The organism is Chryseobacterium turcicum, assembly GCF_021010565.1.
GTDB classification, from domain to species: domain Bacteria; phylum Bacteroidota; class Bacteroidia; order Flavobacteriales; family Weeksellaceae; genus Chryseobacterium; species Chryseobacterium turcicum.
The window spans coordinates 634,386-749,728 of sequence record NZ_JAJNAY010000002.1; the positions used below are offsets into that span (position 1 = coordinate 634,386).

Genomic DNA, 115,343 nt, shown 5'->3' on the forward strand with positions numbered 1-115,343 from the left:
TTTTGTTTTTTTTGTAGGAGCAAAAGCATTCGGTCAGACAAAGCCGAATGCTTCTCCTTACACGAATGAAGCGACCTACGAAAAGCTTAAAAAGAAACATCCGTTCATTACTCCATTAAACAGGCCAGTTCCATCGAATATTAATATTGATAAAGATGTAGAATATGCAAACATCAATGGATTATCGTTGAAAGCAGATATTTATTATCCGAAAGATGAAACCAAAAAATATCCAGGAATTGCTTTAGTTCACGGTGGAGGTTGGATTTCAGGCAGTAAGGAAAATGAAAAATATATGGCTCAGGAATTGGCTTCCAGAGGTTATGTGGCCATAGCCGTCGGTTACCGTTTGAGTGAAGTCGCAAAATATCCTGCCGCAATTGATGACGTCAATAATGCCATTACATTTTTAAAGAAAAACAGAAAAAAATATTCTTTACATCAAAATAAAATTGCAGTACTTGGTGAATCTGCCGGAGCTCAAATCTCTACTTTGGTAGGGGTTCAGGCAAAAGGAAAAATAAAAGCCATCGTAAATGTTGACGGAATTGTATCTTTTATTCATCCCGAAGCTGAAGAAAGTACGTATGCAGCTTTTTGGTTAGGTGGCGACAGAGATATTAATCTAAAAAACTGGACAGATGCATCACCATTAGAGTTTGTTGATAAAAATACACCTCCTACTCTATTCATCAATTCTTCCCAACCTCGATTTCATGCAGGAAGAGACGACATGATGAAGATTTTAAGAACTCATAATATCTTTACCGAGTATCACGAAATAAAAGACACACCGCACTCCTTTTGGTCTGCAGAACCCTGGTTCACTGAAACATTGAATCTGACGGTTGATTTTTTAGATAAAACTTTGAAATAAGGTTGAGACTTAGGGAAAGTGCATCTTTAAATTGGCTTAGGAGTTTGAAACGTTAAGAAAATTTCAAATAAAATCGTTAAGAAATTCCCATTGTTTGAGTGTGGGGTGAATAATCTTAATAAATAAAATTTTGAATCCACACGAGTTTGGGAATTTTAGGATTTATTTTAAATTTTTAGTGGAAAAATCCAGCCTTGAACTTTTGTTTCTTTTGTTTTAAGACAAAAGAAAAATGAAAAAAAGTATTTTTAAAATGAAAAAACTATTTTTAATTCTCTTCATTTCAATTACCAATTTTTTATTGGCAAAAAATGAACCCTATATAACAATCACCGTTGCACAAGACGGAAGTGGGCAATTCACCTCCATTCAAAAAGCCATCACATCCATTAGAGATTTAGGACCTGGAGAAGCTTTAGTTAAAATAAAAGCAGGAACGTATCACGAAAAAATTGTTATTCCTTCTTCTAAACATAAAATAACTTTACAAGGCGAAAACAAGGAAAAAACCATCATTACCAACGATGATTATTCCGGTAAAATGGATGCTTTGAACGAGAAAATGACCACATTTAATTCATACACTCTTCTAGTAATGTCGGATGATATTAAAATTTCTGATGTAACAATTCAAAATGCTTGGTGCAACCAAGGACAAGCCGTTGCACTTCATGTAGAAGGTGATCGTTTTAGTATTAAAAATTCTAAAATTTTGGGTTGCCAAGATACAGTTTATACTGGCGGAAATCATAGCAGACAATTGTATGAAAACTGTGATATCGAAGGAACAACAGATTTTCTATTTGGCTCTGCAACGGTTGTATTTAAAAATTGTACTATAAAAAGTTTGGCCAATTCTTACATTACTGCAGCATCAACAGACCAAAGTAAAGAGTTCGGTTATGTATTTTTTGACTGTCAATTAATCGCCAAAGAAGGCATCAACAAAGTATTTTTGGGAAGACCTTGGAGACCGTATGCCAAAACTGTTTTCATCAATACCGAAATGGGAAATCACATTCTTCCCGAAGGGTGGAATCCCTGGAAAGGCGATAAAATGTTTCCCGATAAAGACAAAACCGCTTACTATGCAGAATATAAAAGCAAAGGTGAAGGTGGAAAACCTGAAAACCGTGTAGCATGGTCTCATCAGCTAACAAAAAAAGAAGCAAAAAAATATACATTAAAAAATATCTTCGGAGACTGGAATCCGTAATATGAGTAATAAGTAATTGGTAATGAGTAATCCTCAATCTTAAATTATTTAAATATATAACATTTAGTATTAGCGATGTCATGCTGAGCCTGTCGAAGCACCTCCAAACAAATCAATTTAAAAATGAAAAAAATACTTTTAATATTCAGTTTAACCATTTCAACTTTAATATTGGCTCAAAAAAAACCAACCCTATTTCTGATTGGCGATTCTACAATGGCCAACAAAGAAAATCCTGATAAAAACCCAGAACATGGATGGGGACAGGTTTTAATGCAATTCATGACCAACGGAGTTGAAATTCAGAATCACGCGATGAATGGGAGAAGCTCAAAAAGCTTCAGAACCGAAGGACGTTGGGATAAAGTAGAAAAGCAAATAAAAAAAGGTGATTTTGTAGTTATTCAGTTCGGTCATAACGATCAGAAACTCAAAGATTCTACAAAATTTACCAATCCACACACCCAATACAGAGCCAATCTGGAAAGATATGTGAATGAAACAAGAGCAAAAGGTGCAACTCCACTCTTAATGACTTCCATTACAAGAAGAAACTTCAATGAAAATGGAGTTTTAATTGACACGCATACCGATTATCCTTTGGTCGTAAGAATGGTTGCAGACGATATGAAAGTGCCTTTTGTTGATATGCAATTATTGACCGAGCAAATGGAAATTTCTGCAGGTCCGGAAAAATCAAAATTATTGCATCTTTATTTTAAAGCAGGTGAAAATGCATATTATGATAAAGACAAAGCAGATGATACACATCTATCAAAACTAGGAGCAGAAACAGTTGCAAAACTCGCTACAAAGTCTTTGAAGAATTTAAAGACAGGTTTGGAAAAATATATTAAATAGTTTCCCACGGATTACACAGATTTCACAGATAAATTCTTTAAAATCTGCGTAATCAATAAATCTGCGAGAAATTATCAACATCGATTTGTCATCCTGAAAGGATCTAAGCTATACTTTAGAGATTCGCGTTTAGATGCTTACAGCATGACAAAGTGAGTTCAAATTAGTTTAAAGTTTAAAATTCAAAAACATAAAAAATGAATTTCAAAAAAGAACCTTTTTTCGACGGCAATTCAGAATGGGAAGATTTGGGAAACGGCGTTTCACGACAGTTTGTCGGGTACAATTCTCAGGTTATGATGGTTATCGTGAAATTTGAAAATGATGCCATTGGAGCTTTGCATCAACATTTCCATTCTCAAATTACTTACGTTGCAGAAGGAAAATTTGAAGTAACAGTTAATGGAGAAACAAAAGTTTTACAAAAAGGTGATGGTTTTTTTGCTCAACCCAATATTTTTCATGGTGTAAAATGTTTAGAAGCTGGACAACTGATTGATGCTTTTACACCATTCAGAGAAGATTTTTTGAAATAAAAATTAATTTGGTTAATCGCAAAGACGCAAATAAATTGATCAACTTCAAATTTTAAGGCGCAAAGATTTTGTCTTCGATAAATATAGTGATGTAAAAAACTCACTGAAAATCTTTGATTTTCTTGCACCTTAAAACAGCATTTTAAAATAAACTTTGTGCCTTTGCGAAAAACCAACAACATCAATCATAAACTTAATGAAAAAAGCTGTTTTCATTTTATTAATTTTCTTATCAAGTCAATTCTCCGGACAGGAAAAACTTATATTCTGGCCAAAAGGCGCAATGCCCAATTCAAAAATATTAGCTTCAAAAACTAAGAAAAAAAAGCTTTTGGCCGAACTGAAAGAACCTGAACTTTTTGCTTTTTCATCTCCCATAAAAGAAAGAAACCCAAAATCGGTCATCATCATTCCCGGTGGTGGATATTCTAAATTTACCTATGATGAAGGTGCTTTTCAGATTGCAAAATGGATGAACACTCAGGGAATTTCTGCCTTTGTTTTAAATTTGCCACGAATTACACAAATTCTCACGAATGATTGCACAAAAATTAAATCTGCAAAATCTGTTTAATCTGCGCCAGATAAAAAAATTCTGATGCAACAACATCAGGATTTCTTTTTTCATGAAACCTCATAGTTTTTAAAAACCTATGAGGTTCATTATTTTACTGCGACAATTTATTTTTCTTCAACCACTTCTGAAAGTCACTTTCAATCAATTTAGTCCCCGCTTCATTGTACCAACTGTAGCCCATTCTACGCTCTAAAGAAACATCTTCGTAATTGAATTTTACACTTCCGTCACGGTCACCAAAAATTGGTTTATTGGTCGGAATATCATAAAACCTTGCCCAAACCGATGAGCCTTCTTTTTTAGATAAAACACGAACAGCATTACCATTTTCACGGGCAACATTATAGGTATAATCTTTAATTCGGCTTTCATCAAACCATTGTACAGCAGCTCTGATTGATTTTTCAATTTCGGGATTTAAATTTTGCTTCATTAAAAACAAAATAATATGTACCGACTCTCCGGTTGCTAATGAAACTGGCTCAAAAGCTCTTGCTTTCTCAGGTTTTAAAGTATTTTCGTCGTACTGATCTGCCCAAATTGACAATTTCCCGTTTTGTACAACCTGAGTTTTCAAAATACATTGCAGTCCTTTTTGAACGGCAACTTTAGATTTGTCTTTCAACTTAGAATCTACAATATCAAAACCTTCTTTTCCTTCTGCAATATTGTACAAAACAGTCAATGCATTAATCATCGCATTGTCATTATACGTCACCTGTTTTCTATAAATCGCCGAGTTTGGAAAATACTGCGGAAAACCACCATTTTCATACTGCATCGAAAGCAAATATTCAATTCCTTTTTCTGCAGATTTTAAGTAAGCTGGATTTTTAGTAGTCTGATAAGCATTGATTAAGCCATTGATTTCTTTTGACGTTGCATTATTATCAATCGTCGCAAAATCGTTATCCGTAGCTTTAATTATTTTTAAAAGTTTAGCATCTATTTTTTTCGTGTAATCCACATTTTTTTTATCACTCGTATGTTTTCCCCAACCTCCGTTTGGAAGTTGATAAACCATCATTTTTTCTACCAAAGTATCTTTTACCTGTGCTGAAATTCCTGAAAATGCCAGACAAAATATGGCAATTGAAAGTTTTGATTTAATCATTATTAAAAACTTATTTAACGGTAATGAGTAACGGATTGGCAACTATTTGAGTTTGCTTCTGCAACAAAGTTTCCCAATCTTTTTGAGTTTGTATTTGTCCGCTTTTCTGCCAAGCAAATCCTGCATAATAGGTGAGTTTTTTCTGAGGTTTTGTTACGACTAGTAAATTACTTTGATCAGGCGTTTCAGATTTGTGAGCCACAGATTTTTGTATAATTTTAGGATTAATAACAATTCCTTCCCCCACAAAAGCATCATCAATTTTCTCCCAATGCAGATAATATCCGGCTTTATCATTCAATTTTGATTCGCCTTCATTTTTATGTAAAGAAATTCCGACTGTATAATTGGGGGCAGGTTTTTCAACATCAAAACTTGATTCAAATTTAGAAAAATTGGAGCCTAAATCTAAAGAAATTCTTTTGGTTTCCTTTACGCCAAATTCGCTCCATGGTGCATAAGTCAATTCAAAAATGGTTCTTAAAGGTCCTTCTGCAATTGTTTTAGAGCTTGTAAAATTTTGAGAAACTTGTAGTTTTTCATCTTTCCAAATACCAATTCCGCCTGTTCCACGACTGTCTCCTACATGATAAGGATCGTAACCTTCACCTCTCGTATCTTTGTGATAATACATCGGATCGGTTAAATATCCTTTGTACCATTCATTAATAACCGATTTTTCGGTTCTTTTAAACCAAATATCAACTCCACTAGAAAGTGTACTTCCTTTTACTCCCGCCAATGCTTCAGCCTGACCTTTAGGACCATACACTCTGAATGCTATTTTATCATTTTCCCAGGTGTAATCGTCAACGCGTTCAGGAACTAATCTTGAATAAGTTGTTAATTTAGATTCAGGAACCGAAGTTTTTGAATCTGCAATGATGGTATAAGAATTTGTCTTTTTAGCATCAACTTTAGCCTGAAAAAGCAACTCATCATTTTTTCCGTCACCATCATTATCAATCCACTGAATGACTTGATAATTATTTTGAGCATCTTTTATTCGTAAATCATCTGCTTTATTTTTCCCTAAATAGGTCTTCAACTGATTAATTGAAAGAGAAACAATTTCATTTCTTGCGAAATTCTGAGTATTTTTAACTTGAATCGAGGCCTGCGCATTCATGGAATTCGCAGCAACGCAAACGATTGCACAACTCAATCCAATATCCCGTATTTTATTCATAAACATGAAATGTTATTTTATCAAAAGTAAAAATATTCTCAATAGTATTTCATTTTTAAACCTTAAATCTTTCTTAAAAAGAAAATATCTTAAACAACTCATCATTTTTATTTAATTTTACTTAAAACTAATCCTATGAAAGAGAATTCTATATTCTACGAAAAACAAAGCTTCAGACAATGGTGGCTTTGGTTGTTACTCTCTGCTACAATGATTTTTACAATATATACTATCATTGAAGACAGAGAAGATTTTTCAACAATAGGATTTATTATATCAATTACAATTCCCTTTTCAATAATTCTTTTATTCTTTACAATTCGTTTGGAAACAAAAATAGACGAATTGGGAATAAGAGTAAGGCTTTTTCCGTTTCACTTACGGTTTAAATATTACCCTTGGAAAACTATTAAAGAAGCCTATATCAGAGAATATTCTCCAATCGGCGAATATGGAGGTTGGGGTTTGAGAATTGGATTATTTGGAGAAGGAAAAGCATACAACGTTTCAGGAAATATCGGGCTTCAATTGATTTTTAATGATAATAAAAAGCTGTTGATTGGTACGCAGAAATCGGAGGAGATAAAGCTTTTTTTAGCGGAAATTGATAAAATATAAATCATTTATACTCAAAAGAACAAAAGTTTTATATTTGATGCTAAACTATTACAGATTTATCATATGAAAAGGTTTCTAACATTATTTTTTATTTTTTCAGCTACTATAATTTTCAGTCAAGAATTTTTAAATAAAAATGAAAATTTCGATTTAAAAATATTTCGACACTTGGATAGCTTAACTACAGTAAAGGAAATTTCGATAGAGGAATATCTACGATTTTCTAAACCATTTTCTAAATGGGATATTAGACCATTAAAGCACGAAAAAGTTTGGAGCCTAGATTCGGTAAGAACTTCAAGCGAAATATCTAATTTTTTTTGGGGCGGATTCTCCCAACACTATAAATTTAGCGACATAGAAGCTGGAGCAAAACCTAATGAGTTTCTAAAAAAAGGTTGGCTAGAAAAAACCTCTAATATAGAGTTTTTGAATAAAAATATTAATAAATTTAAAGAACTTGCTTCAGCTGTTCAAAAAAATAATAATCTCATATTTTTAAATCAAAATTCACTGCAACGTGTCGATAATTTATATAAAGAAAACAGCAAATATTGGAATTACATAATTTCTAATAAATCACCATTCCCTATTTCAACTAAAATAAATATTGAGAAAAAGATTAAATTTAACAGAGAGCAAGAAAAGATTCTCAATTTGATGAAAGAAATTAATATTTATTCATTAGTAAAAACTAATAAAGGTGTTTTTTTCTTAAAAGACGGTTTTACAGATAATTCTTATGGTTATTATTTTTCATCAAGTAAAAAAATGGAGCAAGACAATCATCTTTTTGAGATAATGGATTTTGTATATATTAATGATGAATTTTATTATTATATAGCAAATTAAAAGTTTAGTATTAAAACACTTCTCATTTTAATTCCCAACTCTTTCCAGAATCATTCTCTACCTTTGTTACATGAAAATCCTTGTTGTAGAAGACGAAAAAGAACTTTTAAAATCTATTCATGATTCTTTGATTCAGGAGCAGTTTCTTATTGAGACCGCAGAAAATTATCATATGGCGAGCGAAAAAATTGCTTTGTACACCTATGATTGTATTCTTCTCGACATTATGCTTCCCGGTGGAAATGGTCTTCAACTTCTTCAACAGCTTAAAGACATGGGAAAATCTGAAAACGTCATCATTATTTCTGCAAAAGATTCTCTTGATGATAAATTAACAGGATTGGAACTCGGAGCCGATGATTATTTAACCAAACCTTTTCACAATGCCGAACTCAACGCCAGAATAAAAGCAGTTCTCCGTAGAAAAAATCAGGAAGGTAAAAATAGTATTGAGATGGCTAACATCGAGCTAGATCTTACAGAAAGAACTTTTACAGTTGATGAAGAAAAGATTACCCTTAACCGAAAAGAGTTTGATATTCTTCATTTTTTTCTACTCAACAAAAAACGATTGGTGACCAAAACTGCTTTGGCAGAGCATGTTTGGGGCGATCATATCGATCAGGCAGATAATTTTGATTTTATTTATTATCAGATTAAAAATTTAAGAAAAAAACTACAGCAATCAAACGCCGAAATTGAAATTGAAGCAGTCTACGGGATCGGCTACAAATTGATAGAAAAATGAAACTCCTCAACCGCTCACTTTTGCACCTCATCGGCTGGCTTCTTTTGATTGTTAGTCTTTGGTCTGTGGTTTTCTATTTCAATATGCTCGATGAAATTAAAGGAAGTGTAGATGAAGAGCTCGAAAATTACAAAAGACAAATTGTTTTCAAAGCAGAAAAAGATTCTACTATTTTACAGCAAAAAACGTTTGATGAAGGTTTTTTTTCGGTTAATAAAATAAGCGAAGAAAAAGCTCTGAGTTTTAAAGATACCTATCAAGATACCGAAATCTACGCGCAGGATGCCGATGATGAAGCTCCCGAACTAGAACCTGTAAGAGTTTTGACCACGGTTTTCGAACAGAATGGAAATTTTTATGAATTAAAAATCTTCAATAATATGGTTGAAGAAGACGATCTCGTAAAAGAATTGCTTTGGGATGCTGCCGGATTATATGTTCTTTTAATTTTCAGTATTTTGGTCATTAACAATCTTGTATTAAAAAGACTTTGGAAACCTTTTTATGAACTGCTTAATGAGCTTAAAAATTATCGCTTAGGAGTCAGTAAGAGCTTTCCGAATATTGAAACAAAAACCAAAGAATTCAGTGACTTACAGGATGCCGTCACTACTTTATTGCAATACAGTGAAAAAAGCTATGAGCAACAAAAAGAATTTATTGGAAATGCGTCTCACGAACTTCAGACTCCTTTAGCGATTGCCATCAGCAAATTGGAACTGTTAATTGAAAAGGAAAATTTCACAGAAAATCAGGCTGAAAAGATTGCGGAGATTATGGAAATTATCGAAAGATTGGTTCGTCTCAACAAATCACTTCTTCTGCTTACAAAAATTGAAAACAAACAGTTTTTTGACAATCAGGAAATTAAAGTCAATGATATTGTTAAAAAAAATATAGAATATCTTCAGGATATTGCCGAGTTTAAAGAAGTCGAAATCAGTTTTTCTGAAAACAATGAACTTTTAGCAAAAGCCGATGCCGCATTAATCAACATTATTGTTTCTAATTTATTACGGAACGCCATTTTTCATAATATAAAATCAGGAAAAGTTGAAGTGAAGATTGAGGCTAAAAAACTGAGCGTTCTCAATACCGGAATCGATAATTCCTTGGAGCATGGAAAGATATTTACAAGATTCCAAAAGTCTGAGCAACATCAATCTGGTAGCGGATTGGGATTGGCGATTGTAAAAGCAATTGCAGAGTTGTATGATTTTTCAGTTTCTTATGATTTTAAAAATGGAATGCATGAGTTTTCGGTGAATTTTTAATTTTTCGCTACACGTTTTCATTATAGTATTTTATAAAATTGTTTAAGCTTCCGTTAAAGATAGCGCTCCTACGAAGCGCAATTTTATTGATAATAACCATCTTCTACACAGATATTGCTCCTCCAGAGCAAAAATAATTTTAAGCTCTCCCATATTTTGCAAATCACACAAATAAAAAATCAGCTTAATCTGCAAAATCTGCGTGAAACAATTTAAAATTTATCAAAAAACTTTTTACTTTTTACTTAAAAACAAATTCCCGTTTCTTTCCAGATTTCTTCCCAAAATTTTCCCGATTCGTACCGTTGATTTGCAATATGAAAACAACGAAACTGATTTTAACCGCAGGAATTTTAAACATTTTAGGATGCTTTTCAGCATTTGCACAAACTCCATCTAAACCCATAAAAGTATCTCATGCTGAGCCTATTTTTCAGGATTTAGTGAGAGACCTTGGTGCAAGAAAGGGAGAAAAAGAATTTAATTTGGGAGCCGATTTTTCAAGTGGAAAAAATTACAAAGAAAATGCTTATTTAGCAGAATACGAATTTGCTCCCATCAACAGATTAGGTTTAGAAGTAGAAACCGATTTTTCTTTTTTCAGTCCGAAAAATAGCACGACCAAAGAACAAATTCCGGGAAATAAATTAGACGGAATCAGACTTTCTGCGCAGTACACCTTTTTTGTTTCCGAAAAATCTCAGGCTTCTATGGCTTTAGGTTATACTCAGGTTATTGAATTTACAGATTTCAAAAATTACGAAAAAGGAAAATTTATTACAGGGTTGGTGTACAGTCCGTTTTTTGTGGCGGCTAAAAAATGGGGTTCTCATATTCACACTTTAGTTTACACCTACCCTATGATTCAGCATGAATTGGGAGAAAACGGAACCCCTGTTGATTGGCAAATCAATAGTTCGGTGATGTATTCTTTACCAAATTCCGGTCATTTTATTGGTGTAGAAGTCAACCAAGAAATTAGTCATGGGAAAATGTTTGTTACGCTTCGTCCGCAGGTAAAAATTAAACTCAATTCTTATTTTGCTGTTGGAATCGTAACAGGAATTCCGGTTTCCCATCAGGATGAAAATATTTCTTCGTTTTTTAGACTCGTTTATGAACTTTAATTTTTGTTGATTTTCGCAAATGCGTAATTTTATTTTGTAACTTCAAACGATAAGAAACAAGTATTTTACCTGCATAATTCAATAATAAAATTAATCAACAGAAACTGTTGTTCCCAATTGTTTCCAGAATCATGTCGGAAATTAGCACTATAAAAATTTACATTATGAAAAAATTAATTGTAACAATCAGCATTTTGGGGTTAAGTTTAACCAATGTTTCAGCACAAGACATTCATCAGAATGAAGTTCCTTCCGTTATCCTTAACAGTTTCCAGAAAAGTTTTCCAAAAGCAGCAGATATCGACTGGGAAATGAAAGGAAACTATTATGAAGTAGAATTTGAAACCGGATTTTTACGTGATGACCATAAAGCTTTCTATTCCAAAGACGGAAAACTGGTAAGACACGAAGAAGAATTTTCTAAAAGTAAGCTTCCAAAAACCGTTTTAGCTTCCATAAAAAAATCTTTTCCTGGTTACAGAACTGATGATGTAAAGAGAATTACAGAAGACAGAAAGATAATTTATCATGTCGAACTGAAAAATATTTCTGAAAAATGGAAAGTTGTTTTTGATGCACAAGGAAAAATTTTACAGAAAATAGCGGATTAAAACAACGTAAACCCGAAAATAGCCAACAGATTATCATAACGTTATAACGGTTCATCTCGTTAAGTATTCAAAAAACTTATGAGCCACGAATGCACGAATATAAAAAACATTCGTGCATTCGTGGCTCATGTGTCCTTAATTTCACCTTAAAATCGATTTCCCTAAGGCAAACCATTTTGTATCTACCCGTTTTATGTCTAAATTGCATTATCTCCCGAAAAAGAGAATGACACTCAGAAAAAACATTTATGGATCAGATTATTCCGTTTGACTTACAGATACAGCACAGTCCTTATTTTAACTATACTTTTTGTTTAAATCAATATCCATTTTTACAAAGCATTTCTTTTAAAGAAGTGAGTGACGATTTTGAAAATTTAAATCTTCAGATTACTTCTTCATTGGGTTTGTTTGAAAAATATGAGGTGCATATTGATAAAATCAGGCAAAATTCATTGTATAAAATTTCGCTTTTCAATTTTGTCTTTAATCATGCTTTGCTTAAAAATTTAACGGAGAAAGATTTAGACCAAATTAAAATTCAGGTTTTTAAAGACGGAAAAGCTATTTTTGAGAAAAGCTTCAACATAGAAGTTCTACCGATGGATTATTTCGGTGGATTGCAATCTTACCCGCAACTTTTGGCTTCATATATTCTTTCAAATAACACTTCGCTTTATAAGTTGAAAGCCAACGCAATCGATATTTTAGCGAGAAATAAATTAACACCGTCGTTTGAAGGGTATCAGCAAAAAAGTAAGGAAAGAGTTTTGCAAATGGTTTCGGCTATCTACAAATCTATCCAGAATCTGGAATTGATTTACAGTGCAATGCCGCCAAGTTTTGAAAAAAACGGACAAAGAATTAGGCTTGTAGACACTGTTTTAGAAACAAAATTTGGGAACTGCATTGATATTTCTCTGCTTTTCGCAGCGTGTTTGGAAGCGATAAGTTTGAATCCAATTATTGTGGTAACAGAGGGGCATGCTTTTGTTGGAGTTTGGCTGGAGGATCAACGATTTGAAGGAATGATTAGTTTTGATCAGGCTGCGATTTCCAAAAGAATAGCGACCGGAATTAAAGAAATTGCTTTAATTGAATCGACAAGCTTGTGTAAAGGAACAGAAATTTCATTTAAAGAAGCAATAAATTCTGCAGAAACGCAGTTGATGGATTCTTCAAGATTTATTCTTTCATTAGACGTTAAAAATGCAAGGTCTGCGGGAATTTCTCCTCTCCCACTTCTAAAAACAGAAAACATTCATACTGAAGATTTAAAACCGATAAAAACGTCCACAGAACTCGATCAGGATTTTGAATTGGGAACACAATATGATGATCTCGAACTGACCGATTTTACCAATCTTACCAAACAGAAAATCTGGGAAAGAAAACTCCTCGATTTATCGCTTAGAAATAATCTTCTTAATCTGCGGTTTACCAAAAGTATGCTTCAATTGATTGACCCTAAAATAAATGTGCTCGAAGACAGTTTAGCAGACGGAAAATCATTCACCATTCATCCAGATAACAATCAGACGGTTCTCAGAAAATATAATTTGTACAGTGAACCTTTACATCAGTCGCAACCGCTTTTCAAATTGGCGGAAGATGAGTTTAAATACAATCGATTGCTGACTTATTATCATCAAGATGATTTGGATAATATCCTGACCAACCTTTACCGAAGCGCAAAATTAGCGGAAGAAGAAAATGGAAAAAGCACATTGTATTTAGGAATCGGACTTTTAAAATGGTTTGAACCGAAGAATAAAGAAGTTCCAAGATTGGCTCCAATTTTATTGGTTCCTGTAGAATTGTCGAGAAAATCTGTGAATTCTAAATTTACCCTTCGAAGCCGAGAAGAGGAAACGATGATGAATATTACATTGCTTGAATATTTAAAACAGGAATTTAAACTTAATATCAACAGTCTCGAAAATCTTCCGATGGACGAATCCGGAGTTGATGTTCCGAAAGTTTTGGCGATTATTAGAAACGCTGTTTTGAACCTTGAAGGTTGGGATGTTTTGGAGCAGTTGGTTTTAGGAATTTTTTCCTTTAATAAGCTAATTCTTTGGCAGGATATTTCAAAATATTCGGAAGAAATTCAGAAATCTTCAATTGTAAAAAGCCTGATTGATGGCAAACTCACTGCAACTTTAGAAAGTGTAGAAAATGACGCACAAAGTTTAGAAAATATCTCGGCTTCAGAATTGGTTTTACCGATTTCTACCGATAATTCTCAGTTGAATGCAGTAAAAAATGCTAATCTCAACAAAAGTTTCATTCTTCATGGTCCTCCAGGAACTGGAAAATCGCAGACGATTACCAACATTATCGCCGATGCTTTGTCGAATGATAAAAAAGTATTGTTTGTTGCTGCTAAAAAAGCGGCTTTAGATGTCGTTCATCATCGTTTGGAAAACATAGGTTTAGGCGCATTTTGTCTCGAACTTCATTCCAATAAATCGAAAAAGTCGGATGTTTTAAAACAGTTTGAAAGAACTTTGGAAGTTCCGAAATATAAAATTAGTGCCGATTATCACGAAGAAGCAAAACGTCTGGATGAACGCAGAAAGGAACTCGGAAAATATGTGAATGAACTGCATCAAAAATTTCCAATCGGCTGGAGTTTATTTGATACGATTGCCTTTTTGGAAACCAATCATGTAAAAGCCGATGAACGTTTTTACATTAATTTCCCTTTTGAAAGCGCCGATGTTTTCAACTGGAATCAGTGGAAAGACTGGTTGATTCCGTTTGCTTCGATTGTGCAAAAAATCGGGCAACCATCGCTTCATGCTTTAAGACCGATTAAAACATCTAGTCATCAGTTTGAAAATAAAAACCTTATTCTATCAGCAATTTCTCAATTTAATGAAAAGAAAAATGCAGCAGAAAATGTAAAAATTCAGTTTCAATTAAATGAAGTTTCCAATTCTGACAGCATTGAAATTCTTGAATATTTAAAAGAAAATCTGGTGAAACCCGCTTTCATTGATTTGGTGTTTAACGAAGGTCTGTTGAATTTGTTTAAAAATTGGATGGCTCAGCAAACCCAGCTTCAGCAGACAGAAAATCAAATCACTTCAAGTTTTAATTCTTCCATATTAAACATCGATTATGCTTCCTTGAAGCTTTTGTGGAATCAGGCGAAACATACCTGGTTTATCCCGAAATGGTTTAAACAGAGGAAGGTGAAGCAACAACTGAACGGTTATGCAAAATCGGGAATTGAATCTGATATACAAATTGACGGGCTTTTTGAAAAGCTTGAAAATTATCAGCAACTTAAAAATCAATTAAACAACCTTCATTACAATGCACTTTCATCGGTAACAAATCTTTATTTTAATGGAAATTCGTTTGATATTTCTGCAATTGAAAAAGATTTAAGAACCATTGAAAACACAAAAGATTTAGCACAAAAAATTTCAATTCAAAATTTTGATGAATGGCTGAAATATTTTTCGTCTAAGCAAAATAATAATCAGCATATTTCTGAAACTATTGAAGCGCTGAAAGACTTTGAAAATGCAGAAGCGAATCTTTTAGAATATGTTGACGAAATCCCCAATGATGCAGATTTGCAAACGGTTGTACAAAATATTCATCAACTGGAAGATTGGATTAATTTTAACAATTTAAAGGAAAAAGCACAAGATTTAAACTTAAATTGGTTTATTGGTTTTCTCGAAAAAGGCTGGCTTGATACAGAATCTATCGAATTGGAATTTGAAAAAATCATTCATCTGAATTTATTTATTAAAACCATTTACAGTTCAGGAACGTTGAATGGTTTTGATGCCAATATTTACGAATCGCAAATTCAACAATATAAAAATCTACACAAAGAATTTACCGAACTGACGAAAAATCAGTTGACAATGAAACTGAGCGATAAAATCCCTAATTTCTCTCAGGAAGCCGTTCAAAGTTCAGAAATCGGGATTTTGCAAAAGGCAATTCGAAATAAAGGTCGAGGTTTATCTATCAGAAAATTATTTGACCAAATTCCTACTTTAATTCCAAGGTTGAAACCTTGTATGCTGATGAGTCCGATTTCGGTGGCGCAATATTTTGATGTCAATGAAGAGCATTTTGACTTGGTTATTTTTGATGAAGCTTCTCAGTTGCCGACTTCTGAAGCAGTAAGTGCTTTGGCGAGGGCAAAACAGGCAATTATTGTAGGCGACCCGAAACAAATGCCGCCAACAAGTTTTTTTGCTTCCCAAAAAGTAGATGAAGAAAATTTTGAACTGGAAGATTTGGAAAGTATTTTGGATGATTGCTTGGCACTGTCAATTCCATCGAATTATTTATTGAGACACTACCGAAGCAAGCATGAAAGTTTGATTTCTTTCTCAAACGCTCATTTTTACGACAATAAATTACTCACTTTCCCATCTCCGGATGATTTAAACAGGAAAGTTACTTTCGAATTTGTTGACGGATTTTACGATAAAGGAAAAACGAGAACCAATAAAAATGAAGCAGAAGCAATTATTGAATATATCAGAATTCATTTAGAGAAAAATAATAAAAAATCGATTGGTGTGGTCACTTTCAGCCAGACTCAGCAAAGTTTGATTGAAGATTTGTTACAGAAATTATTTCAGGAAAATCCGCATTTGGAAGAATTTGTAATCAATAGTGAAGAACCTATTTTCATTAAAAATCTTGAGAATGTACAAGGTGACGAAAGAGATATTATTTTGTTCTCGATTGGTTACGGACCTGATGAAGAAGGAAAAGTTTCGATGAATTTTGGCCCGCTGAATCGTGACGGAGGTTGGAGACGACTCAATGTTGCCGTAACGAGAGCTCGATACGAAATGAAAGTATTTTCTTCGTTGAAAGGTGACCAGATTGATATGAACAGAACGAGTTCGGAAGGTGTTTTGGGATTAAAAAACTTTCTGAATTTCTCTGAAAAAGGTTTGGTGTATCAAAGCTCAAATCAAACAGTAAACCAACAAAAACTGATGATTAATTCGATTGCAAAAACGTTGGAAGAAAGCGGTCTGAAAATTAAAACCAATATCGGAAGTTCGGAATATAAAATTGACATCGGAATTATCAATCCTGACAATGAAAGTGAATATTTACTGGCAATTTTGGTGGACAGTGAGAATTATTTTAACATCAATACGACCAACGACCGTGAGCTTTTGGTTCCAAATGTATTGAAAGGTTTGGGGTGGAATGTTTTCAGAATATGGACTTTAGACTGGTTGAAAAACAAAGATAAAATTGTTGAAAAGATTCAGGCTGAAATTGAAATCATTAAAACGCAGGTAAAAGAGAAAGAAGAAGAAGTTATTGATTTAAAAACCTCTGAAAAAGTATTTCTCAGTGAGGTTTCAGAAACTGAAAAATTGACAAAGCTGATTCCGTATGTTGCGGCAGAATTACGTTCTGAAGTGAATGCCAATTCGGAAACAATTTATTCTTTTGAAAATAAGCAGGCTCTTTTAAGTCAAATTAAAACAATAATAGATGCAGAATCGCCAATCAGCCAAAATGCTTTATTCAGAAAGATTCTTAAGCTTTGGAATATTTCAAGAGCCGGTGGAAAATTGAATACTTATCTTTTGGAAACGTTGAATTCTATTCCCAATTTACAGACGACTGAAAGTTATCAGAAATTTTACTGGAGTGAAAATCTGCAATCTCAAAATTTAGATTTCTACCGAGATAATTCTGTGGAAAAAAGGCTAATTGATGAGATAGCTCCTGAAGAAATTTCAGTGGCGATTATGGAAATCATGCATTCAAGTTTGAGTCTAAATAAAGAAGAATTGATTCGTGCCGTTTGCAAGACTTTCGGGTTTTCAAAAGTGGGGTCTCAGATTGATGCAGTGGTGAAGTTTTGTGTGGAGGAATTGGTTGGAAAAGGTTTATTGAAGGAGGTTGAGGAAAGAATTGTTTTGGGGTAAAAATGAAAATCTATATATTTGATAAAACTAAAAATAACTATAACCATAATGAAAAGAAAAAGTTTATTTATTCTCCTTTTAATTAGCTTTAATTTATATTATTCTCAACGATTATTAACTTCATGGAGTCAGCAAAATATTGAAAATTACACAAAAGAAATGTATGATGAAGCACAAAAACTTTCTACATCACAGCTTTTAGAAAAAAACTTAAACGATCAATATTGGAGTGAAGTATTTTTAACATTAAATGCATCCGTTAATAATTATACTAAAGATACAGATTACCAAAAGGCTTTAGCATTGCAAATATCAAATGCTTCAGAAACAAAACTCAAAGGAACAAGCAGATTGATTATTTGGGATAGAATTGCCAGTGGTGATATTTTATTCGAAGGAAAAGGATTGGTATTGGAAAATGATCTTTTTCTGGTGGCTGGAAGAGCAAACCAAATTTTACAAAACCTTACAAAAAAAAATTTTGGTTATGTAAGCATTCATTCAACTAAAGAAGATGTAGAAACGCTTAAAAACAAGTGGCAAAATTATTTAAACAACAAGCCCGTTGACGAATATAAACCAATTGAACTAAGCAAATCGAAGATTCCGGAAATCAGTAGTCTATCTGCTGTAAAAGCACTAATTATATCTCTGCAACCCAATTCTCAAAAAGATCAACTTACAAAAAACTGTCTGAAAAGAATATATAAATTAGATGAGATGCCAAAAGAAAAAGGTGCTCATTCCTATTGTAATCCGGATACTTCCACATTTTCTTATTTAGCAATGTTGTTAGGTGATGAAAAATTTGATGAAACAAAAAATGCTGCCTGGTATTTGAAATTTTGGAATGACAACCAAAAACAACTCATCTGGAACTCTGAAAAAGGGTACTACGAGGTTAAAAAATAACTCTGACATTTATAAATTTCTCTTTCGTAATAGTTAATCCGAATGTATTTCTATATCCGTTTATCTAAAAACACTTTCAAAAGTTAAGTTTATTCTTAAAAAAGAAAATTAAAAAGAGATTTTTGTGAACAACACTATTACAATGACCTCTGAATAACTTAATAAATCAAAATAAATAAATTATGAAGCAAATAATTCTAATTCTTGCACTATTTACTTTCAATTTTATTTTATCGCAAAAAAAAGATTCAAAAAATGAAACCAAAATCGCGGACCGCTATCAAACAACCCAACCACAGGATCAGTCTGTTCCGCCGCCACCGAGAGTAACTTTTCCAGCGCAATTTCCGGATGGGAATAAAGCATTTTTGAAAAAGATTGACCAGAATATCAATAAAGAAAATGTGAAAACACTTGGTAAAAATTTAAGTACCGAAATTATTTTAAAGATTGACCAACAGGGAAATGTACTTAATATTTCCACCTATGGCAAAAATGAAAATTTCAATAAAGAAGTAAAAATCGCCGCCACAAAATCTACTCAAAATATCATATGGACTGCCGGAAAAAATAATCAAGGTGAGAAAGTAATTGATATTGTGAAAATCCCTTATCGTTTTAAGAATTTGTAGTACAAACTTTTGAAACGTTAAAAGAATCTCAAAAACAATGGATACTTTACAGAGATAAAGAATTTGCATTCATTTCTAAATTTTATTTTGAACTGAAAAAAGGAACGATGTGGTACACTATCGCTGAAAATAAGAAAAAGGAAATGGTGAAAAGTAGAGCTTTAGATTTGCAAGAATATTATGAGAATTTAGATTATTAGCAAAAAAACAAAATCTATTTATGAAAAAAAAAATTACATTATTTTGTTTGATTTTCATGCTGTCTTTTTCTTTATTTAAAACTCAAATAAAAGCAGAAGTTCTGAAAAATTATGAACAGATAGCAACTCAATATGAAAAGAAAGGAGATCTTCTCAGCGCAATAAATGTTTATTATTATATTTCTAAAAATGACACCTTAGAAAGCAATAAAAAGTCTCTTCAAAAAATTGAAATTCTGCTTCCAAAATGTCGTGAAATACTACTCAAAGAACTTCAGGGAAAATGGGAACTCAAGAAAAAGTTTGATCTTGATTATTATTCGAATATTAAATACACAAAATTCATTGAGATTAAAGACAATAAAATCATTTTCTATAATCGTCCCGAAGAAATTGTTTCAGAAATAAATCTGGAAAATAATCCTTTCAGCTACAATGATTTTGGAGGTTTTCCTTCATTAAAATTAGATAAAGAAATCTGGACTTTTTCTACAAGAAAGGTTAATCGCGAAAAGAGATTACGTCTTAGAAAACATATCGATAAAAATGGAAATCTTATAGTATTATCAGATCACAGAGGTGTGATCATAGACGACACTGAAAGAGAAATCGCTTTAAAGCAGGAAATTGATACTTACTATGTGAAAAGTAAATAATTTATGAGTACAAAAAACCTTACAGCCACTTCAATTATATTAAATCTTTTTATTTATCTTTTCCTTTATCCATATGCTCAAGCTTTGGCAAACCAGCATATAAATATAGGATTTACCTTGAGAATTATTTTCTTTAGCTTTTCAATAATAACTTTAATCTACTCAACAATAATATATTTTAAGAAAAAAGAAATATTAAAATTTTCGTTGCTTTTAATATTTGCTTTATCTTTAATTATTTGGGGATTGAAGTTTGGAGGGCTTTTTTGTGAAGGCTGTGCAAATACCAAATGAAAATAATTTTTAAAGAAGAATTATATGAGAAGTAAATTCAATCTTACTTTATCCTCGTTTTTTCGTAGTTTAGTTCAATTGAAACTGAATTAATACTTTCATTTTAAAAAAGATTAATTCCCCAAAAACCAATGCATGAAAAAATTACAACGTGAAGATATTCAAATTCTGAGCAGTCACAGCGATATGACAGAGCAAGAATTGAATCAACTGCTGAAAGAAAATGTGTATAACGATAAAGAAATGTGGAAGAAATTTCTGCAGCTCTTTTTTATTACCCTCGGAATAGGGTTTACTACCGCCGGAATAATTTTCTTCTTCGCCTACAACTGGGCAGATTTAAATAAATTTATCAAACTCGGAATTGTCGAAATTCTTGTCATTGCAACCACGATTATTGCGCTACTTCCGAAAATCAGTGAAAATAATCGGAATATCATTCTTACCGGAGTTTCATTTTTAGTTGGCGTTTTATTTGCCGTTTTCGGGCAGATTTATCAAACCGGAGCCGATGCTTACGACTTCTTTTTAGCTTGGACACTCTTTATTGCACTATGGGTCATCGTTTCCAATTTCCCGCCATTATGGTTATTTTTTATTGTCTTAATCAATACTACATTTATTCTTTACACCCAACAAGTTGCAAAAGATTGGGACGAAATTTTGATTGCCACTTCACTTTTGATTTTTAATTCCGCGATGCTGATTGCCACTTTGATTATTCATAAAAAGAAACAGGATTTGAATATTCCTATCTGGTTTACTCATATTTTAGCTTTAGGATGTGTAGTTTTTGCAACCGTAGGGATGATGGGCGTTATTTTTGATAATTTCAAGCCCCTTTCAACTCCTTTCGTTTGCACTGTTTTGGTGATTTATGCTTTGGGAATTTGGCATGGAATAGAATCTAAAAGCGGTTTTTATCTTTCGGTAATTCCTTTCAGTCTCATCATCATGATATCTGCATTTTTAATAAACCTTTCAACGGACGGCGGAATGTTTCTACTCGTAAGTTTTTTTATCATTGGAAGCGTAACCTTGGTCATCATGAATCTTATTAACCTTCAAAAAAAATGGAAAAATGAGAACTAAAGAAGAAATAAAAGAGCTCATCAATCTCATTCAGAGCCGACAAAACAGAGAAATTCATTTTAACGAAGAAGAAATTGCTCAGAAATACGAAAATGCAAACAGCGACCAATCTTTAGCCATAAAAATCCTATCCATATTTGGTGGTCTTTTTGCGAGCTCACTATTTATCGGCTTCCTGTTTATTGCCGGATTATATGATTCTGCAATGGGCTTGGTTGTACTCGGAATTCCTTTAATTATTGCAGGCGCTTTCATCAACAGAGCAAATGACAACACCATCGTAGATACCATAAGTATTTCGTCATACATTATTGGTTTTATACTCTTGGGTGTAGGTTTATTTCAGTTTGAATTAGATGAAAATGCAGTCAGCTTAATTTTTATTGCCGTTGCGATTATTACACTGTATATTGTTCAGGCTTATATCATTTCATTTGTCTCTGTTTTAATTATTAGTGGCGGTCTATTCACACTTTTAATATCCAACGATACAACAAATCTTATTCATGTATATATTTGTCTGTTAGCATTTGTTCTAACTTTTGTTTTTTTGAAAGAAGCCCAACTTTTAAAAAGTGGAAAAAAGATTGCAAAATTGTACAATCCGGTTCGCATTGCTTTGATTTTTTCTTTTTTAGCAGGATTAATTTTCATGACAAAAATGAACACCTTTAAATTCTCAAATGAATATATCTGGATTTCTTCTGTAGCAATTATCGCTTCAATTATTTATGTAATCTCCCATCTTTTAGAAATGTTTGAAGTTCATCAAAAGAAACTTTTAGTGTATGCTATTGCTGTTATTATTTTATTACCTACCCTATTTTCGCCATCCATTTCGGGAGCTATTTTGATTATACTGTTAAGCTTTTTGGTCAATTACAAAACTAGTTTGGTGATAGGAATTGCAGCTTTCATCTACTTTGTATCTCAATATTATTACGACCTTCATTACACTCTTCTTACTAAATCGATTGTATTGTTTTGTTCAGGAGTTTTATTTCTCGCACTCTATTTTCTAACTCACAAAAAACTTAAATCTGATGAAAAAATATAAATGGCTGATTATTCTTCTCAATCTAATAATCCTTTTGGTATATTTTAATTATTCGGTTTCAAAAAAAGAAGAACTTTTAAAAGACGGAAAGTTAATTTTACTTTCATTAGCTCCCGTTGACCCACGTTCTTTAATGCAGGGCGATTATATGAATTTACGCTACAGTATTTCAGAAGATACTCATTCCCAAAATCTTCAAAAAAGAGGATATTGCGTTGTAAAATTAGATAAAAATGGTGTTGCAGAAAGACAGCGATTTCAAACAGACAAAACACCTTTGAAAAAAGATGAATATTTGATTAATTATACTGCTCCCGATAAATGGAACATAAATATTGGCGCAGAATCTTTCTTTTTTCAGGAAGGACAGGCGCCAAAATATGAGAAGGCAAAATACGGAGCTGTAAAAGTTGATAAAGAAGGAAACAGTTTATTGATTGGGCTTTACGATGAAAATTTAAAGTATATTAAATAGTATTTTTAAATTTGTAAGTACTTATCGTAACTTTTCATTAGATAAAATCTAAAAAAAAACAATTACAATTATTACTATTATTTTTATGAAGATTACATTTCAAAAAACCACATTGCTATTCGCCTTATTCATTTCATTTTTAGCTTTTTCGCAAACCAATCGATTTATTTACGAATTCAAGTATAAAAAAGATTCTCTTGCTACTACATATGACGAGGGAAATATGGTTTTGGATATCACCGGCAAAAAAGTTCAGTTTTATGATTTCAATGCCATCAAGACCGATTCGACGAATAGAAATTCGGCAGGTTATACGACCTACAGTTTTCCTTTTGCAAAACTGCAGCGAAATATTTCTTCCGGAGATAATATCAACTACAACTTGGTGGCAGAATCTTATTTTGCCTATAACTCTTCCGACAAATTCAACTGGATTATTTCCAAAGACACCAAAACAAAAAATAAATGGAAACTTCAAAAAGCCACCACTCAATTTGGAGGAAGAACTTGGGAAGCTTGGTTTACAACAGATTTGCCATTTTCAGAAGGCCCTTATAAATTCAACGGCTTACCGGGTTTAATTGTAGAATTAAAAGACTCTAAAAACAATTTTATTTTTGATTTAGTTAAAGTTGAAAATCCTCAAGATGCAAACCCAAAATTAGTGGAAACCGTATTTAAATCTAAACCGATTATCATCACATTTGAAAAATACAATATTCTGCTCATCAATTATTATAACGACCCGTTTTCAAGATTCCGATCGATGAAACCCGGAACGTGGTCTATCGGAAGAGCAGACGAAACTTTTATAGAAGATTTGGAAGGTTTAAATAAAATCACCAAAGAAGAGCAGGAAGAAATTAGAAAAAATAACAATCCTATTGAATTGGATAAAGCGATAAAATATTCTAAAAAATAAAAATTAAAGCTAGACTTTTCATTAAATGAGACAAATTATAAGTTTTTTATTTCTGCTAAATATTATATTCTGTTTTTCTCAAGTTCCTAATCTTGAAAAAGCAAAACGTAAATATTTCCAGGCGAATCTAGTCAGCTATAAAACAACAGCTTATTATCCCAATCCTGAAACGGATGCAATTTCTACATTCAGTATATTTTATACGATTTACAAACCTCAGAATAAAGATTTTGAATTTTACAGTAAGAATGAAAATTCTGAAGAATTTTATAAAAACAACGCTTATTATCAAGTAAATCACACTGAAAAAACCATTTACGAGTACGAAAATAAAGACAATCAAAACGCTGCAGTTTCATCGTCACGCTTAAGGCAATTTGGTCCGACAACGTTACTCAAAATGAAGTGGAGCTTTATTGATGAAACCTTAATCGACGGAAAAATTCATTCTCATTATTCCAACATCGAAAGCATCAGTCATTTTGAAGAAAAAGAAATAAAAGTAGAGTTTCACATTTATATTTCAGGAAATTTTACCATCAGAAAATTTGAAAGAAAAAGTTTTGTTGACGGCAAACTTGGGCAAACCGTCACCTATTTATTTGATAATTATATCTTCTTTGATAAAACAACCAATTTCAAGGTTACTTTACCGAAAAATTATGCTTTAAAATATTATGAAAGGCAAGATTCTTTGCAACCTTTAGCCAAAAACACTAAAATTATTCCATTTGAAGCGGTTGATATTTATGGAAAAGAATTTTCATTTAAAACAAATCAAGAAAAGAAAAAACTGTTGCTTTTTTCTTCGACCAATTGTGGCTATTCAAAAATAATTTCTGATTATATTTTAAGCTCAGGTTTTAAGCTAAATCCTCAGATTGAACTCATCAATATTTTTGGTTCTGATTCTAAACCCAATGCTACAAAATATTATGTAAACAAAGATGTAAAATTCACAGTGCTTGCCGACCGAAAAGATCTTGAAAAACAATTTGGCATCAATGGCTATCCTATTCTTTATTTCGTTGATGAAAACGGAATGATTACAGAAACTCTCGATGGTTCTTCGCAAATCTTACCATTTCTGAAAAGCTTAACGAGTAAATAAAAAATTAAAATGATGTTAAAATTTTCACTAAATTGGGATAGACTTTTAACACATGAAATCATTTCTCACTTTTCTGTTTATTTTCAGCGTTTTCGCACTGTTTTCGGGGCAAAATAAAGAGCTTACCGATAAACATCAATACGTTTCAGATTCTACTTTGATGAAAAATAATTACAATTCAGAAATAGAAACTAAAAAATTGAAAGAAAACGAAACCCATCCCGAATCTGAAAAAGTGATTGCAAAAAAAATCATTATCGTGAATGCGATTGATAGAATACTAAATTATAAAGTCAACCGTGTTTGGAGAGAAGATTTATACTGTTTGGTTTGCAAAAAAAACTATGCTTCTCGAGAAATTGCGTAAAAAATTCTTAAAAAAATTTTCTATTTAAAAAGTCATTAAACTCCAATTATATTCATTTTAATTATGAAATTATTTTTAAACCTTCTTTTCCTATTTTGCTTTGTTTTATTTTCAGCTCAAAGTAAACAATTTACTTATGAGTATCAATTCATCTCAGATTCTACTGATCAAAAAAATATGAGTAAAGAAATCATGATTTTGAATGTTGGTAAGGAAAAGTCATATTATTACAGTTTAGACAAATATATATCAGACTCTACCATCAATGCAGAGAGTAAAAAAGGGATGATGGTAATGCCTCTTCTATACACTATTTCTGAAATAGATATTAAAGATTTGACCAATAAAAAAGTTTCTTTTGAAACTAAAGTGGGTGATTCTAAATATCTTGTCGATCAAAATGTAAATTTAAAATGGATTTTATCTAATGAATTTGGCGAAATTTTAAACTACAAAGTGCAAAAAGCAACTACAGAATTTGGAGGCAGAAAATGGATTGCGTGGTTTGCCAAAGACATCCCAATTCACGATGGACCCTATAAGTTTCACGGTTTACCCGGATTGATTCTTACAATGGAGGACACAACTTCAAGCCATAAATTTATTTTAAAAGGCATTAAAAATATTCAAAATACTTTCGAATACCCTCATCGTAAAGATGAATCTCGTAATGCGAAAATCAGCTATGAAGCTTATATAAAAACCTATCTTCAATACAGAGCCGACCCTACTGCATATCTCGTGGGGAGAATTCCTGACCAAAGAGATTCTGAAGGAAATTTTAGAACCGGAGAACAAATTATTCGTGAACAGAAAAAATTTATGCTTGAACAAATCAGCAAAGACAATAATATTATTGAGATTGATATTTTGAAGAACAATAGAAAATAAAACAACAGAATTAAAATAAAAAGCACTTCCAAGATAAAAGTGCTTTTCGTTTTAATCAAAATTTTTTAGTACATGACAAAAAAACTTAAAATGCTTTTTAACCGCAAAAGTTTCAAAAGAACTGATTGAAAAAAGAAAAGTTCAAAAGTTTACAAAATGTAAAACCTTTACTTTATCCTTTGTTTTGTTAGCTTTTGGATAACTAAACCATTGTAAAATCTTTTGTTGCTTTTGCGGTTGAAAAAAAATGTCATGTACTTAATCAAAATTTATTTCAAATACGTTTCATACAAATCTGTTCGTCTGTCTTTAAGAATCTGAACTGAACCGTTGTAATGCAAATCTTTCAACAAGTTGATATCCACATCTACGATCAGCGTCATCTCAGTATTGGGAGTAGCTTCGCCTTTCACAGCATTTGATGGAAAAGCAAAATCTGAAGGTGTGAAAACCGCTGCCTGCCCAAACTGAATATCCATATTATTTACCCCAGGTAAATTTCCTACACAGCCTGCAATGGCTACATAGCATTCGTTTTCAATCGCTCTTGCAGCCGCACAATGGCGAACTCTCATGTATGCATTTTGAGTATCGGTCAAATAAGGAACAAATAAAATTTTCATACCCTGGTCGGCTAAAATTCTTGGCAACTCCGGAAATTCTACATCATAGCAAATCACCAAACCTATTTTTCCACAATCGGTATCAAAGACTTTAATTTCGTTTCCACCTTTCATTCCGTAGTACTTTCTTTCGTTTGGTGTAATGTGAATCTTTCTGTATTCATCAATTCTACCGTCACGATGAAGAAGATAGCTTACGTTGTACAAATCGTTATTTTCAAAAATCGGCATGCTCCCTGAAATAATATTGACATTATAACTGATGGCTAATTCTGAAATTTTCACTTTAATTTGCTCTGTGATTTTAGCCAACTCAATCATACTGTCGCGCTCCGAAAGATTATTAAATGGCGCCAGCAAAGGTGTATTAAACAACTCCGGGAATAAAACAAAATCTGATTTGTAGTCTCCCATTACATTCACAAAAAACTCTACCTGCTCATAAAAAGCGTCAATATCTTTGAAATGCCTCATCTGCCACTGCACCAACCCCAGACGAATAATACTATCCTGCATTGTGTTTGGTTTTTTGCTGTAATAGATGTTATTCCATTGAAGTAAAACGGCATTTTCACGGGAATCTTCATCCTCGGGAAGATATTTTTTAAGCACTTTTATCGGCAGAAAATTATTAGAAAGCTGGAAAGAAAGCACCGGATCATAAATTTCTTTATCTCTTACCCTTCTGATATATTCTCTGGGTGAAAGCTCGTGACTGTACTTATAATAATGTGGAATTCTACCACCCAAAATAATAGATTTAAGGTTTAATAATTCACAAAGTTCTTTTCGGGAATCGTATAATCTTCTTCCCAATCTCAACTCACGATATTCTGGATCTACAAAAATTTCTATTCCGTATAATACATTTCCGGTTGAAGTATGGGTATTGAAAGAATAATTCCCCGTGATATCGCTATAAGTATGGTCATCGCCAAACTCATCATAGTTTACAATAATAGACAATGCAACGGCTGCAATTTTCCCATCTACGGTGATACAGATTTGCCCGGCTTCAAAAATTTTATTCAGCTTGGCAATGCTTTTTTTTGACCAAACGTATTCTGACATTTGAGGATACGCTCGGCGCATGGTTTCTACCAACTCATCATAGTCGTCTACTTTCAGGGTGCGTGTTTCTATCTGCATAATATGTATTTTTATTAAAGTTACGCAAAAACTCTGCAAACCTTTTACCATCTTCCTTTAAAAATTGGTTTAGAGAATATTTACTATGATGTTTAAACATTTATAGTAACTGAAAAATATTCTTGTTGAAAATGCAAAGACACAAGGATTTTATTAATAAAAGCTGTTTAAACTAATTTTCGTTTAATCGCAATATGAATATCCGTAATTAATAATAACTTAATTTTCAACAGTTTGTTTGTCATTCCGCAGGAATCTAAACTAATTTATTTTCAATATGTTGAGATTCCTCCGGAATGACAAAACGACTGCTGATTTTAGCGTTATGCTTAAAAACGGACATTCACAAATCGCAAAAAAGCAAAAGATATTTGAAATGTATATGATTAGATATTCAAAGCTCTCATAAGAATAAAAAAACAAAAATTTTTGAAAGCTTATGTGTTCTTTTTTCATTTTAAAAATAAGCTTTAATAGAAATATCTAACTCTTTTGTGCCTTATTGTGGTTAATTAAAAAAAGAGAAATTAATCTGCTTAATCAGCAACATCTGCGAGATAAATTATTTTCATTTAAATTGAAACACACTCTAAGTTTCATTTAAAACATTCTTAGCATATCGCTCCAAATTTTGAGCATTGAGCTCGGATGATGAAGCTAAAAGGTCAAACTTTCATGCTTCGGACTCAAACATTTGAGCTAAACACTCAAATGTTGGTGTGTTTAGCTCAAAATTCCGAGCAAAAAGGTCGGCGGTTGGAGCATTTTGGTTCAATACAGAAGCTTTGAACTCGAAAAATTGAGCTTAAAGCACAACAACGCAGAAAATTGACCATCTAATTTTTTTAGTACATGACAAAAAAAACTTAAAATGCTTTTTAACCGCAAAAGTTTCAAAAGAACTGATTGAAAAAAGAAAAGTTCAAAAGTTTACAAAATGTAAAACCTTTCCTTTATCCTTTGTTTTGTTAGCTTTTGGATAACTGAACCATTATAAAATCTTTTGTTGCTTTTGCGGTTGAAAAAAAATGTCATGTACTTTATCTAATTTTATAAAAAAACCACCTCAGCATATTTACTAAGGTGGTTATTCTATTGTTTGGTTTTATCAGTTTACGGTTTCCAGAAGCTCCAAACCTTACCATTAAAAACAGCAAGTTGTTTGGTTGCTGTGTCATAAACCATCATTCCAGGAGCCGGATTTACTATATTCAGATGTGGGCTGCTTGTTTTGGGCAATACCATTGCTTTATTTACATCTTCTAATACTAAAATTCCTGGTGTAGCAGATAGCGTTCCTACAGAAGTCTTAGCTTCTATATTTTCTGTTGCTAAATCTTGTATTAATGTACCATCTACATTAGATACTGGATCAACAGTAGTACCTGTTGCATCTATCGAAAGATCTCTCCAAGCCAAAGGATATTTTACTTTTACCTTATGATCTGACAAATCATAGATTATCGTTCCGTTTACTGCGCCAACTACTGCGCCCGTATTATCAACCCAAGGAAGAACCATACCTCTGTTAGCACTTTCAAATTCTAAAGAGACTGAAGGGTTGCTCGTTGAGCTTTTTCCAATGGCTATTTGCCCTGATATAAGTATTCCGCCAAATAAAAAAGCGATTAATTTTATAATATTCATATCTTATTTTTTTATTTAAAATGAGGTAATTATGGTGTAGGGCAGGTTTGTGTATTATAACATTTCCACCCTGCAGCGGTACCATCGGTATTTATTTGTAAACAATTCAAATCGCTATTATAAACCATCATCCCTTCTATAAGATCTGTAGCTGGTATTGAAGCTATCTGTGCTGTTGTCAATCTATTTGGAACAAAACCTTTTGTTTTAGCTTCTAGAATTGTCCAAGCCCCTTTTCTTACCATTGGCCAGTTTCCGTTATCAGCTCCTGCTCGTCCTAAACTGGTAAAACCATGATTGGTAGCCAAAGCTGTCCCAGTTATTACTGCTGGTTTGTAACAGAAGGTTGGACAAGTCGCTATTGATGCATTGATTGCGTTTGAGTACGTATAAGTTCCGTTATAAGTAGCATTCGGCAAATCACTAGACTCTATTTTATTATAGAATCCGTTAGCACTATAGTCAGAAGGTGTATTATTTCCTACAATTGCATTGATTACTCCCGTGGTGGTAGCTCCTGAATTAACCACTGTTCCAGGCGATGTTTGACCACCCGTTTGAGCTAATGCGTAGGCTACCGTTCCTGATTCTGAAGCATCGGTACAACCATCACCATCACTATCTAAATCTTGATGATTAAGAACTCCATCACCATCTGTATCATTAGTACATGTAGGTTTTGGATGTGCTGACTGCGAATAATCACTCGCCAGTGTAGAGGTAATTTCTCCAATCGTATTAGCCAATGCTAATGCTCCCGGCACAGACCCAGTTTGTATTTTATAATAGTTATAAGGAACTGTGGTGGTTATTGCAAAGCTAACCGTAGCTCCTGTTATTAAAGTAGGAGACGTAAGCGGTGCAGACCATGTAAGACCATCTTGAGAACCTACTACTACAGCATTTGCATTGGTAGTCGTACTGATTTTTTGAGAAACTACCAACGTTGCTAATCGAATAGGCGTAGGATAAATTATGGTAAACAAATTACTTCCTGTAACATTTAATGCCGCTGCAACAGCATTGAAGCCAAATGTAGGCGTGGCAGATCCATCATGAAGCAACTGAATATCATTGTCCGTCTGATCATCATTTGGACTTGTAAACTGAGAATTAATTCTAAAGATTACATTAGCTTCGGCTGCTGTATAGAAGCAAGATGGAGATTCTACAGCATCTAACACTCCGTCATTATCATCATCAATATCTGCAGGATCTGGTACGCCATCATTATCTGTATCTGTACACCAGTTAAGACTTGCGCTTCTAGCATATAGATTATAGGTAGAAACATAATTGATAATACCACTATCTGGTGTAGTTTCTACCGCATCTCCCATACCATTATTACCATAAGCACCACCCACGATGACATAATTTCCTGAAACTTGTCCACCAGTATTAAAGAAGTTTGCCGGAACTAATAATGATTTACTAATACCTGCCTCTACAGCATCCGGACAACCATCGCCATCACTATCTCTATCTAAATAGTTTGGTACGCCATCCCCATCAACATCAGAATTACAACCTGTTTTTGTACGGTGTAGAGATGGATTATAGTTTAAATAATTGATACTAAAATCTGTCAATATACCTCCATTCGTAATATTAGTACTGCTCGTTCCTCTAATTCTGTAGGTATGATATCTCACATTAGGCTGCAAGCTATTTGTAAAGGTATAGGTAAAATTAGCAGTATTCATTGCCTGTACAGGACTTGATAACGCTACCCATAAAGTGGTATTGGTATCCAAGCCTTCTAATACCCAGGTTCCCCCTCCAAAAGCAGTTGCGCCAACACTCAGTTTTACATTAGCCATAAGCGCTGCATCAATAACAGGGATATCAAACGTTATTAATGCTTTATTTAGAATACTTGTTGCTGTAGGCGCAGATACCGCGCCGTATGTTGCAGAATTATTATCATATGTATTCGTTAGCTTATTAGTCGCATCCCAAGCAAAATCAGAGGTCACAACATCGGTAATAATCATCGCCTGAGATTCTGTATAGAAGCAAGATGGTGATTCTACAGCATCTGGAATACCATCATCATCTGAATCGATATCCATTAAGAATTTATTATCACAGGTACTTATATTACGATCTGTTGCTACAAAAAGGTAGCTGTATACATGCTTGTATGCATTCGGATTGGTTGACAATTCTAGAGCATCTGCAAAACCATTGCTTCCATAAGGACCAGGAACTGTTGCGTTAGGGGTAGATACTGTAGAAGTTACAGCACCACTACTTCCATTTTGTACATTACCTGATGCCGAAGCTTCGGTAGGATTATTGTATAAAATAGCTTCTTTTGTGTCAGGACAGCCATCACCATCACTATCGAGATCGAGGTGATTTAAAATACCATCATTATCAATATCTTCGGTACAAGTTGATTTTGGATATTGAGAAGCAGTATACATCGTTGTATTAAAATCAAAATAAACTTCTGAGGCATTCTGTGCAGCAATATTACTTGCAGCATCCCCCGTAATCCTGATATATTTATATGACGTTCCTGTATTAAGCGTTACCGGATATTTAATAGAAGTTGTAATGCTTGTACCGCCATTTACAGTGGTATTAGTCGTAACTGCCGGACCTGTAGAGACTGACAAATCTGCCCAATCTGAACCATTATTGGTATTAGAACCTTGGATCTTAGTGTTTCCTAAAAACTGTGTTGTGGTGTTGAATTGTAAATACAAAGCATCTAATCTTACAGGCTGTGCAAAATTAAACAAGTAAACATTGGCATTTTGAATAGCCTGAGTAGGTGTTCCTGAAAAAGCAACTGCTGTTGTGCTACCAATACCATCTATCAACTGACTGAAGTTAGACGTTGTCGTCGTTAAAGCCGAAGATATCGTTACCCCATAAGCAGGTTTAGCCCCTGTATTCCATTCATTGACTGTGTAGAAACATGTTGGAGATTCTACAGCATCTAATACACCATCATTATCATCATCGATGTCTACAATATCTATAATACCATCATTATCGGTATCTGTACAAAAATTTAACCCTTTAATTAGAGCATATTGGTTATAGGTATAAGTTCCATTATAAACTCCGCTTTCTGTTGCTGGAGGTGTCGCTTCAATACCATTAAAGAACCCATTAGCCCCATATTGACTTGGTGTACCGTTGCCAACATAAGCATTGGCTGTACCAGAAGCAATACCACCTGTATAGATAGCCCCTCCACTGGTAGACATAGAGCTTGATGCGCCAGAATTTACAGAAACACCTGATTCTTTAGCATCCGGACAGCCATCGCCATCACTATCTAAATCTAGGTAATTAGGAATACCATCACCATCTGTATCACAAGAAGGAACTCCTGCTCCCGCTACAGCCACACGATCGATTACAAAGTCATCATTAACACCTCCCGAAATTGATGGATAAAACATTAATAAATAATTACCACTTGTTGCAGGTATAAAACTTCCTGTAATATTTTTATAACTAGGATTATCTGAATACGCAGGAAGCGAATTTAAAAGTCCTGATTCTATTATCTTTTCAGGAGTTTGAGTATCTGCATTATATAATAAAACAATATATTTATCTGTACTTCCTGTTCCTCTATTACCTAAATCAAAAGTATAGTTATAGGCTGCTCCTGCAACTAAAGGATTTGGTAATTTATTAACCACAGGTCGTTGTGGATCACCTTCTTGTAAGGCATATTGAAGACCAGTCGCTGTATTAACACCATCATACAAATCGAATAAACCTCCTGTAAGTGGTGAATTCACTTGATTACCACCACCTATTCCATAGTTATAAACCACCCCATTATTAGAAACAGGTATTACAGTCGGCGTAAATGGTATCGTAACGGGAAGCGCTGAAGATGCAAATCCCATATACCAGTTAGGTATACTAGCAGCTGCAGTAGAAAAACCACCACCAGCAGTGATACTAGAAAAAAGAGAGGGACATTCAACAACATCTAGCACCCCATCATTATCATCATCAATATCTATCACATCTCTGATGCCATCTCCATCGGTATCAACACAAGCCTTGATAATATTATATATTGCATATAAATTATAGGTAGAAGTATAATTAACAATACCATCGCCATCTGGATCTACTGCATCTACCAGACCGTCGTTATTAGCGTCTACATCTGGGAATTGATAATTAGTTGACAGGTTGGTTGTAGCACTAGCTTCAAAAGCATCACTACAGCCATCGCCATCTGTATCTAAATCAAACTGAGGTAATATGCCGTCTCCGTCTATATTAGCATCGGTACAAGTTGCTTTAGGATATCTTGAAGAGACATAGGCAGCATTATTGAAATCAAAATAGACTTCAGAAGCATTTGCAGCTGCAATATTACTCGCTACAGCACCTGTAATTCTAAAATATTTATAAGCGGTTGTTGCACTAAGCGTAACAGGATATTTTATAGAATTAGCAACACTTACCCCACCATTTACCGTTGTATTTGTGGTTACAGTTGATATCGCAGTAGAAAGATCCACCCAAGTTGCCGCATCATTAGAACCTTGAATTTTTGTGGTACCTCCAAATTGCGTTGAGGTATTAAATTGAAGATATAAAGCATTCAATTTCACAGGTTGTAAAAAGGTAAACAAATACACATTCGCATTTTGAATAGCCTGAGTAGGTGTTGCAGAAAATGTAACTGCCGTTGTATTACCTATACCATCTAATAACTGACTGAAGTTACCGGTCGTTGTCGTTAATGCAGAAGAAATACTTACCCCATAAGAAGGCTTCGCTCCTGTATTCCATTCGCTGGCGAGATAGAAACAAGAAGGTGATTCTACAGCATCCGGAACACCATCGTTATCATCATCAATGTCTATAGCATCTGGCGTACCGTCACCATCAAAATCTGGACACGCATTGAGTGCAGCAGCTGTAGCAAGCCCATAGCTATAAGTTCCTGAATAAGTTGCTGCAGATGTATCATCTGATTCAATACCAGTGTAAAAACCATTAGCACCATAACTCGCCGGTAGTTTATTTCCAACAATAGCTTTAACAATATTGACTTGGGTACCTCCATCAGCCGCTTTATTGACTAAAGTTCCTGTTGAAGTATTTGCCACACCAGCTTGAGCAGCCGTACCAGCCTCTACAGCATCAGGACAACCATCACCATCACTATCAAGATCAAAGATATTTGGAACCCCATCATTATCGGTATCACAAGTAGGATATTTAAAAGCACCGATATTAAAATAGGCTTGTTCATGTACTAAAAATGTAATCTCTAATCGGCTAATGGTTTTACTTGTCTTTCCACGTAGCATGATTGCTCTACTGTCATTGCCAGAAGTGCCTACATTAAATGTAAATTTCAAACCATTGGTCACAGCTGTACTTGCTAAAGTACTTGCAGCAACTGTACCCCCTGGCCATGGCGCAGTGCCGACCTTATAAAAATCAAAATCCGATGCCGTAGCAGTACCTCCACCAGATGTATTGACTACAAACTGCATATAAGGCTGTGGCGTATTGCCTCCATTATTATCAACATCCCCCATCGAAACGAAGAGCTGATCTGCAGGAATAGGTGTACTAAAAGTATAGGTTAAAGTTACCGCAGCACCAGAAGTATTAATATCATAATCTGCGCCGTTATAGCTTCCTGAAAAGTTGGCGCCCCCTCCTGGTTTAGAATAACCTCTCGCTAAAGAAGCTGTTCTTTGCGTAATCGTTGCAGGTAATGAAGCAGGAAAACGAGTTATAGTACTCGTGGTACCACCTGGCCATGCAGTTCCTGAAGAAGAAGGAAGAAAAGTGGTTCCCAAATTTGGGCATTCAAAGATATCTAAGATTCCATCATTATCATCATCGATATCATCATAATTAGCAATCCCATCGCCATCAAAGTCATCTGTAGAACCTGTCTGGGCGGATAGGTAATTAAAGGTAGCAAATATTAATAATAAGAATAACTTATTAAAAAATAGTTTATAAAATTTTTCCATTTTTTGTGTGTTATTGTTTTGTGTTATTGTTTCTACAAAGAATAATTAATCAACAATTTTAATAGGAAAATATAAGTTTCCAAAACGGTGATCATTATGTAAAATTGTAAGATTATTGTAACCTAAAGTGCGCTATACAATTATTCGTTTAAAAATAATTATATATGAATTGTCATGGCCTGACCAAGAAAAAAAACAAAAAACCGAGACGGAATCTATGTTTTTTTGAAAAAGTGATTGCATTTTTCATCTGTAAGAATTTATGTGTTTTATAGTGGTAAATATATAAAATATTACAATACAATCTATAAAAAATATATTTTTCGTTATTTAAATATTAAAATGACAAATACAAATCTATTTTAACATTTAAAAACTTCGCTAGTAAATACTCACGATCTCCTATTTATCATAATAATTAGTTTAAAAATCAATACGTAGTAAACCTGATACTCTCGGCATTCATTGTTTTTAAAATTTCTGAAAAGTTTAAAATTTTGTCAAATAATTTCTTTCAACGATACTTTATTGGGTAAACTTCACTTATTTTCTAATCAATTTTAAAATATGTAAGCCTTCAAGAACTAATTCGGGAATTTTTGTTTTAAAAATCTAACATATTTTTTTAGTTATTCTAATATTTTAAGCTTAATTCTAAAAATATCGGCAATAATATTGTTAAATGTTTCATTTTCGACGCATCTAATCCCAACTTGCGCATATCACTAAAACGTTAATTAAATATTAAAAAAAAATAAAAATAGCCTATGAATATTGGATTTTATAAATGATACCACATATTTATTAAAATACAAATCAAAAAAAAGAGAATTATTTATAGAAAACATAAAAATATCAACAAAAACAACAGAATAAAACAAAATAAACCTCATTAAATTATATTTTTTACGAAAAATATAATTATTTTTTGTATATTTATATACTAAAACTGACCTGATGAAGCCTAAATTAACCATTTTTGGTGAACCCATGCTCTATACTGAGGGTTTATCAAAACTCCTGACTCAAAGCAGTCTTTTTAACTCTGTTGATTTGTGTAATTCTTACGAGACCTTACAGGAAAACCTTACAGGAAAACCGCCAGAATTTTTGATGATTAGTTCTAATATGCTTATGCTGACAGATCTTTTAAAAAATGTAGAAAAGATTACTGCACAAAACAAAACAATAAAAATTATTGTGATTGGCAACAGCTATGATATAATGGATATTAGAAAACTGTTTAATAAAGGTATAAAAAGCTACCTTGATAAAGACAGTCGGTACGATGAATTTTTGAAATCTGTACAAGCCTTACTTTCAAATGAAATTTACATCTGTGACTATGCAAAAGAGAAAATGATTAATTTTTTGAATACGGATGAAAAAAAACAAAAACTTCACATTCAAGATCCTCTTACCAAACGTGAAATGGAAATCTTAAAGCTCATCTGCGATGGATTAAGCAGTAAGGATATTTGCGAAAAGCTTTTTATAAGTATTAATACCGTAGAAACTCACCGTAAAAGAATTTTATTAAAACTGAATGTAAAAAATTCTGTCGGCGTGGTAAAATATGCCATTGCAAATCATATTATAGATTAATAACCAATAGTATTACCTTAAGTAAACTCCAGATCAGTTGATTTGGAGTTTATTTTTTTACAGCAAAAGAAACTTGAAATGTATAGTATTAGATATTCAAAGTTCTTAAAAGAATAAAAATCAAAGATTTTGAAAATTGATGTGTTCTTTTTTAGTTTAAAAATAAGCTTTAATAGGAATACCCAAATTTTTTGTGCCTTTTGCGGTTAAATAGAAAATTTGAGATAGATTCTTATATTTTTATCAAAGAAAAATGAATGTCCGTCTTTAAGCATAACGCTAAAATCAGTAGTCGTTTTGTCATTCCATAGGAATCTCAATACACTGAAAATAAATTAGTTTAGATAGACTTCGTCGAATCACTACATTAGGTTTCCTGCGGAATGACAAACAAACTGTTAAAAATTAAGCTATTATTAATTACGGACATTCAAAATAAAAAACTCGGATTATAAAATCCGAGCTTAAAATTACACTAAAGCTTTTGGGCTTATTTATTTTACGAGGTTACAACTTCTTATTCATAATCTGGCATTTCTGCGTTGGTAAAGAGTGTTGTTCTCTGCATATCTGTCAAATCATTATTTAAATCTACGGTGATTACATTTCTCTGAGAAATATTATCATTAGAAGTATTGGTAAAAATAATCTGAGCATTATTGGGTGAAAATCGAGGATCTAAGTCATTTGTACCTTGCGGTCTTTCACTTTCAGAAGATATATCATAGGTTATATTAGAGATCAAATCATAGACAAAAATCTTGGTATCAAGCTGTCTGTAATTACCACTAACATCTTCAAAACCTGACATATCGCGAGTAAATAAAAGGCGATTACCATCAATAGAAAGATTTAAACCTCCACTCGCTCCTAAAGTTCCTGATAAAATTGTCTTTATGGTATTTCCCAACATATCGATGATGTAAATCTGGGTACCATACCCATTGACACTATTTGTTTTTAATGCAATCTTGCTTCCATCGTAGCTCCAGTCGCATTCGGAAATCATCGTTCCGGAAGGTGCTGTGTAGACTAAATTTAAACCACTTCCGTCTTTATTTATTCTATAGAGTTTATTAAAGTTTGCATAGAGAAACTCTTGGCCATTGGTACTCCACGAGAAATCCATTTCATTATTATTAAATCCTGCGACGGGTACTGTTGTTACTTTAAACACATTAGACCCATCAGGATTAGCAGTATAAATATGTGAATTACCGCCTTCAGTTCTTAAAAACGCAATTAATCCTGCATTATTATTTTTCCTAGGTCGCCAACTATTGTAAGACGAATTTGTAAATTGGAAATTTGCTCCCAACTCATTGCTCGACACGATGAGTAAGTTTCCATTTTGTTTTTGTACATAATGATAGCGATTAAGAGGAACCATATTGGTGGTAAACTTACTAATCGCACTGAGTACAGGCGCATGTATACCATCAGAAACTGAAACCTGCCAGAAATAGCTTACCCCAAATTTAAGATTCGAAAGTGTATAATGATTGGTAAGAAGATCATTGACCTGGATAATATTGGTATCAAGATTATTTTTAATGGTTAAATTATATTTTAGCACATCGGCTGTATCGGGATCAGTAGAATTCCAAGTAAGCTCAACGATGAGAGGTTGATTCACCGCATTGTCTATAGGACTGAGCAATAACGGAGTTGTAGGCGGTGTATTGAGTGAATTATCATCATCCATTTCGAAAACCGCGGTTACTACCTGATCTTGTTTCTGAATATTGACTGCCTGAAACGTTGTAATATAACCACTCAGCTCAGCCTTTACAGAATAATTTCCAATGGGCATGTTTTTAATCTCAAAAGTACCATCTGTACCCGTAAATACCGTTTCGGTGGTGGGTGCGGTAAAAATTTTCACATTTCCCAGAGGAACATTCGTACCTCTTTTCACTACTTTTCCTTTTAATATTCCCGATTGAGCCTGCTCTACAAGCTCTTCATTACAAGAGAGAAGGGAAAATGAAAGGATAATTATACCGAGAATTTGTAATATAGTTTTCATAGTTTAAGTTTTTATTTTTTTCCTATATAAAAGTTTATTCCAATCGAAAATCTCATAGCCTGATCTTTTCTTTTTCCGTTTATCAAACCATCCCAATCATCTTTAAAGCCAAGATCATATTGTGAAGAAACTCTTATTCCTAAGTTTTTTCCGACCATATATTCTAATCCGACACCAAACTGCCCTTTGTACTGTGGTTTCATACCAGAATACATCGCTCCAACTCCTCCATAAACAAATGGGCTCAGCTTATACTGAGGGAAGATGACCGTTTCTAGATTCACCTCTGGAGTAAAATAGGTACGGGAAAAAATATTTTTATTTTCTATCGTGAAAACACTCGCGCTAACGTCTACATTTAAATAAGGATTAAAAAAATATTTGAATCCGAATTTACCTCCCAAATTAAACTTAGGGTTTACATAGTCGTCTTTTACTTTTTGTGTTTCAAGGTTGGTATACAAAGCAAATTGCTGTCTGTAATTGCTTGGGTATTTATTCCCTACTACTCTATTCAGATTATCATTCTGCTCGTTTTCGTAGCTTTTTATAAGGGGTTTGTAAACTCCTATATTTTCATCTACAGCCTTACCCCATATATTGTCTCTTATTCCCTCAACGATTAATCCTTTAACCGCTTTTTCTATGGCTTCTGTCACCGCAAGCTGCACGGGTTCGTTTTGGGTTAACCCAACCTCAGCTTCTAGAAGCCTTTCAGTATCAATATATCTGAAAAAACTTCCGTTAACACTAGTGGAAAGAATTGTTTTTGAAGTATAAACGGTTTTAAGAATCTCTCCATTTAAGGTAGAAACCGCACGAAGATAAATAGTTATTCTATCTTGTCTATATTGTGTAGAGGCACCGATACCGAAATATCTGGCACCCAAACCTCCTGTTAAGACATTGCTATCATAAGAAATAACCCCGCCCTCTAGCAAGATTCCTGCATAGAGAAGCGGAGGTAATGTCTGGCTATTTTTATCTGCGTCTTTAAGATATTCTTGACGGGTAGAGCGAATAATCTGTCTCTCATTAAGTAAATTAGCAATATTTTCTCTTTCTATAGGGATAAACCATTTGCTATCTTCTAATGCTTTAATAAGAATTGTTGTAGTACCTTGAGGTACGGCAGTACTCCAATTATTACCATTTTCGGATGGTTTATATTGACCGGTTTGATCTCTAAACTTATAGACCCCTATTACAATACGTTCCTTTGGCGGGATAAGATCTTTCAGCTCTCTTGTGTAAGCTGTATTTTCGCCAAGTGTTGATTTTTCTGGTGTAGAAGGAAGCCCAAGTAAAGAACTACATCCTATAGAAACACATACAAGTGTAAGACAGAAAAAAATCCTGATGTAAATGTAAAATTTCATGGTAATTTAGTTTTTAGTATTATTTGGGAATTACAATTTCAGATTGATCACCTGTACCAGTATCCAAAATACTAATTAGCAATCCTTGCGCAGTAGTTGTAATCTGTATGTACAACGAACCCAAAAGATAGTTTCCGGGTTTAAGAGCCCCATCACCAAATTGATTTTCGAAAAGCTTTTGTGATAATTGACTGAGAATCTGCCTATTTAAGCTTTCGCTAAAACTATCCATCGAATTCATGCCGTTTAGCAAATCACTCAAGCTATCTTTCTCATCAAATTGATTTTGAGCATTTGCAGAACTTAATAGCCATTGGTAATTGAACGTATCACCCCCAAATGCGGGATTGACAGGTTTATAAACAAGTTGCTGGGATTTTCCAAGGAAAAAACCGCAAAACAGTATAAGAAAAACATAAAGTGGTTTCATGGTAATTGTTTTTAGTATATGAATTCATTCTTAATAAGATTTTTCTTAGCAATAAATTCTTTAATCAAACGAAAACTCATAAGCATCTGTTCTTTTAAATAATCTTCACTAGGGTTGGTCATAAAACTATAGATTACCTTATCTTCAATTGCGATATTAATTTGCCCGTTTACTCCACGTGTGGGAACTTCTGATATAGTAATCGTAGCGTTGTCTTTTTTCGGAATTTGATTGTATTGCATATAAAACAAATCGTAGAAGTCTTTCCCTACTTTGGTTTTTGTTTCATCGATAGTCAACCCTGTTAGTTCCGAGAAAACTTCTTCCTCAATTTTACTTGCTTTTTTACTAAAAGCTTCTTGATTTATTTCTAAACTATCTTTAGCAATCAATTTTTGAGATTCTTCGTCTCTTATATATAAGAATACTTTCAAAGCATCTTTCGTTTCTAGATTAACACTAAGTTCTGATAGTTTTTTTACTTCATTAGGATTTATTGTAAACTTTCCGCTTTGCCGGTTGTTTGAAAGATTGCCTCCATTTCCTTTTTTAATTGATACTAAGAGATAATTGAGTTCTTTATATACAGGAGTAGTATTGGTAGCAAACGCTTTGATAATAAACTGCTGTTCTATAGTCTCACGCTCTAATCTGGCAGATACTTTTCTTTCTTCCTGTGCATAACAACCAAGGGACAGAAAGACGGTAAGAAAAGTAAATAATAAAACATTTTTAGTGATCATTACTTTTCTATTTAATAATTCCGCATAAAAATGGTCATGTTATCACCTTTTACATTTACTTTCATATTTTCAGATACGCTGTTGCTCCCCGTTATATCGATAATATTATTATTACCTTGGGTGTTGATGACATTTTTTGTTTTGGTATCAGAAAAAGAATTGTTAAAATATAAACTGTTGTAATCTCCAAGCTGCTGTATCATAATATTGGTTTTCGCATTAATCATCGCTTCAATATTATTAGAATCTCCTATTTGTAAAATATTAGAATAAGAAGTCTGATTATCTACAGCTTGTAATATTGCTAAATCTAAAACACTATTACTATTAATTTGATTCCATTCTACTTGTTGTGATTTCAGAGAAGAAAAAGAGAGAAATAAAAATCCTAAGCAAAAAAAGAATCTGGTGAGCGCATTCATTTTTTTTTATTTAAAGGTAACTTAATACTTATTGCTACAAAACACATGAATAGGTTACTCTATCAAAATCACTGTTTACCGTTATATTTACTACTAAAAAAATAGCTGATAGAAACTGAAAAGGAGAAGCAAAGATGCTTCTCCTTATTTTTTTATTAAATTTTTAGTTAGATTGTACAACAGTTAATGAATTTGAATTTCCAATCTGAGTTCCTAAATGGAAGTTATAAGTTCCAAATTGGCTCACTGATATCATATTGTCGTTTCCTAATTGGAAGTCAATGGCAGTGTTAGAATTACCTACTTGTAATTGATACAGCTCATTGTCTGAACCAAGCTGTAATCCTGTTGCTGAGTTATCATTACCTACTTGAGCTGAAATCGCTACGTTATCTGCACCAATCTGAGTATGAGAAGCCATATTATCATTACCATCTTGATATTGTAAAATATAGTTTCCGCTTCCTAATTGCACAGCAGAAGCATCATTTCTTCTACCTAATTGTACCTGTACAGCAGTATTATCAATACCTAACTGGAAAGCAGATGCTACATTTCTTCTACCATCCTGATATTGTACTACATCATTACCCACTCCCCATTGTATAGAAGTAGCATCGTTTCTTCTACCAATTTGTGTTTGTTCAGTAGTATTAAAAGCTCCTATTTGCCATGTTTGGGCAGAGTTTCTGTTTCCATACTGATTTGTTTCGTTTGAGTTTAATAACCCTACTTGATCTACATCAATAGAGTTTCTGTTACCATTACTCGAAGCAACATTAATGTTTAAAGCTCCAGTTTGGTCAATGTCTGCTGTGTTACGATTACCGTCTTGTAAAAGATAGTTTTGATTAAAAAATCCTGTTTGATTCACAGTGGCTACATTTAAGTTTCCCATTTGAGTACTCACATCTACGTTTGCTTGAGCGAATGCGAATCCTGTTGCTAGTAGTGTAAAAACACCAGTGATAAAATTTTTCATTTCAATAAAATTAATTGGTTATTTGTGAGACAAAGGTAGAAGCAAAACCAAAGTAAGAAACCACCAATCTCTTGTAAATTTCCAAAATCATTATATCTGGTTTTAAAACTAACCGTTTGTAGTTTTTACGCTCTAACCAATTATTGTTACACAAAATCACGGAGAACCATCATAAACCATAATTAACCACAATTAGAGTTTATCACTTGTATTACAGCATGCTTTCTACATTCTCTACCTTTAATTTTCATCAAAAAAGTATTAAAAAGCGAAACAAAGAATTAGACAAAAAAAACTATTTTTGAAATGCATAAAAATATTTCACCATACTCAGAGGAGAAATTTTTAGAATTTTATTTAGAAATCTTGGATCAATGCCAAAACCTGGGGAGAAAAATAAAAATACTTAATTTTGGGGTATGATTAACGATGCCGGGCTACTCAAATTATTATTACCAGAATATTTAATCGAGCACTTCGATATTATAAATTTTGAAGAAGAAAACAAAATTTTACATCTTTATTTCGAAGAGAAAAGTAGGATTCCAAAAGAGTTTTCTTCTTTAACCTTGTATTCCAAAGGTTTTTTAGAAGAAATTACGGTGGATGATTTTCCGCTTCGTGGAAAAACCGTAAAACTCCACATCAAACGAAGAAGGTGGACAGACACGAAAACGGGGAATATTCTCCAAAGAGATTGGACTCTTATTGCCCAAGGAACACGCATGACACAAGATTTTGCCGAGTTCTTAAAAAAAATCTGCCGATGCTAAAGCCTTGTCCTGCAAAACCATTGGAGAGCTTTACGGTGTGGAGGGCAGAAAATTTCAAAGACAGTACAAACATTCCCTCAGCGATTTTAAAAATTGGGAGCAAAAACCGCACGCCGAAGACTGGATTTTGCATCCTCAAAATATTTCAGAGCAGCTCTCTCTGGATGAAGTTGCCCTTTCTGATGGCGAACTCTATACCGTTCTCACCTCAAAAAAGGGAAAGGGTAGAAAAGGCTCAATTGTAGCCATTATCAGAGGAATACAGAGTGAAACAGTAATTGAACATCTTTTTAAAATCAACAGAAAATTAAGAATAAAAGTAACGGAAATTACTTTAGATATGGCTGGGTCTATGAAACTTATTGCCAAAAAATGTTTTCCTAATGCAACACCGGTTATCGATCGCTTCCATGTTCAGAAACTCGCCACAGAAGCCCTTCAGGAAATAAGGATTAAGCATCGCTGGCAGGCCATTGAGCAAGAAAATAACTTGCTCACGGAAGCGAAACAAAAGAAGCGAAAACCTATAATTAAAGTTTTTGAAAACGATGACACCCGAAAGCAACTTTTAGCAAGAAGCAGATACCTGCTTTATAAAACTAGAGAAAAGTGGACTTTATCACAAAAACAAAGAGCAAAAATCCTATTTAAGGAGTATCCCGATTTAGAAAAGGCGTACAATTTATCAGATGGGCTCAGGAAAATTTATAATCAGAACATTCAAAAATCTGTCGCTATGTTAAAGTTAGTCCATTGGTTTAGAGAAGTGGAAGAATCTGGATTTAAATCCTTTAATACCTTAACAAAAACTATTATGCATAACTACAACGGCATTCTCAATTATTTTAACCAGCGAAGCACAAATGCTTCAGCAGAATCTTTCAATGCCAAAATAAAAAACTTCAGGTTACAACTTCGAGGTGTACGAGATAAAGCATTTTTCCTATTCAGATTATCAAAACTTTTTGCCTAGTCCCCAGGTTTTGGCATTGATCCGGAAATAGGTTTTCATATTTTTTCAAATATGGAATCGAATTAATTAAAATAAGAAAAGCACTCAAATTGAGTGCTTTTCTGTGGTCCCACCTGGGCTCGAACCAGGGACCACCTGATTATGAGTCAGGTGCTCTAACCAACTGAGCTATAGGACCTCAAAATTTGGTTAAATTTTGTGTTTGCAAAAATAGTAAAATTTCTTTCACTACAAAATTTTTTATGCCTTTTCTTGACAAAGTTCTACCAGTACACCATTGGTTGACTTAGGGTGTAAGAAGACAACTAATTTATTATCAGCACCTTCTTTAGGTTCTTCAGAGATAAATTGAAACCCTTCTTTTTTTAATCTTTTTACTTCCTCAACGATATTTTCTACGCCAAAAGCCAAATGATGGATGCCTTCTCCCTTTTTATCGATAAATTTTGAGATAGGACTCGCTTCTTTACTCGCTTCTAAAAGCTCAATTTTACTTTCTCCTGTTTCATAAAAAGAAGTCACAACGCCTTCTCTTTCTACAGATTCTTTTTTATAAGATTCTTTACCCAAAAGTTTCGCAAAAAGCGCATCAGAAACTCCCAAAGATTTTACCGCAATGCCGATATGTTCTAATTTCATAAGTCTAAAATATATTTTTTTTGATTGCTAATCAATTTTCAAATAAGCAATTCAAACAAAAGTAGTAAATTTGCATAAATTATGGAAAGCAACAGACAAAGAAAAGTAGCACAGATTATACAGGAAGATTTCGCAGAACTTTTCCGCAAACAGGCATCAGAAAGTAAACAAAACTTTTTGGTTTCAGTTTCCGACGTGAAAGTAACTCCCGATTTGGGAATCGCCAAAATCTATTTAAGTATTTTCCCTCAAGAATTTCGTTCTTCAATTATGGCCGAAATAGAAGCAAATAAGGCACAATACAGAAACTTCATTGGTCAGAAAATGGCAAAACAAGTACGTATTATTCCACAATTGAGCTTTTATCTAGACACTACTCTTGATGATGTAGAGAAAATCGAAAGAGAACTGAGAGGCGAAGGCGACAATCCTGTTTTATAAAAATTTGAAAAACATTGCATTTTACATCGCATCGCGTTACCTTTTATCTAAAAAAGGAAGTACTGCGGTTACATTTATCACCTGGCTTGCTGCTGTGGCGATGAGTGTTGCTGTAGCTGCAATGTTTGTCATTATTTCAGTTTTTTCGGGGCTTGAGGATTTCAACAAATCATTGATTTCTAATCTCCATGCTGATTTAACCATAAAAAGCACTTCTGGAAAAACACTGAAAAATTTAGATAAAATAAATTCTGTCTTAAAAAAGAATACAGAAATTTCCAGCTTCTCAAGAGTAATAGAAGAGAAAACCTACATCAATTACAACGGGAAAGGTGACGTTGCCTATCTGCGAGGTGTAGACTCGGCTTACACCAAAGTAAACCCTGTTGATAAAACTATTTTTTACGGTAGCTACCCTTCATTCGAGTACAGCAATGAAGTTATTATGGAACGTTCGCTCCAGAATAGATTGGGAATTCCTGTAGATGACTCCAACGCTGATTTCTCAACTCTTTTCATGCCTAAACCCGGAACGGGAATTATCAATAAGGAAGAAGACATTTATAATAAAAAAGAGATTGTCGTTTGTGGTGTTTTTCCCGGAAACGAGCAACTTAACAATTACATTATCGCCCCGATAGAATTAGCTGAAGAATTATTAAATCTTCCAAAAAATTCGGCTTATCAAATCGTCATAAAGCTTAAAAATCAAGACAATATAAACTCTGTACAACAGGACTTACTTAAAACTCTAGGAAAAGATATCGAAATCAAAACGAAGGAAGAAGAAAATGCTGCTTTCTGGAAAATGATTAACACCGAAAAGCTATTTATTTATTTAATTTTTGCTTTGGTTATTTTTATCACGACTTTTAATTTGGCGGGGGCTATCATTATTTTACAGCTCGATAAAAAAGAGCAGGCAAAATCGCTTATTTCTTTAGGCTTCCCTCTAGCTCATCTTAGGATGACGTATTTCTACACTGGAATTTTAATTGTCGTTTTAGGCGTAATTTCGGGCCTTGTGTTAGGAACAGCATTATGCTATTTCCAGCTTTACACAGAATTATTCAAAGCGGTAGAAGATTTGCCTTTTCCTGTAAAAATTGTGGGTAAAAATTATTTAATTGTAGCTACCATTGCATCAGTTTTCGGTATCGCTATTTCTTGGTTTTTTTCTAAAATCAGCAAAGACTATATTACTAAAACTTAATATTTATTTTTTTTATTAATTTGTAAGTTTGCCGTCCAATTTAGAAAAAATGAGACGAATTTTAAATTCTTTATTGCTAAGTCTGATTACCATCAGCGCTCTAGCTCAAATTCCAGCCAACTATTACAGTACTGCAACCGGTACAGGCGCCGCACTTAAAACGCAGCTTAACACAATTATCACAAACGGTCACCAAGACCACGGTTATGGAGGATTATGGACAGCATACCAAACAACAGATCGTGATTATTATTATGAAAACGATGGTACTATTTTAGATATTTATTCTGAAAGACCAACTGTTGCAGACCCTTATAATTTCACATACAACACCAATCAATGTGGAACTTACAGCAACGAGGGAGACTGCTACAACAGAGAACATATTGTACCTCAGAGTTTATTTAACCAAGCTTCCCCCATGAGGAACGATATCCACTTTATCCGTGCAACAGATGGAAAAGTGAATGGTTTGAGATCAAATTATCCTTTTGGAAAAGTAGGAACAGCTACATCTACATCTTTAAATGGTTCAAAATTAGGAAATTCAGCTTCAGCAGGATATGGAGGTACGGTTTTCGAACCTATCGATGAGTTTAAAGGTGATGTTGCAAGAATGATTTTTTACTTTGTAACAAGATATGAAACCCAGCTTTCTGGCTTTAGTTCAGGAAATATGCTAGGTAATTCTGCATATCCGGGACTACAGGCTTGGGAGCTTAATCAACTTTTGGCTTGGCATAATTTAGACCCTGTTTCCCCTGCAGAAATAGGAAGAAACAATGCATCTTACACATATCAAGGAAACAGAAACCCTTATATCGACAATCCTAACTATGTAGATTTAGTTTGGGGAACAATAACTTTAGATACTGAAGCTCCTACAACTCCTACAAACTTAGTGGCAAACAACCCTACTTCAAGCACTGTCGCATTAAACTGGACAGCTTCTACAGACAACATAGGAGTTATAGGATACGATGTTTACGCTAATGGAGTTTTAAAATCGACAGTTTCTGGAACAACCACAACCGTTCAAGCACTAAACCCTTCTACAACTTACAATTTCTACGTTATTGCTAAAGATGCTGCAGGAAATCCTTCACCTCAAAGCAATATAGCAACGGAAACTACCCTTGCCGGATCTGGCGGCGGAACAGGAACTTGCGGAACCGAAGATTTTGAAAACATAACAGGAACAGGAAACGGATACGCTACAAGAATCTGGACGAATAATGGAATTACTTGGACGGCAACTGATGCAAGAATCGACCAAACGATTAATGAAAAAGCAATTACCATTCAAAATGGTAGTTTAACGAGTAGCTCTATTTCAGGAGGTGTTGCAACACTTACTGTTACTACACAACGTAAATTCGGAGGTTCATCATCAACTTTAAACTTACAGATAAACGGTACAACTGTAGCAACAATTCCATATAGTGATGTGGCTACAACGACAACAGTTAACGTTAATATTTCTGGAAATGTAATCATTAAACTTGTTAACCCTGTTGCTTCAAACCGAGTAGCAATTGATGATCTTACTTGGACGTGTTCAACGACTTTATCAACTGTTGAAAACTCAAAAGAAAAAGCATTCAGTATTTACCCGAACCCGGTAAAAAATCACGAATTATTTGTAAAAGGCGAAAACCTAAGCAAAATTTCAAAAGCTGAAATCTATGACCTTTCAGGAAAATTGATTAAGAATATTGCCAATCCTTTCAAAAACTCAAATAAAATTAATCTTCACAGAGTAACTAAAGGAGTTTATATCTTGAAAACAGACAATACTTCTACAAAATTCATCGTAGACTAAGACAACAAATATTTTCAACACTAAAGGCCGATTTTTATCGGTCTTTTTTTTACTTTTGATGTATGGATTCTAGCAACAAATTAGGACTGATTGGGAAAAATATCTCCTACTCTTTTTCGAAAAAATATTTTGAAGATAAATTTAAAAAGAAAAAACTTAGCGATTTTTCATACGAAATTTTCGATTTACAGGAAATTAATGAAATTGAAGAAGTATTTTTAAAACCTAGTCTTTTAGGATTTAATGTAACAATTCCTTATAAAGAAAAAATTATAGACTATCTCGATGCATTAAGTGATGAGGCTCAAAAAATAGGTGCTGTAAACTGTGTTTTAATTGAAAATGGGAAGAAAACAGGTTACAATACAGATGCTTTTGGTTTTGAAAAAACTTTAATTGCCCACAAAAAACCACATCACGATTCGGCATTGGTTTTAGGAAATGGTGGCGCTGCAAAAGCAATACAGTATGTTTTAGACAAACATCACATTCCATATAAAACCATCTCAAGAAAATCAGAGATTAATTTTGATAATTTAGATACAGAAACCGTTTCAGAAAACAAGTTAATTATACAGTGTACTCCGGTAGGAACCTTCCCTAATACCGAAGATTGCTTAAACTTTCCTTTCGAAGCACTTACCCATCAACATTTGGTGATTGATTTAATTTACAATCCCGAATGCAGTCAATTTCTTTTAAATTCATCACAAAACGGTGCAAAAACCGTCAATGGATATTATATGCTCGAACAACAGGCAGAAAAAGCTTGGGAAATTTGGTCATTTCAAAAAAAATAACATAAATTAGTAACTTAATTGGTTTATATTAGCTCGCTTTAAGAAGTTAATACCATTATTCATAAAAGATTTGCTATGACAACAGAAAATAATCTTTCTGAAAACGAAGAACAAAAACCTTCTACAGAAGTTCAGGAAACAGTTGAAACGATTGAGAATACAGAAGAAAACCATCAGGAAGAAGACCCCGATGCGCCTCACCATGATTCTATTGCCGACCTGTCTCTAGCCGACGCTCTGAAAGAAATGGAAAAAATCATCAATTCTCCTAATGCTGGTGAAAGATTCCGAGAATTTAATGTTTTAAAAGAAAAAGCAAATCATTCGATTCATGATGAGGTGGAAGACAAAAAGCATGAATACACTGATGGAGGAAATGCACTTGAAAATTTCAGCTACGAACATCCTTCTCAATCTAAACTTTCTGGTCTGATTCATATTTTCAGAGAGAAGCATGATTATTTTCAGAAAAACCAGGAAGAGGAGCAGAAAAAAAATCTGGACCACCGTCAAAGTATTATTGAAAGACTAAAAAATCTTTATACCAATTCTGAGCCTGGAGTCAATCTTTTCAAATCGATTAGAGAAATTAAGGAAGAATGGTCAAATTCTGGTCAGGTTGCAAAATCTGAATTTAAAATTTTAAATAATAATTACTTTCATCATTTGAATCAGTTTTATCAAATGTTGGATTTAAATAAAGAATTCCTTGAGCAGGAATACAGCCACAACTTAGAAAAAAGACAGCACATCATTGCAAGAGCAAAAGAGCTGGAAAACGAGCCGGCTGTACAAAAAGCTTTAAATGAACTTCAATATCTTCACAAACTTTGGAAAGAAGAAGCAGAACCTGTTTCTGAAGAATTCCGTGAGAAAACTTGGGAAGAGTTCAAAGAGATTTCAAATAAAATTCACGAGAGAAAAACAGAACTTTCTGCAGCTATTGAAACAGAGCAGAATGCCAATCTTGAGAAGAAAAACGAAATCATCACTGAAATTAAAAATCTTTCTGAGCCAAAAGACAGTCCTAATCATACCTATTGGCAAAACTCTATCAAGAGAGTTGAAGATTTGCGTTCAGAATTCTTAAAGACAGGAAGTGTACCTAGAAAATTATCCAACAACAATTGGAATGATTTCAAATCTATATTAAGAGCCTTCAACACGACAAAAAATAATTACTATAAATCTTTAAAAGGTTCTCAACAGCAGAATCTTGATGAGAAAATGAAACTCATTCAGACTGCAAAAGACAATATGCTTTCTGAAGACTGGGAGCTTGCAGTAGCTTTATTTAAAAAACTTCAGGAAGACTGGAAAAAAATCGGCCACGTTCCTAAAAGCATGACCAATAAAATCTGGGATGAATTCCGTGATGCATGCAACACGTTCTTTAATAACTACAGAGAAAAAAGCAGCGCTTCTACCGATAACTGGAAAGAAAACTATAAACTAAAAAAAGACCTTCTTGAGGAACTGAAAACAATTTCAGACGAAGAAGGAAGTATCGAAAAAATAGAAGCCATCAAAAGTTCGTGGAATAATATTGGAAAAGTTCCGAGAGACAAAATGGCAATCAACTCTGAGTTTAATAAAACGCTTAGAGAAAAGCTGAAGTTGAATAAGATTAATGAGCTTGAATTGAAAGAAGATGGTTTATCTGAAAACCAATTAACAGACAAGGCTAGAAAAATCAAGAGTCAAATCTCCGACCTTGAAGCGGAAATCGTTAAATTGGAAAACAATTTGGCATTTTTCAAAAATCCATCGAGAGAAAACCCTCTTTTACGAGATACTTACAATACGATTGATGACAAAAAAGCTCATCTTGAGACTTTAAAGCACAATCTTCACAATATCATCGCTGGAGAATAATTAAAAATTAAAGTAAAATATAGAGCGAAACAAAGAAATTTGTATTCGCTTTTTTTATCTTATGCAAGACGAATTTTACATCAAAAGATGCATTGAGCTCGCTCAGAAAGCCATCGGAAACACCTACCCCAATCCATTAGTAGGAAGTGTGATTGTGCACAATGACAAAATAATCGGTGAAGGATACCATCATAAAGCGGGTGAAAACCATGCTGAAATCAACGCAATCAATTCCGTTGAAGATAAAAGCCTGATTTCCGAATCTACTATTTATGTTTCTTTGGAACCTTGCGCGCATTTCGGAAAAACACCGCCTTGTGCTTTAAAAATTGTCGAATTGGGCTTTAAAAAAGTGGTGATTGGCGCAATGGATTCTCATGATAAAGTGAATGGAAAGGGCAAAAAAATAATTCAAGATGCAGGAATTGAAGTTGTATCCGAAGTTTTAGAAAAGGAATGCACTGATTTAAATAAAAGATTTTTCACATACCACGAAAAGAACAGGCCTTTTATTCTATTAAAATGGGCAGAATCTGGCGACCGTTTTATGGATAAAGATTTTAAACCTACTCAGATCAGCAATTCTTTAACCAAACAATTTGTACATCAACTAAGAAACAATGAACATTCTATTTTGATTGGAACGATGACGGCTTTGCGAGACAATCCAAGTCTTACAACGAGAGAAATCGTCGGCAGAAATCCTATTAGAATTCTTATTGATATTGATTTAAAAGTACCATCCGACTTTAATATTTACAGCAATGAAGCCCAAACTTTGGTTTTCAATTCAGTAAAAGAAGATGAAGAAGGAAATATAAAATTCATCAAAACATCGAGAGAAAATTTCATCGAAAATATGTTGAAAAAACTTCACGAACTGCAAATACAGTCAATCATTGTGGAAGGTGGAAGTTTGGTTCTTCAACAGTTTATTGATGCTAATTTGTGGGACGAAACAATGATTATTAAAAATAAAAATCTAGTTTTAGAAAACGGTACGAAAGCTCCTAGATTTAATCAAACTCCTCTCGAAACACAAGATTTCAGAGATAATATCATTGAATTTTACAAAAATTCTCACTAAGAAGGAGACAGAATGTTGCACGAATATAAAACCATAGAAAAACCTATTGAAAACACTTTGCTTAAAGAAAAAGGAAGCAAGTTTATCGGTTTTGCCTTTCCGGTTAATAATGAAACTGAACTTAAAAAAGCTTTAGAGAAAGTAAGAACTGAACATCCGAAGGCGACGCATCATTGCTATGCTTTCAGAATGGGTATCAATGGAGAAAACTATCGTGCCAATGACGACGGCGAACCTTCCGGAAGTGCAGGTTTGCCTATTTACAATCAACTTTTAGCCCATGAAATAACCAATGTTTTAGTCATAAGCGTTCGGTATTATGGCGGAACAAAATTAGGTGTTTCAGGGTTGGTAAAAGCATATAAAGAGTCGGCTAAAATTACATTAGAAGAAGCAACAATCATCACCAAAGAATTGGAAACAGAAATTGAAATTCAATTTAATTTTAATCAACAAAATCTTATTTTCACCTTACTTTCAAAATTTGACGCAAAAGTTTTAAATTTTGACGCTAATGAAAATTGCATTCTAACCGCTTCCTTAAAAACAGCACAAAAAGAAAGCATCTCAGAAAAACTATCTGAGATGCAATATATTTCTTTTGATTTTAAAGAGTAAGTTTAATCCCTTCTACTTCCCATTAAAAGAGAAGCAAAGTATATCAATTGCGCTAAAGATCCGAGTGCCGCCACCAAATAAGTTCGTGCTGCCCAAGTAAGACTATCTTTTACTCCTACAAATTCTTCTGCAGTCACCGTTCCTGTATCTTTTAACCATTTCATCGCTCGATTACTTGCATCGTACTCTACTGGAAGTGTAATAAAAGCAAAAAGTGTAGTTAACGCAAACATAATCACACCAATCAAGAGAATCAATTTATTGTTACTCATTGCCATAACAACAATACCTGCCATCAGTACAAACTGCATTAAATTGGAACTAATACTTACAATAGGAACCAATTTAGACCTTAATTGTAACATTGAATAACCAACTGCATGTTGTATTGCGTGACCACATTCGTGAGCTGCAACAGCTGCCGCAGCTGCATTTCTCTGCATATAAACTGCTTCAGAAAGATTCACCGTTTTATCTGCCGGATTATAATGGTCTGTCAATTGCCCAGGAACCGAAATTACCTGAACATCATGAATATTGTTATCCCTCAACATTTTTTCAGCAACTTCCTTACCCGACATTCCGTTGCTGAGATATACATTGGAATAATATTCGAATTTAGATTTTAATCTTGAGGAAACAAACCAGCTTACCAGCATCGAAATTCCTATGATAAGATAATAACCTGTCATTTTGTTTAATTTTTAATATATAATAATTGTAATAACTGATGTAAAAATTGTGCCAAAGTTTCAGGTTTAATTAATTATATTTGTGGTTGAATTTACCTGAAAACTATGTCGAAAGTTTCCATTCTTGAAGTAAAAACCCCAGAAGATTTAAAGCAATTTGTAAAATTCCCAATGAATTTATACAAAGGCAACCCCTATTACGTACCTTCATTTATAAAAGATGAACTTAATGTATGGAATCCTCAGGAAAACCCTGCCTTGCAATATTCTGAAGCAAAGCAGTTTTTAGCATGGAAAGACAACAAAGTAGTAGGAAGAATTGCGGTAATCATCAACCATAAAGAAGAAAAAGAACTGGGTATAAAAAAAGTTCGTTTCGGATGGATTGATTTTATTGACGACACAGAAGTTCCTAAAGCACTAATTGACACTGCAATAAATTACGCAAAAGAACATCAGATAGACAATATTGAAGGACCAATGGGCTTTACCAATCTCGACAAAGCAGGAATGCTGACTTTCGGATTTGAGAAAATAGCGACCATGATTGGGATCTACAATTACGAATATTACCCAAAACATATTGAAAACCTTGGCCTTGTTAAGGAAAAAGAATGGGTAGAATTTGAAATGAATTTCCCGAAAGTACTTCCTCCAAAAGTAGAAAAATTCAGCTCATTAATTGCTGAGAAATACAACTTAAGAGTGCTAGATTTCCAAAGCAAGGAAGAGATTTTACCTTACGTGAAACCAATGTTTAAGTTGCTTGACGAAACTTACAAACACCTTTCCACCTACACTCCTATTTCTGAAGAGCAAATCAAGACATACAAAGAGAAATTCTTTCCAATGATTGCCAAAAACTATGTTATTTGCGTAGTAGATGAGCATGACGAATTGGTTTCTTTTGCAGTAACGATGCCTTCATATTCTAAAGCTTTACAGAAATCAAAAGGAAAACTTTTCCCTTTCGGATGGTGGCATTTTTTACAGGCTCAAAAGAAAAATGACCGCGCTAATTTTTATTTAATCGGAATTCATCCTGAATATCAAAGACGTGGTGTAACGGCTATTATTTTTAAAGAAATTTTTGTAAGATTCAACAATATGGGTATTGATTTTGCGGAAACCAACCCTGAATTGGAAGAAAACAAAAGTGTACAAGTTCTTTGGCAAGATTACAACCCTACAAATCATAAAAGAAGAAGAACTTATTCTTTAAAATTCTAATATGAAACCACACCTTATTATTTTCGCTGTTTTGATTGCAGGATTTGCAGTTTATAACATCTTCTTCGCCTTAGCGGATGACAGATTAAATACGCTTGTGAATATTGTTTACGCAAGTGTACTTTTTGCTTATATTTCGTTTATGGCATTCACTGTACTCAAAAAACTGAGGAAATAACGCTATTTTTATTGATTCTAAATTATAACTTTTCTCTATTTTCATCAGACTTTTAAGATGATTAATTTCATGCTTTATTGTTTATTGCCTAAATTTGCAACTTGAGATAATAATGTAAAAATGAATTTACCTGAAAGTTATATTCCGATCCTTATACAAGCCTGTGTTGCCATAGGTTTTGTAGCCGTTTCTTTGCTTGGAGCTCATTTTCTGGGACCACAGCAGAAAAAAGGAAATTCTGTAAAAAACCAAAGCTGGGAATGCGGTGTACCTGTTGAAGGAAACGCAAGAACACCATTTTCAATCAAGTATTTCTTAACTGCAATATTGTTTGTATTATTCGATATCGAAATCGTATTTTTTTATCCTTACGCTGTAAACTTCAGAGAATTTGGTCTTGAAGGCTTCTTTGCAGTACTTACATTCGTTGCTATTTTCTTCCTTGCATTTTTCTATGTGTGGAAACGTGGCGCGCTAGACTGGGATAAATAAATTTTAACATTAAAAAGATTTAATTTATTTAAGTAATTAAAAGATTGTGAAACTCGTAATTTTTGATTTTTAAATTCTTCAATCTTTAAATAATTAACAAAAAATGTCAGATCAAAAACCAATAATAAGAACAGATGCACCAGCTCCGGAAGGATTTGAAGGAGAAGGATTTTTTGCAACGAAATTGAGCAGTGTTATCGGGATGGCTAGAAAGTTTTCACTTTGGCCTCTACCGTTTGCTACCTCTTGTTGCGGTATCGAGTTCATGGCTACCCTAAACCCAACCTATGATGCCTCTAGATTTGGTATGGAAAGAAACTCTTTCTCACCAAGACAAGCAGATATGTTGATGGTTTGTGGAACTATTTCTAAAAAATTAGGTCCTGTTTTAAAAGAAGTTTACACTCAAATGGCAGAACCAAAATGGGTAGTTGCTGTAGGAGCTTGTGCTTCTAGTGGAGGTATTTTTGATACGTACTCAGTTTTACAGGGAATTGATAAAATTATTCCGGTAGACGTTTACGTTCCTGGTTGCCCTCCAAGACCAGAACAGATTATAGAAGGTGTAATGCAGGTGCAGGCTTTAGCAGAAAGCGAAAGCATCAGAAGAAGAGATATGCCAGAATATCAAGCATTGCTTGACTCTTACAATATTAGCAATTAATTGATACGGAAATGACAAACGAATTTGTATTAGAAGCGATAACGAGAGAATTTCCGGACTCTATAATCTTACACTCAGAATCTTATGGAATGCTGAATGTTGAGATTAAAAAAGAGGATATCAAAAAAGTAATTCATTACCTTAGAGACTCATCATTAGAAATTAATTTTCTAACTGATATTTGTGGAATCCATTACCCAGAGTTTCCTGATAAAGAAATCGGCGTTGTCTATCATTTACAGAATATGATGACCAATTTCAGAATCCGTTTGAAAGTCTTCATGTCAAGAGAAAATATTGAAGTAGATTCTCTAACTGAATTATATGCTGGAGCCAACTGGATGGAAAGAGAAACTTTTGATTTCTATGGAATTAAATTTAAAGGACATCCTGATTTAAGACCTATCCTAAATATGGAAGACCTTGGTTATCATCCAATGCTGAAAGAATATCGTCTTGAAGACGGTACCAGAACAGATAAGAACGACAGCATGTTTGGAAGATAGTATAGCTTATGGCGAATGGCATTTTGCCAATAGCCAGAAGCAAATAGCTAAAAGCAATTATTATGAAAGACAACTCATTATCTAATATACTTAACCAGCACAACAGTAACGAGCAGATTGACGGGCAATTATATACCCTGAATCTAGGACCTACTCACCCTGCAACGCACGGAATTTTCCAAAACGTTCTTACAATGGACGGTGAAAGAATTCTTCATGCTGAGCAAACTGTTGGTTATATCCATAGAGCATTTGAAAAAATTTCTGAAAGAAGAAATTACGCTCAAATCACAACCCTTACAGACCGTATGAACTACTGCTCTGCGCCAATCAACAATTTTGGATGGCACATGACGGTAGAAAAACTGATTGGAGTAACAGTTCCGAAACGTGTAGATTATATGCGTGTTATCTTAATGGAATTGGCAAGAATCGGTGACCACTTAATCTGTAACGGGGTAACCGGAATGGATGCAGGAGCAATCACAGGTCTTACCTATATGTTCATCGAGAGAGAGCGTATTTACGATATGTATGAGCAGATTTGTGGAGCTAGAATGACAACAAATATGGGAAGAATTGGAGGTTTTGAAAGAGATTTCACTCCAAAATTCCATGAGTTATTGAAAGATTTCTTAAAAACATTCCCTGCAAGATTTGCTGAATTCGGTCAATTATTAGAAAGAAACAGAATTTTCATGGACAGAACCATTGGTGCAGGCTCAATTTCAGCAGAAAGAGCATTAAGCTATGGTTTTACAGGTCCCAATTTACGTGCAACAGGCGTTGATTATGATGTAAGAGTGGCACAACCTTATTCTTCTTACGAAGATTTCGATTTCATCATTCCAGTAGGAACTTCTGGTGACACTTACGACCGTTTTATGGTTCGTCAGCAAGAAGTTTGGGAATCTCTTAAAATTATCAATCAGGCTTACGACAATTTACCAGAAGGACCTTTCCATGCGGATGTTCCTGAGTTTTATCTTCCTGAAAAAGCAGACGTTTACAAAAAAATGGAAGCTTTGATTTACCATTTCAAAATTGTAATGGGAGAAACTGATGTTCCAAAAGGAGAAGTATATCATCCTGTAGAAGGTGGAAACGGAGAATTAGGATTCTATTTGGTAAGTGATGGCGGAAGAAGCCCTTACAGACTTCACTTTAGAAGACCATGTTTCATCTACTATCAAGCATATCCTGAAATGATTACAGGTTCTGTAATTTCAGATGCAATTGTTACAATGTGTAGTATGAATGTAATTGCGGGAGAATTAGACGCATAAGAAAAATTATAAATTTTAGATTATGAATTTTAAATTAATCTAAAATTATTAAATATAAAATTATAAAGTTGATAAGATTTTTAGAAAAATGATTTTCATTCAAAATCTAAAATCTAAAATCTAAAATCTATAAATATGAGCGAAACAATAGCTTTTAAACCGGAAAGTTTAGAACAGGTACACAAAATCATGGCAAGATATCCTGAAGGAAGACAAAAGTCTGCCCTTCTTCCTGTTCTGCATATAGCACAGAAAGAATTTGGAGGATGGCTAGATGTTCCTGTGATGGATTATGTTGCTGAATTACTGAGTATTAAACCCATTGAAGTATATGAAGTAGCTACTTTTTATACCATGTTTAATATGAAGCCGGTGGGTAAATATGTTTTGGAAGTTTGCAGAACCGGACCTTGTATGGTTTGTGGAAGCGAAAAAATCCTAGATCATATCAGAACAAAACTTAATATAAAAGACGGACAAACTACTGAAGACGGAATGTTTACTTTAAAACCTGCTGAATGTCTTGGTGCATGTGGATACGCTCCAATGTTACAACTAGGTAAGTTTTTTCACGAAAATTTAACGATAGAAAAAGTTGACGAAATCCTTGATCTTTGTAGAGAAGGACAAATTGATTTGGGTTAAAATAAATTTAAACAAAAATAGCAATACGCTAAAAGCTATAAGCTAGCAGCTAAATGCTAAAAGCATAATATAAAAATGAGTAAAAAACTTTTACTTAAAGACGCACACGTAGAAGGCATTCGTTATTTCGAAACTTACCGCAAACAAGGTGGTTACGGAGCAGCAGAAAAAGCTTTAAAAATGACAGCCGAAGAAATTTTGGAAGAAGTAAAAGCTTCTGGACTTCGTGGTCGTGGTGGTGCAGGTTTCCCAACAGGAATGAAATGGAGCTTTTTAGCAAAACCAGAAGGTGTTCCAAGACACTTAGTGGTAAATGCTGATGAATCTGAACCGGGAACTTTCAAAGACAGATATTTGATGGAATTTCTTCCTCATTTATTAATTGAAGGAATGTTGATTTCTTCTTTCGTATTAGGTTCTAATGTTTCTTATATCTACATCCGTGGAGAATATTCTTGGATTCCTGATATTTTAGAAGAAGCTATTGAAGAGGCTAAAGCAGCAGGATTTTTAGGTAAAAACATCTTAGGAACAGGTTTCGATTGCGAAATTTATGTTCAAAGAGGTGGTGGTGCTTATATCTGTGGTGAAGAAACCGCTTTACTAGAATCTCTAGAAGGTAAAAGAGGAAACCCAAGATTAAAACCGCCATTCCCAGCTGTAAAAGGACTTTGGGAAAGACCAACCGTTGTAAATAACGTAGAATCTATTGCGGCAATCGTTCCAATTATCGATATTACAGGTGCTGAATATGCCAAAATAGGCGTTGGAAGATCTACTGGTACAAAATTAATTTCTGCTTGCGGAAACATCAATAAACCAGGAGTTTATGAAATCGACATGACCATTACGGTTGAAGAATTCATTTACTCTGATGAATATTGTGGTGGAATTCCAAACGGTAAAAAGCTGAAAGCTTGTATCCCTGGAGGAAGCTCAGTGCCGATTGTTCCAGCAAACTTATTGTTAAAAACGGTAAATGGTGAGCCAAGATATATGAACTATGAATCTCTTGCTGACGGTGGTTTTGCTACCGGAACAATGATGGGTTCAGGAGGTTTCATTGTTTTGGATGAAGACCAGTGTATCGTAGAACATACCATGACTTTGGCGAGATTTTATAATCACGAAAGTTGCGGACAGTGTACTCCTTGCCGTGAAGGAACGGGATGGATGTACAAGATTTTAAAGAAAATTGAGAAAGGAGAAGGGAAAATGGAAGACATCGATTTGCTTTGGGATATCCAGAGAAAAATCGAAGGAAATACCATTTGTCCGTTAGGTGATGCGGCGGCTTGGCCTGTTGCAGCAGCGATTCGTCATTTCAGAGATGAGTTCGAATGGCACATCAAAAATCCTGAATTGTCTCAGACACAAAACTATGGATTGGCAAATTATGCAGACCCTATTCCGGCTGCAGCCAGTAATTAATATGAATTTGGAATTATGAAGAAGTTTATTGCTGTAGGATTATTGTTGTCGAATTTTGTTTTTGGTCAGAATATTAAAGACACTTTAAGTAAAGAAAAAACATTCGAAGAGGCTTGTGCATTTCCGGCAGCTTTACCATATGCCAAGAAAGTAAAGAAGACCTCTTTTGAAAGCGCAGGCATAGGAAATTCAATTACTGAGTACAATACAGTTTTGGATACTACAGAAGGAATTGAAGTTGAGGCAGCAAATAATTCTTTCAAAAAAGGAGCAATGTTCGTTTTTTGGGGCTGGAATAGATCAGGATTTAGTAATTCTGATATTAGATTTAAAGGAAATGGTTATGATTTTACCTTAAATAATGTGGTAGCTCATGACAGACCTTCAGAATTAAGTATGGCATATATAGATCCTACAAGGCTCTCTATTCCACAATTTAATTTTAGATTGGCATATTTCTTAAAAGATAATTTGGCATTAGTAGTAGGAACAGATCACATGAAGTATGTGATGGATCAGGAACAGACTGTTGATTTTAACGGAAATATTTCAGATCCTAAATATGCTGCAATGGTTCAAAACGGAAAAGTTGATTTAACAGATCAAGAATTCCTAACTTTTGAACATACAGACGGATTAAACTATGTAAATGCTGGGGTTGAAAAATATAAAAATCTCTTAAGTAAAAAGAATTTTGATATTTATTGGGCCTATGGAGCCGGAGCCGGAGTATTATTTCCAAAGTCTAATGTAAAATTATTTGGAAACGAAAGAAGTGACAGATACCATGTAGCAGGATTTGGGTTGGATGCAAGAACCAACATCAATTTTGTTTTATGGAAACATATCATGGCAAGAGTTGAAGGAAAATTCGGGTACATTAATATGCCGGATATTAAAACAACTCTTAATAATAAACCTGATAAAGCCAGTCAGGATTTTGTATTCTACCAGATTAATTTCGGGATTGGATATACATTCAATACAAAAAAAAATAAATAAAGCATTTGCTTAAAATATAATTATGAGCGAAGAGGTTAAAAAATTCAAAATAACGATAGACGGACAAACTGCTGAAGTTTTGCCCGGGACTTCTATTTTGGAAGCTGCAAGACAAATCGGTGGGAAGTCTGTTCCTCCGGCAATGTGTTACTACAGCAAATTGGAAACCAGTGGTGGAAGATGTAGAACGTGTTTGGTAGAGGTTTCTAAAGGATCAGAAGCAGACCCGCGTCCTATGCCAAAATTGGTAGCAAGTTGCAGAACCAATGTGATGGACGGAATGGAGGTGAAAAACCTTTCTTCTGAAAAAGCTCAGGAAGGTAGAAAAGCGGTTACCGAATTTTTATTGGTAAACCACCCGTTAGATTGCCCAGTTTGTGATCAGGCAGGTGAATGTCACCTTCAGGATTTGGGTTACGAGCACGGAAATCTTGAAACCAGAACTGAGTTTGAAAGAAATACGTACGAAGCTGACGATTTAGGTCCACATATCAAGTTGAATATGAACCGTTGTATCTTATGTGCAAGATGCGTTTTGGCGGCCAATCAATTGACAGGTGAAAGGGAACACGGAATCCTTTTCAGAGGAGATCACGCTGAAATTTCTACCTATTTAAATAAAGCTTTAGATAATGATTTCATCGGAAACGTAATCGACGTTTGTCCTGTAGGAGCATTAACAGACAGAACAGCTCGTTTTACAAGCAGAGTGTGGTTTACAAAACCAATGAATGGTTCTTGCAAATGTGATAAGTGTTCTGGAAAAGCAACAGTTTATTTGAAAGGTGACGAAGTTGTAAGAGTAACTGCTAGAAAAGATCAGTGGGGAGAAGTGGAAGAATTCATTTGTGATACTTGTCGTTTCGAAAGAAAATCTCTTTCAGACTGGAACATTGAAGGACCAAGACATATCGACAGACATTCGGTAATTTCTTTAAATCATTACGAGAAGCCAAAAGACGAACTAAGAGTTTTAGACAATCCGATGGCTAAAGAAATCAGCGAAAAAGACGAAAAATAAAAATTTGAAAATTTATTAATTTGAAAATTTGAAAATGAGAGCAATCTCAAACTTCAATTCTCAAATTTCAAACTACTATAGAATGGATTTAATTACATTTAAATTAATACTTGTACTGGCACTTTTCCTGCTTTCGTTAACGATTGCAGCCTACTCTACTTGGGCAGAAAGAAAAGTTGCAGCCATTATGCAGGATAGAATCGGGCCAAACAGATCAGGACCTTTCGGTTTACTGCAACCTCTTGCAGATGGTGGTAAATTTTTCTTTAAAGAAGACTTTACACCAGCCAATGCCGAAAGATTTCTATTCGTATTGGGACCTGCATTGGTGATGTTTATTTCATTAATTACCGGAGCAGTTATTCCTTGGGGAAAAACGTTAAACTTGGGTGGAGTTTCTTATGATCTTCAGGTTGCCAACATCGATGTTGGGGTACTTTTCATCATCGGAATGGCTTCTATCGGAGTTTACGGGATTATGATCGGAGGCTGGGCTTCCAACAACAAGTATTCATTACTAGGTGCCATCAGAGCTTCTTCGCAGATGATTTCTTACGAATTGGCAATGGGATTGGCTTTACTTTCTATCATTATGATGGCAGGAAGTTTAGATTTAAAAGTAATTACGGAAAACCAAACTGAAGGAAAACTTTGGGGAATTATCCCTATCGGTTCTGGGATGAACTGGAATATTTTCTACCAACCATTAGCATTTTTAATCTTCTTTGTGGCAGCTTTGGCAGAAACCAACCGTCACCCTTTCGATTTACCAGAATGTGAATCTGAATTGGTAACAGGATATACAACCGAATATTCATCAATGAAATTAGGTTTATACATGTTTGGTGAATATGTGAATATGTTTATTTCTAATGCTTTCATGGTAGTACTTTTCTTCGGAGGATACAACTATCCAGGAATTGACTGGGTTACTGAAAACTGGGGAGAAAATGTAGCAGGTATTTTGAGTATCGTAGCATTCTTATCTAAAACCATTATCGGGATTTTAATCTTTATGTGGATCAGATGGACGTTACCAAGATTCAGATACGATCAATTGATGCACTTAGGATGGAAAACTTTAATTCCATTGGCATTAGTCAACCTAATGATTACAGGAGCTGTGATTTTAGCTTTTGGAAATTAAAAAGAGAATTTGAAAATTTGAGAATGAGAGAATTTGAAAATTTCTTTAACTCAGGTTTAAAAAAATAAAATAGTAAATAATTAAGATAACAGGCAAGATTAGTCTAAAATCTAATGTCTAACATCTAATATCTATAATTAAATGAAATTAACCAACAGATCAAAAGTTGTTTCAAATAAAGAGATGACCTTTTCTGAGAAAATCTACCTACCGGCGATTTTTAAAGGAATGGGGATTACTTTTAAGCATGCTGTGAGAACCGTTGTAAAACGTGCTCCCAATGTTTATTCTTATCCGGAAGTACAAAAGCCTAGAGCTGATATCTGGAGAGGTCAACATGTTTTGAAAAGAGATGAAGAAGGCAGAGAAAGATGTACAGCTTGCGGACTGTGTGCCGTAGCATGCCCTGCAGAAGCTATCACCATGACTGCTGCAGAAAGAACCAGAGAAGAAAAAGATCTTTACAGAGAAGAAAAATATGCATCGGTGTATGAAATCAATATGCTGAGATGTATTTTCTGCGGTATGTGTGAAGAAGCTTGCCCGAAATCTGCAATTTATCTTACAGACAGATTAGTAGATGTAGAAACCAACAGAGGTTCTTTTATTTACGGTAAAGATAAATTAGTTGAAAAAATAAATGAAAGGATTGATATCACAGAAAGACAATCCGAGAAACAAAAAAATGCGGTAAAATAATGGATCAGTTTTTATTTTTCTTGGTGGCGTTTTTAGCAGTAGCAAGTGCAGTTTACTTTGTATTTGCAAAAAATCCTTTGTATGCTATTTTGTCATTAATTGTTACAATGTTTTCTATTGCTGGAATGTATATTCTTCTGAATGCGCAGTTCCTGGCAATTATCCAAATCATCGTTTACGCAGGTGCTATCATGGTGCTTTTCCTTTATATCTTAATGATGCTTAATCTTAATAAGCAAGACGAAAGTAAGAAGAACAATACTTTAAAGTTTGTGGGAGTTTTTACAGCAGGTCTTCTTTTGATTGGTGTTTTAGGGGTTTTCAGAGGAGTGCAAGAAAATCATGTAGTGGTTGAGAACGTAGACAAAGGAGTAGGTCTTACAAAGAATCTGGGAAGACTTTTGTTTAATGACTATGTTTTGCCGTTTGAGCTTGCTTCAATCCTGATTTTAGCAGGTATTGTAGGTGCGGTATTAATCGGTAAAAAAGATTTATAAAATTATGGGAGAAGTAAATACATTTATGCAAAGCATCCCTCTAGAATATTTCATTACTCTTTGTTCAGTATTATTCTGTTTAGGAGTTTTGGGAGTATTGCTTAGAAAAAATGCGATTGTAATTTTAGGTTGTGTAGAGCTTATGCTTAATTCTGTAAACCTTTTATTGGCTGCATTTGCGGCATACAACGGGAACAGTGACGGACAGCTTTTGGTTTTCTTTATCATGGTAGTTGCCGCTGCAGAAGTAGCAGTTGGTTTAGCAATTATTGCGATGTTATATAGAAACACCCGTTCTGTAGATGTTAGTATATTTAATAAATTAAAAGGATAAGAATGGAGAATTTAATATATGCAATAATACTTTTACCACTTATAGGTTTTCTTATCAACGGGCTTTTCGGAAAAAATCTTCCTAAGATTGTAGTCGGAAGCTTGGCAACAGTTGCAGTTTTTGCACCTTTTTGTATAGCAGTAAGCTTATTTTTAAATTTCGATTCAGAAAGTCCTGCAGTTATTGTAAGAGCTTTCGAATGGTTTAGAGTAAACGGAATTCAAATCAACTTTGGTTTTCAGATTGATCAATTATCATTGATGATGGTCATGATTATCACAGGAATCGGATCGTTGATTCACCTCTACTCTATCGGATACATGAGTCACGATAAAGGTTTTTATAAGTTTTTTACTTACTTAAATCTTTTCATCTTCTCAATGTTACTCTTGGTAATGGGAAGTAATTATATGATTTTATTCATCGGTTGGGAAGGTGTAGGTCTTTGTTCTTACTTATTGATCGGATTCTGGTATACCAACGAAGAATACGGTAAAGCAGCAAGAAAAGCGTTCATCATGAACAGAATTGGTGACCTTGGTTTACTAATCGGTATTTTCATGATTGCGTCTCAGACCAACTCTGTAGATTATATTTCAGTAGCACAAAATGCTTCTAAATTTGAATTAGACGGAACCATTATCATCTTTATCACAGCCAGTTTATTTATCGGTGCTGTTGGTAAATCTGCTCAGGTTCCTTTATATACTTGGTTACCGGATGCGATGGCAGGTCCAACTCCTGTTTCTGCATTAATTCACGCGGCAACGATGGTTACGGCAGGTATTTATTTGGTGGTAAGATCAAACTTCTTATTCACTTTAGCTCCAACAGTACAAGACGGAATTTTATTAATCGGTTTCTTAACCGCTGCTTTGGCTGGTTTCTACGCACTGCGTCAGAACGATATCAAAAAAGTATTGGCATATTCTACAGTTTCACAACTTGGTTTTATGTTTATTGCTTTAGGTTTAGGAGCTTATTCTACAGCAATGTTCCACGTAATGACACACGCTTTCTTCAAAGCATTGTTATTCTTAGGAGCAGGTTCTGTAATTCACGCAATGAGCAACGAGCAGGATATGCGTTTTATGGGTGGACTTAAAAAAGTAATACCAATTACACACATTACTTTCTTAATCGGAACATTGGCAATTTCAGGTTTCCCTTTACTTTCGGGAATGATTTCTAAAGACGAAATTTTGGTTGCCGCTTTTGCTAAAAACCCTATCTACTGGGTAATGTTATTCATTTTAGCAGCAACAACCGCAGCATATATGTTCAGACTGTATTATTTGACTTTCCACGGAGAGTTCAGAGGTACAGAAGAGCAAAAACATCACTTACACGAAAGTCCGATGAACATGACGTTACCATTGATTGTTCTAGCGATTCTTTCAGTACTTGGAGGTTTTATTAATTTACCACACTTTATCGGTCACGGTCATTATGCTAAATTAATGGAATGGTTAAAACCAGTTTTAACTCCGGAAAGTTTCAAACAAATGGAAGCTACACTTTCAGGTGTTGATTTCAATACAGAAATGATTCTTTTAGGAGCAACAGTCTTAATGTTCTTCACGGTTTGGTTTATTGTTAAAAACATGTACGTTAACAAGAAGAAAATGGCTAAACCTGAAAATGAATATACAGGCTGGGAAAAATTGTCTGCTAAAAAATTATACGTTGATGAACTTTACAATGCATTAATCGTAAAAACTTTCGAAGGACTTGGACGTGGCGGAAAAATGTTTGATAAAGGCGTTTTAGACCGTTTCGTAGATTATATCGGAGAAGGTGCTGAAGACAGCGGTAAATCGATGAAGCGTATTCAAAACGGAAACGTTGAAAGCTATGTTTTGATTATGGCTTTAGCAGTGGGAATTATATTAATTGTTAACTTTATATTACAATAATGTCTTATTTACTATTAACATTATTACTTTTACCTCTTGTAGGTTCGGGATTAGTTTTTGCATGGAAGAACGCTTCTAGCAAATATTTGGCGCTGGGAATTGCTTTGATTCAGATGTTGCTTACATTTTACATCCTTTCGGATTTCAATTTTGAACCGACGGTGGATAGTGTTTTGCAATACGAGATCAAATATCCTTGGTCGCAGTTTATAAAAAGTAACCTTCACTTCGGAATCGATGGGATGAGTTTGCTTCTTTTATTGCTGACTAATATTCTTTCGCCGTTAATTATTTTATCATCTTTTAACGAAAACGTAAGCTACAAAAACTCTTTCTACGGATTAATTTTGCTAATGCAATTTGGTCTTGTAGGAGTATTTACAGCGTTAGACGGTTTGTTATTCTATATTTTCTGGGAAGTAACGTTGATACCAATCTGGTTTATTGCTGCTCTTTGGGGACAAGAAAACAAAAGAATGGAATTCACAACAAAATTCTTCGTGTATACCTTCGTAGGATCTTTGTTTATGTTGGCTGGTTTAATCTATGTCGGAATTCACTCAGCATCGTTTGATGTTACAGATTTGTATAATGCAGATTTAGGTGAAACGCAGCAGATTGTTGTATTCTGGTTTATCTTCTTTGCATTTGCAGTGAAACTTCCGGTTTTCCCTTTCCATACTTGGCAACCCGATACGTATACCTACTCTCCTACTCAGGGATCAATGCTTTTATCAGGAATTATGCTGAAAATGGCAATCTACGGAGTAATCAGATATTTGTTACCTATCACGCCGACTGCAATTTTTGGAATTTCAGGACAGATTGTAATTATCTTAGCCATTGTAGGAATTGTACACGGTGCTTTAATTGCGATTATCCAAACGGATATGAAGAGAATCATAGCTTATTCATCTTTCTCACACGTTGGATTGATGGTGGCTGGTATTTTCTCTTCCGCAGTAATTACTTTAAATGGAACTTTAAATATTGAAGGTGCTGAAGGAGCTTTGGTTCAAACTTTTGCTCACGGTATCAACGTTGCAGGTTTGTTCTATTGTGCAGATATTTTATACAAAAGATTCAAAACAAGAGATATCAGACAAATGGGAGGTTTGGCAAAAGTAGCCCCTAAATTTGCGGTATTATTCTTATTGATTATTTTAGGTTCAATGGGAGTTCCGTTAACCAATGGTTTTATTGGAGAATTTATCTTGATTAAATCTATTTTCGATTTTAATATTTTAGCTTCTATCATTGCAGGTTTAACGATCATTTTGGCAGCAGTGTATCTATTAAGATTTTACGGTAAAGCAATGTTTGGTGAAGGTAATGCAGAAGTTTTGAGCACCGCTAAAGATTTATCGGCAGTAGAGTTTTCAGTATTGGCAAGTATTGCCGTATTTGTAATCGTGTTTGGTATTTTCCCTCAACCGATTATCGATATGGTGGGAAGTTCATTGAAGTTTGTTTATTCATCAATGATTAATTAGAATCATAGGATTTAAAAATTTAAAGATTTAAAAATTGAGAGATTAGAAAATGAGAAATTAGAACTGAGATATTGAATCTCATATCTATCATCTCGCATCTATTATCTCGCATCTCAAATATAAATTATGAGTGTTTTAATTATTGTTTTCCTGACGGCAGTTGCTGCATTATTCTCGGGAGTTTTTGAAAAAGGAAAATTCGCAAGATACATTGGGATTTTTGGGTTAATCGTTGCATTATATGTAAGCTTTTTACCTGAAGCTTCTTTCTTCGAAAAATACAGATTGATGTATGAGTACGGAGCAAATACAGCTTTGTTTACAAAAATTTCTATTGTAACGACTTTGCTTTTATTCTTCCTTGGAGGTTTTGCATTCAGCAATCACAGAAACCATCAGTCAGAATTGTATGCATTAATGCTTTTTGCATTGTGTGGAGGTTTTGTATTGTTCGGATACCAAAATTTGGTGACTTTATTCTTAGGAGTTGAAATTTTGTCTATTCCGTTGTACGTAATGGCGGGAGCTAACAAAACCGACCTTAGGTCAAACGAAGCTTCATTAAAATATTTCCTGATGGGAGCATTTGCAACAGGTTTCTTATTATTAGGAATCGCATTCATCTACGGAAGCACAGGAACATTTGATTTATACAGAATTCACGATTTCAGCACGGTAAATCCTACCAACGGAATGTTTATTCTTGGAGTTGTATTGATGCTTTGTGCAATGGCATTTAAAGTAGCTTTAGCACCTTTCCACATGTGGAGTCCGGATGTTTACCAAGGTTCACCTTCGTTAATCACGGCTTTCATGGCAAGTGTAGTAAAAATCTCAGGATTTTACGCATTATTCAGATTAATGACGATTGGATTCTCTGGTGTTACTCACGAATGGATTAACATTTTAGGCGTATTCCTTATCATTACTTTATTATTGGCAAACGCAATGGGTCTTGCACAGACGAATGCTAAAAGAATGTTGGCGTACTCATCAGTTTCGCACGCAGGATATATAGGATTGGTATTCTTCGGAATGAATGCTCTTTCAACGTATACATTGGCATTTTATTTATTCGCTTATTCATTGTCTACAGTGGGAGTATTTATGTGCTTAATCTGGGTTGAAAAATTAAAAAGAGAAACTTCTTACGGAGCATTTAAAGGTTTGGCTAAATCTGAACCATTATTAGCAACCGTTGCAACTATCTCTTTGCTTTCAATGGCGGGAATTCCATTAACAGCAGGTTTTATGGGTAAATTCTCATTATTTGCTCAAGCGTTAAGCAAAGACAACAATGCGTTCTTAGTAATCGTAGCAGTTTTAGGTTCAGCAATTTCAATCGCTTATTATTTAAGATTAATTATCGCGATGTTCTTCTTCAAAGAATCTACATTTAAGACCAACGAAAAAGTAAGCATCACGTACAATATTGTTGCTGTATTTATTATAGTATCAATTATTGCATTGGGAGTTTTCCCTGATTTATTTGCTAAACAGTTTGGATTATAATCTGAATCAGTATATTTAAAATTTAAACCTTTCAATTTTTTTGGAAGGTTTTTTTGTGATTAAAAAGTAGATTTTAAACTAAATTTAGACTCACATATTTCAGAATAAACGAAGAACTTAAAACAGTCTCAATTTTTGGTGTATTTTTTGGAAAGAGATAATAAAAAGATGAAAAATTTAATAACCATCTTATGCATTGCTTTAAGCATCAATTTGACTATGGCACAAACGTATCATTTCCCTGAAGAATCAGGCGAACACGAAGGAACCTGGCTTCAGTGGCCTCATCAACACCAACACGGCATAACGTATAGAAACCGTGTAGAGCAAACTTGGGTAGACATGACAAAAGCTTTGCAAACCAACGAAAAAGTTCACATCATTGCTTATAATGAAACTGAAAAACAAAGAATCATCAACATTTTAGAAAAAGCAAAAGTTGCATTGAAGAATGTAGACTTTAAAATATATCCTACAGATGATGTTTGGATAAGAGATAATGGACCTATTTTCGTGAAAGATATTAACGGAAATATTTTAATTGAAAACTGGGGTTTCAACGGATGGGGTGAAAAATATGATTTTGAAAGATGCGATAAGATTCCTTCAAAAATTGGAAAAGATTTAGGCATAAAAGTAATTGAGCTTGGTGAAAAAATGGTCAATGAAGGCGGTTCCGTAGAGACTGATGGCAATGGCGTTTTGATGGCTTGCAAAAGTTCGGTAATCAGTCAGGAAAAAGAAGCGATAAGAAATCTTGGGATGACACAAGGTGAAGCCGAAGATATGTTCAAAAAATATTATGGGGTTTCTAAAGTCATTTGGCTAGACGGCGTTACTGGTCTTGATGTTACCGATATGCATATTGACGGATTCATGAAATTTGTCAATCACAATACCATGCTTACCATGAAAGACGACGACTTACTAGAATTAGGACTTTCTGAAAGCGATGTTGAAAAATTGTACTCTGCAACCAATACCAAAGGTAAAGAATATCAGAAAGTTTATGTTCCAGCAACCAAAAACAAAGTGAAAACGGCCTACGGAAAACAATTGGAAGACAAAGGTTCTTACGTTAATTATTACGTCGCCAACAAAGTTGTTTTAGTTCCGAATTATGGAGATGTAAATGATAAAATAGCCAATGCTATTATTCAAAAACAATATCCCGACAGAAAAGTCATCGGCATCGATGTAAGAAATCTCTACGAAAACGGAGGAATGATTCACTGTGTCACCCAACAACAACCTGCAGGTAAATTATTAAAGTGAAATTCAGTTACTTGTCTGATATTTAATCTAAAACCCTCTCTTCTTTAACACTTATGACTATATTGTTTAATAATGTAGAATAATAGATTCAGTTATAAAGTAAGATTTAATAATCTAAACCTTTCGAATAATTTGAAAGGTTTTTTTGATTTTTAAATAGTACTTTTTTCAAGACTCTTCAATTCCATGAAATATTAAAGTCAGCAGACACTTTGTCATTCTGTAGCGAGCTCAACATGCTAAAAAAAACAGTTTAGATTCCTACGGAAAGACAAATAATCCGCTAAAAATTAATTCATTACTGATTAATGCCATTCAAAATACTTTTATAATTGTACAATTAGGAAGAATAAAAACATCCAATATTTCACGTCAAGTTTTGTCGTACTATGAAATTATGTTTGCGAAATCAACATGAATCTTATCATATTAATTCTCATTAAAGAGATGATGTATAAAGTTTAAAAAAGTTAAATTCGCAAAAATAATAACCATTAAAAACGCAAATCATGAAAAAGCTCTACATGAGTGCATTTTTCGTATGCACAACGGCTGTACTGTATGCTCAGGATGTGGTATGGCAGAAAGATATTAAATCTTCTACTCAGGATTTTCTTTCACAAGTCACCACAACCATAGACCAACAGTATCTTATAACAGGAAGCTCTATTCAATCTAAAAAAATAACTTCGGATAATAAGCAGAACAACGGCTACGACTTTCATTTAATCAAACTGAATCAACAGGGTGAAGAAGTCTGGGAAAAGTATTTCTCAGGACAGAATCATGATTTTCTTTCAGCAACCGTTGCTACTCAGGAAGGTGGATTTCTTTTAGCAGGAACTTCTTTTTCAGGAAAAAGTTTAGACAAAAAAGATGCTTCAAAAGGAGGATCTGATATCTGGCTCATCAGAATCAATGAATTCGGAGATGAACTGTGGCAAAAAACTTTGGGAACAGCTCAGGATGAAGAAGCAAGATCAGTGATTCAGACTGCTGATTTTGGTTTTATGGTTGCTGGAAATGTTCAGAATGCAGCCAATGGATTCGGCTCGAAAGATGTGACCGTAACAAGACTTGATAAAAACGGAAAAGTACTTTCAGAAATAATCTTAGGCGGAAGAGGCCTCGATGAAGTGGAAAAGATGATTCCTACTCCAGATGGAGGAGCTTTGTTGGGAATTTACTCGAGAAGCGGAATTTCTAATATGAGTAATAAGCAATCGGTAATGGGTAATACCAATTCGAATGCAAAAGGAGACTCATCAGACATTACTAATTACTCATTACCAATTACTCATCCCAAGTCTACAGAAAACTTCGGGGAAGGCGATTATTGGATGATCAAACTCAGCAAGGACAATAAAGTAGAATGGGAAAAGAATTTTGGAGGTAAAGGTGATGATCATTTAAGAACCATGGTTTTTACTTCATCCGGATATATTATTGGTGGAGAATCGAGATCTGAAAAGTCAGGGGACAAAACCGTTGGCATTGAAGAAGGAACCGACGTTTGGTTGATTTCTTTAAACACAAAAGGTAACGAACAGTGGCAAAAATCCTACAATTTCAAGAACCGTGATATTCTGATGAGTATGAATGTAATCAACACCGGAAATGGTAGAAACACGAAAGGAGTTTTATTGGGTGGATACACTCAGGCAGAAGGAAGAATAGAAGCCGATGATGAGACCTTCTGGATGCTGTACATTGATAATGATGGCAATGAGCAGTGGCGAAAACATGTAAAAGGTGAATCTAGAAAGAAAGAGGAAAGGCTTTCTGATCTGAAGATGAATAAAGACGGTTCTATTGTTTTGGCAGGAACCAGTGCTGAAGAATTAGGTAAAGAGAACTGGAAGATTGTGAAATTGGGCGATCAACAAACTGATCAGTTGATAGAGAAACAGAATATTAAGATCTATCCTAATCCGGTATCAGACTACGCTTATGTAGAAATAGGATTTGACTCTTCGACAAGCTCAGAGCAAGGTTTTAAGGAAGCAGACATCACCCTTTATGATATGGGTGGAAGACAGCTTCAGAGCTTGAAAACAAAGAATAAGATTACAAAAATAAATACGCAAAATCTCATTCAAGGAGCTTATCTGATTGTGATAAAAACAGATACTAAGAAAACTGCGAATGCTAAATTGATCAAGAAATAAAAACATATGAGAAAAAACTTATCTATTATAATTGTATTTCTGTATTGCTATATATATTCTCAATCGCCAAGTATACCTCAGATTAAAACAGATTTACCCCAAATAATTACACCGTCTCCAACGGTGGCTGCATTAATGAAATTCGAAGAAGTACCTGTTAATAATTATACCGGTACTCCTGATATAAGTATTCCTCTGTTTTCGGTTTCAACTCATTCCAAAGATATTAATCTGGAGGTGGCGTTGAAATACCATCCGGCAAACGTAAAAGGAGATAATATAGCAGGGGAAGCTGGATTGGGATGGAGCTTATTATCGGGAGGAAGTATATCAAGAACAGTGAGAGGACTGCCGGACGAAATTTTTGTTCACGGCAATACTAATGGTACTATATCCTCTAAAATAGGTCTTTATCATGATAATATCATGGGAGATGATAATAACTATTACAATAATGACATCAGCGTTCTTTCTCAACTTGCATATAATTTTCCTAATAAAGCCAACAAGTTTTATTGGGAAACAATAGAAAAAGGCAAATTTGATACTGAACATGATCTATGGCAGTTTAATTTCATGGGGAATTCCGGTCGCTTTTATATAAAGAAAAATCAGTCGGGAATATTAGAAGTTGTACCTTTAAGTGATTATAGGGTAAAAATCACAAACCATTATTCTATGATTAACAACAATCCCTATGTACCGATTGGTTTTACTATTTATGATGAAAAAGGATATCAATATATATTTGATGTTTCTGAAACAACAAGTACCTCACAAGCTGTTGAAAACAGAAGTTTATATAATCCAAATTCTTCCATGTCTTCCAACACAGAATTTAGAAGCTCTTTTCAATTAAAAGAAATCAAGGATCCTAATAATAATCTTCTAATTCAATATGATTTTTATGATACAGAATTTATAGAGGTCAATAACAGCTCTAATTTTATTCAGAATTATTATCCTGACGGATACGAATATTACTCAAAATACAATTGTTTTAATGAAATTCAACCTTCGCAGCAAGTAGTCAACTCACTTTCACGTACTAAAGTAAAAAAAATAAAAAATATTATTGTAACTGATTATTCCAAAATATCAGTTGAATACGCAACAGACAGAAATGACTCGAATATACAATTAAACAATAAGGTAGTGAGAGTTAGCAAGATGATCTTCAAAGATTTTGGTGATAAAATTATCAAAAAAGTGAACTTCAACTATGGATATTCTAATGTCCTGAAAAATAGATTAATCTTAAAAGAGGTTGTTGAAGATTTTGGAATAAATACACAACCTTTAAAATATATCTTCTCATATAATGAGATCGATCAAAATCTGAATGGAACGATAGCTTTAGACTATTGGGGGAATTTTAACCTTGTTACCAATAACTGCAATTCTCAAAACCTATCCACCCTTAGGGTTCCAACACCACAAACCAGCAATCTAGATTTACTAAATAAAGTGCAATATCCTACAGGAGGTTCTTCTATTTTTGTTTTTGAAAGCAATACTTATTCATATATAGGTGATGAGCCTGTTACTGATTTTAAGGAAAATACTTTAAATGAGTTTTTTTTAGATTCTGATTATAAATCTTTCAACAACTCATCTTTTCAGTTTCTTCCTGTTCATTCAAAAGATAGAAGAGCAATATTGAAAACAGATATTTTACTTCCTGAAGATCCTAACAGCTGGAATAGAAGTATTGGTTTATTTAAAGTTATCAATGGTCAATATAATTTAGTTGCTAATATTTTTTGTGTAGAGCCAAACAACGACTGCTGTAAGGAAATTATATTAGAAAAAAATATACAGTATGCTGTAAAAAGATTAAGCCTGAATTTAAACTATACGGGTACAGATCATTTAAGTATTGATTATTACACAGCAACAGATGATGAAAAAAAATATTTATTTGGAGGCGGAAATAGAATTTCCAAAATAGGATATTTTTCAAATAGTTCAAACGACTTATACAACAATTACGTAAGCAACACTGTAATCCCAGAAAAAGAAAAAAAATATAATTACAATTGGTTGGGCGATAGTAATAAGAGTAGTGGTTCTTTATCATTTATCAAACCGGTTTTCAGTTATTCAAGGCAAACAAAAATAAGTACTGTGTGTACGGAGCCGCCTTTCTTAAGTGGACAGGCACTTGGTGCAACTATCGATTTCATCACAACAACAACATTGAATAATACCCCTCTAATTAACACCCATGGTTCTGATGTGGGCTATAAATATGTAACAGTCTTTGAAACAGGAAAAGGTAAAGTAGAGCAGGAATATACTTCACCGATAGATTATCCTGAAGAAATTTCAATAGCAAATACAAGACCCTTCATTCCCAGTAAAAATATTGATTATAAAAGAGGGCTTTTAGAAAAGGAAACTATTTTTGATAATCTATTAAGACCACTATCCGAAAAGACTTTTAGCTATGAATTTGATCATTACGAGCAGCTATATGGTTACCGCTTTTACAGGGCAGACGGAGCAGGATTTGACGGAAGCTATTTCAATACATATGATGCATATGAGATAGCCTTACAACAAGGTAATATTTCACTTCCCTTTGGTGGTGGAAATACTTTTTCAACTCAAAATCTGGCGGGATATCCTCTTGAATACATGCAAAACATAGCTTTAATTGATGCTTTTGGCTGGGCAAAACTAATGTCTACAAAAACGGAAAATTATTTCTATGAAAACGGATCCCAAAGAATTTTAGAAAAAAATGAATCGTTTGAATATAATACCTTAAATAAACAAATTTCTCAGCATATCGCAATGACAGAAGATGGAAGTATACTTAAAACCAAGTATTTTTATCATTCAGGAGACTCACCTTATTCACAAAACAGAATCTCTGAAATAGAGAAAATAGAAAACTATAAGGATGGAAAATTACTGGATACAAAAAAAATAAACTACAGCAACAGTTGGACTGGAAATGCTTCTTATTTTCCAAATCAGATACAATCTTCTTTTGGGAATACAGCTTTAGAAACACAATTGATTTTTGACCAATATGATACAAAAGGTAATATTCTGCAATACACCACAAAAGACGGTATTCCTACAACAATCATTTGGGGCTATAATTCAACTCAACCTATTGCTAAAATTGTAGATTATCCATATGCTTTAGTAAACGGTTTAGCCACCGATATTATCACAGCTTCTGATGCTGATGCTTTAAATCCTTCAAATGAGACAGCATTGATAACTGCTTTGAATAATTTCCGTAATCTCCTGCAGCTAAAAGAGTTTCAAATTACCACTTACACCTATGATCCATTGATTGGAGTAACAAGCATTACCCCACCATCAGGTATTAGAGAAGTATATTTATATGATTCTGCTAATCGCTTAAAAGAAATCAGACAGGATAATGCAGCGGGTAAACTATTGAAAGAATTTAAATACAACTACAAACAATAAAAACCAAATCATGAAAAAAATAATCATCCCGATAAGTACATTGTTTGTAGTGGAGCTTTCCCATGCGCAAACTTTAACCTTAAGCACAGATCAGAATTATGTGTATACAAAAACCTATCTCGATTATAATGGAACAACTGCCTCTAAGACAGCAGAAACCGTTCAGTATCTTGACGGCTTAGGCAGACCCAAGCAGGTTGTCAATATCAAAGCATCCCCACTTGGAAATGATGTTGTATCTCACATCGAATATGACGGATTTGGAAGGCAGGTGGACTCTTGGCTGCCTGCCCCGATGAGTACCTTGAATGGCGGAATTCAATCAGGAGTAAAATCTTCAGCCACGACTTATTATGGTGATAATTTTGCCTTTGGACACTCCAATCTCGAAGCGTCACCTTTAGACAGGGTTTTATCTCAGATACAGCCTGGAACAGATTGGCAAACACATCCTATTACATTTAATTATGATGCTAATATAGATGGAGAAGTGAAAAAGTTTACAGCCACATTTGACTATACAAATTTAGAATCAAAGCTTACTCTATCAACATCTTACACTACTGCCCAATTATATAAAAATATGGTAACCGATGAAGACGGAAATAAAACCATTGAATATAAAAATGGCCGAGGTCAGGTATTGCTTATCAGAAAAGTACTAAGCGACACAGAAAATGCCGATACTTATTATGTATACAATGATTATGACCAGTTAGCGTATGTTATACCCCCTTTAGCAGCAGATGCCGTTAAAAATTTAACTAGTGGTCTATTTCCTGATATTACATTAAACAATCTCTGCTATCAATATAAATACGATGGTAAAAACAGATTGGTAGAGAAAAAACTGCCAGGGAAAGGCTGGGAATATATGGTCTATGACAAAACTGATAGATTAATCTTTACCCAAGATGCCGTAATGCATCCTTCTGATAAATGGCTTTTTACCAAATATGATCAATTGGGAAGAGTTATCTACACAGGTATTGTACGAGGAGAAGGCAGCAGAATTGCTTTACAAAATATGATTAGCAATTTGGTGATTACCGAAAAACGAGACAGAGCAGGTTTTACAAAGAATGGAATGGAAGTTTATTACTCCAACATTATGTTTCCTTATCTTGAAACTGTATTATCGGTTAATTATTACGATACTTATCCTACAGGAAGTCCTTCTATTCCTACCCAGGTTTTAGGACAAACTGTTCTTTCACAAGATTCTCAGAATTTAAATATCAGTACCAAAAGTTTACCAGTAGCTTCTTATGTGAAAAATATTGAAGATGACAATTGGACCAAAAACTACACTTGGTATGATGAAAAAGGGAGACCAATCGGAATACACTCCATCAATCATTTAGGAGGTTACACCAAAACAGAATCTGAGCTTGATTTTTCGGGAACACCTAAGATGGCTATTACCAGACACAAAAGATTAAACAGCGATACTGAAAAAGTAATTACCGAAAACTTCACCTATGATCATCAGAACAGATTAATGACTCACACCCACAAGGTGGACAATAATCCTGTAGAATATCTGGTTCAAAACAAATACAATGAGCTTTCACAACTGGAAAGCAAGAAAGTGGGTGGAACAAGTTCAAACACACCATTGCAGCAGGTAGATTATTTATATAATATTCGAGGATGGATGACGCAGATTAACAATCCTGCTGATTTAAGTGGCGGAGATCTTTTCGGATACTCAATAAAATATACCAATCCTGAAAACACAAGTCTTTCAACAGGTAGATTCAACGGTAATATTGCGGAGATTGATTGGAAAACATCAACAAATCCTAATGATAATAAACGTAGATATTCTTACACCTATGATGGATTAAATAGGCTTCAACAAGGTATCTATTCAGAACCCGGCTCATCACTTATCAACAATGGTAACTATAATGAGCAACTTACCTATGATCTCAACGGAAATATTGCTAGCCTAAAAAGGTTTTCAAAGCCTTCTTCTGGAATCACTGCTGAGAAAATTGATGATTTAATTTATGATTATACCGGAAATCGTTTGGATAAAATAAGACTTCCTGTTGGGGTTCTCAATAACTCTTCAGGATATAATGCATTGCAAAATGTTTTTGACTATGATTCCAATGGAAATATGACTAAGCATTTGGATAAAGGAATAACTTCAATTGTCTACAATTATCTGAACCTACCGTCAAATATTTCAAGCGGTATCGGAAAAATAAAAAGCGAAACTACCCATCTTTACCGCGCAGACGGAACGAAGCTGAAAAAAAGTGTAATTAGTAATCTGGCAATGGGATCAACAAAAGAAATAGATTATCTGGATGGTTTTCAATACTCTTTTTACGGTGGTGCAATTGTTGCCCCAAATTCATCAGGTCTTCAGTTTGTTCCAACTCCAGAAGGATACTTTGATTTTGTAAAAAATAAGTATATTTACAATTACAGTGATCATTTAGGAAATACTAGGTTAAGTTATTTCCATAATGGCAGCAGCGTAGAAGTTCTTGAAGAAAACAACTATTATCCTTTTGGATTGAAGCATGAAGGATACAATGGTTTAGTAGGTAATCCTTCTTATCAGTATAAGTACAACGGGAAGGAGTTGCAAGAGACGGGAATGTATGACTACGGTGCAAGGTTCTATATGCCGGATATTGGAAGATGGGGTGTGGTGGATCCGCTGGCGGAAACTTCCAGACGATGGTCACCTTATACCTATGCTTATAACAATCCGATAAGATTTATTGATCCAGATGGAAGACAAAATGAAGAAGCAAATAGAGATTATTCTTCAATAAACCAAAATAATGAGGGGGTTTTCCCTCCTGATTGGTATCAAAAAAATGGAACAAACAACGTAGAGTGGAAAGATACCAATAAAGCGGTTGAAGGTTATACAAGTTTAGGCAGAAGTAATACAATTGGATCTTCTGCGGATGGCTATGATAGAATGTACGATTTACATGCTAATGGTTCTGCCACAGTAAAAACAGGAGATGGCGAAACTACTCTTTTACATGCAGAAGGGGGTGAAACTTTAAGTATTATCTCTGGTGGCATAATTACTACGTCTGCAACAAGCGTAAGTGGTTTAGCTGTTCAAGGAAGTGCTACATTTGCACCATTAGTAACGCCTGGATTCACTGTTGCTGCTGGTTATGTTAAAGATTCTTATGGGAACGGAGAATTTTATTTTTCCTATGGAAAAGCTAATGGATTAATGCTAGGAATAGGAGGTGATTTTATTCCTATTAAAACTACAAATCCCAATCAGATGTTTCATGTTAATGATTTTGAAGGGTACGGTAATTCATACTCTGCAGGCATTGGAGCAAGTATTAGCTATGGAGGAACTACAGATACTAATACGACGTTCATGCAAAATGTCAATCCCAATGCTTGGGGGAAAAACAAAAATGGTTATACTACTGGAGGGGTTGGCTATGGGCTAGGGTTAGATGTTGGTGCAGCTTGGACAAGAACAAATACAATATTACCTTTTAAAAAATGATGCTTTTAAATAAAAAATACCCAACAATAATACTTGTTGGTTCGTTTATAGTTTTAGGTATTTTTATTTTTATCTTTATCTATTATAAAAATACTCCTATAAGTAATGAAAATCTTAATAGCCTACTTTTTACAAAAATTGAAAATAGAACTATTAAATCTATTGTGAGTAAAAAAAGTACTGATTATACTAATCACGGGGCCACATATGTAGTATATGGAAGAGATAGTTTGCCTACTCATACAGGATGGGATGATAAAATAGAAATAGGAGATTCCATTATAAAACCAAAAGGTTCTTTGAAAATTACTATTAAAAACAGTGAAAAAATCTATATTTTAGATTACGAAAAACAAGAAGAAGAAATATTAACAACTAATTTTTAATTTTCCTCGCTCCCGCACGATTTTATCGTGTGACAAATAATAAAAAACCCTCGCATTTTGCGAGGGTTTTGCGTTTTATATACCTTGCAAAACGTTTGCAAGATTGTCTTTTAATCGTTTTCTACTGATAGTAATATCGATAATATTGAAGATGGATTTTTTTTCTGTTTCGTCGAGTTCTTCTAAAAGCCTTACTTTATCAATTACATTTTTATCGTAAGAATTAATATCCAAAATCTGTTCTTCATCCAAGAGCTCAGCGAGTTTGATTCCCAAAGCTTTCCCGCTGGTGCGAGCGCAATGTCATTAAGTTAAGATTTAAATATCTGTAAATCAATATTTTATATTGTTTTTAATAGTCGTATTTCGTATATTTACTTAGTAATCAGACAGTTATTATGTTGAAAAAAAACGACTTTATCTATTTTAGATAAAATACAGGCAGAATTTTTTAGTACCTTACTTCAGGAAACGTATAGGATGAAAGACAAAGATTTTACTCGTAATAGAAAACAATCATTCGCAAGCACTTTGCTTCTAATGGTTAATTTCCTTACCAAGAGTCTTTCTTTAGAAATTGAAAATTTCGTTCGTTATTTGAAAATTGAGATTACCAATACGAAGCCTTTTACCAAAAGTGCTTTTGTGCAGGCTCGAAAAAAAATATCTCCAAAAGTTTTCCGCCACCTATCAAACTTATTAGTTCGTGAGTTTTACACCGATAACTCAGGGGTTGCACTCTTAGAAGGTTTTAGGATACTGGCCGTAGATGGTTCGAGAATTACATTACCGATAACGCAGGAACTTGAAGGTCAATTTGGTAGAACAACTAATCAAAGTGACACTTACGTCATACAAGCTAAGGTTTCTGTATTGTACGATGTTCTGAATAATTTTGTCATTGATGGTGATTTATCTCCTATAAGTATTGGGGAAAGGGAAATGGCACTAAAGCATTTGCAACACTGTAAAATAGGAGATTTACTAATCTATGACAGAGGTTATCCTTCTTTTGATTTTATATTTGAACATCATCAGAGAGGTTTGGATTATTTGATGAGAGTAAAAACAGATTTTAGTTCGGTAACAAAATCTTTTATGAAAAATGGGAAAACATCAGAAATCGTAGAAATAAATCCTGGTAAAAATACGAAACCTTATGTGAAAGTAAGCCAAAAGAAACCTTCACTAAGAGTAAGAATCATAAGAATAGAATTACCTAACGGACAGACAGAACTGCTCATTACATCTTTGTTGGAAAACAAAAAATATACACCCCTCTTTTTTAAGAAGCTCTATTTTAAGCGATGGAAAATTGAAACTTTTTATGATGAGTTCAAAAACAAATTAAAAATAGAACATTTTTCGGGATATTCTTACCAAAGTATCATGCAGGATTTCTTTGCTGCTTTATTTGTAAGCAATGTGCAGACACTTATTATAGGAGATTTAAATGAAGAAATTAAAGAGATGAACTTGAATAAAAGATACGATTATAAAATCAATAACAATTTATCGTATGGCTTTATGAAAGACAGAATAGTAGGAATGTTTCTCAAAAAACAAAATACACAAGATATATTGGAAGAGCTAAAACAACTTTTCAAAAAACATCTCATACCCATAAGACCTGATAGATCTAACAAAAGAAATGTAGGCAAGTACCGAAATCGAATAAAGCCAAAAACAACTAAAAATCAAAAAGATACGCTGTGATATTTTCTTAACTTAATGACATTGGGTGCGAGCGTCTCGCTCGTTCCTTTGAACACAAAAAACCTCGCATTTTGCGAGGTTTTTTGTGTTCAAAGCATCCTATTTTATATCTAAACTGTTCAACAATAAAAGCATTCATCATAGTAAAAAACCAGTCTTTTATATAAAATTTGCACGTTCAAAACACGCAATTCCCTCATAGATTTCATACCTTTACCCTCACAATTTTTCTTACATTTTGGCAAATCTCTACAAGAAAGAAAGTCCGTTTCAGGTTTTTATATCGTTCAAAAAATATTTGGATGTGTTAGAACATATTCGGTACAATGACCGTTTAGAGTATCGAGCCAATTATGCCGAATCATTGATTGAGAAAACCAAAAACTTTCAAGAATTAAGAGATGGTTTTCAGGATTTGTCGGTATTTGAGAAGCATAAAGACCTCATCAGGCTTTTATTGGCAGACCTCTTCCCTACCGGCTTGACGAAAAATGAAATTAAAGCGGCAGGAATTCCGCTCACCAATCTTACGTTCAATTATACCGAGAGATTTCAGAATATTTTGAATGATGCCGGAAAAGATTTTGAGATTGAGTTTAGAGACATTAGTGATGACGAATATTACGTCTTTTGCTGTTGCCTGATTTTGCAGACCTACCTTAAAAAAGATATTAAAGTTACCATCCCATTTTATTATTACATTCCCGATAAACAGGGAATTATGAAGCATTATAAAATTACAGTCAACTCAGATTTCAGCGATGTTTATCCTGCCGAAGGAACCAAAACTCCGCCAGACGATGTTTTAGATATGCTGCTTGAAAATCTGGATGATGTACCGCTTTGGAAAAAATATTTCCAGCCAGAATCATGGATTTTAAATGGGTTTAGTATTATTTCGCTTATCGACTGTACTTCGGAAGTTGCCTTATCAGATTTGAAGTCAAGCATGATTAAAATTGATTTGGAAAACCCTTCTCCTGATGAGAATTTAAAAGAAATATTTAAATCTTATTTTGATGTTGCCGAGCTCAATTTTGGGCTGATGCTTTTTAATACTAAAAACAAAAGACTCGAGAAACTTCCTATTTACGAAAATGTTTTCACCAATTATCTTCTCGATTTTTGGATCAACACCTTTGATGAAGAAGCAAGAAAAACGGCTTTTGAAAATATCCGTTACAACTCAAAACCGATTGTCGTTTCCAACGTCGACAACCTTGATGAAGAAATTAAAAAACTCCCTTCTTTCAATATTTTAAAAGATAATAACATCAATAGCTTCATGGTCATTCCGATTATGAAAGACAACGAACTTTTGGCGATGATGGAGTTTACATCCCCTCAAGCCAACAGTTTGAATGGTTTAAAATTGAAGAAACTTGAGTTTGTTGCCGATATGATTATCTTCTCTCTCAGCAGATTTACGTATGAAAGAAACAATCAGATTGAAGCTATTATTCAGCGTGAATACACCACAATTCACGACAGCGTTATCTGGAAATTCAGAAATGAAGCTGAGCGTTATTTTAATGCTTACTTATCTAAAAAAATATATACGTTAAAGGAGATTTCATTTAAAAACCTAACTCCGCTGTTTAGTTTTTCAGACATCCGTGCTTCGTCAGACAAGCGCGTTACTCTGATGCTGGAAGACCTCAACCAACAAGGCGACGGGCTTCAGGATGTGATGACGATGCTCAATTCTGCAGAATCTGAAAAGTTTGCATTGGCATTAGATGTTTTTGAAAATGAAATCAATAATGAAATCAAAGCAGATACAGAACAGCGTTTTCAGAGAGTTTTACGTGATGAAATCCATCCTTACCTGCAAGGGCAACTTGAGGTGAAAAGCGACGAAGATATTAAAGATAAAATCAAAAATTACTTTAGTCAGGTCTTTACTCAGAATGACCTTTTTTATGCCAACAGGAAAAATTTAGACGATTCTATCACACTTCTCAACCGTAAATTGGCGGATATTTTAGACGAAAAACAAGTGGCTGCCCAGGAGATTTTCCCGCATTATTTTGAGCGGTTTAAGTCGGATGGTGTAGAGCACAATCTCTACATTGGTCCTAGTATCGCTCCAGAACTCCCCTATTCTGCAAAAGTCGTTCAGGAGTTGAGATATTGGCAGCTTGAAACCCTTTGTACAATGGAACATGAGTTTCGTGTATTCAAAAAAGACCTTCCGGTTTCGCTTGATATTGCTTCGCTAATTTTTGTATATAATGAAAAAATAGACATCCGTTTCCGAATGGATGAGAAACGTTTTGATGTAGACGGTGCCTTTAATTCTAACTTTGAAATTATTAAAAAAAGGTTGGAAAAAGCCCATATCAAAGATTCTACCGAAAGAATTACCTGCCCTGGAAGAATTACGATTGTTTATTTCGGCTTAGAAAATCAGCGTGAATATTTACAATACATCCACAGACTTCAGAAACAGAATGTTTTAAAAACGGATGTTGAACTTTTAAGAGTTGAAGATTTGCAGGGTATCACAGGATTGCTTGCGATGAGAGTTTCTTTGGCGTAAATTAATCTACAAAATAAGAATCCGGCTTTTTTAATTCGCCTTGTGGAATTTCTGCCTGCTCAAAAATAGAAAATTCAATCGTTCTGCAAATACTATTGAGTGCCAAATCATTTTCTTCCTCACCAAAAGGTTCCCCAATCTCCTGAATGATGGCATCTAAAGCAATAAAAGTATAGCTGATAAGAAGTACAATCAAAGGCATCATCCAATCTAAACTGTCGAGTAAGCCGAAAGGCAACCAAAAACAATAGAGATAAACCGTACGATGCAACAAAACGCTGTAGGCAAATGGAAGTGGCGTATTTAAAATTCTCTCGCAACCACCAGAAATATTAGAAAACTGATTCAGCTGATGATTCATAGAAGACAAAACGATGGTATCGATGTTTCCTTTTTTATTCTGAGTATGCAGCCAATCTGAAATAAACCCTAAAATAATATTAGGAATAAACGTCTTCCCTTGTATTTGATGAAACTGATCTTCAGAAAGTAATTTTTTAAGATTTCCTGTTTCAGACTTGCCTCTTAATTGATCATTTAAAGACCAGCAAAATGCAGAAATAAGCTTTACGATTTCCTGTTTTTCTTCTTTAGGAACATTGGGTATAAAAGATAAGATCTGTCTCGTTAAAGAACGGGTTTCAATAACCAATAATCCCCAAAGCTTTCTTCCTTCCCAAAAACGGTCATAGCTTGCGGTATTACAAAAGCCCATGAAAATGGCCAAAGCTAAACCTATCAATGTAAAAACAGTGGGATTGAGCTTTACTTTGTAATCGTAAATTTTTCCGTTAAAATAATATACCGCGACAGAGAAAATAGTGATAATAAAAAGCTGCGTGATTATTTTCTTTAAAACAGAACCTTTCCATATAAATAGCATTTTCAGCCAGTGCGTTCTCTGTCTTACAATCATCTAATTTCAGTTAAAGCGTCAAGAAAGCATAGGCAAAAGACAGGACAGAAATGATAATTCCTGCCATAAAAATCTGATAGGTAATCGAAAGAAGTTTATATTTTCGGTCTAAAACTTTACCCAGAAAGTATAAATCTCTCACCATAGAATCGTAGATATAATCGCGGTCTTTGATAAGATCATGCATCGAGGTCAGATAATGATCAAATTCCATTTGCTGGAAATTTCCAAAAAACAAAAGGTTGACTTTACGGTCTTTAATATCCTGATTGGTAAAAACAGTTTTTGTAACATTAGGTTTTGTAGAAAGAATTGCAAAAATAATCGTCAGTACACTCGAGATTAAAAGAAAAAATGTAGGAATAACCAAATGTGCATTTTTCGGAGTATCTAATTTAGGCACCAAAACAGAAAGACAAACCGAAATAATAATCGCATTGACCGAAAGCAAAATATTGGCTTTGCTGTCTGCAATATCACTCAATCTTGTATGGTTATTCAAAGTCACTCTGAAAAGTGTATCTACACTTCTATCCGACTTTTGATCTTTTTTATCTGAGTTTTCTTTTTTAGGCTTTTCTTCTTTATCAAGCTTTTTTTCGAGCTTTTTTACATTCTTCATTTTTAGCGGTTCCCAATTTTCTTTGGCGTAATCTGTGAAATATTTATGCTTATTTTTAAGAAAATCTACATTCATTACATTCCATTCGTCGTTAGAAAAGCACATTCCTCCCGTCAGTTCCCATTCTTTACGCAAAGCTTCTGCAGAATCACTGTAAAATGGGCTTGCAAAATGACTGAAATCAGCATCTTTCATAATTTCCTCCAGAAAACCTTGAGGCTGATGGTATTTTTCAGTGGAAAGAATCAATTTAGAAACCTCCTCAATATATTCATCAGAAAAATTATCTTTCTTCAAAAATTCTTTCATAATAACCGCACTTCGTTGCTCATGCCCTTCAGCATTGCAATCTGTAAAGCCTACATCATGAAACCATAAGGCAAGCAATACTTTTTCTCTGTCAACTTCAGGTAAATTGGTATGCTTTATGATTTCATCTGCTTTCTGAACAGCGTATGTGGTATGGATAAAATTATGATAAAAGTAAACAGAAGATAGTTTATCTTTGAATAAGTTTTCAACATAATTTTTAGCTTTGTCTAAGATGCTCATCACCAAATTTTTCTTATTGTAAATGTATGAATTTATCCTTTAAATCTTATTTAAAAAAAATATCACCGGCAGGAAAAACCGTTCTCCTTTCGGGACTTCTTTTGTCTTGTGCTACCTACAACGTAAAAAAAGGTAAAAACTTACATGAGATACCGCAATCTGAACAAAAAACAGAGCAAAACTTTCAGATTTTCCTCGTGGGTGATGCAGGAAATTCAGAAGAAATTCAGGCTCAGCAGACTTTAAATTTCCTTAAAAATAAGATAGATTCTGCCAACAGCAATTCGATGCTGATATTTTTAGGAGATAACATCTACCCTCTCGGAATGCCAAAAGAAGGCGACAAAGACTATCCTTTGGCAAAAGAAAAAATGGAAAACCAATTGGCAATTACCAAAAACTTTAAAGGTAAAACATTGGTTATCCCCGGAAATCATGATTGGTATCATGGTTTGGATGGTCTAAAAGCTCAGGAAGACTTTGTAAAAACGTATCTGAAAGACAAAAAATCTTTTCTCCCTAAAAATTCTTGTCCGATTGATGATATCAATTTAACAAAAGACATCAAGCTCATCGTCATTGATTCTGAATGGGCACTGATTAATTGGGATAAATACCCCGGAATCAACAAAGGATGTGATATTAATACCAGAGAAGATTTTTACACCGAATTTAAAGATCTTATTACCAAAAATCAGGATAAGAGAATTATCGTTGCGCTGCATCATCCGGTAATCAGTACGGGCGTTCATGCAGGATTTAATTCTGCAAAATCTCATCTTTCCGCCTTTAACGGTAAAGTTCCCATTCCCGGAATTGCCTCTGTGCTTACCACTTTGAGAAGTGTTTCCGGAGCGAGCATGGAAGATCTCAGCAACAGACATTATGCAGACTTTGCCAATAGACTAAAAAGCATCGTTCAAGATAAAGAAAATGTAATTTTCGTTTCTGGGCACGATCACAATCTGCAATATCATGCAGACAGAAACATCAGACAAATTATCAGCGGAGCCGGCTCAAAAACAGATCCTGCCACCATTGTAGAAAAAACAGATTTCTCTTATGGCGGAAGTGGATTTGCTGTGTTAAATCTCAGAAAAGATTTGAGCTCAGATGTAGAATATTTTTCAACAAAAAATAATGCGCTTAAAAAGCTAACCCAAATTTCTGTAATTCCTAAACCTCAAGTATTTGAAAATAATTTCCCTAGCTCTTTTCCGGAAACCTATACATCATCCGTTTATCCAGAAAGATTAACCAAAAAAGGAAAAATCTACCGTTGGCTTTGGGGAGATCATTACCGAAAATATTACGGACTTCCTATTGAAGCTAAAACGAAAAATCTCTCAGATATGGATCCTGGGTATTCGCCTTTCAGAGAAGGTGGCGGAAATCAATCGAACAGTCTTCGTCTGAGAACCAGTGAAGGACAGGAATTTGTGATGCGTGGAGTGAAAAAAAGTGCCGTCCGTTTTCTAAATGCCCAAGCTTTTAAGAAAAATGATTTTGGAAATGAATTAAACAACACTTTTCCTGAAAGATTCTTACTCGATTTTTACACGACCAATCATCCTTTTACCGGATTTGCCGTTAATAATATGATTGATAAGCTGGATATTTTTCATAGCAATCCGGAGTTGTATTATATTCCAAAACAAAAAGCGCTGGGTCGCTACAACAAAAATTACGGTGACGAAATGTATATGATTGAAGAGCGTTTTTCTTCTGACCCTAAGACCTTACAGTCACTTGATAATGCTTCTGGTATTGTTTCTACTTCAGATGTCCTAAAAAATATGCGAAAAGACAGCAAATATTCTGTCGATCAGGATTTGTATATCAGAGCAAGAATTTTTGATATGCTGATTGGTGATTGGGATAGACACGAAGATCAATGGAAATGGGCCGAATATAAAGTGGGAGATAAAGTTGTTTACAAACCTATCCCAAGAGACAGAGATCAGGCGTTCAGCATCTATGATGGCGCTGCGTTTACCTTTATTATGAATATCCCGATGATTCGTCACATGAAATCTTTTAAAGATGAAATAAAAAATGTGCGTTGGGTAAACATGGAGCCTTATCCTTTAGATTTAATTTTTCTGAAAGGTTCTACCGAACAAAACTGGAGCGAGCAGGCAAAATACATTCAGAAACACCTTACCGATGCCGATATTGATGTTGCTTTTAAAAATCTCCCGAAAGAAGTTCTGGATGAAACCATTGCCGATATTCAAAGAAAATTAAAACTGAGAAAAGAAAAAATCGAGGCCAATGCAGTAGAATATTATCACATTCTTCAGGAAAAAGTGCCGTTGGTAGGAACGCTCAGTCCGGACAAATTTGTCATTGTAAAGAACGAAACATCAGTTGAAGTAAAGCAATATAAAATTAATAAAGATAAAACCGAAGAACTAGTTTTTGAAAAAACTTACGACGGTAAGAAAACCAAAGAACTTTGGATTTACGGATTGGATGATGATGACGTTTATGAAGTTTCCGGAGATGGAAAATCAAAGACAAATATTCGCTTAATTGGTGGTTACAATCATGATGTTTACAATGTTTCTAACGGCAGAAACGTTAAAATTTACGATTTTAAATCTCAGAAAAACACCTACGAAACCAAAGGCGCGACAAAGCACATTACCGATGATTATGATATAAATACCTACAACTGGAAACACCCTAAATACAATTTCTTTGCAGGATATCCGATGGCAAATTACAATCCTGATGACGGGGTTATTTTGGGTCTTGTAGCTAATTTTACGGTTAATAATTTCATTCGTGACCGCTTTACTCAAAAACATAGTTTTAGTGCTAATTTATACACCGCAACAGGTGGATTTAATTTAGGCTATAAAGGAGTTTTCAAAAAAGCAATTTTCGGGTGGGATGCCGGAATTGATGCGACTCATACAACTCCCCATTTTGCAAGAACATTTTTTGGATTTGGAAATGAAACACAATACGACAAAGATGCGGTAGATAGAGATTACAATCGTGTAAGAATTTCTCAGAGTAAATTTGCACCTTCCATCTCAAAAACAAGCTGGCTCAACATCAAGCATCAGTTCCAATTAACCTTTGAAAACTCTAAACTGCAGAAAAATGATGACCGTTTTGCGGTTATATCACCAGATGTAAGATTAGAAAACTTCGACCATCAACAATTTGGAGGAGCCAATTACACCTTTAGTTTTAAAAATTTCGACAATAATGCTTTTCCTACACTAGGTTTAGAATTAGTTTTAAATGCAGGCTGGAAAGCCAATTTACAAGAGCTTGAAAGAAATTTTGCAAGCTTTCAGGGAAGTATGACCGTTTTCCACAGAATTGATAAGAAAGGAAAATTTGTATTTGCCAATTCTACGAATGCCATGATTATCAACAATAATAATTTTGAATTTTATCAGGCTGCAGCCATTGGTGGAAACAATGGAATGCGCGCTTACAGAAATGAAAGATTTGCAGGAAAATCATACCTTATCAACAATGCGGAAGTTCGCTGGGATTTTGGAAGAGTAAGAAATAATATCGTCCCCGTCAATATGGGAATTTTAGTAGGATATGACGCAGGAAGAGTATGGATAGATAAAGAGCAATCTAACAAATGGCATCAAGGAGTTGGTGGCGGTTTTTGGATGAATATGCTGGAGTCTTTCTCTGCAAGAATCGATTACTTTACCGGTGAAGATGGCGGAAGAATTTCCGGTGGCGTTGGAATGAGTTTCTAACGGTCATTGATTGTTTTATTAAACGTAAAGTTTGTCATTCTGAAAGAATCTATACAATTTTATAAAAGGTTGCAGAGATTCCTCCAGAATGACAAACTAAATATTTATTTTAAAGAAAATTGATACACATTTCCACCTGTTTTTTTATCCTTTTCATCAGCAATCAGCAAGGTTTTATCATCCACAAAAACGACTGCTTCTTTTTGTGAATTGTGTTCTAAAGAGATTTTCTGAATTTTAGCACTATTAAAATCATTTGCTGTAAACCCTGAAAGTACGTGAATGTTTTTATGCGTTAAAAGCACAATTTCATTTTTAGAATTAATAGCAGCGGATGTAATGGCAGCATCACCGTAACCGCCTTCTAGTTTTAATTTCCCAATTAATTTAGCTTCAAAATCACCTTCCTTATTTGGAATTTGGAAAACCAAAAATGTTCCGTCAAAACCTTTGCTTCTGTTTTTTGTAAACAAATAAAAACTTCCGTCTTTTTCTACAAAAGCTTCACAATCGTATAGTAAATTAGACTTTTGGGGAGGAAACTCAGTCTGTCCTTCATAATGAAATTTTGTCGTCTGAATAACTTTTGTTGATTTCTGAGACTCATTCTTTAAATCTAATTTTAAGATGGAAAGATTCTGTCTGTCATTTTCATTATTCCCGAAATCACCAATGTAGATATTTCCGGCAGCATCTTTTGTAATATCTTCCCAGTCGTTATTTTCAGCATTTTCTACCAATACATCATTAATCAGGTCACCTTGTCGGTTGAGCCCGTACACTACATTTTTATTTCCGGCATCTTCAATAGCCCAAATAATTTTCTGGTCTTGCGAAAGAGCAATTCCTGAAACTTCTTTCAACTTTTTGGGAAATGAAAATTCTGTTTTCAAATCTTCCTGTGATTTTGTTACCGAATCTTGAGCTTTCGGATTGCAGCTCATCAACATAAAAGCAAATACAACGAGAATGCGCATAATTTTATTTTTTTAATTTTTTAAACTGAAAGAAAGAATATCTGATGTTTTTCTCCAATTGATTGATGATTTGTTGGTGATGGAGAAAAAAACCAGCAGCCAATCCCATCAAACTTCCAATAATAGTATCGAGTAATCTTGCCTGCATCAGATTTTCAACCTCATGATGCACGGTGCTTCCGACTTCTATTAAAAGCAAAGTAAGTGGTGTAATAAATATAACGGCAAAACCATAATTTCTTACAATCATCAACTCAACTATGAACTGTAAAACTACAATAATTCCTATCATTACAATTTTTTCAGGGTCAAAAAGAAGAATCAGCCATGCTAAGCCCAAACCAATGAAAGTTCCGAAAATACGGTGCATATTTCTCTGTCGCACATGCTCAAAATTTCGCCCCTGAATAATGGCAACAGTAGAAATAGAAATCCAGTACGTATTTTGAAACTTTAAAAGATGCCCGACAATTAAAGTCAGCATCATAATTAAACCTATAATCGTACTTTCAACAAACTTGGTATATCTTTTTTTCTTAAAAACTCTTCGTGGAATATTGACCACTTCACTTTTTTCAACAAAAACAGAATAAAGAAACGCCAGTGAACACGATAAAATAGCTCCCATTGTGACTAAACCAACTCGTAAAGGAATCATTTCCAAATCAAACTGATATGTACTCGCCATCGCCGCCAACATGATGAAGAAAAAATTTCCAGGCGGTGAAATTTTAAAATAAGAAGTGATAAAATGAGAAAGGAAAGAAACAATCCCGAAAGATAAAGCCGCTGTGTAAATATTAAAACTAAAAAAAAGACTGATGGTAAAGGAAAATATAATCCCAAAAGCACAAACCGCCAAATGAATCATTCGCTGACTAATCGGCGCCGTCGTGAAATACAATATCGTCAACGCTCCCAAACTCGAAAGACTTCCATAGTTTGGTTTACCCGAAAACCATCCTAATAAAAGAGGAATACCAATGCATAATGCAGCAAGAAACGGAAAATGCCATTTCCGCTCGGTTTTCTTCATTTCAATCAGATATTGAAAACGGTTTTGTGAAGGATTGTCTACTTTCATTTATTCAAAACGTTTTGCTTTTTCCCAAAGAACATCCATTTCTTCTAAAGTGATATCAGCTAATTTTAAATCTGCCTCAGCTGCAAGCTGTTCCATTTTCTGAAATCTTGAAATAAATTTCAGATTGGTACGCTCTAAAGCCGAATCAGGGTTTAAACCTGAAATTCTTGCGTAATTAATCAATGAGAAAAATACATCGCCCAACTCCTGTTCTTTTTTATCTAAATCGGTTTCTGCATGAAACTCGTTGATTTCTTCATCTACTTTTTTCCACGCATCTTCGGCATCGTGAAATTCAAAACCAATTCCTTTTACTTTATCCTGAATTCTATAGGCTTTTACCATACTTGGCAATCCTTTCGGAACGCCACCCAAAATAGATTTATTACCTTCTTTCAGTTTTAGTTTTTCCCAGTTTTGTTTTACTTCTTCTTCATCTTTCACTTCTACATCGCCATAAATATGAGGGTGGCGGAAAATCAGTTTTTCATTTAAAGAATTAATAACATCAGCAATATCGAAACTCTTTTTTTCAGAACCTATTTTAGCATAAAAAACCAGATGCAGCAATACATCGCCAAGTTCTTTTTTAATTTCGGTTAAATCTTCCTGTAAAAGAGCATCCGAAAGTTCGTAAGTTTCTTCTAAAGTTAAATGACGAAGCGTTTGTAGTGTCTGTTTCTGATCCCACGGACATTTTTCACGAAGGTCATCCATAATATCTAAAAGTCTTCCGAAAGCTTCGAGTTTTTCTTGTCTGGTATTCATTCAATTAAGGTTGAGGTTAAGATTAAATAGAAGTACAAATTTACGGCAAATCTTCTGTATTGCTATTTTGTCTTGATACAAAAGAATTATAAGGAACTAACATTTCTGTTGGTTAATCGCGAAGGCGCAGTTTTTTAGAATCAAACCGTTTTTAAGGCGCAAGAAAATCAGAGATTTTCAAATTGTGAATTGTGAATATTTAATGATTCATTATTTTTCATGTGTAATCTTTCATTTGTAATCTTTCATTAAGAAATGAATATTTAATTTTTTTAACGCAAAGATTTATTTTTCTTCATGTTTTACTTTAAGGTGGCAAAGAAGCATCAATGAATTGATTTGATAAAGCTCATGCATATTCCAAGCTTAATCGACTTGTTCGATAATCTTTGCTCCTTAAAATCAAGATTTTTTTAAATAAAATCTTTGCGTGATAAAAATAGTATAGCCTTAAAAATTGTGAATTGTGAATATTTAATGATTCATTATTTTTCATCTGTAATCTTTCATTTGTAATCTTTCATTAAGAAATGAATATTTAATTTTTTTAACGCAAAGATTTATTTTTCTTCATGTTTTACTTTAAGGTGGCAAAGAAGCATCAATGAATTGATTTGATAAAGCTCATGCAGATTCCAAGCTTAATCGACTTGTTCGATAATCTTTGCTCCTTAAAATCAAGATTTTTTTAAATAAAATCTTTGCGTGATAAAAACAGTATAGCCTTAAAAACAGTAAAATAAAAACTTTTGCGCCTTTGCGATTAACTAAAAAAGTTTAAAACAAAAAACCTTGTCATTACTGACAAGGTTTTCTATTAATTAAGATAAACTAAATTATCCCATTTTTCTGTGTGTACTTTTCGTCGCTGCTTTAGCTCCTGTACTTGCTTTTACTTTTGGAGTTGCTGGCTTGTCTGCTTTAAGAGCTGCCTTTTTTGGAGCTTCTTTTTCAATACTCGCCTCACCTTCTTCAGTTTCAGCTTCTGCTTTTACAAAACCTTCAGGAGTGATGTATCCAGCTTTGTGAAGAATGTTGTACCACTGAGCCAATTTCTTAATATCAGAATTGTAAACTCTGTCTGTATCATAGTTTGGAAGCGATGCAGCCATAAAATCAGCTAATTCTGCTTCTGAAGATTTATGATTGATGGTTTCTTTGTAATCGTAGTTTTTAGCGATATTTTCAAAAACTTCAAACAAAGGAACTTCTTTATCAAAAGTAAACATTGCAATATTATCCAACAAGCTCACTTGGCTTGAGTTCCCGATGCTTACTTTCTTTTTGGTAGTAACTTCTTCAATGATAAATCCGTTTTTCAACTGCGATACCAATTTGTAAAGACCTGGTTTCCCAGAGATCGAAATTATTTTTTCTAACAGCATAATTTTATTTTTTTAATTTCAGTAAAAGCTATAACGCTTTTTATAATAGTATATTTCTTAGTTTAAATTATTTTGGAAACCTCATTTTGTAGCTAATAGACACGTCTCCTTGCGTAATTTTTGTAAGTTTCCCTTTTACCAGCTTTTTCTTCAGCGCGCTAAGATGATCGGTAAAAAGTGTTCCTTCAATATGATCATATTCGTGCTGAATTACGCGGGCTCTAATATCGGAAAAAGTTTCGGTATGCTTCACAAAATTTTCGTCATAATATTCGATTAAGATTGTGCTCTTTCTTTTCACATCTTCTCTCACATCAGGAATAGAAAGACAGCCTTCGTTAAACTTCCATTCTTCGCCAGATTCTTCGAGAATTTCGGCGTTGATGAAAACTTTTTTAAAGTCTTTCAACTCTTCAGCAATATCTTCGTAATCCTCATCTTCTGCCAAAGGCGTAACATCTACGATGAAAAGTCTTAAATCTAAACCAATCTGAGGCGCCGCCAAACCAATACCGTTTGCTTCGTACATGGTTTCAAACATATTATCGATTAGTTGTTGCAAATCCGGATAATTTTCATCTATCTCTTTTCCTGTTTTTCTCAATACAGGATCTCCAAAAGCTCTAATTGGTAAAATCATCTTGTTCTTTGTTCTAAAAAATTCTGCAATATGATGGTTGCACTTACTTTATCTATTAATCCTTTTTGTTGTCTTTGTTTTTTACTTTTTCCACTTTGAGAAATAAAAAACGAAGCCATTTTTGAAGTAAACCTTTCATCTAAACGATGAACTTCAATCTGCGGAAATTCTTTTTTAAAATTTTCTATAAACTTTAAAATATCAGTTTCCACTTCTGAAATATTTCCCTTCAAATCTATGGGAAGACCTACTACCATTGCTTCAACACTGTTTTCAACAACATATTTTTTTAAAAAATCTATCAAAAAACGAGTTTCCACGGTATCTAGACCACTGGCAATAATTTTCATATCATCGGTTGCAGCAACGCCACAACGCGCTTTTCCGTAGTCTATAGAAATAATTTGTCCCATAAGTCTGCAAATTTAAGAAATTTTACTCATTTTATTCGCAACACAGTTTTTTTTATAAATCATGTTTTTTATACGTTAATTTTTGTTTAATTTTATCTTATCCAAACTCAAGACAATGAAGCAACTCATCCTCGTAAGACATGCAAAAAGTGACTGGCCAGAAGAAACCAGTGACTTCGACAGGCCATTGGCAGACAAAGGTTTGCTGGATGCTCTGAAAATGTCTAAATTTTTAAAAAGCAATAATATCGGCATTGATTATCTTATTTCAAGCCCTGCAGTAAGAGCTTTATCTACCTGCAAAATTTTTAATCAAACCTATAATCTAAATTTTGGAACTAACGAAAAACTCTACAACCCTTCCGAAAGTAATTTTGAGTCTGTGATTTATGATTTAAATGATGAGGTAAATTCGGTAGCGTTTTTCTCACACAATAATGGCATCTCAAATTTTGCCAATTCTATTTCTGAGGATATTTTCCATTTCCCGACTTGTGGCGTAGCTGGTTTTCAAATTGAATGTGATTCTTGGTCACAGTTTGACGGAGCTAATAAAAAACTCCTCTTCTTTTATGAACCCAGCAAAATTTAATTTAACCTTAAATTTAATTTATTTACCTTTTTTCATCTTTCTTTTCTCATGCCAAAAGAAAGAATTGTCTTATTATGAAAAGATTGCCTTCAATGACGAAGGATTAAAAAATCCTACACAAGAAGAATGGAGATACAATAACAAAGAGCATAATCAGACATTTCAGGACTTTGAAAGAGTAAAAAAAATAAAACCAAAAGCAGGAAAGAACACAATATATCTTCAGCCCATCGGTGAATTTAATATCCTGCAGAAAAAACAAATTGGGCTAACAAAACAATATTTAGCCAAATACTTTCAGTTGGAAACTAAAATCCTGCCTATTTTATCAAATACTATTTTTCCAAAATCGGCTAAAAGAATTAGAAACAATAGCCAGGAACAGATTTTAGCAACTTATGTTTTAGACAGCATTTTAGTAAAGAATAAGCCTAAAGATGCAATTGTTTTAATGGGAATTACAGAAAAAGACCTTTTTCCCAGCCCTCAATGGAACTATGTGTTTGGACTTGCTTCCTATGAAAAAGGAGTTGGTGTTACCTCAATGTTCCGATTTTATGATGGAAATTTAACGGAATCAAATTTTAATAAAAGTCTTGAAAGATTATTAAAAATAAGTTCACACGAAATTGGTCATATGTTTGGAATAAGCCATTGCCTGAATGCAAATTGTGTAATGAATGGAACCAACAATCTTACCGAGACAGACTCTCATTTTGCAAGAGCATGCTCTCTTTGTCAACAAAAATTGAATTCTAGTCTGAAATATGACAATCAAAAACGTTTGATTGATTTAAAAGATTTCTTTGAAACGCAAAATCTTAATCGTGAATTTGTAAGAGCAGAAACAGATTTTAAAAATTTAAAATAGATTTTTAATACAATTCATTTTCTATCCAAAAAAAAAGGGATGGAAACAAAAACCATTTGAGTTTTATCTAATATTTTTTCAAGAAACTGATTAATAACAGCACTTTTATGTTGTTATTTCTTTTTGTTTTAATGCAACCGAATGCACATTTTTTCATAGTGAATAAAACAATTAGTTTTGTTTAAATTTTATTTATTCTAAATAAAAGTAATTTAAAAATGTATTATTATGCACAGACAGATTTATTTATTGGTTGCTTTCTTATTATTGGGAAGCAAAGTTTATTCTCAAGCTTCAATAAGCGTATTTCAGGACAATTTAACCACTCCAAACCCAATGATTACTGATGGTAATGACTTGTATGTTGGTTATTATTATTCGGATAAAGTTGTAAAATTTGACCTTACAAATCCCAATACCCCACCAGTTGATGTCGTAAGTGGCGTAAACAGACCGTACGGATTAGCTATAAAAGATAACAAACTTTATATTTCAGAATTCGGAGGTAATAAAATCTCTAAAATTGACCTTTCAAACACTGGTATTGCTCCTGAAACCGTAATATCAAACGTAGACAGCCCTATTGGTCTTGAGTTTATCGGAAATGATTTGTACATCGCCCTTGAAGGAGCCAACAAAGTTGCCAAAATAGATGTTACCCAAGCTTCACCACAATTAATAGATGTTACCAACGCAGAAAACCCATTTGAAATTGAGGTCATAGACAATCAACTATACATTACCGAAAGATTTGTAGGCAGAGTTGTAAAATTTGACATGAGTAACACTTCTGCAGCAAACGTAGTAGTAGCTCAAGGATTAAGTTATCCTTCAGGTCTTGCATCAGATGGAAAACAATTGTTTATCGCTGAAGCTGGAGCTTCAAAAATTTCAAAAATAAGTATTTCTACCGCTAACCCGACAGTGTCTGACGCAGTAACTTCTAGCTTATTGAGTTATCCTTCAGGATTATTAATGCATAATAACATCCTGTATATTACAGATTTCTTTGCCAGCGCAATATATAAAGTCGATTTAGCTACTTTAGCTGTTTCAGAGCTAAATACAAATGGTAATAAAAGCTTGAAAGTTTATCCTAATCCTGCGACTGAAAAGTTAAATATTTACAATGCGCCGTCAAAAGAATACAAAATATTTGATATGACGGGTAGAGTAATAAATTCAGGAGTATTAGAAAGAAATTCCATCAACGTAAGTCAGCTTTCTTCAGGAAATTATATTCTAAAAACAGGAGAAATGACCACTAAGTTTATAAAAAAATAATTTTGATTTCAATAAAAAACAACAAAGAGGCTGCGAAAACAGCCTCTTTGTCATATCCTTTAATCAATTATTTTCTTTTCAAATCTAAATCATCAAAATCAAAACTAAAATCTGTAACATCAGAAATCGCTTTCATTTTTGCCGATTCTGCTTTTCCGTTTTCATCATAACTAAAAATAAGATAGGCGTCTGCATCATAACTTCTGTCGTCCCATTTGATAATAAAGGTATTGTTTGAAAAAGGAAGTAATTCACCTTTCAGTCTTGGAGAGTTTTTACAAGAAATTCTGTAAATGTTTCCTTGCTGAGCAACTTCAACATCACCAAACCATTGGTCATTATATTTCCCTACAAATTGTTCGGCTTTTGGCTGAAGGTTTTTTTCTTTTTTAAATGCATCCGATTTTGCGAAAGCTTCTTTCTTTTGTTTGTTATATTCCGCTTCAACTTTCTGCATTCTGTCACCGTAATTTTTTAACCAGTTTCTGTCGGCAATTCCTAAATAAGAATCTTTCACGGTATTAGTAATCGTATTGAAAGCTGCGCCAGATTGTTGATTTGTCAACACAACAATTCCTAATTTCATATCCGGAATTAAAGTAAATTGTGTTACCGTTCCAATTAATCCACCGGTATGTTGTACTTGTTTATGACCTTTTACATCACTTAAAAACCATCCTAAACCATAACCGTAAAAACTTGTATCGTAAGGGTTTTTCATCGCAACTCTATCCGGAATCTGTAAACTCCAAAGCTGCTGAATATTTTTATCTGAAACTAATTTTTTGCCCTCTTTGGTTGTGAATCCATTTAAAAGAAACTCTGCCCATGTCGTCATGTCTTTAATGTTACTCATAATTCCACCTGCAGCATTTCCTGTTTCGTTCCAATCGTGAGGAACTGCGATTGCTTTTCCATCAACGGGAGCATGAGCATCAATTTTATTAGCAACTGCTTTTGCTCTGTTGTAACTTCCGAAACTTGAATTCATCCCGACAGGTTTCATAATTCTTTGTTCTATAAAATCTGCCCAGCTCAATCCTGAAATTCTGGTAATTACTTCTCCGGCAACAATAAACATGATATTATTATAGTCTAAAGTTGTACGGAAAGAATTTTCGGGCTTTAAATATCTTACATTATGCACAATATCATTCACCGTAAGATTTCCGCCTTCAGGAAAAAACATTAAATCACCTTGCCCTAAGCCTAAACCGGCTCTGTGCGTAATCAAATCTTTGATGGTAACATTTTGAGAAACGTACGGGTCATACATTTGAAATTCAGGAATATATTTTGACACTTTATCGTCCCAGTTCACCTTTCCTTCATCTGCTAAAATTGCCAAAGCAACACAAGTAAAAGCTTTAGAATTAGAGGCAATTCCCACCAAAGTTGTATCATCCATTGGCTGCTTAGTCGTTAATGAACGTACTCCAAAACCTTTAGAGTAAATCATTTTTCCGTCTTTGATAACTCCAACAGACATTCCCGGAACGTCGAAGGTTTTTAATGTACTTTGAATAAGCTCGTCTAATTTTTTCTCTTCAACCTGTGCAAAAGAGATGAAAGAAACTAAAAGAAAGAATAAAGAAAAATTATGCTTCATTATTTAAAATTTTCCCCAAATTTAGTCAATTCAGCATAATTAATTTCTCATTTCATCAATACTTAAATTTTAATAAAAATAAATTGCTTCTATAAAAAACTTATTATAACAATTAGCATTTTTATATTTGCAAAAAATAACCATTAAAATGATGACAAAAAAATTATTACTATTCTCATTATTAGTATTAAGCTTTAATTTTTACTTTACTCAGGAAGTCGAGATTAAAGATGATAAAGTTTTGCTTGATGGAAAACAAATTTTGAAAGCAGAAAAAATCAATATGGTAGAATATTCATTTTACAATTTAAAAAGTGACGATGAAATATTGCTTTACAGGCAGATGGATAATGAAACAGCAAGATATCAAGACGATGATTATTATGTACTGAATTTTCTGACCGAAAAAGTAAAAGTAGAATCTAATGATTTTTATAAAATTGCAAGTTTCATGAATTCTAAAAAGTCTATGGAAAAACTTATAAAATGGCTTTTAAAAGAAAAAGTACTTACCAATGATGGGGAATTGAATCCTGACCGTCTTGCAATTTTCAAAGAGAAATACGACCAAAATATTACCGAAAGAACAATAAGATAAATGACCAAAATACTCCTCCTCTCCGATTCCCATTCTTATATTGATGACCGAATTTTAGATTATGCAAAACAGGCTGATGAAATTTGGCACTGCGGAGATTTTGGAAGTTTTGAAATCATTGAGCAACTCGAGAAAATAAAACCTTTAAAAGGAGTTTGGGGAAACATTGATAATGCGAAAATCCGTTCTGAATTTCCTGAGGTGAATCGTTTTTTTTGTGAGAAAGTTGAGGTTTTAATGATTCACATTGGTGGTTATCCCGGAAAATATACTCCTTTAGCCAAGAAAGAGATTTCAGAAAAAGCTCCAAAATTATTTATTTCTGGGCATTCTCATATTTTGAAAGCGATGTATGATGATAAAAATAAATTATTACATCTAAATCCTGGAGCATGCGGAAAACAGGGATGGCATAAAATGAGAACGATGATGCAGTTTGTCATTGATGGTGAAGAGATAAAAGATTTGGCAGTAATAGAATTAGGTCCAAAAGTTTAATTTTGAAACATAGATATCGCTAATAATTTTCACTCATAACACTAAAAAATTTGTGAAAACTTGTGCTAAAAATATGTGTAGATTAGTGTTTATAATATTATGAAAATAGGTGATAAAGTTTCGGTGGTAGATGAAGATTTAAGTGGAGTGATTACTTCAACGAAAGGAAATATCGTGGTCTTCAAGGATGAATATGGATTTACTTATCAATATTCAAAAGAAAAATTGGTGCCGAAAAATGCTGAAATGTATGAAAATATTAAAATCATAAAAAAAGCAGAACCGAAAAAAATAGTTTCTAAAAAGCATGATAAAAATCCTCTAATTCTAGATTTGCATTTTGAAAATCTGGTTAGAAACCCTTACGATTACGATAGTTTCGAAAGATTATTTCTTCAGAAAGAAAAATTAATTCAAACCATCAGTTTTTGCAGAAAAAATCATCTTAAAAGGCTCGAAATTGTACACGGAATTGGTGACGGTACTTTGCAGCGCATGGTTTTTGACGTTCTTGAAAGTCAAACAGGTCTGGATTTTTACAATAAGGAAATACTTCATCATCAATCGGGTGCGGTAATGGTAGAATTTCACTAAATTTGCAACAATTGTAATATGAGCATACTAAATTTACTTTTTACCAAAGACGGACTCATCTACCAAATCATCAAAAACAAAAGTGTTTTGGAGGAAAAGTCTTATTTCGTAGATGAAGAATCTCCGAAAGATTTTATCGTAGGAAAGCTGGAAGATATCTTAATTAAACAAAGATATGACGAAGTTTCTGTGGTCTCTGCACTGAATCATTTCACATTAATGCCTGAGGGTTTTGAAGGTCATGATTCTGGATATGACCTCATTGCTTTTAATGCGCCTGTAGATAAAGAAAATGAAGAACTGATGCTTTCTGTAAACAAAAAGTTTAAGCTACAGTTTTATTACACCTTTCCCCGAGAATTTTATCAGAAAATAAAGGACCTTTCAATCCCAATAAAATTTAATTTTTCGGGAGAAAAGTTTTTAAATTCGATTAATAACAAGAATAATAAAGAAATTCACATCAATCTTTATCACAATCAATGCGAGTTTTTTGCGATTTCGAATAAAAAAATCATTTTATACAACAACCTGGATGTCAATTCAGACGTAGATTTTCTTTATTTTGTAATGTTTACCTTAAGTAAAATAGGTTTCGGAATCAACGATACCAATTTTTATGTATATGGCGAAACTACAGAAAACGAAACATTTATTTCAGAACTTCAAAAATTTGTAAAGAACCTTAAAGTTGTTTACGATAATGTCCCGAATAAGAATTTCATATTAAATTAGGTTGCAGGATGCAGATTTTAGCTCGTAGCAATAACTGCCGCCTTTTACCTAAAACCTAAAACCTAAAAAAATGTACAGAATAATTTCCGGTAAATGGAAAGCCAAAAAAATAGCCGCTCCCAAAAATTTTGATGTAAGACCAACCACTGACTTTGCTAAAGAAGCTCTTTTCAGTATTTTGGAAAACACCTACGACATGCAGTCGATTTCCGTTCTTGACCTTTTCGCAGGAATTGGCTCTATTACTTTTGAATTTGGATCAAGAGGTTGCCAAGATATCACTTCGGTAGAGCTGAATCCTAAACACACTTCATTTATCAACTCAGTAGCGTCAGAGCTAGATCTAAGCTTGCAAGTGCGCACGCAACGTGGTGATGTTTTTGATTGGCTGAAAAAATTTAGAAATAACAAATCTTACGAGATAGTTTTCGCTGATGCTCCTTTTGAAACCGAAGAAAAAAAATACAATGACTTGCTTTCTTTAGTTTTAAACAATAAATACCTGAAACCCAACGGAATTCTTATTGTAGAGCACCAAAGTAAACTAAAACTAGATCATCCGAATTATAAATTCACCAGAAAATACGGAAATGTTAGCTTTAGTTTTTTCGGACCTAATGAAGAAGCAGAAATCGAAACAGAAGCAGAAATCAACGATACTACAGAATAAACAAAAAAAGACTCAAATTGAGTCTTTTTTTGTTATAATACTTTCAGTTCTAAGTCTATTGTTTTACCAAAGAACTTTTTAGAGATCTTCTCGAAATTTTTGGTAATATCCGAAAGGTAAAATTTGTAATTCGGTTTCGGATTATTTTCGTTTAAAAGATGGTATTTATCTAAAATAATCGTCAAATGATTCGCTACAATATTCGGTGAATCAATCACCCGAACACGATTGCCGTAGTATTGCTTAATCTCATCAATCAAAAGCGGATAATGGGTACAACCGAGAATCAGCGTTTCAATATTTTTCAATTTGGCATTGCTCAGATAATTGTAAATAATAGAATGTGTAATCGGATGATTTTTGAATCCCTCTTCAATCGCAGGAACCAAGAGTGGAGTCGCCAATTCATCTACTTTAATAAACTTATTGTGCTTTCGGATGCTTTTTTTATACAGACCCGAATTTACAGTAGCTTTCGTTGCGATCACCCCTACATTATTATGAATTTCGTAAGACACTTTTTCAGCAACCGGGTTAATAACATCAATCACAGGAACTTTTCCGGCAACCGACAACATTACTTCCTTCAATGCATTTGCTGTAGCTGTATTACAGGCAATTACAATCGCTTTACAGTTTTGCTCTAAAAGGAAATTAGAAATTTTCGTAGAATATTCTATAATCGCTTCTTTTGATTTTTCACCGTAAGGAAGATGCTTTGTGTCTCCGAAATAAATAAGGTCTTCATTAGGAAGAAGTCTTTTTATTTCTTTAGCAACCGTTAAACCTCCCACTCCGCTATCAAAAATTCCGATAGGTTGTTTTGGCGAAAGATGCGAATAGTTTTGTTTTTTAGTTTTCAAAAGCTTTGAAATTTAATGCAAAAATAGTGAATAGAATTGTAAACTAATTAAAGATTACTAATCGAAAAATCTTTTGGATATCTTACTTTATAACTTACTCTGAATTTTTTTGTTTCTGATGGAGAAATTTTGGTATCCCAAGTTAAATATCCTTTTTCTTTATCGATTTCTGCATTACCTGTCTGCAACAATTCTATCTTTACACTTTCATCTTTACTTAATGGAAACTGATCTTTTACCTCAATATCAATCGCATCTTTTTTATTATTTCTAACAACAATATCATAAGTAATTGTTTTTTCCTGATAAGATGAAAAGAGTTTCACATTAGATTTGTCATCAATTACTTCTTTACGAACACTGATTTTCTTGTCATCTCCAAGTGTAATATTCAACTCATCCGTAGTTTGATTAGGTTTGATTGTAGTTTCACCAATGTACATATTTTCAAAAACAATATTTGCAGGAGCAGAAATCAAGTCATACTTATTGAAATCTTTTATTTTAGCAATCAAAAAGGCATCAGTATTAGATTTTGGAGCAACAAAATATTTATAATTTACAGGAATTTTCGTCTGTTTCAGATTAATAAAATTTTCCTGATTATTTGATAGAATATCATAAGGCACATCAACATCAAAACTAATATTAAATTGATTTTCAATAGATCTGAAAGCCATGCCAACAACTACAACCTCTTCAATTTCTTTTACACTAGCAGTATCACTTCTACTGCTGTATGAACGTGCAGAAACTGGTTCTTCTTGTTTATATGATTCTAAAAACCATGGTTTCACAACCGGAGCAGTATTATTTCTACTAGATCTTCCGTTAATCAAAGATAATTTTACAGCTTTCCAGTCTAAACCAGTATTTTGTCTCACTTTCGCTTTAAAAATAACATCCAGAGGTTCTGTAATTTTATTGCCTTTTACTTCATAAAACGGATCCCAATAAGCATTCTCAGCCAAATAATTGATATCAGCTTTTACATTAACTGCAACAGCACTCATTAATTTAATGATAATAACTCCATCTGCCGAAGCTTCTTCTTGTTCAGAATTAATTCTTAAACTACTTCTTAGTCTGTTAAGCTTTTTTTGAAGATTATTATTACTTTTATTGATAACAGACAATGCCGTACTTATTTCTACTCTCTTCGTTTTATAATATTCTGTAAGCTGCATCAATTGGGCAACACTTGAAGTATTACTTCCTACTAAAACGGTTTGATTTTTATCTAAAAGCTCTAATGTTTTATTATTTGCTTCCAGCTCAATATTCGATTTAAAAAGAAGATCTTCAACCAATGTAATGCTATCTGTAACTTTCTTGATGCGTGGATTGGTTTTATCCATATCGTATTCAGAAACATAGCTATCCGTAAATTGTACTGAAAGAATATTTACATTTTTATTATTGATACTTACCTGTAAAGATTTTTCAATCATTTCGTCTGAAAGATTGGTGATTACAACTTCCGAAGTACCAACTGGCAACGAAAAAGTAGCCGAATTCTGTAATTCTGCAGAATTCCTGTAAACGTTTACAGCATTTACTTTAGCCTTTGCAAAAATTGGTTTTTGTGAATAATGCAGTACTCCAAAAAAGAAAAACAGAAGAAATAGATTTTTTCCCATCGCAATGATAATTTATTTCAAATATACATTTTTGTTGCTACTAAATAAGAAATAAATCCGAAGCAATTCCGTCTGCCATAAACCAATGTTTTTCAGGAATTTTAAGATGATTATTTTCAATCTTTAAAATACCATCTTCAATTTTATTTTTAATTGCTTTATTAAACTTATCTAAAATATTTTCAGAAAACTTTTGATTTAAACTTGCTAAATCTACGCCCCAAATCGTTCTTAAACCAATCATAATCATTTCATTGAATTGGTCATTTTGAGACAGAATTTCGGTTTCTTTAGCTAAAGTATTTGAACTTAATTTCTTAATATATTGTTGGTTGTTGGCAACATTCCAGCTTCGCACATCATTTCCGTTGTAAGAATGTGCAGAAGGGCCAATACCCAAATATTCCTGGTATTTCCAATATGCCGAATTGTGTCTTGAATAAAATCCTTCTTTTGCAAAATTGGAAACTTCATAATGATTAAAACCGTGATCTTTCAGAAAATCGATCATGTAATAAAACTCACGATTTTGCTCTTCTTCTTTAGGGTTTGAAACTTTCCCTTTTGAAATCCAGTTTTCTAAAGCTGTTTTGGGCTCTACCGTTAAAGCATAAGATGAAATATGTGGAATTTCGAGCGCTATGGTTTTATTTAAATTTTGTTTCCAAATTTCTAAATTAGAAGTTGGCGAACCGTAAATTAAATCAATACTCAGGTTTTCAAACCCAAAATCTTGTGCTCTTTTAATTGAACCTTCCGCTTCTGAAGCATTATGAGCGCGATTCATCAGTTTTAAATCTTCATCAAAGAAACTTTGTGTTCCGATTGACAAACGATTAACGGGAGAAGTTGATAATCCTTTTAAAAATTGAGCGTTTAAATCATCTGGATTAGCTTCTAAAGTAATTTCAATATCATTATTAAAGTTGAAATGTTTTAAAACTTCATCAATTAAAGATTTTATTTCATCCGAAGAAAGCACAGAAGGAGTACCACCACCAAAGTAAAGGGATTGTAGGTTTTTATTATGAAGCTCATCTTTTCTGAGAAAAATTTCCTTTTTCATTGCATCCAGCATCTCATCTTTAAAATTCATAGATGTGGAAAAATGGAAATTACAGTAGCTGCATTTTTGTTTGCAGAAAGGGATGTGAATGTAAATCATAAAAAAAGCTCTGAAAAATTTCAGAGCTCAAATTTATTTAAATTAAATTGATTAATATCTAAATCCTCTATGATTAATAAAGTTATCGAAGTTATAACCAAGACCCAACATAAAGCTGTTTCCACCATACGTCTGAATATCAGACATTCCAAGGTTATAAGTCGCACCAATCATAAATTTGTTGAATCTCACTTTTACAATAGGAGAAATACTCAATTCCTGATTATCAAATCTGTTTTGAACCGCTCTATAGCTTACCCCAAAAGAGAATGCATTAATATCATTAGAGAATGTAGCCATCAAGTTGAAGTCTGTCATTCTTGTAGAGTTGGTATTTAAATTTACCAAAACTGAAGGCGTTAATGCAATATTATCTGCAAGTTTCCAATCGTATCCTAAGTTTAAGAAAAACTTGATTGGAGAAGGCTCGTAGTTATTTACAATAGATTCGTCATTGCTTAATGCAATATCATTAACTGAAACACCCCCGAAGATTCCTCTATAAGTAGCTGCTAAACCGAAGTTTGCATACGCCATAAAGATATTACTCTCGTTACCTTGTAACAATGGATCGTAACCATCTTCAGTATTAATTTTAGAATAATCAAAATTCATATTGTAAAAATTAACACTTGTACCAAAAGAAAACTGATCTTTTCTTTCCCCTTCACTACTTAGCGGGATAAAATAAGATGCACCAGCTGTAATACCTCCAGCTGAAATAGGACCATTGCTATCTCTGAACACGGAAAGACCCGCACCTACTCTATCAAAAATATTAGCATTAATCCCAACAGATTGCACGTTTGGAGACTCGCTGAATTTTGAAAATTGTTGTTGATAGTTTAGGTTAAGTTGTACGTAGTCTGTTTTACCGTATTGTGCAGGGTTGAACAGGAACTCACCATCCAAAAGATATTGTTGATAGTATGGTAGTGATTCTTGTGCTTTGTATGCATTCGACAAAAGAGCTAAACATACGATAGCATATAGTTTTCTCATAACAAATCTTGATTTCAATTCAACAAATATAAAAAAAATCTCAATATATTTTTAGTTTTCTAAATAATTTCTCCATTTTTTTACAGCATCCGTCATATCTTGGGGCATTGGGCTCTCAAAATACAATTCCTTTTTCGTCGTTGGATGTATAAATCCTAAAGTATGGGCGTGAAGGGCATGTCTGGGCAAAACATCGAATACATTTTTTATAAACTGCTTATACTTAGGGAGATTAACTCCTCTCAAAGCGATATTCCCTTCATATCTCTCGTCATTAAACAAAGTATGACCAATATGTTTAAAATGTGCTCTAATTTGATGCGTTCTTCCGGTTTCAAGCTTACATTCTACCCAAGTCATATATCTGAAACGCTCTAAAACCTTATAATGCGTTACCGCATGCTTTCCTTGGCTTCCGTCAACATAAGTGTGCATCTGCATCCTATTCTTAGGATGCCTTCCGATGTGCCCCGTAATAGTACCTTCCTCATCCTTCACATTTCCCCAGACAAATGCCCAATACAAACGTTTGGTCGTTCTTTCAAAAAATTGTTTCGCAAGGAAGCTTAAAGCATACTCTGTTTTGGCAATTACCAAAAGACCAGAAGTGTCTTTATCAATTCTATGAACTAATCCTACACGATCTAAATCTGATTTCTGACCATTTTTCTGAAAATGAAAAGCCAAGGCATTCACCAAAGTTTTGTCCCAATTTCCGAATCCAGGATGTACTACCATCCCAGGATCTTTGTCTACAACAATCAAATCATCATCTTCATATACAATATTAATAGGAATATCTTGCGGAACAATAAAGTTTTCGCGAGGTGGATGTGTCAGCAAAACCGAAATCTGATCTCCCGGTTTCACTCTATAATTTTGCTTTACAGGATTTCCGTTGACTACAACATTTCCGGCACGGCAAGTCTGTGAAATTTTGTTTCTTGAAGAGTTTTGTCTGAAATTAAATAAAAACTTATCTATTCTTAAAGGCTCTTGGTTACCATCAACCGTGATATTAAGATGCTCATAAAGACCTTTATTTTCATCATCAATATCTACACTGTTATTGGCATCTAAAAACTCTTCGTCTAAGAAATCCTCGTTGTCTTCTGTCATTGCTTTATCTATATAAAAGGCTTCAACATAATTAAAGTTGAAGCCTTATTTTTTTATATTAAATTAAAAATTAATTTATAATTACCTTTTTAGCTTTAGGCTTTTCTGTTGCAGGAGTTGTCGTAGATGCAGCAGGTTTTGGTTTATCTACCGTAGTTGTAGCTTTTGCTGAACTTACACTTGGTTTTGTAGTCTCAGCTTTAGGAGATTCCTTTTTCTGAGGCGCAGGAGCCGGAACTGGATCATTCACTGGCGGTGCATCCTGAAAATTCGGCACTTCATCATATCTCACCGGAGGCAAAGTAGTATCTACTTTCATTCGGTAAGTAGAGTTAAGTATTTCTATTTTACCACGCAATTCTGCAGGTGTTTTCTTACTCGCCCAGAGGTCAATCTGCATTCCTTGATCTCTCGCATCACCAGATGCTGGATCTTGATAATACACAATATCAGAATCATCATTTCCTCCATCTTCATGATCTACAAGACCTACTTCAAAAAGATTTCTTGCAATTAAAGCTTTCGCATCTTTCACCGTTAATCCTACAACATTTGGAATGGCAATATTTCGCATAGGGCCAGATCCTACCACAACGTCAATCACAGAGAATCTAGGGATTTTGGTTCCCGGCTTTATAGAATTTCCTTTAAATAAAATTCTTAAAACTGCATCTTTCTGAATGCTTGGTTCATAAATAGTGTCTGCCACCTTAAGACCTACCTGTTCTAGCCTTTGGAAAGCCAATCCCGAATATTTATTAATCACATCAGGAACTGCAACCGGAGCCCAGCTTTTAGGATTTACCATCAACTGAATAGCTCTTCCGTCTTTTACACGTGACCCAGGAGAAGGATAAACCTTCAGAACCTGAAGAGGTCTGTATTTAGGATTATAGGCTGCGCTGTCAACTTCATAGTCGAGTCCTGTGTCTTCTAATATTTTAACGGCGTCGTGCACAGATTTGTTGACAACATTAGGAACAGGAATTTCCTGCCCATGATTGGTGTGATACTCCAACCAACGGAAAGTAAGCCATACTAATAGTATAAAAACACCAATGGCTACTAATAAATTCAGTAAAACTTTCCAATTGAAAAGTGATTTAAGCATACTTAAAAATCCTTTAATAATAACGACAAAGATAATTAATAATTTTATAATGAAGTTTTTATTTAACAGATTTCGTTTTTGACTTCAAAAAAAATGAAATTCATTTATTTCAATATATAAAATGTTTAAATTTGCCTTTATTGATAATATGGATATGAGCAAAAAACACGTTGCCGTAGTTATGGGAGGCTATTCTGACGAATATAAAGTTTCTATGAAAAGCGGCCAGTTAATATATGACTCCTTAGACAGAGACCTTTATCATGTCTATAAGGTCATTATTCTGAAAGATGAATGGTATTTTCTGGATGAAAACGATAATAAAAAACCGATCAACAAAGGTGATTTTTCGGTTACTTTAAATAATAATGAAGCATTGAAATTTGATGCATGCTTCAACATTATTCACGGTACACCAGGTGAAAACGGAATTCTTCAGGCATATTGGGACGCTATCGGACAGAAATACACAGGTTGTGATTTCTACCAAAGCGCATTAACCTTTAATAAAAAAGATACTTTAGCAGTACTTTCAAAATATGGAATACCTTCTGCAAAAAGTGTTTATTTAAGAAAAGGCGAAAATATTAATGTTGATGAAATTGTTGAATATTTAAATCTTCCTTTGTTTGTAAAACCCAACCAATCAGGATCATCTTTGGGAATTTCTAAAGTAAAAGAAAAATCGGAACTGATAGCTGCCACCGAAATTGCTTTTAAAGAAGATGATGAAATTTTAATCGAAAGCTTCTTAGACGGAATGGAAGTTTCTGTTGGAGTGATCGATTTTAAAGGTGAAACTATCGTTTTGGGTATTACAGAAATTGTTCCTCAGAATGAGTTTTTCGATTATGAAGCTAAATATGAAGGTGCTTCAGAAGAAATTACCCCTGCAAGAATTGATATCGAAACGACAAAAAGAGTAGAAGAAATAGCAAAAAGAGCTTACAATTCTCTTGGAATGAGTGGTTTCTCAAGAAGTGAATTTATTTTAATGGATGGAATTCCTTATATGCTGGAAATGAATACCAACCCAGGATTTTCTCCGGCAAGCATTCTTCCGCAACAGGCTAAAATTTACGGAATTTCAATCAAAGACCTTTGTGGTAATGAAGTTGAAAAAGCTTTACAAAAGAGAAACTAGATATTAGAAGTTAGATATTAGAGTAACATAACTCATAATTGATAACCCATAACTTATAATTTTATTTGCGCATGAAAATTGCTGTTTTTCCTGGATCGTTTGATCCAATTACTTTAGGACATTATGATATTATTGAAAGAGCGGCAGCGCTTTTCGACAAGGTAATTATCGCCATTGGTCAAAATTCTCAGAAAAAATATATGTTTCCCATTGAAAAAAGAATGGAATTCATACAAAATTCGGTCGCCGAGTTTCCTAATGTGGAAGTTGATTATTTTGAAGGCTTAACTGTTGATTATTGCTTTGAAAAAAATGCTCAGTTTATATTAAGAGGACTAAGAAATCCTGCCGACTTTGAATTTGAAAAAGCAATTGCTCATACCAACAGAACTTTAGCCCACAAAAAACTCGAAACCGTTTTTCTTTTGACTTCATCAGGAAAATCATTCATCAGCAGCAGTATCGTAAGAGAAATCATCAACCACGGTGGCGAATATGAACTTTTGGTTCCGGAAGCGGTAAGAGTTGAGCATAAGTAATGAATAATTGGTAATGAGTAATTTTAAATACAGTCACATTTATGGATTTCAACCAAATCTTTAGAGACAGAACTAAAATTTTTTCTGTGCTGATTATTAAATCTCTATCACCATTACCTTCTTCAGATGCACTTTCGATTATTAGAAAACAAATTATAAGATCTGCAACTTCTGTTGCAGCAAATTACAGAGCGGTTTCGCGAGCTAGATCTGATAAAGAACGATTTGCAAAAATGTGTATTGTAGTAGAAGAAATAGATGAAACTCAACTTTGGCTTGAAATAATTGAAGAACTTGAATATCTGGAATTAGAAAAATTATTAGCTTTAAAATCAGAATGCGAAGAATTAGTTAAAGTAATGACAACTTATAAGTTTAAATTGTCACAAAGCTTACAATAGTCACCCTATTACTCATTACCAATTACTCATTAATCATACTCAATGCACGAACAAATCAATTTTGCGATAGAAATTCTGGGTACGATATCGTTTTCGATGTCGGGAAGTTTTGCTGCGATGCAGAAAAGGCTGGATCCATTCGGTGTTTTGATTATCGCCTTCGTAACATCTGTTGGCGGGGGAACGGTAAGAGATTTACTGCTCGATGTTCCAGTATTTTGGATGCATGACCTTCTGTTGTGTGGAGTGATTTTGGTAACCTGTATTTTTTCAATGATCTTTAAATCTATTGAGAAAAATTTTAAAGTAACTTTATTTATCTTCGATAGCTTCGGACTGGGATTATTCACTCTGATTGGTGTTCAGAAAGGTTTAAATGCTGATATCCATCCTTTAATTTGTATCGGGCTCGGAACGATTACGGGCTGTTTCGGTGGGATTATCCGGGATATTTTACTCAATAGAATTCCCTTAATTTTCCGAAAAGAAATTTATGCAAGCGCCTGTATTATTGGCGGTGCAACATTTTTATTATTGACTACTTTCACCAATTTATCATATACCGTAATTCAGGTTTTCACTATTTTATTGATTGTTACCATTAGAACATTGGCTGTAAAATATCAGTGGCAAATGCCTAAGTTTTATGGTTACGTAAATGATTCTGAGATGTAGATTTTATGAATCAGATTGAAATTAATATATCTTCTTTTTCAGAATCAACAAATTTTCAAATTACAGAAATTAATGATTCTTACACTATCATAATGAAGGTTCTTGATGAAATTATTGATAGTGAGTCTTTTGAAAATGAACAACATGAGCTATTTGAAAAAATATATCAAAAAATTCAAAATAATGAAAGACATCAATTGGGAAAACTTGCAGAGCAATTAAATCAACTTAGTGAAAAGCATTTAAGATATAAAACGCTTTCATTGGAATTTAGTAAAGATGATAATTCAAACTATCATTTACTGTTTCAATCTATAAATAAATACGAATCTGAAAGTTCGGAAGAACAAGAAAATGAGAGAACAAAGGCAATTTTGGATGGCTATTCTGTAATTTTGAAAACAAAATCTGACTTTTGTAGAATACATGCACCAGATAATAATTCGCATCCAATTTTAATAAATTTCATAAAATCTACCACAAATTTGCTTAAAGAAGAATACCCTATAGATTTTCAAAATAAAAAAATCATTAATCTATAAATAAAAATGCACCTGATCTCTCAAGTGCATTCTATTTTTTTAAGCAAACTTCTTAAAACTTCCCTCTATTTCTCATATTAGGATTGTGCATATGCTTTTGCATGGTTGGCATTTTCAACTGGTCTTTCAACATTTTGATTTGATCTGCCATCATCCCCGCAGAGTCTAATCTTTTTGCTTCCTCCAAAAGTTTTTGCCCCTCTTGTTTTCTGCCTTTAGAAATTGCTCCGGCTGCCAAATTAAGCGTTGCCATTGCACGGTCATGTTTCATATTCAAACCATAATCCAATGCTTTTCTCATCAAAGGCTCTACTTGTGTAGGATGTTCCTGAGCTAAAACCAAACCTTGTAGATAATGATAATATCCATATTGGTTTTTATGAAGCTCTGTTTTATAATCTTTAATATTATTTAAAAATTTTGAAGCTTTAATCATGTCTTGTTTTCTCAACTGCCAAAAAGCTAAAAGGATATTTTCGTTCTTAAAAAATAAGAAAATCGGCAATGCTGATAAAAGGAAAATTACAATTCCCCAGCCTAGATTTCTTGTGAAAATCATCATATAAAGACCTCCAATAATTAGAAGTGCTGCAACTATGATTTTTATGTACTTATTCATTATTAAATTTTAGAAGTGCAAAGGTAATAAATTTGGTTGATAGTTGTTAGTTTACGCTCAATTGTTAATACTTTTCTAGAACAATTTTTACGTATTAAATAACAATTGACCTATAACTATTTAGTTTCAATTTTTTCGTAAGTCTGAAAATAGAAATCATATTGATTTTTTTCATCTTTTTCATGAAAAACTTCCTCCGTTTTTTTCCAAACTTTTTCATTAATTTTAGGAAAGTAAGTATCCGCTTCAAGATTTGCTTTTACCAAAGTCACTTCAAGACGGTCTGCAATTTCCATGGTTTGTTCGTAGACGTTTCCGCCACCGATGATGAAAATATTTTCGTCAATTTTTTTTGCAAACTTTATCGCTTCTTTAATGCTTCCAACTATTAAAACCCCTTCCTGAAACCAGTTTTTCTTTCTCGAAACAACAATATTCGTACGGTTAGGAAGCGCTTTGCCTATACTTTCAAAGGTTTTTCTTCCCATGATAATCGGATGTCCCGAAGTTAGGTCTTTAAAATGTTTTAAATCTTTCGGAAGATGCCACAATAACTGATTACCAGAACCAATCTCATTTTTTTCTCCCATTGCCACCACAATTGTTGTCATTCAATAAATTTTCCGCAAAATTAGCACTTAATTTGTATATTTGGTTAGCACAAAAAAATAATAAAAATTTAAACAATGAAATCACCATTCAAGAAGATTGGTCATTTCACAGACTATTTGAAACATTAAAAATTCACATATGAAAAATAAAGGCTGTCTGAGCGCCGGAACAAT

The 115,343-nt window shown here is 33.7% G+C and carries 103 protein-coding genes, 1 tRNA gene and 1 pseudogene (2 of these 105 cut by a window edge); 73 read left to right on the forward strand and 32 right to left on the reverse strand.

Annotated features, from left to right (window positions below; translation table 11 throughout):
* From LO744_RS17655 to LO744_RS17675, 5 genes are all read left to right on the forward strand, one after another.
* Positions 1 to 877: the 3' portion of an alpha/beta hydrolase gene (locus LO744_RS17655; RefSeq protein ID WP_230671740.1), read on the forward strand. It extends 26 nt beyond the left edge of the window; 877 of the gene's 903 nt are visible here — the last part of the coding sequence; the start codon falls outside the window, past its left edge; the stop codon is at positions 875 to 877.
* 253 nt (positions 878 to 1,130) lie between these two features.
* Positions 1,131 to 2,093: a pectinesterase family protein gene (locus tag LO744_RS17660; protein WP_230671742.1), complete on the forward strand. Its 963-nt coding sequence runs from the start codon at positions 1,131 to 1,133 to the stop codon at positions 2,091 to 2,093.
* 123 nt (positions 2,094 to 2,216) lie between these two features.
* The gene (locus LO744_RS17665; RefSeq protein WP_230671744.1) at positions 2,217 to 2,954 is read left to right on the forward strand and encodes a rhamnogalacturonan acetylesterase; all 738 of its coding nucleotides are present in this window, start codon (positions 2,217 to 2,219) and stop codon (positions 2,952 to 2,954) included.
* Positions 2,955 to 3,151: 197 nt separating this feature from the next.
* A complete protein-coding gene (locus LO744_RS17670; RefSeq protein WP_230671746.1) occupies positions 3,152 to 3,490 on the forward strand; it encodes a cupin domain-containing protein in 339 nt (112 codons plus the stop codon).
* Between the two features lie 196 nt (positions 3,491 to 3,686).
* Positions 3,687 to 4,064: a hypothetical protein gene (locus LO744_RS17675; RefSeq protein WP_230671747.1), complete on the forward strand. Its 378-nt coding sequence runs from the start codon at positions 3,687 to 3,689 to the stop codon at positions 4,062 to 4,064.
* Positions 4,065 to 4,158: 94 nt separating this feature from the next.
* Here the strand turns inward: LO744_RS17675 and pelA are convergent, their stop codons facing one another.
* The gene (gene pelA, locus LO744_RS17680) at positions 4,159 to 5,181 is read right to left on the reverse strand and encodes a pectate lyase (RefSeq protein ID WP_230671749.1); all 1,023 of its coding nucleotides are present in this window, start codon (positions 5,179 to 5,181) and stop codon (positions 4,159 to 4,161) included.
* 10 nt (positions 5,182 to 5,191) lie between these two features.
* Entirely contained in the window at positions 5,192 to 6,370 is a 1,179-nt protein-coding gene (locus LO744_RS17685) for a DUF4861 family protein (protein WP_230671751.1), read from the reverse strand.
* A gap of 135 nt (positions 6,371 to 6,505) precedes the next feature.
* On the opposite strand from LO744_RS17685, the gene LO744_RS17690 reads away from it, so the two are divergent.
* The 19 genes and pseudogenes from LO744_RS17690 to LO744_RS17780 all read left to right on the forward strand — a co-directional run bounded on the left by LO744_RS17690 (position 6,506) and on the right by LO744_RS17780 (position 26,151).
* A complete protein-coding gene (locus LO744_RS17690; protein ID WP_230671753.1) occupies positions 6,506 to 6,988 on the forward strand; it encodes a hypothetical protein in 483 nt (160 codons plus the stop codon).
* A gap of 63 nt (positions 6,989 to 7,051) precedes the next feature.
* The gene (locus LO744_RS17695) at positions 7,052 to 7,840 is read left to right on the forward strand and encodes a hypothetical protein (protein WP_230671755.1); all 789 of its coding nucleotides are present in this window, start codon (positions 7,052 to 7,054) and stop codon (positions 7,838 to 7,840) included.
* 70 nt (positions 7,841 to 7,910) lie between these two features.
* Complete coding sequence (locus LO744_RS17700; RefSeq protein WP_230671758.1) at positions 7,911 to 8,588, forward strand: response regulator transcription factor; 678 nt, start codon at positions 7,911 to 7,913, stop codon at positions 8,586 to 8,588.
* Entirely contained in the window at positions 8,585 to 9,862 is a 1,278-nt protein-coding gene (locus LO744_RS17705) for a sensor histidine kinase (protein ID WP_230671760.1), read from the forward strand. Before LO744_RS17700 ends, LO744_RS17705 begins: the two co-directional genes overlap by 4 nt.
* A 317-nt stretch (positions 9,863 to 10,179) precedes the next feature.
* On the forward strand, positions 10,180 to 10,989 hold the full coding sequence (locus tag LO744_RS17710; protein WP_230671762.1) for an HAEPLYID family protein: 810 nt from the start codon (positions 10,180 to 10,182) through the stop codon (positions 10,987 to 10,989).
* Between the two features lie 164 nt (positions 10,990 to 11,153).
* A complete protein-coding gene (locus LO744_RS17715; protein ID WP_230671763.1) occupies positions 11,154 to 11,600 on the forward strand; it encodes a PepSY-like domain-containing protein in 447 nt (148 codons plus the stop codon).
* 248 nt (positions 11,601 to 11,848) lie between these two features.
* Positions 11,849 to 17,542 carry a DUF3320 domain-containing protein gene (locus tag LO744_RS17720; RefSeq protein WP_230671765.1) on the forward strand — a complete coding sequence of 1,898 codons (5,694 nt, stop codon included), beginning with the start codon at positions 11,849 to 11,851 and terminating at the stop codon, positions 17,540 to 17,542.
* 48 nt (positions 17,543 to 17,590) lie between these two features.
* On the forward strand, positions 17,591 to 18,454 hold the full coding sequence (locus LO744_RS17725; protein WP_230671767.1) for a hypothetical protein: 864 nt from the start codon (positions 17,591 to 17,593) through the stop codon (positions 18,452 to 18,454).
* A 182-nt stretch (positions 18,455 to 18,636) separates the two neighbouring features.
* The gene (locus tag LO744_RS17730; RefSeq protein WP_230671769.1) at positions 18,637 to 19,086 is read left to right on the forward strand and encodes a hypothetical protein; all 450 of its coding nucleotides are present in this window, start codon (positions 18,637 to 18,639) and stop codon (positions 19,084 to 19,086) included.
* Positions 19,087 to 19,103: 17 nt separating this feature from the next.
* Positions 19,104 to 19,286, forward strand: a pseudogene (locus tag LO744_RS17735) (lysozyme inhibitor LprI family protein); the annotation flags it as partial.
* A 20-nt stretch (positions 19,287 to 19,306) separates the two neighbouring features.
* Positions 19,307 to 19,942 (forward strand): hypothetical protein, encoded by a 636-nt coding sequence (locus LO744_RS17740; RefSeq protein ID WP_230671770.1) that lies wholly within the window; start codon positions 19,307 to 19,309, stop codon positions 19,940 to 19,942.
* A 3-nt stretch (positions 19,943 to 19,945) separates the two neighbouring features.
* Positions 19,946 to 20,236, forward strand: coding sequence for a hypothetical protein (locus LO744_RS17745; protein WP_230671772.1), 291 nt, complete (start codon positions 19,946 to 19,948; stop codon positions 20,234 to 20,236).
* A gap of 135 nt (positions 20,237 to 20,371) precedes the next feature.
* Positions 20,372 to 21,328 carry a DUF2157 domain-containing protein gene (locus LO744_RS17750; protein WP_230671774.1) on the forward strand — a complete coding sequence of 319 codons (957 nt, stop codon included), beginning with the start codon at positions 20,372 to 20,374 and terminating at the stop codon, positions 21,326 to 21,328.
* Positions 21,318 to 22,385, forward strand: coding sequence for a DUF4401 domain-containing protein (locus LO744_RS17755; RefSeq protein WP_230671776.1), 1,068 nt, complete (start codon positions 21,318 to 21,320; stop codon positions 22,383 to 22,385). Before LO744_RS17750 ends, LO744_RS17755 begins: the two co-directional genes overlap by 11 nt.
* Complete coding sequence (locus LO744_RS17760; RefSeq protein WP_230671778.1) at positions 22,372 to 22,860, forward strand: GDYXXLXY domain-containing protein; 489 nt, start codon at positions 22,372 to 22,374, stop codon at positions 22,858 to 22,860. The genes LO744_RS17755 and LO744_RS17760 overlap by 14 nt, the downstream gene beginning before the upstream one ends.
* An 85-nt stretch (positions 22,861 to 22,945) precedes the next feature.
* Positions 22,946 to 23,782: a GLPGLI family protein gene (locus LO744_RS17765; protein WP_230671781.1), complete on the forward strand. Its 837-nt coding sequence runs from the start codon at positions 22,946 to 22,948 to the stop codon at positions 23,780 to 23,782.
* A 25-nt stretch (positions 23,783 to 23,807) separates the two neighbouring features.
* Positions 23,808 to 24,893, forward strand: a complete 1,086-nt coding sequence (locus LO744_RS17770) for a TlpA family protein disulfide reductase (RefSeq protein WP_230671783.1) — start codon at positions 23,808 to 23,810, stop codon at positions 24,891 to 24,893.
* A gap of 52 nt (positions 24,894 to 24,945) precedes the next feature.
* The gene (locus LO744_RS17775) at positions 24,946 to 25,260 is read left to right on the forward strand and encodes a hypothetical protein (protein ID WP_230671786.1); all 315 of its coding nucleotides are present in this window, start codon (positions 24,946 to 24,948) and stop codon (positions 25,258 to 25,260) included.
* A 63-nt stretch (positions 25,261 to 25,323) separates the two neighbouring features.
* The gene (locus tag LO744_RS17780; protein WP_230671788.1) at positions 25,324 to 26,151 is read left to right on the forward strand and encodes a GLPGLI family protein; all 828 of its coding nucleotides are present in this window, start codon (positions 25,324 to 25,326) and stop codon (positions 26,149 to 26,151) included.
* A 269-nt stretch (positions 26,152 to 26,420) separates the two neighbouring features.
* On the opposite strand, the gene LO744_RS17785 is transcribed toward LO744_RS17780, so the two are convergent.
* From LO744_RS17785 to LO744_RS17795, 3 genes are all read right to left on the reverse strand, one after another.
* Positions 26,421 to 27,923, reverse strand: a complete 1,503-nt coding sequence (locus LO744_RS17785; protein ID WP_230671790.1) for a carbon-nitrogen hydrolase family protein — start codon at positions 27,921 to 27,923, stop codon at positions 26,421 to 26,423.
* A gap of 1,113 nt (positions 27,924 to 29,036) precedes the next feature.
* Positions 29,037 to 29,570, reverse strand: a complete 534-nt coding sequence (locus LO744_RS17790; RefSeq protein ID WP_230671793.1) for a hypothetical protein — start codon at positions 29,568 to 29,570, stop codon at positions 29,037 to 29,039.
* Positions 29,571 to 29,599: 29 nt separating this feature from the next.
* The gene (locus LO744_RS17795; protein WP_230671796.1) at positions 29,600 to 35,563 is read right to left on the reverse strand and encodes a hypothetical protein; all 5,964 of its coding nucleotides are present in this window, start codon (positions 35,561 to 35,563) and stop codon (positions 29,600 to 29,602) included.
* Between the two features lie 957 nt (positions 35,564 to 36,520).
* Between LO744_RS17795 and LO744_RS17800 the strand changes: the two genes are divergently transcribed.
* Entirely contained in the window at positions 36,521 to 37,168 is a 648-nt protein-coding gene (locus LO744_RS17800) for a response regulator transcription factor (RefSeq protein WP_230671798.1), read from the forward strand.
* Between the two features lie 517 nt (positions 37,169 to 37,685).
* Here the strand turns inward: LO744_RS17800 and LO744_RS17805 are convergent.
* From LO744_RS17805 to LO744_RS17830, 6 genes are all read right to left on the reverse strand, one after another.
* Positions 37,686 to 39,197, reverse strand: a complete 1,512-nt coding sequence (locus LO744_RS17805; RefSeq protein WP_230671800.1) for a carboxypeptidase-like regulatory domain-containing protein — start codon at positions 39,195 to 39,197, stop codon at positions 37,686 to 37,688.
* 11 nt (positions 39,198 to 39,208) lie between these two features.
* Positions 39,209 to 40,576, reverse strand: coding sequence for a CsgG/HfaB family protein (locus LO744_RS17810; protein WP_230671802.1), 1,368 nt, complete (start codon positions 40,574 to 40,576; stop codon positions 39,209 to 39,211).
* Between the two features lie 19 nt (positions 40,577 to 40,595).
* The gene (locus LO744_RS17815; RefSeq protein ID WP_230671804.1) at positions 40,596 to 41,006 is read right to left on the reverse strand and encodes a curli production assembly/transport component CsgF; all 411 of its coding nucleotides are present in this window, start codon (positions 41,004 to 41,006) and stop codon (positions 40,596 to 40,598) included.
* Positions 41,007 to 41,017: 11 nt separating this feature from the next.
* Complete coding sequence (locus LO744_RS17820) at positions 41,018 to 41,749, reverse strand: curli production assembly/transport protein CsgE (RefSeq protein ID WP_230671806.1); 732 nt, start codon at positions 41,747 to 41,749, stop codon at positions 41,018 to 41,020.
* A gap of 11 nt (positions 41,750 to 41,760) precedes the next feature.
* Entirely contained in the window at positions 41,761 to 42,171 is a 411-nt protein-coding gene (locus LO744_RS17825) for a hypothetical protein (RefSeq protein ID WP_230671808.1), read from the reverse strand.
* A gap of 163 nt (positions 42,172 to 42,334) precedes the next feature.
* A complete protein-coding gene (locus LO744_RS17830; protein WP_230671810.1) occupies positions 42,335 to 43,153 on the reverse strand; it encodes a hypothetical protein in 819 nt (272 codons plus the stop codon).
* 419 nt (positions 43,154 to 43,572) lie between these two features.
* On the opposite strand from LO744_RS17830, the gene LO744_RS17835 reads away from it, so the two are divergent.
* Together LO744_RS17835 and LO744_RS17840 are read left to right on the forward strand one after the other, a co-directional pair.
* Positions 43,573 to 43,926, forward strand: coding sequence for an ISAon1 family transposase N-terminal region protein (locus LO744_RS17835; RefSeq protein ID WP_230669284.1), 354 nt, complete (start codon positions 43,573 to 43,575; stop codon positions 43,924 to 43,926).
* Positions 43,927 to 43,930: 4 nt separating this feature from the next.
* On the forward strand, positions 43,931 to 44,899 hold the full coding sequence (locus tag LO744_RS17840; RefSeq protein WP_230669283.1) for an ISAon1 family transposase: 969 nt from the start codon (positions 43,931 to 43,933) through the stop codon (positions 44,897 to 44,899).
* A 104-nt stretch (positions 44,900 to 45,003) separates the two neighbouring features.
* Here the strand turns inward: LO744_RS17840 and LO744_RS17845 are convergent.
* Both LO744_RS17845 and mce read right to left on the reverse strand, forming a co-directional pair.
* Positions 45,004 to 45,077 (reverse strand) — tRNA-Ile (locus LO744_RS17845).
* A gap of 62 nt (positions 45,078 to 45,139) precedes the next feature.
* Positions 45,140 to 45,538 carry a methylmalonyl-CoA epimerase gene (mce, locus tag LO744_RS17850; RefSeq protein ID WP_230671812.1) on the reverse strand — a complete coding sequence of 133 codons (399 nt, stop codon included), beginning with the start codon at positions 45,536 to 45,538 and terminating at the stop codon, positions 45,140 to 45,142.
* A gap of 81 nt (positions 45,539 to 45,619) precedes the next feature.
* Here mce and rbfA point away from each other — a divergent pair, with 81 nt between their 5' ends.
* The 7 genes from rbfA to LO744_RS17885 all read left to right on the forward strand — a co-directional run bounded on the left by rbfA (position 45,620) and on the right by LO744_RS17885 (position 53,394).
* On the forward strand, positions 45,620 to 45,979 hold the full coding sequence (gene rbfA / locus LO744_RS17855; RefSeq protein ID WP_066680287.1) for a 30S ribosome-binding factor RbfA: 360 nt from the start codon (positions 45,620 to 45,622) through the stop codon (positions 45,977 to 45,979).
* Positions 45,980 to 45,983: 4 nt separating this feature from the next.
* Entirely contained in the window at positions 45,984 to 47,192 is a 1,209-nt protein-coding gene (locus LO744_RS17860; RefSeq protein WP_230671814.1) for an ABC transporter permease, read from the forward strand.
* A 49-nt stretch (positions 47,193 to 47,241) separates the two neighbouring features.
* The gene (locus LO744_RS17865) at positions 47,242 to 49,014 is read left to right on the forward strand and encodes an endonuclease (RefSeq protein ID WP_230671816.1); all 1,773 of its coding nucleotides are present in this window, start codon (positions 47,242 to 47,244) and stop codon (positions 49,012 to 49,014) included.
* A gap of 62 nt (positions 49,015 to 49,076) precedes the next feature.
* Positions 49,077 to 49,814 carry a shikimate dehydrogenase family protein gene (locus LO744_RS17870; RefSeq protein WP_230671818.1) on the forward strand — a complete coding sequence of 246 codons (738 nt, stop codon included), beginning with the start codon at positions 49,077 to 49,079 and terminating at the stop codon, positions 49,812 to 49,814.
* Between the two features lie 75 nt (positions 49,815 to 49,889).
* Positions 49,890 to 51,689, forward strand: coding sequence for a DUF349 domain-containing protein (locus LO744_RS17875; RefSeq protein ID WP_230671820.1), 1,800 nt, complete (start codon positions 49,890 to 49,892; stop codon positions 51,687 to 51,689).
* Between the two features lie 61 nt (positions 51,690 to 51,750).
* Positions 51,751 to 52,776 (forward strand): bifunctional diaminohydroxyphosphoribosylaminopyrimidine deaminase/5-amino-6-(5-phosphoribosylamino)uracil reductase RibD, encoded by a 1,026-nt coding sequence (gene ribD / locus LO744_RS17880; RefSeq protein ID WP_230671822.1) that lies wholly within the window; start codon positions 51,751 to 51,753, stop codon positions 52,774 to 52,776.
* 12 nt (positions 52,777 to 52,788) lie between these two features.
* A complete protein-coding gene (locus LO744_RS17885) occupies positions 52,789 to 53,394 on the forward strand; it encodes an IMPACT family protein (protein WP_230671824.1) in 606 nt (201 codons plus the stop codon).
* A 2-nt stretch (positions 53,395 to 53,396) separates the two neighbouring features.
* On the opposite strand, the gene LO744_RS17890 is transcribed toward LO744_RS17885, so the two are convergent.
* On the reverse strand, positions 53,397 to 54,086 hold the full coding sequence (locus LO744_RS17890; protein WP_230671826.1) for a zinc metallopeptidase: 690 nt from the start codon (positions 54,084 to 54,086) through the stop codon (positions 53,397 to 53,399).
* Between the two features lie 105 nt (positions 54,087 to 54,191).
* Between LO744_RS17890 and LO744_RS17895 the strand changes: the two genes are divergently transcribed.
* The 22 genes from LO744_RS17895 to LO744_RS18000 all read left to right on the forward strand — a co-directional run bounded on the left by LO744_RS17895 (position 54,192) and on the right by LO744_RS18000 (position 80,932).
* Positions 54,192 to 55,316: a GTP cyclohydrolase gene (locus tag LO744_RS17895; RefSeq protein ID WP_230671828.1), complete on the forward strand. Its 1,125-nt coding sequence runs from the start codon at positions 54,192 to 54,194 to the stop codon at positions 55,314 to 55,316.
* 1 nt (position 55,317) lies between these two features.
* Positions 55,318 to 55,494 (forward strand): hypothetical protein, encoded by a 177-nt coding sequence (locus LO744_RS17900; protein WP_230671830.1) that lies wholly within the window; start codon positions 55,318 to 55,320, stop codon positions 55,492 to 55,494.
* 120 nt (positions 55,495 to 55,614) lie between these two features.
* Positions 55,615 to 55,986, forward strand: coding sequence for an NADH-quinone oxidoreductase subunit A (locus tag LO744_RS17905; RefSeq protein WP_230671832.1), 372 nt, complete (start codon positions 55,615 to 55,617; stop codon positions 55,984 to 55,986).
* 103 nt (positions 55,987 to 56,089) lie between these two features.
* Entirely contained in the window at positions 56,090 to 56,650 is a 561-nt protein-coding gene (locus LO744_RS17910) for an NADH-quinone oxidoreductase subunit B (protein WP_074231131.1), read from the forward strand.
* Positions 56,651 to 56,661: 11 nt separating this feature from the next.
* On the forward strand, positions 56,662 to 57,156 hold the full coding sequence (locus tag LO744_RS17915) for an NADH-quinone oxidoreductase subunit C (RefSeq protein WP_230671834.1): 495 nt from the start codon (positions 56,662 to 56,664) through the stop codon (positions 57,154 to 57,156).
* A gap of 62 nt (positions 57,157 to 57,218) precedes the next feature.
* Positions 57,219 to 58,442, forward strand: coding sequence for an NADH-quinone oxidoreductase subunit D (locus tag LO744_RS17920; protein ID WP_230671836.1), 1,224 nt, complete (start codon positions 57,219 to 57,221; stop codon positions 58,440 to 58,442).
* A gap of 135 nt (positions 58,443 to 58,577) precedes the next feature.
* Positions 58,578 to 59,087: an NADH-quinone oxidoreductase subunit NuoE family protein gene (locus LO744_RS17925; RefSeq protein WP_230671838.1), complete on the forward strand. Its 510-nt coding sequence runs from the start codon at positions 58,578 to 58,580 to the stop codon at positions 59,085 to 59,087.
* A 75-nt stretch (positions 59,088 to 59,162) separates the two neighbouring features.
* Positions 59,163 to 60,518 carry an NADH-quinone oxidoreductase subunit NuoF gene (gene nuoF, locus LO744_RS17930; protein WP_230671840.1) on the forward strand — a complete coding sequence of 452 codons (1,356 nt, stop codon included), beginning with the start codon at positions 59,163 to 59,165 and terminating at the stop codon, positions 60,516 to 60,518.
* Between the two features lie 15 nt (positions 60,519 to 60,533).
* On the forward strand, positions 60,534 to 61,520 hold the full coding sequence (locus tag LO744_RS17935) for a hypothetical protein (protein ID WP_394799526.1): 987 nt from the start codon (positions 60,534 to 60,536) through the stop codon (positions 61,518 to 61,520).
* 22 nt (positions 61,521 to 61,542) lie between these two features.
* Positions 61,543 to 62,541 (forward strand): 2Fe-2S iron-sulfur cluster-binding protein, encoded by a 999-nt coding sequence (locus LO744_RS17940; RefSeq protein WP_191178190.1) that lies wholly within the window; start codon positions 61,543 to 61,545, stop codon positions 62,539 to 62,541.
* A gap of 82 nt (positions 62,542 to 62,623) precedes the next feature.
* Positions 62,624 to 63,688, forward strand: a complete 1,065-nt coding sequence (gene nuoH / locus LO744_RS17945) for an NADH-quinone oxidoreductase subunit NuoH (protein ID WP_230672541.1) — start codon at positions 62,624 to 62,626, stop codon at positions 63,686 to 63,688.
* Between the two features lie 141 nt (positions 63,689 to 63,829).
* Positions 63,830 to 64,387, forward strand: a complete 558-nt coding sequence (locus LO744_RS17950; protein ID WP_066680251.1) for a NuoI/complex I 23 kDa subunit family protein — start codon at positions 63,830 to 63,832, stop codon at positions 64,385 to 64,387.
* A complete protein-coding gene (locus tag LO744_RS17955) occupies positions 64,387 to 64,884 on the forward strand; it encodes an NADH-quinone oxidoreductase subunit J family protein (protein ID WP_230671842.1) in 498 nt (165 codons plus the stop codon). Before LO744_RS17950 ends, LO744_RS17955 begins: the two co-directional genes overlap by 1 nt.
* Positions 64,885 to 64,888: 4 nt before the next feature.
* The gene (nuoK, locus tag LO744_RS17960; RefSeq protein ID WP_230671844.1) at positions 64,889 to 65,218 is read left to right on the forward strand and encodes an NADH-quinone oxidoreductase subunit NuoK; all 330 of its coding nucleotides are present in this window, start codon (positions 64,889 to 64,891) and stop codon (positions 65,216 to 65,218) included.
* A gap of 2 nt (positions 65,219 to 65,220) precedes the next feature.
* On the forward strand, positions 65,221 to 67,134 hold the full coding sequence (gene nuoL / locus LO744_RS17965) for an NADH-quinone oxidoreductase subunit L (RefSeq protein ID WP_230671845.1): 1,914 nt from the start codon (positions 65,221 to 65,223) through the stop codon (positions 67,132 to 67,134).
* The gene (locus LO744_RS17970) at positions 67,134 to 68,627 is read left to right on the forward strand and encodes a complex I subunit 4 family protein (RefSeq protein ID WP_230671847.1); all 1,494 of its coding nucleotides are present in this window, start codon (positions 67,134 to 67,136) and stop codon (positions 68,625 to 68,627) included. Before nuoL ends, LO744_RS17970 begins: the two co-directional genes overlap by 1 nt.
* A 126-nt stretch (positions 68,628 to 68,753) precedes the next feature.
* Entirely contained in the window at positions 68,754 to 70,139 is a 1,386-nt protein-coding gene (locus LO744_RS17975; RefSeq protein ID WP_230671849.1) for an NADH-quinone oxidoreductase subunit N, read from the forward strand.
* A 168-nt stretch (positions 70,140 to 70,307) separates the two neighbouring features.
* Positions 70,308 to 71,414 (forward strand): agmatine deiminase family protein, encoded by a 1,107-nt coding sequence (locus LO744_RS17980; protein ID WP_230671851.1) that lies wholly within the window; start codon positions 70,308 to 70,310, stop codon positions 71,412 to 71,414.
* Positions 71,415 to 71,923: 509 nt separating this feature from the next.
* A complete protein-coding gene (locus LO744_RS17985) occupies positions 71,924 to 73,582 on the forward strand; it encodes a T9SS type A sorting domain-containing protein (protein WP_230671853.1) in 1,659 nt (552 codons plus the stop codon).
* Positions 73,583 to 73,588: 6 nt separating this feature from the next.
* Positions 73,589 to 77,035: a hypothetical protein gene (locus LO744_RS17990; RefSeq protein ID WP_230671855.1), complete on the forward strand. Its 3,447-nt coding sequence runs from the start codon at positions 73,589 to 73,591 to the stop codon at positions 77,033 to 77,035.
* A gap of 10 nt (positions 77,036 to 77,045) precedes the next feature.
* A complete protein-coding gene (locus LO744_RS17995) occupies positions 77,046 to 80,546 on the forward strand; it encodes a DUF6443 domain-containing protein (protein ID WP_230671857.1) in 3,501 nt (1,166 codons plus the stop codon).
* Positions 80,543 to 80,932, forward strand: a complete 390-nt coding sequence (locus tag LO744_RS18000) for a hypothetical protein (protein ID WP_230671859.1) — start codon at positions 80,543 to 80,545, stop codon at positions 80,930 to 80,932. The genes LO744_RS17995 and LO744_RS18000 overlap by 4 nt, the downstream gene beginning before the upstream one ends.
* 75 nt (positions 80,933 to 81,007) lie before the next feature.
* Here the strand turns inward: LO744_RS18000 and LO744_RS18005 are convergent, their stop codons facing one another.
* Positions 81,008 to 81,208, reverse strand: coding sequence for a hypothetical protein (locus LO744_RS18005; RefSeq protein ID WP_230671861.1), 201 nt, complete (start codon positions 81,206 to 81,208; stop codon positions 81,008 to 81,010).
* Between the two features lie 159 nt (positions 81,209 to 81,367).
* On the opposite strand from LO744_RS18005, the gene LO744_RS18010 reads away from it, so the two are divergent.
* On the forward strand, positions 81,368 to 82,648 hold the full coding sequence (locus tag LO744_RS18010; protein WP_317207270.1) for an IS4 family transposase: 1,281 nt from the start codon (positions 81,368 to 81,370) through the stop codon (positions 82,646 to 82,648).
* A 238-nt stretch (positions 82,649 to 82,886) separates the two neighbouring features.
* A complete protein-coding gene (locus LO744_RS18015; protein ID WP_230671865.1) occupies positions 82,887 to 85,190 on the forward strand; it encodes a GAF domain-containing protein in 2,304 nt (767 codons plus the stop codon).
* A gap of 1 nt (position 85,191) precedes the next feature.
* Here LO744_RS18015 and LO744_RS18020 read toward each other — a convergent pair whose 3' ends face one another.
* Both LO744_RS18020 and LO744_RS18025 read right to left on the reverse strand, forming a co-directional pair.
* A complete protein-coding gene (locus tag LO744_RS18020; protein ID WP_230671867.1) occupies positions 85,192 to 86,106 on the reverse strand; it encodes a bestrophin family protein in 915 nt (304 codons plus the stop codon).
* Positions 86,107 to 86,116: 10 nt separating this feature from the next.
* Entirely contained in the window at positions 86,117 to 87,280 is a 1,164-nt protein-coding gene (locus LO744_RS18025) for a Pycsar system effector family protein (protein WP_230671869.1), read from the reverse strand.
* A 26-nt stretch (positions 87,281 to 87,306) separates the two neighbouring features.
* On the opposite strand from LO744_RS18025, the gene LO744_RS18030 reads away from it, so the two are divergent.
* Entirely contained in the window at positions 87,307 to 91,020 is a 3,714-nt protein-coding gene (locus LO744_RS18030) for a metallophosphoesterase (protein WP_230671871.1), read from the forward strand.
* 104 nt (positions 91,021 to 91,124) lie between these two features.
* On the opposite strand, the gene LO744_RS18035 is transcribed toward LO744_RS18030, so the two are convergent.
* The 6 genes from LO744_RS18035 to ruvX all read right to left on the reverse strand — a co-directional run bounded on the left by LO744_RS18035 (position 91,125) and on the right by ruvX (position 96,287).
* The gene (locus LO744_RS18035; RefSeq protein ID WP_230671873.1) at positions 91,125 to 91,997 is read right to left on the reverse strand and encodes a hypothetical protein; all 873 of its coding nucleotides are present in this window, start codon (positions 91,995 to 91,997) and stop codon (positions 91,125 to 91,127) included.
* A 4-nt stretch (positions 91,998 to 92,001) separates the two neighbouring features.
* Positions 92,002 to 93,081, reverse strand: a complete 1,080-nt coding sequence (locus LO744_RS18040; RefSeq protein ID WP_230671875.1) for an FUSC family protein — start codon at positions 93,079 to 93,081, stop codon at positions 92,002 to 92,004.
* A complete protein-coding gene (gene mazG, locus LO744_RS18045; protein WP_230671877.1) occupies positions 93,082 to 93,849 on the reverse strand; it encodes a nucleoside triphosphate pyrophosphohydrolase in 768 nt (255 codons plus the stop codon).
* Positions 93,850 to 94,685: 836 nt separating this feature from the next.
* Entirely contained in the window at positions 94,686 to 95,234 is a 549-nt protein-coding gene (locus LO744_RS18050; protein ID WP_230671879.1) for a DUF5606 family protein, read from the reverse strand.
* A gap of 67 nt (positions 95,235 to 95,301) precedes the next feature.
* Positions 95,302 to 95,874: a peptide deformylase gene (def, locus tag LO744_RS18055; protein WP_230671881.1), complete on the reverse strand. Its 573-nt coding sequence runs from the start codon at positions 95,872 to 95,874 to the stop codon at positions 95,302 to 95,304.
* Entirely contained in the window at positions 95,871 to 96,287 is a 417-nt protein-coding gene (gene ruvX / locus LO744_RS18060; protein ID WP_230671883.1) for a Holliday junction resolvase RuvX, read from the reverse strand. The genes def and ruvX overlap by 4 nt, the downstream gene beginning before the upstream one ends.
* Before the next feature lie 115 nt (positions 96,288 to 96,402).
* Here ruvX and LO744_RS18065 point away from each other — a divergent pair, with 115 nt between their 5' ends.
* The 3 genes from LO744_RS18065 (at position 96,403) to LO744_RS18075 (ending at position 99,034) form a co-directional block, all read left to right on the forward strand.
* Positions 96,403 to 96,879: a SixA phosphatase family protein gene (locus tag LO744_RS18065; protein ID WP_230671885.1), complete on the forward strand. Its 477-nt coding sequence runs from the start codon at positions 96,403 to 96,405 to the stop codon at positions 96,877 to 96,879.
* Entirely contained in the window at positions 96,860 to 97,750 is an 891-nt protein-coding gene (locus LO744_RS18070; protein ID WP_230671887.1) for an archaemetzincin, read from the forward strand. The genes LO744_RS18065 and LO744_RS18070 overlap by 20 nt, the downstream gene beginning before the upstream one ends.
* Before the next feature lie 228 nt (positions 97,751 to 97,978).
* A complete protein-coding gene (locus tag LO744_RS18075) occupies positions 97,979 to 99,034 on the forward strand; it encodes a Vgb family protein (RefSeq protein WP_230671889.1) in 1,056 nt (351 codons plus the stop codon).
* Positions 99,035 to 99,101: 67 nt separating this feature from the next.
* On the opposite strand, the gene LO744_RS18080 is transcribed toward LO744_RS18075, so the two are convergent.
* On the reverse strand, positions 99,102 to 100,643 hold the full coding sequence (locus LO744_RS18080) for a serine hydrolase (protein ID WP_230671891.1): 1,542 nt from the start codon (positions 100,641 to 100,643) through the stop codon (positions 99,102 to 99,104).
* A 148-nt stretch (positions 100,644 to 100,791) separates the two neighbouring features.
* On the opposite strand from LO744_RS18080, the gene LO744_RS18085 reads away from it, so the two are divergent.
* From LO744_RS18085 to LO744_RS18105, 5 genes are all read left to right on the forward strand, one after another.
* Positions 100,792 to 101,241 (forward strand): hypothetical protein, encoded by a 450-nt coding sequence (locus LO744_RS18085; protein ID WP_230671893.1) that lies wholly within the window; start codon positions 100,792 to 100,794, stop codon positions 101,239 to 101,241.
* Positions 101,242 to 101,739 (forward strand): metallophosphoesterase family protein, encoded by a 498-nt coding sequence (locus tag LO744_RS18090; RefSeq protein WP_230671895.1) that lies wholly within the window; start codon positions 101,242 to 101,244, stop codon positions 101,737 to 101,739.
* 99 nt (positions 101,740 to 101,838) lie between these two features.
* Complete coding sequence (locus LO744_RS18095) at positions 101,839 to 102,333, forward strand: Smr/MutS family protein (RefSeq protein ID WP_230671897.1); 495 nt, start codon at positions 101,839 to 101,841, stop codon at positions 102,331 to 102,333.
* Between the two features lie 18 nt (positions 102,334 to 102,351).
* Positions 102,352 to 103,068 carry a DUF3822 family protein gene (locus tag LO744_RS18100; protein WP_230671900.1) on the forward strand — a complete coding sequence of 239 codons (717 nt, stop codon included), beginning with the start codon at positions 102,352 to 102,354 and terminating at the stop codon, positions 103,066 to 103,068.
* 70 nt (positions 103,069 to 103,138) lie between these two features.
* Positions 103,139 to 103,738 (forward strand): RsmD family RNA methyltransferase, encoded by a 600-nt coding sequence (locus LO744_RS18105; RefSeq protein WP_230671902.1) that lies wholly within the window; start codon positions 103,139 to 103,141, stop codon positions 103,736 to 103,738.
* Positions 103,739 to 103,770: 32 nt separating this feature from the next.
* Here LO744_RS18105 and murI read toward each other — a convergent pair whose 3' ends face one another.
* The 6 genes from murI to LO744_RS18135 all read right to left on the reverse strand — a co-directional run bounded on the left by murI (position 103,771) and on the right by LO744_RS18135 (position 110,638).
* The gene (murI, locus tag LO744_RS18110) at positions 103,771 to 104,601 is read right to left on the reverse strand and encodes a glutamate racemase (protein ID WP_230671905.1); all 831 of its coding nucleotides are present in this window, start codon (positions 104,599 to 104,601) and stop codon (positions 103,771 to 103,773) included.
* A 47-nt stretch (positions 104,602 to 104,648) separates the two neighbouring features.
* Positions 104,649 to 106,241 carry a DUF4139 domain-containing protein gene (locus tag LO744_RS18115; RefSeq protein ID WP_230671907.1) on the reverse strand — a complete coding sequence of 531 codons (1,593 nt, stop codon included), beginning with the start codon at positions 106,239 to 106,241 and terminating at the stop codon, positions 104,649 to 104,651.
* Between the two features lie 40 nt (positions 106,242 to 106,281).
* Positions 106,282 to 107,406, reverse strand: coding sequence for a radical SAM family heme chaperone HemW (gene hemW / locus LO744_RS18120; protein ID WP_230671909.1), 1,125 nt, complete (start codon positions 107,404 to 107,406; stop codon positions 106,282 to 106,284).
* A gap of 51 nt (positions 107,407 to 107,457) precedes the next feature.
* Positions 107,458 to 108,408, reverse strand: coding sequence for a PorP/SprF family type IX secretion system membrane protein (locus tag LO744_RS18125; RefSeq protein WP_230671911.1), 951 nt, complete (start codon positions 108,406 to 108,408; stop codon positions 107,458 to 107,460).
* Between the two features lie 51 nt (positions 108,409 to 108,459).
* Complete coding sequence (locus LO744_RS18130; protein ID WP_230671914.1) at positions 108,460 to 109,527, reverse strand: RluA family pseudouridine synthase; 1,068 nt, start codon at positions 109,525 to 109,527, stop codon at positions 108,460 to 108,462.
* Between the two features lie 70 nt (positions 109,528 to 109,597).
* Positions 109,598 to 110,638 carry a PASTA domain-containing protein gene (locus LO744_RS18135; protein WP_230671916.1) on the reverse strand — a complete coding sequence of 347 codons (1,041 nt, stop codon included), beginning with the start codon at positions 110,636 to 110,638 and terminating at the stop codon, positions 109,598 to 109,600.
* Between the two features lie 154 nt (positions 110,639 to 110,792).
* Here LO744_RS18135 and LO744_RS18140 point away from each other — a divergent pair, with 154 nt between their 5' ends.
* The 5 genes from LO744_RS18140 (at position 110,793) to LO744_RS18160 (ending at position 113,939) form a co-directional block, all read left to right on the forward strand.
* Positions 110,793 to 111,782, forward strand: coding sequence for a D-alanine--D-alanine ligase (locus LO744_RS18140; RefSeq protein WP_230672543.1), 990 nt, complete (start codon positions 110,793 to 110,795; stop codon positions 111,780 to 111,782).
* 71 nt (positions 111,783 to 111,853) lie between these two features.
* Positions 111,854 to 112,321: a pantetheine-phosphate adenylyltransferase gene (gene coaD, locus LO744_RS18145; RefSeq protein WP_115620359.1), complete on the forward strand. Its 468-nt coding sequence runs from the start codon at positions 111,854 to 111,856 to the stop codon at positions 112,319 to 112,321.
* A gap of 41 nt (positions 112,322 to 112,362) precedes the next feature.
* Entirely contained in the window at positions 112,363 to 112,722 is a 360-nt protein-coding gene (locus tag LO744_RS18150; RefSeq protein ID WP_230671918.1) for a four helix bundle protein, read from the forward strand.
* Between the two features lie 42 nt (positions 112,723 to 112,764).
* Positions 112,765 to 113,397 (forward strand): trimeric intracellular cation channel family protein, encoded by a 633-nt coding sequence (locus LO744_RS18155; RefSeq protein WP_230671920.1) that lies wholly within the window; start codon positions 112,765 to 112,767, stop codon positions 113,395 to 113,397.
* A 5-nt stretch (positions 113,398 to 113,402) separates the two neighbouring features.
* Positions 113,403 to 113,939 (forward strand): hypothetical protein, encoded by a 537-nt coding sequence (locus LO744_RS18160; RefSeq protein ID WP_230671922.1) that lies wholly within the window; start codon positions 113,403 to 113,405, stop codon positions 113,937 to 113,939.
* A 52-nt stretch (positions 113,940 to 113,991) separates the two neighbouring features.
* On the opposite strand, the gene LO744_RS18165 is transcribed toward LO744_RS18160, so the two are convergent.
* On the reverse strand, positions 113,992 to 114,558 hold the full coding sequence (locus tag LO744_RS18165) for a tetratricopeptide repeat protein (protein ID WP_230671924.1): 567 nt from the start codon (positions 114,556 to 114,558) through the stop codon (positions 113,992 to 113,994).
* A gap of 116 nt (positions 114,559 to 114,674) precedes the next feature.
* Entirely contained in the window at positions 114,675 to 115,169 is a 495-nt protein-coding gene (locus LO744_RS18170) for a dihydrofolate reductase (RefSeq protein ID WP_230671926.1), read from the reverse strand.
* A 139-nt stretch (positions 115,170 to 115,308) separates the two neighbouring features.
* Here LO744_RS18170 and LO744_RS18175 point away from each other — a divergent pair, with 139 nt between their 5' ends.
* A protein-coding gene (locus tag LO744_RS18175) for a LemA family protein (protein ID WP_230671928.1) crosses the window boundary here: on the forward strand, positions 115,309 to 115,343 show its beginning. It continues 574 nt past the right edge of the window; 35 of the gene's 609 nt are visible here — the first part of the coding sequence; it begins with the start codon at positions 115,309 to 115,311; its stop codon lies off the right edge, out of view.

Bases quoted from the DNA above. Each gene is read 5' to 3' on its own strand.
- LO744_RS18150 (WP_230671918.1), top strand. From the start codon at position 112,363: ATGGATTTCAACCAAATCTTTAGAGACAGAACTAAAATTTTTTCTGTG.
- LO744_RS17665 (WP_230671744.1), top strand. From the start codon at position 2,217: ATGAAAAAAATACTTTTAATATTCAGTTTAACCATTTCAACTTTAATA.
- LO744_RS17825 (WP_230671808.1), bottom strand. From the start codon at position 42,171: ATGAATGCGCTCACCAGATTCTTTTTTTGCTTAGGATTTTTATTTCTC.
- LO744_RS17985 (WP_230671853.1), top strand. From the start codon at position 71,924: ATGAAAAAGCTCTACATGAGTGCATTTTTCGTATGCACAACGGCTGTA.
- hemW (WP_230671909.1), bottom strand. From the start codon at position 107,406: ATGATTTACATTCACATCCCTTTCTGCAAACAAAAATGCAGCTACTGT.
- coaD (WP_115620359.1), top strand. From the start codon at position 111,854: ATGAAAATTGCTGTTTTTCCTGGATCGTTTGATCCAATTACTTTAGGA.
- LO744_RS17970 (WP_230671847.1), top strand. From the start codon at position 67,134: ATGTCTTATTTACTATTAACATTATTACTTTTACCTCTTGTAGGTTCG.
- LO744_RS18130 (WP_230671914.1), bottom strand. From the start codon at position 109,527: ATGACAGAAGACAACGAGGATTTCTTAGACGAAGAGTTTTTAGATGCC.
- LO744_RS17745 (WP_230671772.1), top strand. From the start codon at position 19,946: ATGAGTACAAAAAACCTTACAGCCACTTCAATTATATTAAATCTTTTT.
- LO744_RS18075 (WP_230671889.1), top strand. From the start codon at position 97,979: ATGCACAGACAGATTTATTTATTGGTTGCTTTCTTATTATTGGGAAGC.
- LO744_RS17875 (WP_230671820.1), top strand. From the start codon at position 49,890: ATGACAACAGAAAATAATCTTTCTGAAAACGAAGAACAAAAACCTTCT.
- LO744_RS17915 (WP_230671834.1), top strand. From the start codon at position 56,662: ATGACAAACGAATTTGTATTAGAAGCGATAACGAGAGAATTTCCGGAC.
- LO744_RS17935 (WP_394799526.1), top strand. From the start codon at position 60,534: ATGAAGAAGTTTATTGCTGTAGGATTATTGTTGTCGAATTTTGTTTTT.
- LO744_RS18100 (WP_230671900.1), top strand. From the start codon at position 102,352: ATGAGCATACTAAATTTACTTTTTACCAAAGACGGACTCATCTACCAA.
- LO744_RS18160 (WP_230671922.1), top strand. From the start codon at position 113,403: ATGAATCAGATTGAAATTAATATATCTTCTTTTTCAGAATCAACAAAT.
- LO744_RS17955 (WP_230671842.1), top strand. From the start codon at position 64,387: ATGGATCAGTTTTTATTTTTCTTGGTGGCGTTTTTAGCAGTAGCAAGT.
- LO744_RS18105 (WP_230671902.1), top strand. From the start codon at position 103,139: ATGTACAGAATAATTTCCGGTAAATGGAAAGCCAAAAAAATAGCCGCT.
- LO744_RS17685 (WP_230671751.1), bottom strand. From the start codon at position 6,370: ATGAATAAAATACGGGATATTGGATTGAGTTGTGCAATCGTTTGCGTT.
- LO744_RS17660 (WP_230671742.1), top strand. From the start codon at position 1,131: ATGAAAAAACTATTTTTAATTCTCTTCATTTCAATTACCAATTTTTTA.
- LO744_RS18025 (WP_230671869.1), bottom strand. From the start codon at position 87,280: ATGAGCATCTTAGACAAAGCTAAAAATTATGTTGAAAACTTATTCAAA.
- LO744_RS17715 (WP_230671763.1), top strand. From the start codon at position 11,154: ATGAAAAAATTAATTGTAACAATCAGCATTTTGGGGTTAAGTTTAACC.
- LO744_RS17750 (WP_230671774.1), top strand. From the start codon at position 20,372: ATGAAAAAATTACAACGTGAAGATATTCAAATTCTGAGCAGTCACAGC.
- LO744_RS17805 (WP_230671800.1), bottom strand. From the start codon at position 39,197: ATGAAAACTATATTACAAATTCTCGGTATAATTATCCTTTCATTTTCC.
- LO744_RS18115 (WP_230671907.1), bottom strand. From the start codon at position 106,241: ATGGGAAAAAATCTATTTCTTCTGTTTTTCTTTTTTGGAGTACTGCAT.
- LO744_RS18125 (WP_230671911.1), bottom strand. From the start codon at position 108,408: ATGAGAAAACTATATGCTATCGTATGTTTAGCTCTTTTGTCGAATGCA.
- def (WP_230671881.1), bottom strand. From the start codon at position 95,874: ATGATTTTACCAATTAGAGCTTTTGGAGATCCTGTATTGAGAAAAACA.
- LO744_RS18095 (WP_230671897.1), top strand. From the start codon at position 101,839: ATGAAAATAGGTGATAAAGTTTCGGTGGTAGATGAAGATTTAAGTGGA.
- LO744_RS17815 (WP_230671804.1), bottom strand. From the start codon at position 41,006: ATGAAACCACTTTATGTTTTTCTTATACTGTTTTGCGGTTTTTTCCTT.
- LO744_RS18070 (WP_230671887.1), top strand. From the start codon at position 96,860: ATGAACCCAGCAAAATTTAATTTAACCTTAAATTTAATTTATTTACCT.
- LO744_RS17775 (WP_230671786.1), top strand. From the start codon at position 24,946: ATGAAATCATTTCTCACTTTTCTGTTTATTTTCAGCGTTTTCGCACTG.
- LO744_RS17785 (WP_230671790.1), bottom strand. From the start codon at position 27,923: ATGCAGATAGAAACACGCACCCTGAAAGTAGACGACTATGATGAGTTG.
- LO744_RS17885 (WP_230671824.1), top strand. From the start codon at position 52,789: ATGTTGCACGAATATAAAACCATAGAAAAACCTATTGAAAACACTTTG.
- nuoL (WP_230671845.1), top strand. From the start codon at position 65,221: ATGGAGAATTTAATATATGCAATAATACTTTTACCACTTATAGGTTTT.
- LO744_RS18050 (WP_230671879.1), bottom strand. From the start codon at position 95,234: ATGCTGTTAGAAAAAATAATTTCGATCTCTGGGAAACCAGGTCTTTAC.
- LO744_RS17670 (WP_230671746.1), top strand. From the start codon at position 3,152: ATGAATTTCAAAAAAGAACCTTTTTTCGACGGCAATTCAGAATGGGAA.
- LO744_RS17675 (WP_230671747.1), top strand. From the start codon at position 3,687: ATGAAAAAAGCTGTTTTCATTTTATTAATTTTCTTATCAAGTCAATTC.
- LO744_RS17810 (WP_230671802.1), bottom strand. From the start codon at position 40,576: ATGAAATTTTACATTTACATCAGGATTTTTTTCTGTCTTACACTTGTA.
- LO744_RS17940 (WP_191178190.1), top strand. From the start codon at position 61,543: ATGAGCGAAGAGGTTAAAAAATTCAAAATAACGATAGACGGACAAACT.
- rbfA (WP_066680287.1), top strand. From the start codon at position 45,620: ATGGAAAGCAACAGACAAAGAAAAGTAGCACAGATTATACAGGAAGAT.
- LO744_RS18165 (WP_230671924.1), bottom strand. From the start codon at position 114,558: ATGAATAAGTACATAAAAATCATAGTTGCAGCACTTCTAATTATTGGA.
- LO744_RS17905 (WP_230671832.1), top strand. From the start codon at position 55,615: ATGAATTTACCTGAAAGTTATATTCCGATCCTTATACAAGCCTGTGTT.
- LO744_RS18020 (WP_230671867.1), bottom strand. From the start codon at position 86,106: ATGATTGTAAGACAGAGAACGCACTGGCTGAAAATGCTATTTATATGG.
- LO744_RS17755 (WP_230671776.1), top strand. From the start codon at position 21,318: ATGAGAACTAAAGAAGAAATAAAAGAGCTCATCAATCTCATTCAGAGC.
- LO744_RS17695 (WP_230671755.1), top strand. From the start codon at position 7,052: ATGAAAAGGTTTCTAACATTATTTTTTATTTTTTCAGCTACTATAATT.
- LO744_RS17865 (WP_230671816.1), top strand. From the start codon at position 47,242: ATGAGACGAATTTTAAATTCTTTATTGCTAAGTCTGATTACCATCAGC.
- LO744_RS17780 (WP_230671788.1), top strand. From the start codon at position 25,324: ATGAAATTATTTTTAAACCTTCTTTTCCTATTTTGCTTTGTTTTATTT.
- LO744_RS18140 (WP_230672543.1), top strand. From the start codon at position 110,793: ATGAGCAAAAAACACGTTGCCGTAGTTATGGGAGGCTATTCTGACGAA.
- LO744_RS18085 (WP_230671893.1), top strand. From the start codon at position 100,792: ATGATGACAAAAAAATTATTACTATTCTCATTATTAGTATTAAGCTTT.
- LO744_RS17690 (WP_230671753.1), top strand. From the start codon at position 6,506: ATGAAAGAGAATTCTATATTCTACGAAAAACAAAGCTTCAGACAATGG.
- LO744_RS18155 (WP_230671920.1), top strand. From the start codon at position 112,765: ATGCACGAACAAATCAATTTTGCGATAGAAATTCTGGGTACGATATCG.
- LO744_RS17920 (WP_230671836.1), top strand. From the start codon at position 57,219: ATGAAAGACAACTCATTATCTAATATACTTAACCAGCACAACAGTAAC.
- LO744_RS17980 (WP_230671851.1), top strand. From the start codon at position 70,308: ATGAAAAATTTAATAACCATCTTATGCATTGCTTTAAGCATCAATTTG.
- LO744_RS17730 (WP_230671769.1), top strand. From the start codon at position 18,637: ATGAAGCAAATAATTCTAATTCTTGCACTATTTACTTTCAATTTTATT.
- mazG (WP_230671877.1), bottom strand. From the start codon at position 93,849: ATGAATACCAGACAAGAAAAACTCGAAGCTTTCGGAAGACTTTTAGAT.
- LO744_RS17925 (WP_230671838.1), top strand. From the start codon at position 58,578: ATGAGCGAAACAATAGCTTTTAAACCGGAAAGTTTAGAACAGGTACAC.
- LO744_RS17740 (WP_230671770.1), top strand. From the start codon at position 19,307: ATGAAAAAAAAAATTACATTATTTTGTTTGATTTTCATGCTGTCTTTT.
- nuoH (WP_230672541.1), top strand. From the start codon at position 62,624: ATGGATTTAATTACATTTAAATTAATACTTGTACTGGCACTTTTCCTG.
- LO744_RS18090 (WP_230671895.1), top strand. From the start codon at position 101,242: ATGACCAAAATACTCCTCCTCTCCGATTCCCATTCTTATATTGATGAC.
- LO744_RS17910 (WP_074231131.1), top strand. From the start codon at position 56,090: ATGTCAGATCAAAAACCAATAATAAGAACAGATGCACCAGCTCCGGAA.
- LO744_RS18040 (WP_230671875.1), bottom strand. From the start codon at position 93,081: ATGAAAGTAGACAATCCTTCACAAAACCGTTTTCAATATCTGATTGAA.
- LO744_RS17895 (WP_230671828.1), top strand. From the start codon at position 54,192: ATGTCGAAAGTTTCCATTCTTGAAGTAAAAACCCCAGAAGATTTAAAG.
- LO744_RS17710 (WP_230671762.1), top strand. From the start codon at position 10,180: ATGAAAACAACGAAACTGATTTTAACCGCAGGAATTTTAAACATTTTA.
- LO744_RS18035 (WP_230671873.1), bottom strand. From the start codon at position 91,997: ATGCGCATTCTCGTTGTATTTGCTTTTATGTTGATGAGCTGCAATCCG.
- LO744_RS18170 (WP_230671926.1), bottom strand. From the start codon at position 115,169: ATGACAACAATTGTGGTGGCAATGGGAGAAAAAAATGAGATTGGTTCT.
- LO744_RS17705 (WP_230671760.1), top strand. From the start codon at position 8,585: ATGAAACTCCTCAACCGCTCACTTTTGCACCTCATCGGCTGGCTTCTT.
- ribD (WP_230671822.1), top strand. From the start codon at position 51,751: ATGCAAGACGAATTTTACATCAAAAGATGCATTGAGCTCGCTCAGAAA.
- ruvX (WP_230671883.1), bottom strand. From the start codon at position 96,287: ATGGGACAAATTATTTCTATAGACTACGGAAAAGCGCGTTGTGGCGTT.
- LO744_RS17760 (WP_230671778.1), top strand. From the start codon at position 22,372: ATGAAAAAATATAAATGGCTGATTATTCTTCTCAATCTAATAATCCTT.
- LO744_RS17790 (WP_230671793.1), bottom strand. From the start codon at position 29,570: ATGAATATTATAAAATTAATCGCTTTTTTATTTGGCGGAATACTTATA.
- nuoK (WP_230671844.1), top strand. From the start codon at position 64,889: ATGGGAGAAGTAAATACATTTATGCAAAGCATCCCTCTAGAATATTTC.
- LO744_RS18065 (WP_230671885.1), top strand. From the start codon at position 96,403: ATGAAGCAACTCATCCTCGTAAGACATGCAAAAAGTGACTGGCCAGAA.
- LO744_RS17835 (WP_230669284.1), top strand. From the start codon at position 43,573: ATGATTAACGATGCCGGGCTACTCAAATTATTATTACCAGAATATTTA.
- LO744_RS17830 (WP_230671810.1), bottom strand. From the start codon at position 43,153: ATGAAAAATTTTATCACTGGTGTTTTTACACTACTAGCAACAGGATTC.
- LO744_RS17720 (WP_230671765.1), top strand. From the start codon at position 11,849: ATGGATCAGATTATTCCGTTTGACTTACAGATACAGCACAGTCCTTAT.
- LO744_RS17990 (WP_230671855.1), top strand. From the start codon at position 73,589: ATGAGAAAAAACTTATCTATTATAATTGTATTTCTGTATTGCTATATA.
- LO744_RS17975 (WP_230671849.1), top strand. From the start codon at position 68,754: ATGAGTGTTTTAATTATTGTTTTCCTGACGGCAGTTGCTGCATTATTC.
- LO744_RS17795 (WP_230671796.1), bottom strand. From the start codon at position 35,563: ATGGAAAAATTTTATAAACTATTTTTTAATAAGTTATTCTTATTATTA.
- LO744_RS17995 (WP_230671857.1), top strand. From the start codon at position 77,046: ATGAAAAAAATAATCATCCCGATAAGTACATTGTTTGTAGTGGAGCTT.
- mce (WP_230671812.1), bottom strand. From the start codon at position 45,538: ATGAAATTAGAACATATCGGCATTGCGGTAAAATCTTTGGGAGTTTCT.
- LO744_RS17725 (WP_230671767.1), top strand. From the start codon at position 17,591: ATGAAAAGAAAAAGTTTATTTATTCTCCTTTTAATTAGCTTTAATTTA.
- nuoF (WP_230671840.1), top strand. From the start codon at position 59,163: ATGAGTAAAAAACTTTTACTTAAAGACGCACACGTAGAAGGCATTCGT.
- LO744_RS17770 (WP_230671783.1), top strand. From the start codon at position 23,808: ATGAGACAAATTATAAGTTTTTTATTTCTGCTAAATATTATATTCTGT.
- LO744_RS18135 (WP_230671916.1), bottom strand. From the start codon at position 110,638: ATGCTTAAATCACTTTTCAATTGGAAAGTTTTACTGAATTTATTAGTA.
- LO744_RS17900 (WP_230671830.1), top strand. From the start codon at position 55,318: ATGAAACCACACCTTATTATTTTCGCTGTTTTGATTGCAGGATTTGCA.
- LO744_RS17870 (WP_230671818.1), top strand. From the start codon at position 49,077: ATGGATTCTAGCAACAAATTAGGACTGATTGGGAAAAATATCTCCTAC.
- LO744_RS17800 (WP_230671798.1), top strand. From the start codon at position 36,521: ATGAAGCCTAAATTAACCATTTTTGGTGAACCCATGCTCTATACTGAG.
- LO744_RS18000 (WP_230671859.1), top strand. From the start codon at position 80,543: ATGATGCTTTTAAATAAAAAATACCCAACAATAATACTTGTTGGTTCG.
- LO744_RS17700 (WP_230671758.1), top strand. From the start codon at position 7,911: ATGAAAATCCTTGTTGTAGAAGACGAAAAAGAACTTTTAAAATCTATT.
- LO744_RS17820 (WP_230671806.1), bottom strand. From the start codon at position 41,749: ATGATCACTAAAAATGTTTTATTATTTACTTTTCTTACCGTCTTTCTG.
- LO744_RS18030 (WP_230671871.1), top strand. From the start codon at position 87,307: ATGAATTTATCCTTTAAATCTTATTTAAAAAAAATATCACCGGCAGGA.
- LO744_RS17765 (WP_230671781.1), top strand. From the start codon at position 22,946: ATGAAGATTACATTTCAAAAAACCACATTGCTATTCGCCTTATTCATT.
- LO744_RS17890 (WP_230671826.1), bottom strand. From the start codon at position 54,086: ATGACAGGTTATTATCTTATCATAGGAATTTCGATGCTGGTAAGCTGG.
- pelA (WP_230671749.1), bottom strand. From the start codon at position 5,181: ATGATTAAATCAAAACTTTCAATTGCCATATTTTGTCTGGCATTTTCA.
- LO744_RS17950 (WP_066680251.1), top strand. From the start codon at position 63,830: ATGAAATTAACCAACAGATCAAAAGTTGTTTCAAATAAAGAGATGACC.
- LO744_RS18080 (WP_230671891.1), bottom strand. From the start codon at position 100,643: ATGAAGCATAATTTTTCTTTATTCTTTCTTTTAGTTTCTTTCATCTCT.